Raw genomic sequence first — 115343 nt, forward strand, 5'->3', positions numbered from 1 at the left:
GGGGGGTCGGGGCTGGGGGATGACGAGCCGTCTGTGGATGTGATGGCTGATGATGTGGCGGAACTGCTGGATGCGGAGGGTGTCGAGCGGGCGGTGGTCGGGGGGCAGTCCATGGGTGGGTATGTGACCATGGCGTTCTGTCGGCGGTATCCGGATCGGGTGCAGGCGGTCGTGCTGGCGGATACGAAGGCGGCGCCGGATTCCGTGGAGGCTGCGGCCAATCGGGAGTTGGCGGCGCAGCGGGTGCTCGATGGGGGCGATCTCACCGATACGGTTCCCAATCTGGTGGGGGCGACGACGCTGGCCAGAAGGCCCATGGTGGTGGGGCGGGTTCGCGGGCTGGTCAAGTCGGCGCCGCCCGGGGCGGTCGCCTGGGCGTTGCGGGCCATGGCGGGGCGGCCGGATTCGTTCGACACCCTTCGGGGGCTGAAGGTTCCCGCTCTGGTTCTGGTGGGCGAGGAGGATGAGTTGACCTCGGTCGCGGATGCTGAGGCGATGGCGGAGGCGGCTCCTGATGTTCAGCTCGAAATTCTGCCGAATTCCGGTCATCTGTCGGCGATAGAAACACCCGTGGCCTTCAACAAGGCGGTGGCGGCTTTTCTCGCGAAACTATGACCCGGGCAGGGCAGTCGTGAAGGCGTTGAGGAGGTTGTCGGCGTCTACGCCGTGGCGTTCGGGTTCCATCATGTTGGTGAGGAGCACGAGGCAGGCGTCCAGGTCCGGATAAATCCACCATTGGTTGCCTGACCAGCCGGTGTGGCCGTACACGCGGCGTTCGAGGAGTTCGGGGGCCGTGGGGCGCAGGCACCAGGTCAGGCCGTACTCGCGGCGGCTGCGGGTGGGGTCGGGGACGGCGAAGGGCAAGCCCAGGGTCTGGGGGGTGGTCATGGCGGCCAGGGTGGTGGGGTGGATCAGGGCGGGGTCCTTGCGGAGGAGCAGGGAGCCCAAGTTCAGGAGGTCTTCGGCCTGGCCGACGAGGCCGGCCGCGGGGTGGCGGGCTTTGGCGAGGGCGGGGTAGTCGAGGCCGACCTCGGTGGTGCCGTGGAGTTCGACCGGGGGTGTGTGCGGGTCGAAGGTGAACGGGACGGGCAGGGCGGCCAGGGCGGTGTCGAGGTCGGTGCCGGTCACCGATCTGAGGATTTCGGCGATGCCGACGAAGGCCAGGTTCGAGTAGGCGATGGCGGTGCCGGGGGCGAAGCCGGTGCCGGCCCGGGTCAGTTCGGCGAGCAGGCCGTCGTCGGGGGTGAGCGAGCCTTCGGCGATGCCGCTGGTGTGGGTGAGCAGGTGCCACAGGGTGATGTCGGCGCTCAGGCCGGGGACGACGTCGCGCAGGGGTGTACGCAGCGACAGCAGGCCCTGTTCGACGAGGCGGAGCGTGGCCAGGCCGACGATCGGTTTGGTGAGCGAGAAGAGGGCGAAGTTGTCGTCGATGGTGGTGGAGCGGCCGTCGTGGCGGCCGAACGCCTCGATGAGCACCGGGCCGGTAGAGGTGGCGACACCGAGCACCGCGCTCGGCAGTTGACCGGCGTCGACGGCGCGCCGCACCCAGTTCAACGCGGCGTCGAAGGCCGGCCTGTCATTCGGGTCCTGATGCATGGCCGTCAGCACTCCCTCTTGCTCGGCGCAGGCCGGAACGAGCTCGAATCGGCCCACCAAGCCAGCGCAACACCCACAAACTACCCAAAATGCCAAATAGTGCGCTGAAACGCCACAACCACTCGCAGAGCGCCACCGCTGGCTCGGTCTCGGGCGTCCTGCTGAGCGCCGCCGCTCTACCCGCCCACTTCATCGAGCTACTGCACGACAGGACCCGGTCTGCGCTGTTCGGTTTCGACGCTCACCGCACGGACGTTGACGCTCGCGCGCGAGGACCTCAGCCAGCGGTGCCGGTCACGGCATGCGGAGCCGCCGGGACGCCGACGGCTCCGCATGCACATGTCATCACGGCATCAGCATGTCAGTGCGGGTAGCAGTGCCAGTAGGTCGGCCCCTTCCGCTCGCTTGCTGCGCATAGGTGTTCATTTTAAGGTCCGGGCAGCGGTTCGACTACGCGAGCAGCCCCGCCACGGCCAGCCCGGACTCCGGGTGCCCGGCCAGGAGCGCGCGCACCGCCTGGTGATCGTCCGCGCGGCTGTGTCCGCGTCCAAGATCCTCAGCCTCCCCGGCTCATGGCTACGGCCTCAGCGGCCGATCATGAACCGGGAACCTACTCGACGCCACCGACAATCAGAACAGCGTGGGATTCTCCGGCTCGATGCCGCGCAGGGCCGCGTAGTCGAGGGTCACACAGTCGATCCCGCGGTCGGCGGCGAGCACCCGGGCCTGCGGCTTGATCTCCTGAGCCGCGAAGATGCCGCGGACCGGAGCCAGCAGCGGGTCCCGATTGAGCAGCTCCAGATAGCGCGTGAGCTGCTCGACACCGTCGATCTCCCCACGCCGCTTGATCTCGACGGCCACCGTCGAACCGCTCTGGTCGCGGCACAGGATGTCGACCGGCCCGATCGCCGTCATGTACTCCCGGCGCACCAGCGTCCAGCCCGCCCCCAGGGTGGTGATGTGCTCGGCCAGCAACTCCTGAAGGTGGGCTTCGACGCCGTCCTTCTGCAGGCCGGGGTCGACACCCAGCTCATGGCTGGAGTCGTGCAGGATCTCCTCGATGGTGAGGATCAGCTTCTCGCCGGTCTTACCCTGGGTAACCGTCCACTGGCCCTCTTCCTCGCGGACCTTGCAGGGCGGGTTCATCCAGTTCAGGGGCTTGAAGGCGCGGTCATCGCAATGGATCGACACCGAGCCGTCCGCCTTCATGAGGATCAGCCGGGGCGCCATCGGGAGATGGGCCGTCAGTCTTCCCACGTAATCCACGCTGCATCGCGCGATGACCAGCCGCATGACCCGCCACCCTACCCGCGCGGCTGGCCGTACCAGGACACTCTGGGAGACTACTGAGTAGTAACCGAGGAGGCGCGCGGTGGAGACGGTAGGGGTTGTCGGGCTGGGGATCATGGGCGCGGGGATCGTGGAAGTGTTCGCCCGGGCGGGGCTGCGCGTGGTCGGGGTGGACGTCGACGAGAACGCGGTGGCGCGTGGGCTGGCGCATCTTGAGCGGTCCACCGGGCGGGCGGTCGAGCGGGGGCGGCTCGGGGCGGACGAGCGGGCGGAGCTGCTCGGGCGGATCACGCTCAGTGCCGATCGGGGCTCGCTCGCCGAGGTCGATCTCGTGGTCGAGGCGGTGCCGGAGGTGATGGAGCTGAAGCGGGCGCTCTTCGCCGACCTGGACCGGATCTGCAAGCCGTCGGCGGTGCTGGCCACCAACACCTCCTCACTCTCCGTGACCACGATCGCGGCGATGACCTCCCGGCCGTCGCGGGTCGTCGGCCTGCACTTCTTCAATCCCGCGCCCGTCATGAAGCTGGTCGAGGTGGTCACCACCGTGCTGACCGAGGACGGGCTGGCCGGGGAGATCGCGGAGCTGGCCGGTCGGCTCGGCAAGACGCCGATCGTGGTCGGGGATCGGGCCGGGTTCGTGGCCAACCGGCTGCTGCTCGGCTACCTCAACCAGGCGTGCCGGATGCTGGAGGCCGGGATCGCCACCCGGGACGACATCGACGTCGCGATGCGGGAGGGCGCGGGGCTGCCGATGGGGCCGTTCCAGCTGCTCGACCTGATCGGCCTGGACACCGCGTACGAGATCTGCGAAGTGCTCTTCTACGAGACCAAGAACCACCGGCACGCGCCCGCCCCCGTCCTGCGCGAACTGGTCACGGCCAGGAGGCACGGCCGCAAATGCGGCCACGGCTTCCATCCCCGTACGGCCAGGCCCACCGCTCCCCCGGCGACCGGGCCGAAGGTCGCCGTGACCACCATCGGGATCGTCGGAACCGGTGCCGAGCACCTGCGCGAGCGGCTCGACGCGGCCGGTTTCAAGACCATCGACGGACACGACGACGCCGACGTGGTGCTCGCGATCGCGCCCGCGCCGGTGGTGGAGATCGCCGTCGGGCTGCCGCGTCCGGAGCGGGTGGTCGGCGTGCACCCGGTCGGGGACAAGGTGGCCGAACTGGCCGTGACCGTGCTGACCTCGCCGGAGATCGCGACGGCCGTCCGGGATCTGACCCGGGTGATGGCCCTGACGCCGGTGGTCTGCGCGGATCGGGCCGGGTTCGTGGTCGAGGCGCTGCTGTTCCCGTACCTGAACGACGCGCTCCGGATGGTCGAATCGGGCTACGCCTCGTTCGCGGACGTGGACACCGCGATGAAACTCGGCTGCGGGTATCCGCAGGGTCCTTTCGAGATGCTCGACGCGTTCGGGCTGGAGACCGTACGGGATGGGCTGCGGGCCCTCTACGCGGAATACCGGGAGCCCGCGTTCGCGCCCGCGCCCCTGCTGGAGCGGCTGGTCGTGGCCGGGGTCACCGATATCCCAAACCGGGCGAATGCGAATACCCTCAAGGGCGTGGAGGAGCGATGAGCCCGCGCCGGGCCAAACGGCGGGACCAGGATGCCGGCTTCGACCAGTCGGTCGCGCGGTTCGGCATCGGCGAGGTCGAGGAGTGGCCGGACGGCGAGTGGCAGGTGCGGCGAATTGTCGGCGGAGCGGCCGATAAAGTCTACCGGTGTCCGGGCTGCGATCAGGAGATCCGGGTAGGAATGGCGCATCTGGTCAGCTGGCCGAACTGGTCCGGCGGCGAGGGTGAGCGCCGGCACTGGCACACGGCCTGCTGGCGGAACCGGATCAGACGAGGTCCCGGCCGCAGCAGGTATTGAAAGAGGGATTCATGGAGATCAGGGCGTCCACGGTGCTTCCGGCGAAACGGGAGGACATCGAACTCGACACCGGCGACGGCCTGACCCTGGTGGGGGAACTGGCGCTGCCGGAGAACGACCCGGTGGCCACGCTGATCTGCCTGCACCCGCTGCCCACCCACGGCGGCATGATGGACAGCCATGTCCTGCGCAAGGCCTCCTACCGGCTGCCCGCGCTGGCCGATCTGGCCGTGCTGCGGTTCAACACCCGGGGCACGACTTCGGAGCGCGGCACCTCGCAGGGCGCGTTCGACCACGGGAACGGCGAACGCCTGGACATCGCCGCCGCCCTGGAATATGCCGAATTTCATGACTTGCCGCATCCGTGGTTGCTGGGGTGGTCGTTCGGGACCGAACTGGCGCTCAAATGGGGCCGCGACCCGCTCGTCGAAGGCGCGATCCTGCTCTCGCCGCCGCTGAAGCGCGCCACCGACGAGGACCTGGACGCCTGGGCCACCTTCGGCCGCCCGCTCACCGCGCTGGTCCCCGAGTTCGACGACTACCTGCGACCGGCCGAGGCCGCCGAACGTTTCGCCCGGGTCCCGCAGGCCGAGGTGATCGGCGTCGACGGGGCGAAACACCTGTGGGTGGGCGAGCCGTACGTGCGGATCGTGCTCACCGAGATCGTCCGGCGGGTGAACCCGATGGCTCTCCCGCTGCCGGCAGAGGTATAACTGGGCGATGTCCACAGCATTTGCCCTTTCTGGTCGTAAGGCGTTCGTCACCGGGGCGTCGCGGGGAATCGGGCGGGCCATCGCGCTCGCGTACGCGCAGGCGGGGGCCGACGTGGCGCTCGTCGCCCGGTCCGCCGAGACGCTCGCCGAGGTCGCCAAGGAGGTCGAGGCGTTCGGCCGGCAGGCGGCGGTCATTCCGTGCGACGTGATGGATCGGGACGCCATTCCGGCCGCCGTGCAGGCCGGCATCGACGCGCTCGGGCATCTCGACATCGTGGTCAACAACGCCGGCGGATCCAACTTCCTGGTCGAGTTCAAGGACCTGCGGCTGTCCGGCTGGGACAAGCTGATCCGGCTCAACCTGGACTCCGCCATGGCGGTCAGCCACGCCGTCGCCGGGCACCTGCTCGGGCGCGGCGACGGGACGCTGATCAACGTCGCCTCGGTCGCCGCCAAGGGCGCGCCGTTCATGACGCCGTACGCGGCCGCGAAGGCGGGCGTGGTGGCGCTGACCAAGTCCCTGGCGCTGGAGTGGGCGTCCAGGGGCGTACGGGTGAACTGCCTGTGCCCCGGATGGACGGCCACCGATCTGAACCGCACGCTGTGGGAGAACCCGGCCGACACCACGACGGCGTCGGTGCCGATGGGACGCTGGGGGACGCCGGCCGAGATCGCCGCTCCCGCGGTGTTCCTGGCCAGTCCGGCCGCCGCGTACATGACCGGTCAGGTGCTGTACGTGGACGGTGGGATCACCACCACCCAGTGACGTGGTGTCCTCCGGATGGAGGACAGCCGGGTCGGTCGGGCGGTGGTGCCGCGCGAGCCGTACAGACCGGACGCTGGAGGTATGACAACAGCGATTCATGTCCGGGGGCTGACCAAGCGCTACGGCGACGTGCGCGCCATCGACGGGCTCGACCTGGAGATCAGGCAGGGTGAGGTCTTCGCCATCCTCGGGCCGAACGGCGCCGGGAAGTCGACCACGGTCGAGATCCTCGAGGGCTACCGGAAGCGCGACTCCGGCGAGGTCCGGGTGCTCGGCGTCGACCCGCAGAAGGCGACCCGCGAGTGGCGGGCCAAGCTCGGCATCGTCCTGCAGACCGCCAACGACGCGGCCGAGCTGACGGTCCGCGAGACGATCCGGCATTTCGCCGGCTACTACCCCGCCTCGGGTGACCCGGACGAGGTCATCGCCAAGGTCGGGCTGACCGAGAAGGCCGACGTCCGGATCAGGAAGCTCTCCGGCGGCCAGCGCCGCCGGGTCGACGTCGCGTTAGGTGTGATCGGCAACCCGGAGCTGGTCTTCCTGGACGAGCCCACGACCGGCTTCGACCCGGAGGCGCGCCGCCAGTTCTGGGACCTGATCAAGGGCCTGGCCGCCGAGGGCACCACGATCGTCCTCACCACCCACTACCTGGACGAGGCCGAAGCGCTGGCCGGCCGGGTCGCCGTGATCGCGCAGGGCCGCATCGTGGCCGAGGGCGACCCCGCCACGCTGGGCGGCCGGGCCGCCGCGAAGGCGCGGGTGAGCTGGCTCGACGGCGTCATCGAGACCGACACCCCGACCGAGACGGTGCTCGAACTGGCCGCCCGCTTCGACGGCGAGATCCCCGGCCTCGCGGTCACCCGGCCCACCCTGGAAGACATCTACCTGACCCTGATCGAGGCCCCCCGTGTCTGACACCATCGCCCTCGGACTCTCCCGCGCCGGTCTGGAGACCCGGATGTTCTTCCGCGAGAAGGACGCCGTGATCTTCACCTTCTCGTTCCCGATCATCCTGCTGGTGCTGTTCGGATCGATCTTCGCCGACCAGTTCAAGGGCACCGGCATCACCGTCTCCCAGGTCTACACGGCCGGTCTGATCGGCGCGGGCGTGATGGGCGCCGCCTTCCAGAACCTCGGCATCGGCATCGCCATCGACCGCGAGGACGGCACCCTCAAGCGGCTGGCCGGCACGCCGATGCCGCGCAGCGCCTACTTCGTCGGCAAGATGCTCAGCTCGCTGGTGATCGCGCTGCTGGAAGTGCTCATCCTGCTGGCCATCGGCGTCTTCCTGTACGGTCTGGACCTGCCCACCGAGTTCTCCGCGTGGGTCACCCTGACCTGGGTGCTCGTCCTCGGCCTGGCCGGGGCCGCGCTGCTCGGCATCGCCGCCAGCAGCCTGCCCCGCTCGGCCAAGAGCGCCGCCGCCGTGATCTCGATGCCGTTCGTGGTGCTCCAGTTCATCTCCGGCGTCTACATCCCGTTCACCGAGCTGCCGCCGTGGCTGATCAACATCTCCTCGGTGTTCCCGCTGAAGTGGATGTGCCAGGGCCTGCGCTCGGTGTTCCTGGGTGAGGAGGGCGCCCAGCTGGAGTTGACCGGTTCGTACGAACTAGGCAGGGTTGCCCTGGTTCTGGCAGCCTGGCTCATCGGAGGCTTGGTGCTGTGCCTGATGACATTCAGATGGAAAGGCCGCCGGGACGGATGAGCCCGCGCGCCTTCAGCGGACGCAGGGAGATCCCGGCCGAGGCGAACGCCTGGGAGTCCTTCCGCGGCTGGGAGACCCTGTTCGCGCTGACCTGGACCGTCTCCACCGTCTTCGTGATCCTGGACGACTCCCACCCCGCCGGGACCAGGGCGGCCACCGTCGGGCTGATGACGCTGTGCGCGGCCGGATACCTGCTGTTCGGCCGCCCCGCCATCATCGAGGACGAGAACAACAGCTACCGCGGCGTCAAGTACATGGCCCTGATGGTGGCCGCCTTCGTCCCCGCCTCCCTGCTGGTGCCCTCCGCCACCTTCGGCCTGTTCGCCCTCTGCCCGCAGGTGTTCATGCTGCTCAGCGGCGGGCGCGCGGTGGCGGCCGTGCTGGTGCTCAACCTGGCCCCCGCGATCCGCCTGCTCACCCGGACGGACCTGGAGGCCGGCGAGGTGGTGCTGTTCGCCGGAACCACGGCGATCGCGATCACCTTCGCCCTGGTGTTCGGGCCGTGGATCTCCCGGATCATCCACCAGAGCAAGGAGCGCGCCAACCTGATCGCCGAGCTGGAGGCCAGCCGGGCCGAAGTGGCCCGGCTGTCGGCCGAGAGCGGCGCGCTGGCCGAACGCGAACGCCTGGCCGGAGAGATCCACGACACCCTCGCCCAGGGCTTCACCAGCATCATCATGCTCATCCAGGCCGCCCAGGCGCAGCCGGACTCGGCCCGCCACCTGCACCTGGCCGTCCAGACCGCCCGGGAGAACCTGGCCGAGGCCCGCGCGCTCGTCGCCGCCCTCGGCCCCGCCCCCCTGGACGGCTCCACCCTCGACGACGCCCTCCGCCGCCTCTCCGCCCGCCTCGGCGAGGAGAGCGGCATCACCGTCAACTGCGCCATCGACGGCGAATCCCGCCCCCTCCCGCCCAGCACCGAGGTCGTGCTCCTCCGCGCCGCCCAGGAGGCCCTCGCCAACATCCGCAAACACGCCGCCGCCCACTGCGTCCGCCTCGCCATCCGGTACGGCGCCGCCGACGTGACCCTCACCGTCGAAGACGACGGCACCGGCTTCGACCCCACCACCCCCACCGGGTACGGCCTGCGCGGCATGCGCACCCGGATCGAACAGCAAGGCGGCACGCTCACCGTGACCAGCGCACCCGGCCTCGGCACCTCCGTGCGGGCGACCCTATGATCCGCGTGATGATCGTCGACGACCACCCGGTGGTCCGGGAGGGCCTGCGCGGCATGCTCGACGCGGACCCCGGCATCGAGGTGGCCGGCGAGGCCGGTTCCGGGGACGAGGCGGTGGCGCGCTCCCGCGAACTCAAGCCCGACGTGACCCTGATGGACCTGCGCATGCCCGGCGGCGACGGCGTCAGCGCCATCACCCGCATCCTGGCCGACCGCCCGCGGGCCCGGATCATCGTGCTCACCACGTACGAGAGCGACCAGGACATCGTCCGCGCCGTCGAGGCCGGCGCCGCCGGCTACCTGCTCAAGGACACCTCCCGCGCCGACCTGCTGGGCGCCATCGCCGCGGCCGCCCGCGGCGAGACCGTCCTGTCCCCCTCGGTCGCCACCAAGCTGGTCACCCGCCTCCGCGCGCCCGTCGCAGAATCCCTCTCCCCCCGCGAGACCCAGGTGCTCTCCCTGGTCGCCCGCGGCCTGACCAACGCGGAAATCGGCCGCGAACTGTTCATCAGCGAAACCACGGTCAAGACCCACCTGCTCCGCGTCTTCGGCAAACTCGGCGTCTCCGACCGCACGGCCGCCGTCACCACGGCCCTGCAGCGCGGCCTCTTGTAAGCGGCCAGTGGTTAGCGAATCCCTTAAACGCATCACGAATTCATGAGCGTTCTCTCCCCCGCAATTTCCGGTTAATATGCCTTTGTCAGCAAAAGTCTGGCCGGTCGGGAGCGTCCCAACGTGAGCGACGAAATTGCTGGTCAACCGCAGCGCGAATGGCCTGCCACGCTCACAGTCGAAGATCTTCTGGCCGACGGCTGGCAGCCGGTTCCGTTCCGGCAGTTCATCCTTAAGATCCATAGCCGCTGCAACCTCGCCTGCGACTACTGCTATATGTACACCCACGCCGACCAGAGCTGGCGCGACCGCCCCCTGGTCATGGCCCCCCGGCACGTCACCGCGACCGCGCGCCGCATCGCCGAACACGCCCGCGCCCATACGATTTCCCCGGTCCGCGTGATCCTGCATGGCGGCGAACCATTATTGGCCGGACCCGAATACCTGGTCGATCTCGTCCATGAGATTCGCGCCGCCGCCGAACCCGATGTGAATATCGATTTCATTCTGCAAACCAATGGGATCCAGCTCACCAGATCATTCCTCGGCACGTTCCTGAACCTCGGCGTACGGATAGGGGTAAGCCTCGACGGCGGCGCCCGGGACAACGACCGGCACCGGAGAACACTCGCCGGACGCGGCTCATACGCCGCCGTGGCCCGAGCGCTGCGCCTTCTGGGCGAGCCCGAATTCCGGCCGATCTACGGCGGCATCCTGTGCACCGTCGACCTCGTCGGCGACCCGGTCGAGACGTACGAGAGCCTGCTCGCCTTCACCCCGCCGATGATCGACCTGCTCCTCCCGCACGGAACCTGGGCCGACCCGCCCCCCGGCCGCACCGCCGACCCGGCCGTCACGCCCTACGCCGACTGGCTGATCGCCGTCTTCGACCGCTGGTACGACGAAGGCGACCCGCCCACCCGCGTCCGGCTCTTCGAGGAGATCATCCACCTGCTGTTCGGCGGCCGGTCGGGCGTCGAAGCCGTCGGCCTGACCCCCTCCACCCTGGTGGTCGTCGAAACCGACGGAACGATCGAGCAGTCCGATTTCCTCAAGGTCGTCGGCCAGGGCGCCGCCGAAACCGGCCTCAACGTCGTCGACCACGAATTCGACCGCGCCCTGTTCCACCCCGGCGTGGCCGCCAGGCAGCTGGGCCTGTCCGGGCTGTCCGGCCAATGCCAGTCGTGCACCTTCGGGCAGGTCTGCGGCGGCGGCCTCTACCCGCACCGATACCGCCCCGGCACCGGCCACCGCAACCCGTCGGTCTACTGCCCCGACCTATACCGGCTGATCAGCCACATCCGCGCTCGCCTTGTTCATGATCTCCCCATGAAGTCAGGACACTGATGCGCCGATACACCGTCCCCGGTGACGTCTTCGCCACGCTCGCCACCGGCGCAGGCGGCGAACGGGCCGGCCGCTTCCTCGCCAGCGCCGAACGCAGCAAACACCTGCTCCTGGTACGGAACGTCGTGGTCATGGCGGAACAACACGGCCACGAACGCGCCTGGGAACTCGCCCACGCCTACGACCTGCTGGCCGGACTGCACGAAGACCACCCGCACGCGGTGGAGCGGATCCTCCGCCACCCTCCGGTCGGCACGTGGGCGCTCCGGATGATGAAGGTCATCCCCCGCAAGACCGGCGGCGGGCCGCTCGCGTACGCGTACCTGCCCAGCATGGCCCTGGCCGCCGCCGTGATCGCCGGGGCGACCGCCTCGCTGGACCTGGTCGCCTCCGGCGGCCGGGTGCTGCTGCCGTCCCTCGGCGCCGCCCGGCTGGCCACCGCGCACCACCGGTCCACCCAGCGGGTGACCGTACGGACCGGCCCGGACGGCGGCCAGGTCCTGGGCGCCGGAAGCGTGGCGACCATCCCGAGGGATCCGGAGCACTACGCCGAAGGGTGGGCCGGGACCCGCCGCCTGTCCGCCGAGCACGCCTCCCGCACGTTCGCCGTGCTGCTGGACGATCTCGATCCGTACCGGATCCCCGAGGGCTGGCCGACCGGCCGGCAGCAGCCCGCGGCCGTCCGGCAGTGGCAGCAGCACCTGAACGCCGCCTGGGCTCTGCTGGTCGACCACCATCCCGGCTACGCGGAAGAGGTCGCGGCCTGCGTCACCACGTTCGTCCCCCTGCACCGCCCCGGCGGACGCACGGTCAGCTCTACCTCACGCCACGCCTTCGGCTCGTTCGCCGGCTCGCTCCCCACCGACAGCCGCATCCTCGCCGCCCTCCTCGCCCACGAGGTCCAGCACGCCAAACTCTGGGCGCTGCTCGACCTCATCCCGCTGACCCTGCGCGAGGACAGACACCGGCCGGTCCTCTTGTACGCCCCCTGGCGAGACGACCCCCGCCCCCCGATCTCCCATCTCCAAGGGGCCTACGCGCACCTGGCGGTCGCGGCCTTCTGGCGGGTGCAACGCTTCGTCGACCACGGCGAGGCGGCCCTGCGCGCCCACACCGAGTTCGCCCGCTGGCGGCAGCACACCAGAGACGCGATCGAGACGCTCCGCGGCAGCGGCAGACTCACCGGCGCGGGCCTGGACTTCGTCAACGGCATGGCCTCGACCATCGACCGCTGGCGCGGGGACGCGATCCCGGCCGACGCCGCGCAGCGCGCCCGCGCGTCCTCCGACGACCACTACCGCGCCTGGCGCCGGCGGAACCAGCGCTGACGGGGTCAGACGGCCGGAGGTTCGAAGTCGAAGTCGAGCCGCTCGTGCCGGGCGACCGCGACCACGTCCGGATAGCTCTCCCCGAGCGTGCGGCCGAAGCGCTTGATCACGTCTTCCCGGAGTTCGCGGGCCCGTTCGACCTCCCCAAGCGCGTCCAGGTCGAGCGCCAGATTGGCCGAGCACGCCAGCGTGTGCGGGTGGTCCTCACCGAGCACCTCGCGCAGCGCCGCCGAACTCCGCTCGCCGATGGCGCACGCCTCCTCGTGCTCCCCGAATCCCGCCAGCACGCTGGCCAGGTTGGTGGCGCAGGTCAGCGTGTAGTGGTGCCGTTCGCCCAGCGCTCCGACGAAGTCCGCGTAGGTCTTCCTGAGCAGTTCCTCGGCGTCTTCGCCCTTGCCCAGCAATCGCAGGGCCAGCGCGTTGTTCAGCCTCGCGCCGAGGGTGAACGGGTGGAGCGGGCCGAGCACCCTGGCGTACCGGTCGGTCGTCTCGGTCGCCAGAACGGCGGAACGGTCGAGGTCCCCCACCAGGCGCTGGCAGTTGGCCAGAGTAAGCGCGGCGGCCAGCGTGGCCGGGAAGTCCGCGCGGTAGCTCTCGCCGTATCGATGGGAGACATCCGTGGCCAGGTCGATCGCTTCCGCGAAGGCCCCGGCTTTCCGGCGCGCGATGGCCAGCTCACGAGCCTGGTTGAGCACGTCCAGATGGTTCGGCGGGAGAATCCGCTGGCGCACGATGTCCTGGTAGATGACCGACAGCCGCTCGCTGCGTTCGCGCGCTTCCATGTACCGGCCCAGCAGCCGCAGATCGCGGGCCAGCGCATTGGTCGTGAAGGCGACCCGCCAATGGGCGTCACTGCCGAAGTGGTCGCGGCGGATCTCGTAACTCCGCTGGTCGAGACGGAGCGCGTCCTCGTACTTCGTGGCGAGTGTGTTGTCGATCGCCAGGTTGCTCAGCACCCGCTGAGTGTTGGGGTGGGTGGGACCGAACACGCGCTCGTGCCGTTCCAGCGCGTCGCGGTCGACCTCGAGCGCGGCCGAGAACTGGCCCAGCCAGCGCAGGATGCCGCCATGGTTGTTGGTCAGGATCAGTGTCTCGTCGTGATCGAAGCCAAAGGTGCGCTGCATATGCTCCAGCGTGGGCTGGCTGAGTTCCAGCGCTCGCTGGTGCAGGCCCTGATTCAGGAGGAGATTCGCCTTCAAGCGCCGCATGATCAGCAGATGGAGATCGTCCTCGGCGCTCTCCCGCTCCCATTCCGCCAGAGCCCGGTCGATCCATTCCTCACTCGCCCGCAGGTCACCTTTGACCAGCAGGTACCGCGCCATGTTCGTGACCAGGCGACGGGCGTCGGGCTCGGCACACTCGATGATCTGGGAGGGGTTGATGTGCGGAAGCAGGTCGTCGTACTCCGGCCAGCTGTCGACGTCGTCGGGCCGGTCCGGATCCGCCGCGGCCAGCAACAGGTGGACATCGTGCCGGACGACTCTGCGCTCGTTCTCCGAGAGCCCTTCCTTGATCAGCGCCTGAATGATCCGGTGCATCTGGAGCGTCCGCCGCAGGTTGTCGATCCGCGCCAGCGCGTAACGGCCCAGCTCACGAACGGCGTTGCTCATCCGGTACGGGTCTTTGATCGTGTTACGAAGTTCGGATTCCGCCAGCACGTGGCGGCCCAGGTTGATCAGATCCAGCGGAATGGGCTCCGGGCCGAAATAGGCGATCCGATAGAGCAACTCCATCGCGGACGGTTCCTGGCGGTTGATCCGCTCAAGCGAAATGCTCCAGGCCGCCGGGACGGGCACCGGGTAATCGAGTGGGGTGCCCTGCGCCAGAATCTTGCCGGCCGCGTTCTTCAGCTGTTCCAGGTATGTATCGACGGTCATCGCCGTCTCGGCCATGAGCGCGCCGGCCTGCTCCAACGCCAACGGCAGGTCGCCCAGTTCCTCGGCCAGCCGATTTCCGTCATAGTCCGTGATGCCGGACACCCGGCGCCGGAGGAACTCCATGCTCTCGTCGCGCATGAAGATATCCACGTCCAGCACCAGGGCTCTGGTCTTCCACCGGTGATTCCGCGAGGTGACCAGCACGTGCCCGTTGGCCGTCGGGAGCATGTCCTGAAGCTCCTCCGGCTGGTCGGCATTGTCGAACACGACCAGCCAGCGCTTGTACGGGATACCCCGGCGCAGCGCTTCCCGCACCGCGTCGATCACGTCTTCCTGACGTCCCGCCGGAATATCGGTAATGCCGAGACGAGGGGCCAGCGCGGCCAGCGAACCGCGCAGCAACGGCGTCTGGTCCGCGGGAACCCACCAGATCAGTTCGTAATCATGGGAGAACCGGTAAATGTACTCGATCGCCAGGTGCGTCTTGCCGACTCCGCCGTATCCCTGCAACGCGTGCAGGACCACCGCGTCCTTCTGCTCCACGAGTTGTGAACGCAACCGGTAGAGCAAGTCCGATCGCCCCGTGAAGGTGGCGTTGCGCTGAGGAACGTTCCCCCAGACAGCCGGTGCGGTGGTTTCGAAGCGGTCAGAATCGGCCATTTTAGACCTCCACCGGTGAGGTTCACTGGTGAAGATACTAACTCATGGAATCACATAATTAGGTGGGGCTGGACTACAGCGGCTATGTACCTTATCAAGGAGGTGACGGATGGCTCGCAACTACGGAGGGCGGCGGTGTGGGCGATCTACAGGGCGGTCTCATCAATCTCGAAGATGTGAAGCTCGACGCTCTTTCCCGCATGAAGGACAGTCTCATCACCCGGGCGGCTCGCCGCGTACAGGACGAGGAAGCCGGCACAGTCGATCAACTCGCGCGTTTCGATTCCGCGATCTGATGATCGAATTTCCATGAGCCGACCCAAATGAAGGAGCTTGACTGGCAGCGACTCGTTTACGGTCTGGAGAGCGGTGACTGCACGCCCTTTCTGGGCGCCGGAATGTGCTCGGGGATCCTGCCCACCGGGCGCGAACTGAGCCTGGAATGGGCGGCGCGGGTCCGCTATCCGTTCGACGACAGAACCTCGCTCCCGGAGGTGATGGATTTCGCCGCCATCGACGCGGGTGATCCCGTTTTCGTCAAGCAGCAGGTGCTGGAGCGGCTGGACGGCTGTGGCGTACCGGACTTCGACGATCCGGGTGAGCCGCACGCGTTGCTGGCGAGATTCCCGCTGGCGGTGTACATCACCACGAATTACGACAGGTTCATGAGCCAGGCGCTGACGAAGCGCGGCAAGCATCCGAAAAGCGTGATCTGTCCGTGGTACCTGAACTCGGCGGACATCGCCGCCAGGGTCGATGACGACCTGCGTCCGTACAAAGAGGAACCGGTCGTCTTCCACCTGCACGGCAGTGCGGACGAGGCACGCTCACTGGTGATCAGCAGAAGCGACTACGTCAGTTTTCTGATCAATCTGTCCAAGGACTACGCGGCCGACGGCCGCAAACTCGTTCCGGTGGCGATCCGGCCCTGGCTGACCGACCGCCCGCTCTTGTTCATCGGATACAGCCTGCAGGACTGGACGTTCAATGTCCTGTTCCAGGGACTACGCCAGACGTTGTCGGAAGTACACCTGCGACGGCATGTGAGCGTGCAGCTCCCCCCACCCGACCTTCCGCCGCGGCGACGAAGACAAGCGCAGAAGTATCTAACCGAATACTTCGACAGATGGAAGATAACTATATATTGGGGTACAGTTAATGATTTCTGTGCCGAGTTACGCCTCCGCATGGGGTGGGGCTGATGGACAACCCGTACGTGGGCCTACAGCCCTTCGACGCGGACCATGCCGAGCGGTTCTTCGGGCGCTCCCGAGAATCACGCGAACTCGCCGACCTCTGGTGCAGCAACCAACTGGTGATCCTCTACGGCCCCTCCGGCATCGGAAAGACCTCGCTTCTGCGCGCCGGCGCGCTCCCCAGACTCCGCCGTGACCACGTCGACCTGCTGCCCGTCGGACGCGCCGTCCCCGCCTCGGTCCTACCGGCCCCCACCGTGTCGGCGCACAACCCCTTCACCTTCTCGCTCCTGTCGTCCTGGTCGCCTTCGGACTCCCCGGTGGGGCTGGCCGGCAAGACCATCTCCGATTTCCTGCTGGCCCGCCCGGCCAAGAAACATCGGTACGGGGACGACCTTCCGCTGTTCGCCGCGATCGACCAGTTCGAAGAAGTCCTGATCGCCACCTCGGTGTGGCGGAAACAGGCCGACGATTTCATGATCGAGCTCAGCCGGGCGACCAAGGACGTGCCGCACCTCCGTCTCCTGATCTCCATCCGCGAGGACGCCGTCGCCGCCGTGCTCCCCTACGAGGCGTCCCTCGCGGGTCACGCGAGAGCGCGGATGCGGCTGCTCGCGCTCGGCCCCGACGAAGCGGTGGCGGCCGTCGTCGGGCCGGTCGGGGACACCCCGCGCTCCTTCGAGGGCGACGCGGCGGACAGCCTGGTCCGCGATCTCCGTACCGTGCGGACCCGGAACACGTTGGGTGAGCTGGCCGCCGTACAGACCGACGAGGTGGAGCCGTGGCAACTCCAGGTGGTCTGCGCGGCCCTGTGGGAGGGGCTGCCGGAGGACCGCACGGTCATCACCGAAGAGGACATCCGCGCTTTCGGTGATGTCAGCCTGGCCCTGATGGGCCTGTACGAGCGCACCGTCGCGATCCTGGCCTCGGAATTCGACACGCCGGAAGACCTGCTGCGCAAATGGCTGGAAGAATCGTTCATCACCGAGCACGGGACCCGGGCCCAGGCCTACGAAGGCCGCGACCAGACCCGGGGCATGCCCAACCAGGTGGCCCGCGCATTCGAACGGCACCACATCCTGCGGTCCGAACGCCGATCCGGGGCACGCTGGTACGAGCTACAGCACGATCGGCTCATCGAGCCCGTTCAGCAGGCGAACCATCCCTGGGCGGGCGCCACTCTGTCCCGCGGCACGATCGAACCGCGCGCGGCCGACTATCAACGGTCAGCGGAGGCGGCCCTGGCCGAGGGTGATTTCACGAGCGCCGCACGATATGCCACACAATGCGTCAGAACAGCGGAACGGGGCACGGACAGCCTCGCCCTGCGAATCGCCGCGGAGGCCAACTCCCTGCTCGGCGACATCGCGTTCCTGCAAAGTCACCTGGACGAGGCGGAACGGCGGTACAGCGACGCTATCCGGCAATTCGCGGCGGTTTCCGCCTGGTCAGCCGTGGCGAGGCTGCAGCAGGCAGTCGGCCGGATCGAATTGGAACGACGATTGCCGGACCGGGCGCTGGAGCAGTTCCAGGCCGCATTGAAGCATTTGCCCAATGACAACTCCATCCGGATCGACCTTGGCCGGGCCAGCTGGCATCTGGGGCGGCTCGCCGCGGCGCGCAGCCTGTTCAACAGCGTCCTGGTGACCACGCCCGACCACGCGGAAGCGCTGGCCAACCGGACCGAAGTCCTGGCCGACCTGGGCGACTATCAGGCGGCCCGGGCGGATTTCGAACGGCTGCGCCGCCTGCATCCGAGCCGGGCGTCCGCACCCGCGATACGGGCGGCACACGCACTTGCTCTGGCGGGATCGGGCCGGCTGGACGAGGCGCAAACCATCATGAACGAAGCAGTGGCCGACGCCCCCGACAGTGGTCCCGTGCTCCTTCACGCAGCCGAGGTGGCCCATCTGGCGGGCGACACCGCACGCGTAAAGATTCTCGTCCTGAGAGCACTGGATTCCTCCAGCCCTCCCCTTTTTGCCCACGAATTCGGTCGCGCGAGAGCTATGCTCGGGCCTTTGAATAGGTGATTCAAGCGAAGACCCGACGTGAGGCGTCTGACGTCTCCTAGGCACGTCCCACGTGGTCACTCGGCCCACGATGTATCGGGGCCGGTCTCGCGGACGTGAAGTGCGTGACGTTATCGCGGGACAGGTGACGACAGAGTATGGGGTTCCGGACTCCAGACGGCGATCGCGGGATTCCTCGCGCATGAACGCCTTCACCAAGGCGTGGGTAGGCTCCTTCGCTTCCATGCTCGCCTCGCGAATCTTCGGAGTCACCTACCCCCTGCTCGCCCTCACCATCTCCAACTCGGCCAGCGACGCCGGCTGGGTGGGGTTCGCCTGGGCGCTGCCCAACGTGCTGTTCTATGTGCTCGCGGGAGCACTGGTCGATCGATCGGACTACCGGCGGGTGATGCTGGTCGCCGACTCGATCCGGGCCGTCTCCGGGCTCAGCCTCGGGGTGGCGCTGGCGCTGGGCGTACCGACGTTCGGCCATCTGGTGATCGTCGCGTTCGTCGAAGGGTCGCTGGCGGTGTTCCACAGCCTCGCCACCGCGGCGATGCTGCCCACCCTGCCGGATGGCCCGGATCTGGCGGCCAGGCTCAGCCGGCACGAGGTCGCCAACCATGTCGCCGTCCTGCTGGGGCGGCCCTTCGGGGGCGCTTTGTTCGGTCTGCTGGCCTGGGTGCCGCTGGTCGCCAACGCGGTGCTCTGCGCCGTGTCGCTGTCCACCGTCGCGGCCCTGCCGCCGGGCACCCGGCAGCGGCCGCAGGTACGGACCCGGTTACTGCCGGACATCGTGCAGGGGTTCCGGCTGCTCTGGGAGTTCACCGTGCTCCGCACGGCGACACTCACCACCGCGCTGACCAACATGGTGGTGCACGCGTTGATAATCATCTTCTTCGCGTCGGCCGCCGAAACGGTCTCGCCGATCTGGATCGGCGCCGTGGTGGCCATGGCCGGACTGGGCGGGGTCTTCGGGTCGAGCATCGCCCGGATCAGCCAGGACCTGGCCCGGAGGATCTTCGGAGTCCGCGACGACAACGCCCAGGCAGGGCGCCGTCGCTGGCCACGGGTGTCCATGTGGTTGCTGCACATGTGGCTCTGGGTGCTGGCCCTGTTCATCCCGGTGATCTGGGGGCCGACCGTGTGGGCTTTCGCGGGTGCGCTCGGCCTGATGGGGGTGTCCGGCGGGAAGAGCAACGTGAACATCCGGATGCTGGTGGCCGAGGGCGTCGATCAGGGCGCGGTCGGGCGGGTGCTGAGCGTGTCCCGCCTGATCGGGTTCGGCGCCATCACACTCGGCCCGCTCCTCGGCGGTCTCCTGGTCGGGTCGGTCGGCATCGAGGACGCGATCTGGCTGCTCCTGGCCGTGATGCTCTCGGCCTCGGTCGCCGCGACCACGTTTCCGGGGCTCCGGGCCAGCTTCTTCCTTCCCGACGACCCCGAGCCACTGGTGATCGCCGGGCGATGACCGGTGTTGTAAGTGAATAATTACGGGCGTTATCGTGGGTGTATAGGAGGATGCCGACATGTCGCTCGCTGAGCTGGGGACGTTTGAGTCGTTCGATCCGGCGACCGGTGGGGTGCTGGCCTCGTATCCGCGTCATGACGCGGTGGCCGTGCATGCCGCGATCGAGCGGGCCGCCGTGGCGGCGGTGTGGTGGGCGGGGCTCGGGTTCCGGGAGCGACGGCGGCGGCTGCTTGATTTCAAGGCGGTTCTGACCCAGAACCTCGACAAGATCGTCGAGATGGTGGCGCGGGAGACCGGGAAGCCGGCCGGGGACGCGACGCTGGAGAGCGTGCTGGCGATCACGCATTTGGACTGGGCCGCCCGTAATGCGGAGAAGGTGCTCGGGCGGCGGCGGGTGGCCAGTGGGCTGATCGCGATGAACATGGCGGCGACGCTGGAGTATCTGCCGCTGGGTGTGGTCGGGGTGATCGGGCCGTGGAACTATCCGGTCTTCACGCCGATGGGGTCGATCGCGTACGCGCTGGCGGCCGGTAACGCGGTGGTGTTCAAGCCGAGCGAGTACACCCCGGGCGTCGGCGTGCTGCTGGCGGAGCTGTTCGCCGAGTCGGTGCCCGAGCAGCCGGTGCTCCAGGTGGTGACGGGGCACGGCGAGACCGGGGCGGCGCTGGCCGGGGATCCGGGGATCAAGAAGATCGCGTTCACCGGGTCGGCGCCGACCGCGCGCCGGGTGATGGCGGCCTGCGCGGCCAACCTGACCCCGATGGTGGCCGAGTGCGGCGGCAAGGACGCCTTCATCGTGGACGAGGGCGCGGACCTGAAGGCCGCCGCCGATGCCGCGCTCTGGGGTGCGATGTCCAATTCGGGGCAGACCTGCGTGGGCGTCGAGCGGGTGTACGCGGTGAACTCGGTGTACGACGAGTTCCTGCGCGAGCTCACCGAGCGCGCCCGCGGCATCCGCGCCGGGGAGCACTACGGCCCGATCACCATGCCCAAGCAGCTGGACGTCATCCGGCGGCACATCGACGACGCCACCGCCAGCGGGAAGGCGGTCGTCGGCGGGCCCGAGTCGGTACGGGCGCCGTTCGTGGATCCGGTGATCGTGACCGACGTCCCCGAGGAGTCCGGCGCGGTCCGCGAGGAGACTTTCGGCCCGACGGTAACCGTCAAACGCGTCGCCGACGCCGCCGAGGCGCTGGAGAAGGCCAACGCCTCCGCGTACGGCCTGGCCGGGACCGTCTTCTCCGGGAACGCGAAGCGCGCCACGGAGCTCGCCCGGCGGATGCTCACCGGCATGACCGCCATCAACTCGGTCGTCTCGTTCGTCGGCGTGCCGGCGCTCCCGTTCGGCGGCACCGGCGAGTCAGGCTTCGGCCGTATTCACGGCGCGGACGGGCTGCGCGAGTTCGCCCGACCGAAAGCCGTTTCGCGGCAGCGTTTCGCCATGCCCGGAATGAACCTCACCTCGTTTGGGCGAACACCCGCCGAACTTGACCGCCTTGTCAAGATCATCTCTCTACTTCACGGTCGTAGAAAGCGCTAATTTCCCGATACTTCCAGAAAAAAGATCTTGCGTCCATAATGGTGGCTTCTGGGGGGCCATGACGGCGTGAGGTGAAGATTTTGGCGGGACGGGACTATCGGGGGATGTCGGCCGAGGAACGGCTGGCAGACCGGCGAGAACGGCTGATCCTGGCCGCGTACACGCTGTTCGCGAGTCCGGGATTTCACGCTACGACGATCGAACGGCTCTGCGCGACCGCGCGGATCTCCAACCGGGCCTTCTATGAGTGCTTCTCGGGGAGGGAAGCACTCATGCGCGCGGTCTACGACCGGTGCGTGGAGGAGACCCTGCAGGCCATCGCCAAGGCGATCGACCAGGCGCCCAGCAATCTGGACGCGCGGATCGCGGCCGGGATCACGGAGTACGTGCGCTTCGTCACCGCGGACGAGCGGCGGGCCCGGATCATGCACCTGGAGGTGCGCCGGGCGGGGGACGTGCTGAACACCTCCCGGCAGCGGGCGGTGCTGGAGTTCACCAAGATAATCGAGGGCTCGGTCGCCGACCTGCCGGTACGGCCTCCGACGGAGTTGCACCTGCTGGCGCTGGCCCTGATCGGCGCGATCACCGAACTGCTGATCGAGTGGGTGATCTCCGAACACCCGCCACCCACGGAAGTGATCATAAAAACGGCGGTCCACGTGTTCCGCCAGTCATTTCGGCACTGACAGATTTCCCGATATTTCATGAGATTTCATGGCCCGCCTCCCTTACCGGAGGCGGGCCGGCATATCTATGAAGACGCCCGACCCCAGCGCCGAGCCCGATAACCACAAGGACGACAACGCACGCGAAAAGCGCGCAGCTACCTGACGGCATTCGTCCCTTCAGCGAAAGCGTCGATCACGCTCCGTATTCGCACAATGGCACACCACTACCCGCGAACAGCGCACCCCAGCCGATGTGGCGTGCCAAGAACCGTCAGATCCAGCCCATGTCCTGGGCGGCCCGGATGGCGGTGATGCGGTTGCCCACGCCCAGTTTGGCGATGGCGTTGGAGAGATAGTTGCGTACCGTGCCCTCGGTCAGGTGCAGCGCGGCGGCTATCTCGCTGACCGAGGCGCCCCGGGCGGCCAGGGCGAGGGCGTCGCGCTCGCGTTCGGTCAGCGGGCTCTCGCCGGCCATCATCGCCGAGGCGGCCATCTCGGGGTCCAGGTAGCGCCCGCCGGCGTGGACCTTGCGGATGGCGGTGGCCAGTTCGTCGGCGGAGGCGTCCTTGGGGATGAAGCCGCGGACGCCGGCGGCCAGGGCGCGGCGCAGGTAGCCGGGGCGGCCGAAGCTGGTGAGGATCACCATGGCCTGGCCGGGGAGGGATTCGGCCACGGTGAGGCCGTCCAGGCCGGGCATCTCCACGTCCAGGACGACGACGTCGGGGCGGTGCGCGGTGACGGCGGCCTTGACCTCGTCGCCGCGGGCCACCTGGGCGACCACCTCGAGGTCGGATTCGAGGGTGAGCAGGGTGGCGATGGCCTGCCGTACCAGATGTTCGTCGTCGGCGAGCAGGACGCGGATCATGCGGGGACCCCGGCCAGCACGGGGGCGACGGCGCGCAGGGTGAACTCGCCCGAGCCGTTCGGGCGGGCGGTGAGGGTGCCGCCGACGGCGGCCAGGCGCTCGGTCAGGCCGGCCAGGCCGCTGCCCAGATCCTCGACCGGTCGAGGGGTGACGCCGTCATTGGTGACTTCGAGGACCGCCTCCTCGCCGTTGAAGCGGACCGTGATGTCGCAGACGGTGGCCGTGCTGTGCCGCAGCACGTTGGTGACGGCCTCCCTGATCACCCAGGCGAATACGGGGGCTACCCCGGCCGGCACGTCCCGGTACGGCAGATGCAGCCGGCAGTCCACCCCGGCCGCCTCCAGCACCCCGCGCACGCTGCCCAGCTCGGCCACCAGGTCGAGCTCCCGATAGCCGCGCACGGCCTCCCTGAGCTCACGCAACGCCTTCCTGGCCAGCGACCTGACCTCGGCCATCTCGGCCCCCGCGGCCTCGGGGTCGGGGGCCAGCCGGACCGCCAGCTCGCTCTTGACGGCGATCGCGGAGAGCTGGTGGCCGACCAGGTCGTGCAGGTCGCGGGCGAAGCGCAGGCGTTCCTCGGCGACGGCCAGCCGGGACTGCGCCTCCTTGCCGTCGTGGGCCTGCTCGGCCAGCTGCCAGATCCAGACCCAGAGGCGGTTGGCCCAGGGGAAGATGCTGCACATCAGGGTGTTGTAGAGCAGCACGCCGATGATGAACCCGGCGACGGAACCATCCGCCGTGCCGGCCCAGGAGTGGTCGGTGACGGTGAGCATGCCCCAGATCGACAGCGGGGAGGTCACCAGGGTGGTGGCCAGGCCGAGCAGGACCGCGCGGCGGCGGCTGAGGCCGATGGCCGCCACCGAGAGCCAGCCGAGCGGGACGAAGCCCCAGCCGGTGGGGCTGCCGCCGCCGAGCGCGCTCAGCACCAGCGCCAGGACGCCGGCGATCACGACCTCGCGGGTGGCGTAGCGGTGGTCCAGGACGGCCCGGGTGATCCGCAGGAACAGCCAGCTGAAGACCACCAGCCCGATCAGGGCGGGGATGACCCGCGCCGGGGGAAGCGTCCGCAGCACGAGGCCCGCCGCGGAGCTGAGCAGGACGATCACCCACACGACCACGAGCGTCATGTTCAGGGTTACCAGAACGATGCGCCGTGCCCGTGTGATCCCCTTGTCCTCCATTTCCGGCATTTTACGGCTTGTTGCCGGTGATGACCTCAAGCAGGCGAACCCGGGCTCCGGTCCGCAGCACGGCCCGCTCGTAGATCCGGGCGCCCAGGGCCAGCATCCCGACCACGGCCGCCAGCATGAGCGCCCCGGACAGCGCGACCTCCCAGACCGGCACCTCGGCGGCGGCCGTACGCACCGGCATGACCATCGAGGAGAACGGCGGGATGAAGGAGAGCACGGTCGCGATGGGCGCGGTCGGGTCGGCGGAGGCGTAGAACGAGACGCCGTAGCTGACCATGAGCAGCAGGGTCATCGGCTGGAGCACGTTGCCGACCTCCTCCTGCCGGGAGACCAGCGCGGCCAGCGCTCCGGAGAAGGCGGCGAAGAAGGCGTATCCGAGGATGAACCAGACCAGCGCCCCGATCACGATGCCGGTCATGCCGGGCGGGAAGTCCGCGGCCAGGCCGGACACCAGCGCCCCGGCCAGACCGGCGGCCAGGATCGCGGCCATGTTGATCAGGCCGACCACGCCGAGCCCGAGGATCTTGCCGCCGAGCAGTTGCCAGGGCCGGATCGAGGTGAGCAGGATCTCCACGATCCGGCTGCCCTTCTCCTCCACCACACCCATCGCGACCATCATCACCGAACCGATGATCATGAAGAACAGCACCAGCACCAGCACGGTCGCGATGCCGCGCCTGGCCCCCTCGTAGCGGGCGTCCGCGCCGACCGACTCCATCGCCAGCGGCGTGATGGTCACGCCGGACGCGCCGATCTGCGCCTCCCGGTTGGCGCTCTGCAGCAGCAGCCCGAGCTCGCTGTCGATCTCCCCGTCGGTGAGCACCCGGCTGCCCGACACCACCGCCGCGTCCACGTCCCCGTCCAGCAGGGCCGTCTTGGCCGCCGCCTCGTCGGGGAACTCCCGCCACTTGATCTCCGCGTCCGGCGCGAAGGTGGCCACCGGCAGCTCCGCCACCTGAACCCGGCCCAGCGTGTACGAATCCGGCCCGCCCAGCAGCTTCGGCGCGAACGCGAGCCCGCCCACCACCAGCACCGACACGATCAACCCGATCACGAACGCCTTGGTCCGCACTTGGGCCCGAATCTCCCGCCCAGCCACCATAAAGAGGTGATTTTTCATGACACGGCCTCCTTGAAGATCTCGGTGATGGTCGGCCGCTCGGACCCGAAATGCTCAACCCGCCCCGCCTGTACGGCCGCGCGCAGGATCGCCTGATCATCGCCCCCGGTCACGACCAGCGTCTCCCGGTCCCCCGCCACGGTCAGCGTGCCGGGCAGATTCTCCGCCCACCCGGGCTTGGGATCCCGCACCACGACCCGCAGCCGCTGCCCCTCCGCCGACCGCAGCGCGTCCACGCTCCCGCTGGCCACCATCCGCCCGGCCGAGATGATCCCGATCGAGTCGCACAGCCGGTCCACCAGCTCCAGCTGGTGACTGGAGAAGATCACTGGCACCCCGCCCCTGGCCCGCTCCTGCAGCACCTCGGCGAGCGCCTCCACCGCGAGCGGGTCCAGCCCCGAGAACGGCTCGTCCAGCACCAGCACCTCAGGGTCGTGCACCAGCGCCACCGCCAGCTGCACCCGCTGCTGGTTGCCGAGCGAGAGCGCCTCCACCGCGTCGCCGCGCCGCTCGGTCAGCCCGAGCCGCTCCACCAGCCCGGTGGTCGCCTTCGCCGCGTCCGCCGGGGACAGCCCGTGCAGCCGCCCGAAGTAGTCGATCTGCTCGCCGACCTTCATCTTCTGGTAGAGACCGCGCTCCTCCGGCATGTAGCCGAACCGCCGCCGCTCGGCGAACCCGAGCGGGCGCCCCTGCCAGGCCACCTGGCCGGCGTCCGCGCTGAGCACCCCCATCACGATCCGCATCGTGGTGGTCTTCCCGGCGCCGTTCGCGCCGACGAACCCGAACATCTCCCCGGGCCGTACGGCGAAGCTCACGCCGTCGAGGGCGACCTTGTCGGCCCCGAACGTCTTGCGCAATCCAGTGATGTCCAACATGTGACGATCATTTCTTGGTTGGGTTGTGGCGCGATAGACGCCGATATCAGGGGGTTGATATGGCTTTCACCCACATCGGAGATGACAGATGTCATCTCGTACGCTGAGCGACATGACACGTGGGGACAACGACCAGCCGGTAGTGCTTTCCAAGATCTACACGCGGACCGGCGACGACGGCAGCACCGCGCTCGGCGACATGAGCCGCACCGGCAAGACCGACCCGCGCCTGGCCGCGTACGCGGACGTGGAGGAGGCCAACGCGGCCCTCGGGGTGGCGCTGGCCACCGGCGGGCTCCAGCCGGAGATCGCGGAGGCGCTCACGCTGGTCCAGAACGAGCTGTTCGACGTGGGGGCCGACCTGTGCGCCCCGGTCCGCGACAATCCGGAGTTTCCGCCGTTGCGGATCACGCAGCCGTACATCGATCGGCTGGAGGCGCAGTGTGACCGCTTCAACGCGGAGCTCAAGCCGCTGCGCAGCTTCATCCTGCCCGGCGGCGACCAGGCCACCGCGTTCCTGCACGTCGCCCGTACCGTCATCCGCCGCGCCGAGCGCAGCACCTGGGGCGCGCTGGAGGCCCACGACGACGTGAACCCGCTGACGGCGACCTACCTCAACCGCCTCAGCGACCTGCTCTTCATTCTGTGCCGGGTCTCCTCGGCCGGCGCCGAGGTGCTCTGGAAGCCGGGCGCGACCCGCTAAGCCGGATCCAGGTGGGCGCTGGGCGGCGCCGACTCGATCCAGGCCAGGAAGCCGGTCAGCGCGTCCTCGCTCATCGCCAGCGCGATCGGCCCCGCCTCCACCATCCAGTAACCCGGCGGGCCCTCGCCCTCGTCCAGCGGACGGCGGCGGGAAACGGTGAGGCCGCGTCTCGCAATCGCGTGACGCGGCCTCAGTCGCAGTCCTAAGAAGGGCACCCAGTGGAGCTCGCCACCGGCATACCGGGCTACCCCGGATTGCCAGCCTCGTTCCCCTGTCCGCACGCTGCAGGCGACCGTGCCCCGGCGCGCGTTCAGGGCCACTGCCCTGATACAGAACAGGACGGCGAGCACCGCGATCCCCGCGATAACCTCCATCGCCGCCCCTCCTGAAGAAACTAGACGTCTTCCCCGGCCGCACGCAGCCGGGCCTGGTTCCGCTTGGCCTCTATCCGGGCGTCCGCGTCGTCCTGATCCGCCTCGATCGAGGCCTGCGCCCGTTCGAGCGCGTCCTTCGCCTTCGCGACGTCGACCTCGGAGCCGAGCTCCGCCACCTCCGCCAGGATCGACACGTCGTTGTCGGCGACCGAGATGAACCCGCCGTGCACCGCCGCCACCAGGTCGCCCTCGGCGCCGCGCTTGACGCGCAGCACGCCGCCCTCGACCAGTACGCCGAGAACAGGGGCGTGATTCGGCATAATACCGATCTCGCCGTCCACGGTCTTGGCAATCACCATGTCGGCGTCGCCCGACCAGATCTCACGCTCCGGCGAGACCACGCCAACTCGAAGCTTTGCCACCACATACCTCCGTCTTCATGGCCGATCCTCCGGATCGGCGGGCTTGGCCGCTGGGGAGCCTGTGTCTTCCCTCGTCACTCCGGGCCGCTCCGCGACCCTGCGTTCCTCAGTCCAGACACAGGCGCGGCCGAGCCGCCGGCCCGGCGCGAACCGGGCCGGCGATTCACGATTTAGCGAGCCAGTTCCTTGGCCTTGGCGATGGCCTGCTCGATGCCGCCGACCATGAAGAACGCCTGCTCGGGCAGGTGGTCGTAGTCGCCCGCGCAGAGGCCCTTGAACGAGGCGATCGTCTCGTCCAGCGAGACGAACTCGCCCGGCTGCCCGGTGAACGCCTCGGCGGCGTACATCGGGTGGGAGAGGAACCGCTCGATCCGGCGGGCCCGCTGGACGGTGACCTTGTCGTCCTCGGAGAGCTCGTCGATGCCCAGGATGGCGATGATGTCCTGCAGTTCCTTGTACTTCTGCAGGATCCGCTTGGTCTCCTGAGCGACCGCGTAGTGCTCCTCCCCGATGATCTGGGGGTCCAGGATCCGGGAGGAGGAGTCCAGCGGGTCCACCGCCGGGTAGATGCCCTTCTCCGAGATCGGCCGGGAGAGCACCGTCTGCGCGTCCAGGTGCGCGAACGCGTTGTGCGGCGCCGGGTCGGTGATGTCGTCGGCCGGCACGTAGATCGCCTGCATCGAGGTGATCGAGTGACCGCGGGTGGAGGTGATGCGCTCCTGCAGCACGCCCATCTCGTCGGCCAGCGTCGGCTGGTAACCCACCGCGGACGGCATCCGGCCGAGCAGCGTCGACACCTCGGAACCGGCCTGGGTGAACCGGAAGATGTTGTCGATGAACAGCAGCACGTCCTGCTTCTGCACGTCGCGGAAGTACTCCGCCATGGTCAGCGCGGAGAGCGCGACGCGCAGCCGGGTGCCCGGCGGCTCGTCCATCTGGCCGAAGACGAGCGCGGTGTCCTTGAGGACGCCCGCCTCCTCCATCTCCAGCCAGAGGTCGTTGCCCTCACGGGTGCGCTCGCCGACGCCCGCGAAGCACGAGGTGCCGGAGAACTTCAGCGCGACCCGGCGGATCATCTCCTGGATCAGCACGGTCTTGCCCACACCCGCGCCACCGAACAGGCCGATCTTCCCACCCTTCACGTACGGGGTGAGCAGGTCGATGACCTTGATGCCGGTGGGCAGCATCTCGGTACGCGACTCCAGCTGGTCGAACGGCGGAGACGGGCGGTGGATGCCCCAGGTCTCGGTGATCTTCAGGGAGGCGGTCGGCACGTCCAGGGACTCGCCCAGGGCGTTCCACACGTGCCCCTTGACCACGTCGCCGACCGGCACCGAGATCGGCTTGCCCGAGTCGGACACCGCCGCGCCGCGGACCAGGCCGTCGGTGGGCTGCATCGAGATGGCCCGGACCAGGTTGTCGCCCAGGTGCTGGGCCACTTCCAGGGTCAGGGTCTTGGTGACGTCGGCGCCCTCGGTGTTGAGGGTGACGTCGACGTTCAGGGCGTTGTAGATCTCCGGCATCGCCTCGACGGGGAACTCCACGTCGACGACGGGACCGGTGACTCGGGCGACGCGGCCCACGCCGGTCTCAACAGTCTGTGCAGTCATTTCACTCTTTCCCCGCGGCGGCGTCGGCCAGCGCGTTCGCGCCACCGACGATCTCGCTGATTTCCTGGGTGATCTCGGCCTGGCGAGCCTGGTTCATCTGCATGGTGAACACGCGGATGAGCTCGTTGGCGTTGTCGGTCGCCGACTTCATCGCCCGCCGCCTGGCGGCCTCCTCCGAGGCCGCCGACTGGAGCAGTGCGGTGAAGATGCGCGACTCGATGTAGCGCGGCAGCAACGAGTCCAGCACGTCGCCCGCGGTCGGCTCGAACTCGAAGTACGGCAGCGGCGTCGGCGGGGCCTCGGTGGTCTCCTCGACCACCAGCGGCAGGATCCGCTTGACCACGGCCGCCTGGGTCAGCATCGACACGAACTCGGTGGAGACGATGTGGATCTCATCGATCCCGTCCTCGGCCGAGAACGCCTCGATCAGCGTGTCCGCGATGGCCTTGGCGTCGGCGTAGGCGGGCCGCCGGGAGAACCCGGTCCACTGCCCGCCCATCTCCCGATGCCGGAAGGAGTGCCAGGTGACGCCCTTCCGCCCGGTCACGAACGGCGTCGGCTCGATGCCCCTGCCGCGCAGCAACCCGGCCAGTGCCTCGGCCTCCCGCAGGATGTTGGCGTTGAAGCCGCCGCAGAAGCCGCTGTCACTGGTGACGATGAGCACCCCCGCCCGGCGGGGCTGCTCCTTCGCCACCGTGAGCGGGTGGCTGACCGTGCTGGTGTTGCTGACGACCCCGGTGACGGCGCGGGTGATCTCCCGCTCGTACGGCACCGCGGCCTGCATCCGCAGCTGCGCCTTCACGATGCGCGAAGACGCGATGAGCTCCTGCGCGCGGGTGATCTTGGCGGTTGACTTCACCGACTTGATCCGCCGCCGCAGCAACCTGAGCTGGGCGCCCATCGGTCAGCTCTCCCCGGTCTTGCGGACGTGCTTGACGATCTTCTCCTGGCCCACCTCGGCCGCGTCCAGCGGCGCCACCGGCTCGTCCTTGATCAGCATCTCGCCGGAGAAGGTGGTGAAGCCCTTCTTGAACTCGGTGATCGCGCTCTTCAGCGAGGTCACCGCGTCGTCGCCGAGGTCCTTGGACTCGCGGATGCCGTCCAGCACGCCCTTGTGGGCACTGGCGACGTAGTCCAGGAACTCCGCCTCGAACCGGCGGATGTCCTCGATCGGGACGTCGTCCAGCTCGCCGGTGGTGCCGGCCCAGACCGAGACGACCTGCCGCTCGACCGGGAACGGCGAGTACTGCCCCTGCTTGAGCAGCTCGACCAGGCGGGAGCCGCGCTCCAGCTGGGCCCGCGAGGTCGCGTCCAGGTCGGACGCGAACGACGCGAACGCCTCCAGGTCACGGAACTGGGAGAGCGAGAGGCGGAGCGTGCCCGCCACCTTCTTCATGGCCTTGATCTGGGCCGAGCCACCCACGCGGGAGACCGAGACGCCGACGTTGATGGCCGGGCGCACACCCGAGTTGAACAGGTCGCTCTCCAGGAAGCACTGACCGTCGGTGATGGAGATGACGTTGGTCGGGATGAACGCCGAGACGTCGTTGCCCTTGGTCTCGATGATCGGCAGACCGGTCATCGAGCCGGAGCCCATGTCCGCCGACAGCTTCGCGCAACGCTCCAGGAGCCGCGAGTGCAAGTAGAAGACGTCACCGGGGAACGCCTCGCGGCCCGGCGGGCGGCGAAGCAGCAGCGAGACGGCGCGGTACGCGTCGGCCTGCTTGGTCAGGTCGTCGAAAATGATGAGGACGTGCTTGCCCTGATACATCCAGTGCTGCCCGATGGCGGAACCGGTGTAGGGGGCGAGGTACTTGAAGCCCGCGGGGTCGGACGCCGGAGCGGCCACGATGGTCGTGTACTCCAGCGCGCCCGCCTCCTCCAGGCGGCCCTTGACCTGCGCGATCGTCGAACCCTTCTGGCCGATCGCGACGTAGACGCAGCGAACCTGCTTCGTCGGGTCGCCGGAGAGCCAGTTGTCCTTCTGGTTCAGGATCGTGTCGACCGCGATGGCCGTCTTGCCGGTGCCGCGGTCGCCGATGATCAGCTGCCGCTGGCCGCGGCCGATCGGCGTCATGGCGTCGATCGCCTTGAGGCCGGTCTGCAGCGGCTCCTTCACCGGCTGCCGCTGGACCACGGAAGGCGCCTGGGTCTCCAGGGCACGGCGGCCCTCGGACTCGATCGCGCCCTTGCCGTCGAGCGGGTTGCCCAGCGGGTCCACCACTCGGCCGAGGAAGTTGTCGCCGATCGGCACGGACAGGATCTCGCCCGTCCGCCGTACCTGCTGGCCCTCCTCGATCTTGCTGAAGTCGCCCAGGATAACCACACCGATTTCCCGGACGTCCAGGTTCAGCGCCAGGCCACGCGTGCCGTCCTCGAACTCCAGCAATTCGTTCGCCATCGTCGAGGGCAGGCCGGAGACATGGGCGATGCCGTCGCCGCAGTCGACGACGGTCCCGATCTCCTCGCGCGCCGCGCCTTCCGGCTCGTACGCCTGGACGAAGCGCTCAAGCGCGTCCCGAATCTCGTCCGGCCGGATCGTCAGCTCCGCCATCTCTTCCTGTCTCCCTATTCGCCTAGCCGGCCAACCGGCGGCGGACTTCTTCGATACGTCCAGCGATGGTGGTATCGATGATCTCGTCCCCGATTTTGATCGAGAACCCACCGAGCACCTTGGGGTCCACTTCTACGTTCAGGTGGACGTCACGGCCGTAGGTCGCCCGCAGCCAGGCCGCGAGACGCTCCTTCTGCTGATCCGAGAGCGGTACGGCGCTGCTGACCACGGCCACCAGGCGCTGCCGCTGCAGCGAGACCAGCCGGCCGTACTCGTCCAGACCCGCCTCCAGGCTACGCCTCCGCGGGTGTACCGCGAGATGCGTGACCAGGCGGAGCGTGGCCGGCGCGACCTTGCCGCCGAGCAGCTCCTGGAGCAGTTGCTCCTTGCCGGGCTTGCTCGGGTCGGCCAGGGCGCGGCGCAGCTCCGGGTTGGCGGCCAGAATGCGGCCGAACCGGAACAGCTCGTCCTCGACGTCGTCCAGCTGTCGGTGGCTTTCCGCGTCGGTGGCGGCGGCGATCACGCCGAGCCGCTCGACCGCGTCGGCCAGATCACCGGCGTGCGACCACTTGGACTCGACCACGGCCACCGTGGTCTCCAGCGCCGCCGGGCTCACCTTGCCGTCCAGCAGGGCGCGGATCGCGCCCTGTTTCGCGGCTGCGGGCCGGGACGGGTCCGAGAGCGTGCGCCGCAGGCCGTGCTCGCGGTCGAACAGGTCGGCCACCGCGAAGAGTTCGTCGGCCAGTTCGCCCAGGTCGGCGGTGCCGGCGACGCTGTTGAACCGCTCCTCGACCTCGGCCAGGGACGTCCTGCTCTGACCACGCATCACCGAACCGCCGCGTCGTTCTCAAGCTCCGCGAGGAACCGGTCGACGATGCGACGCTGCCGGGCCTCGTCCTCCAGCGACTCGCCGACGATGCGTCCGGCCAGGTCGGTGGAGAGGCGGCCGATCTCGGCGCGCAGCTGGGTCAGGGCCTGCTGCTTGTCGGCCTCGATCTGGGCGTGCGCCGCGGCGATGATCCGCTGCGCCTCGGCCTTGGCCTCCTCCTGGAACTCGGCCTTGATCTGCGCGCCCTGCTCGCGGGCCTCGTCCCGAAGCCGGGCGGCTTCCTGGCGGGCCTCCTGCAGCTTGTCGCGGTACTGGTTGAGCACCGACTGGGCCTCGGCCTGCGCGTCCTCGGCCTTCTTGATCCCGCCCTCGATCGCATCGGTCCGGTCAGCCAGAGTCTTCTGGATGCGCGGGGTGAGAATGCGACCGACGACGATCAAGACGACAGCGAACGAGAAAATGCCGACGACGAGTTCGTACGCGTGCGGGATAAGGGGGTTGTTACCCTCCGCGGCCAGGAGCGTAGCTGCTGTATTCATGGGTGCAGCCTTCCGTCAAGAAAGTCGTTCGTTACCGACCGAACATGAACGGCGCGACCAGGCCGATCAGGGCGAGAGCCTCGGTGAGCACGAAGCCGAGCAGCATGTTCTGGCGGATCAGGCCGTACGCCTCAGGCTGGCGCGCGATGGCCTGGACACCCTGACCGAAGATGATGCCGACGCCGATGCCGGGGCCGATGGCGGCGAGGCCGTAACCGATGGAACCGAGGGAGCCGGTGACCTCAGCGAGGACGCTCATTTTCTCTTCCTTTACTGGGTGGGCCGATGGGAGATCCCCACCGGTCTGGGCAAACTTGGTGGTGCTGAAGACTCAGTGATCGGCGTGCAGCGAGTTGCCGATGTACATGGCGGCCAGCATCGCGAACAGGAAGGCCTGCAGGAACTGGATGAACATCTCGAACGCGGTCATCGCGATCGTCATGACGACGCCGACGACGCCGAGGCCCACACCGAGCGGGGTGAGATGCTCGAACACGAACCAGAACCCGACCAGGCTGAAGAAGGCCAGGATGATGTGACCGGCGAACATGTTCGCGAACAGTCGGACCGCGTGCGTGAAGGGCGCGATGATCAGGTTCGACAGGAACTCGATGGGGGCCAGCAGCACGTAGATCGGCTTGGGCAGGCCCGGCGGGAACATCATGTTCTTGAAGTAGCCGATCGGCCCCTGGTGCTTGATGCCCAGGTAGATCTTGAGCACGTAGATGCTGATGGCCAGCACGATCGGGAAGGCGATGTGCGAGGCGACCGGGAACTGAATGATGGGGATGACGCCCATCAGGTTCCAGATCCACACCATGAAGAAGATGCTCAGCAGCAGGCCCATCCACCGGTCCGCGTCCTTGCCGAGGAACGGCCGGGCGACCTGGTCACGGACGAACATGTAGCCCATCTCGCCGACGTTCTGGACGCCGCGCGGCACCAGCTTCGGCTTGGCGAAGGCGGACCAGCAGAAGATCACGACGATCAGCGTGCTCAGCAGCGCGAGCAGGACCGGCTTCGTGAACCAGGACACCCCGGCGATGAGCGGAGGATAATCGAAGAGCTCAAGGCCAGGAGGGGTGAACACATCCTCGGAAGCCCCGGAAGCCCCGGAAGCGAGGACCGTCAGCGTATTCACGCGGCGTTCCCTTCAGCGTGATAGTGGATCGTCAAAGAGGCTTCGTCGCTTGGACAGCGAGGGGCTAGCTGCCGTACTTGCGGTAGACCAGGTAGACAGCGAGCGCTACGCCGAGGATCAGTCCGATGGGCGTGAACGCGACCACGCCGGTCCAACGGCTCAGCAACATGCCGGCGCCGCCATACAAGATCATCCCGGCGAGCAGGTAGCTGGGGATCGACCAAGCGGCGCTGGCGAAGTCGCGGCCGTCGTCCTCGGGCCGAAGTTTCCCATCGCTCATCGCGGGGCCGACGATAGCAGGCGCGGGGGTGACTAGTCATATCGGGCCCCGTCATGCGCCATCGGAACCCGGGACTTTCGTATCTGGGTCTGCATAGAGCAGCTTCAACTTCATGAACCCACGCATTTCACCCACCGTCCAGGTGACGGTGCCCACGATGGCCGCCCAGCCGAAGGCGCGAGGCTCGAAGGCGGTGGCCGATTCGAAGGATTTCAGCAGCACCATCAGGACGATGACCTTGACCAGATAGCTCAGCACGGCCGCGGTCATCATCATCATCGGGGAGATCCGGCTCGCGTAGGCGACAACCACCAAGCCGATGGTAAAAAATGCGACGACGACCAGCAGGCCGATCACGGCGCCGAGCGCGCCGGGGAATCCCGCCAGCACGGCCGCCACCGCGGCGACGACCAGTCCCACTAGCACTGTAGGCACGGCGGCGCCCTTAAGAACGCGCACGTCGTTGGCCTGCATCACGACTCCCAAAGCCTGTTGTCAACCGAGCGTTTGCTTCCCCTCACAGAGGGGACCCTGTTAGTGAAAGCTATCACAAGCTCTATGGGGAGTGTCTTTACCTGCTTTTTCGGGGCATTTCACCCGGTAGTTGCCGTGGCCCTCGGGGTGGCGGTGGCCGCGGCCGGGCCCGACGGGGTGTCGGCGGAGTCGGCAGGCGGGGGCATTCTATGGGCGGCGTGCTGGCCGCCGCGACCGTTCCTGCCGGTGGTGCGCCAGCGCTGCCGGGACAGCAGCACCAGGATGGCGATGGCCACCGCGATGATCGGCGGGAACACCTCAACGGGGACGCCCTCCACCGAGAGCGCGACCAGGGCGAACGCGAACAGGAAGGTCCAGGCGTACATGATCAGGACGCTGCGGCGGTGCGAATGGCCGATGTCCAGCAGCCGGTGGTGCAGGTGGCCCCGGTCCGGGGCGAACGGGGACTGACCCGCCGATGTTCGCCGGACCACCGCCATGATCAGGTCCGCCAGCGGGAGCACCATGACGGCGACGGGGAGGAGCACGGGCAGCAGCAGTGGGAACCGGTTGACCTGCAGCGCCGCGCTCGGCACCGAGGAGATGATGGTGACCAGCGAGGTGGCCAGGATCAGGCCGATCAGCATGGCGCCGGTGTCGCCCATGAAGATCTTCGCCGGGTTGAAGTTGTGCGGCAGGAAGCCCAGGCACATGCCGATCAGCAGCGACGCGACCACGGCGGTGAGGTTGATGCGGGTGGCCTGCAGGCTCTGCGACAGGACCATCGAGTAGACCAGGGTGGCCAGCGCGGCGATGCCGACGATGCCGGCCGCCAGGCCGTCCAGGCCGTCCACGAAGTTCACCGCGTTGATGGTGACGACCACGATCATGATGGTGATGACGACCTGGAGGTTGGTGTCCAGGCTCAGCTCGCCGCCCATGTTCGACGGCAGCGGCAGGTAGCGCAGGGTGACGCCGAAGTAGACGAGCAGTCCGCCGGCGGCGATCTGGCCGCCCAGCTTGACCAGCGCGTCCATGCCCAGCCAGTCGTCCAGGAAGCCGGTCACCACGATCAGGCCGCCAGCCGCGAGCAGCGCCATCGCGGTCTGACCGGACTGCTGGTCGAGCGCCCCGCCCACCCACGGCAGTTGGGTGGCGACGAGCAGCCCCGCGGCCATGCCGCCGAACATCGCCAGGCCGCCGAGGCGTGGAGTCGGCACCTTGTGCACGTCCCGTTCCCTGACCTCGGGCGCCGCGCCGATGCGCAGCGCGAAGGCCCGGACCGGAGGCACCAGCAGATAGGTGACAACGGCCGTGACGAGCGCCACAAGGAAGTATTCGCGCACGGACCTAGTTTCCCGGATCGAAGGACCAGTTGTGACGGTAAAACGACACAGATTCCGACGAAACATTCGCTCGGATGCGCGATCTGGGCGCTTACCGGTTTCCCGACGCTAGCGCACCCCGGTTGCACGCCACTTGAAGCACGAACGACCCTTGGCCATACCTTCACGCGCCACGCGCGGGCGCGCGCGGGGGTAGGCGCGCTTGGGCATAGGCGCGCACCTGCGCGTGGCGCGCGTCGGAAGTAGGCGTGTGTCACGCGCAGGTGGGCGTCGGAGGTGGGCGTGCGTCAGGAGTAGGCGTGCGGCGCCCCCGCCTTGCTGGGCACCCAGCGCGGCGTGTCCGCCGCCTCGTCGCTGATCGCGGTCAGCACCGCCTGGCGGTACAGCCCCAGGCGATTACGCCACTCGCCGATGTCCTGCACATAGCGCTTCGCCACGGGCGCGTCCCACACATCGGTGCTCCTGGCCATCTGGTACGGCTTGTCCAGGGACGTGGTGAGCTGCTCCATCAGCGGGAGGACCTGGAACCAGAGGTCCACCAGGCGCTGGTACTCCGGGTTGAACACCCAGGTGGTGGTCTGACCGCCCGGAACCAGCAGGTCGGAGCTGGACGGCGCGGGCGGCGTCTCACCCGGCTGAAGCGGTCGCGGCGCGGGGGGGTCGACGTAACTCACATGTTCTCCTACGTCTGCGTCTACGCGCCTGGGGCGGGAATCGGCTGATCTGGATCGTTCGGTTCGACGACACCGACCGGGCCATCGGGAGTGATCGTCATCGGCGCCCATTCACCGGTGCCCCACTCCCCCGCCGGCACCGAAACGCTGGGCATGTCCATCGGCTCGATCTCCCCGTGCAGCTGGATGAGAGCCCGAAGCGCATCATCAGTCGGCGGCTTCGCCGGAACCGACAACACATCACCAGGCTGCTGCGCCGCCAACGCCCTCGGATCGATCTCCTCCCCAGAACCGACCAGCAGGACAGGCTCCGGATCGAGCGACCCCGCCCAGGCATCATCACCCGACATGCTCGGCATGTCCATCGGCCCGATCTCGCCATGCAGCTGGATGAGAGCCCGAAGCGCATCATCAGTCGGCGGCTTCGCCGGAACCGACAACACATCACCAGGCTGCTGCGCCGCCAACGCCCTCGGGTCAATCTCCTCCCCAGAACCAATCAGCAGAACAGGCTCCGGATCGAGCGACCCCGCCCAGGCATCACCACCCGACATACCCGGTATATCCATCGGCCCGACGTTCTCATGCAGCGCGATCAGCGCCCGCAGCGCGTCGTCATCCAACTGATTCGCCGGTACGGAGAGCACATCCCCGGGCTGCTGCGCCGCGAGCGCCCGAGGATCGAGCGTGTAACCCGATCCATTGGACGAGGCCGGACTGTTTCCAGACGCCGCACTCCCCGAGGACCCCGGCTGCGGACAGTCGTCCCCGCCATTTCCCGGCGGATTCTGCGACGGCGGCTGGTTCTGATCCCGCGGCGGATCCTGCTCCTGCCCCCTGGGCGAATCCTGACTCGGCGGCTGCTCCTGGCCTCGCGGATTGTCCTGGCTCGGCGGCTGCTCCTGGCCCCGCGGATAGTCCTGACTTGGTGGCTGCTCCTGGCCCCGCGGGTCGCCCTGGCTCGGCGGCTGCTCCTGACCTCGCGGGTAATCCTGGTTGGGCGGCTGCTCCTGACCTCGCGGGTAATCCTGGTTGGGCGGCTGCTCCTGACCTCGCGAATTGTCCTGGTTCGGCGGCTGTTCCTGGTCGCGTGGTTGGTCCTGGTTGGGGAGGTCCTGGTTGGGGCCGGGGTTTTGGGCGGGTAGGTCGCCGCCGGAGCCGAGGGCTGAGGGCTCGCCTTCGCCCAGTGGGGCGGTGGGGCCGATGATCGACGGGTCGTCGGACGGTGCGGCGGCGAAGTTGTCGGACGGGGTGCCGGTGGAGTCGCCGAGCGGGTTGCCTGGGGTGGGGTCCGGGCTGGTGAGCACAGCCGGGTTGGCTGTTCCGGGCACGGATGGGTTGGCCGTTCCGGGAGACGCGGCCGAGGGGTCCTCGGTGAGGTTGTCCTCCGGGGTGCCGATGTACTCGCCCAGCGGGTCGCCGGGGGCCAGGCCCGGTTGGGGCGGGTCGAACGGCACGGTCGGTGTCATTGGCTGGACCAGGCCGGCGGGGCCGGTCGGGTGCGGGCCGTCACCGTTGGTGGTGATGTAGACGCCGTCCAACGTGTTGGGCGTGTCGATGGGCTGAATGTCCTGCATGTGCTCGCTCAGCCAGGCCAGATACGCGTCCGACGGCTGGTTGAGCGGAGTACTGACCACCTTCACGCCATCAACGATGATCACCTGACGCCCACCGGTCTGATCGATGTCGTCCCGGTGATCCTTCCGCTGGGTGTCCGGCGTCGCATCGTCATCACAAGGCTGCTTCGGCTCGACCGGCCGCTCATCCTCGCCCCTGGAGGGCGGCTGCTCACTCTCACCCTTCGACGGAGGCTGCTCCGACTCACCTTTGGAGGGCGGCGGCTGCTCCGACTCGCCCTTGGACGGCGGTGATTTCTCACAGTCGTCCTCCGACGGCGGCTGCTCCGGCTCATCCTTCGACGGCGGCTTCTCCGGTTCATCCTTGGAGGGCGGCGGCTGCTCACTTTCACCCTTGGACGGCGGCTTCTCCGACTCGTCCTTTGCAGGTGGTGGCTGCTCGCTCTCACCCTTGGACGGCGGCTTCTCCGACTCGTCCTTTGCAGGTGGTGGCTGCTCGCTCTCACCCTTCGAGGGCGGCTTCTCCGGCTCGTCCTTGGAGGGCGGCGGCTGCTCGCTCTCACCCTTCGCAGGCGGCTTCTCCGGCTCGTCCTTCGATGGCGGAGGCTGCTCGCTTTCGCCCTTGGACGGCGGCTTCTCCGACTCGTCCTTCGCAGGTGGCGGCTGCTTTGAGTCGTCGCCGGGGGTTGGCTGGGTGGAGTCGGAGGCGGGGCCGCCGGAAGGGGGTTTGTCGTCGGTGGAGGGGCGTGGTGGGGGGTCCTGCTTTTCGCGTTTTTCCAGGAGGGCCAGGCGGGTGGAGACGTCCCTGACCATGGTGGCGCCAGCGTCGGCGATCTGGGAGGGGCGGTGGGTGGGGCGGATGGGGACGCCGGCGGTTCGGGTGAATTGGGCCACCTTCGCCTCGACGAGGTCCATCTGTTCGCCCGCGCGGGTGATCTGTGCCAGGAGTTCCCGGACCAGCTTGGGGTCCATCCCGTCCAGCTTCGCCATGAGCACGCTCCGCGAGAAGTCAGCGTCAATGGTCGCGCTGGCTGCGGGCGCAGCGGCCGGGCGCGCTTCCTTGATTCACGGTAGCTTCGGCGGACGCCGGACGAGGAGGCGATAGCCAGATGGCATGAATCGCCCCCGGACATCAGGGATCAGGACCAAGGCCCAGTCGGTCGCCGGACAGCCCACGCCAGAAGGGGCTCAGTCGGTCGCCAGGCGGCCCACGTCGCAGTAGGGCTCAGTGATTCGCTAGATCACCCGCGTCGGAGCAGGGCTCAGTCGGTCGCCAGATAGCCCACGATGGCCTTGAGCTTGTCGGCGGGGATGGCACCATTCCTGAGTACCCGGGGGACCGGTGTGGTGAGATCCAGGATCGTGGAGGGTGCGCTGTCCTCACACGGTCCGCCGTCGAGATAGACGGCGACGGACTCGCCGAGTTGCTCCTCGGCTTCGGCGGCGGTCACGGCGGGGACCGCGCCGGAGCGGTTGGCGCTGGAGACGGCCATCGGACCGGTCTCCTTGAGCAGGTCCAGGGCCACACCGTGCAGCGGCATGCGCAGCGCCACGGTGCCCTTGGTCTCGCCGAGATCCCAGGTCAGCGACCGGTTCACCCGGCAGATCAGGGTCAGCGGGCCGGGCCAGAAGGCGTCCACCAGATCCTGCCCGTACGAGCCGAGCCCCTCCACCAGCGCGTTGGCCGCGCGCACGGTCCCGACCAGGACGGGCACCGGCATGTCCCGCCCCCGGCCCTTCGCCTCCAGCAGCGCGGAGACCGCGGTCGGGGTGAACGCGTCGGCGCCGATGCCGTACACGGTGTCGGTCGGCAGCACGATGAGCTCACCGCTGCGGACCGCCGAGACCGCGTCTATCAGGCCCGACGCCCGCTCACCCGGGTTCGCACACAAATACCGACGACTCATGACATCCCTCACTCTTGACCGAACTTCGCGGTGACAAAACGATCCCGTCCGGTCAGATCTTGCCGGAGTCTCGCGTCCCGCCACCCGTTGTCCTCGGAGAACAGCCAGTAGACCGCGTTGCCCTGCTCGTCCGCGTGCTCCACGGCGACCAGACCACCGGGCCGCAACAGCCGCCTGGCCGTGCGCTCCACCGCTCTGACCTCGTCCAGACCGTCCTGGCCCGAGCCGTACAGCGCGCGGCTGGGATCGTAGTCGCGGACCTCGGGGTCGCGCGGCACCGCCCCCGGCGGAATGTACGGCGGGTTGGAGATGACCAGGTCAACCTGCCCGTCCAGCTCCGGCAGGCAGTCGGCCAGATCCTCAGGATGGAGCGTGGTGCGCCCCTGCCCGTGTTCGAGGATGTTCCGCTTCGCCCACCCGTACGCCACCGGGTCGATCTCCACCGCGTGCACCTGGGCGAGCGCCACCTCCTGAGCGATCGACAGCGCGATCGCGCCGGAGCCGGTGCCCAGGTCGACCACCACCGGGGAGGCCACGTCCATCTCGCTCAGCCGGGCGATGGCCCAGCCGGCGACCACCTCGGTCTCCGGGCGCGGCACGAACACCCCCAGCCCGACCTCCAGCGACAGGTAACGGAAGTATGCCCTTCCAGTGATGTGCTGGAGCGGCTCCCGGGACTCGCGGCGGGCCACTCCCTCCCAGAACAGGGCGTCGAAGTCAGAGTCCTTGACGGAGTGCAGCCGCCCCCGGCTGACTCCGTGGACGAACGCGGCGATCTCCTCGGCGTCGGTGCGCGGCGAGGGCACACCGGCCTCGGCGAGCCGGGCGGTGGCGAGGGCGATCTCGTCCAGGAGGAAGGTCATGGCTTCACATGGGTCCAAAGGTTACGAGTGGGCGGCCAGCTTCTCCGCCAGCTCGGCGTCGATCAGGGCCTGGATCACGGCGTCGAGGTCGCCGTCGAGGACCTGGTCCAGGTTGTAGGCCTTGAAGCCCACCCGGTGGTCGGAGATGCGATTCTCCGGGAAGTTGTAGGTCCGCACCCGCTCCGACCGGTCCACGGTGCGCACCTGCGACTTGCGCTCGGCCATCGCGGCGGCGTTGGCCTCCTCCTCGGCCAGCGCCTGCAGCCGGGCGCGCAGCACGCGCATCGCCGACTCCTTGTTCTGCAGCTGGCTCTTCTCGTTCTGGCAGGAGACCACGACGCCGGTCGGCAGGTGGGTGATCCGGACCGCCGAGTCGGTGGTGTTCACGCTCTGCCCGCCGGGACCGCCGGACCGGTAGACGTCGATGCGCAGGTCGTTGGGGTCGACGTGGACGTCGACCTCCTCGGCCTCGGGGTAGACGAGCACGCCGGCGGCGGAGGTGTGGATGCGCCCCTGCGACTCGGTGGCCGGGACACGCTGCACCCGGTGCACGCCGCCCTCGAACTTGAGCTTCCCCCAGGCGCCGTTCTTCGCCTTGATCGCGACCGTGACGTCCTTGTAGCCGCCCAGGTCGGAGTACTGCGCGTCGATGATCTCGGCGCGGAACCCGACCCGCTCGGCGTAGCGCGTGTACATCCGCAGGAGGTCGCCCGCGAACAGGGCCGACTCCTGGCCGCCCTCGCCCGCCTTGATCTCCATGATGATGTCTTTGTCGTCGTTGGGGTCACGCGGCACCAGCAGGTGCGTGAGCCGTTCCTCCAGCGCGGGCACCCGCAGCTCCAGCTCGTCGGCCTCGGCCGCGAAGGACGCGTCCTCGCTGGCCAGCTCCCTGGCTGCCTTGATGTCCTCGCGGACGCTGTCCAGCTCGCGGTAGGTGGCCACGATGGGGGTGAGCGCCGCATACCTCTTGCCGTACGCCTTCGCCTTCGCCTGGTCGGCGTGCACGGCCGGATCGGCGAGCTTGAGCTCGAGATCTGTGTACTCGCCGATGAGTTCGTCGAGATTCACCGTGCGTCCTTTCGTGGAAGAAGATGCGCTGCCGGAGCCCAGTCACCAAGAACGCCGACCCGGGTTCGCCCCCTGACAAATAGGGACGAATCCGAGCCGGCGTCTGGTAGGAAGCTACTTGCCCGCGGTCTTCTTGCCGAAGCGAGCCTCGAAGCGGGCAACTCGGCCACCAGTGTCGAGGATCTTCTGCTTGCCCGTGTAGAACGGGTGGCAGGCCGAACAGACGTCGGCGTGGATCGAACCGCTGGTGGCGGTGCTCCGCGTGGTGAACGTGTTCCCACACGTGCAAGTCACATTGGTGACGACATACGTGGGGTGGATGTCGGGCTTCATACCTATTTCCTCTCCGAGGGGCGGTCGCCGGGTCGCCTCTGCCAGCCTGGGGGCGGGAACCGGAACCGCTGCGGTTCGGCTACCAGTGTGCCAGATGCTGGAACCTTCCCAGGCCACTCCGCATTCCCGGGCGGTCATCGGGAGCCTGGGAACTCCATGAGAACCCTCATGATCAGGTGGACCGCGCCCCACCAGCCCCAGTAGGCTCACGTGCTCAAACCCGACCTTTCCCTCAAAATGACCTAAGTAAGGGGAATCCATGAGGAAAAGCCTGCGGCACCTCTTTGCAGGCGTGAGCGGGGTGGCGATCATTGCCAGCGGTGTGGCCATCACCGCAACCCCCGCCAGTGCGGATGCTGCGTTCTCATCGGACGCAGTAGCGTTCGTAGACGCCTTCCTTCCGCCGAGTGGTTCTAGCAACATCGACTTCTCCGTCAAAGTGACCGGCGCCTACACTGCGGCCGGTCAGCCGGACAAGAAGATCTGGGTCCACTTCACCAAGGACGACACCGCCAGCTCGATCGTGTGGGCGAACGGAACCGTCACCCAGCCGGCCGCGCTGTCGACCGCTCCCAGCCCGAACGAGGCTGTGGTCAAGGGCGTCATCCCGGTCTCGGTCAGCGACACGGCCAGCGACAAGTGGCGTCTTGAACTCGCGCTGACCGACACGGCCGCCACGGTCGCGCCGACCACCGGCTGGACCAAGGCGACCGACTTCACCGTCGCCGCCGCCACCCGGGTGAGCAACTTCGACGTCGACCCCGACACGGTCACGCTGAAGTCGGGCACCTCCGTTGACGTCGCGGTCCGCGCCGTCATCGAGAAGGCGGGCGGCGAGGTTCTCAAGGAGGCGCGCGTCGAGAGCGACGACACCTCTGACTACTACTCGCTGCAGACGGGGATGGAGGCTGACGACAAGACCTACTACGACTACGTCTCGATGGACTCCTCCACCTCGACCGGTCGCTGGCAGGCCAAGCTCACCATCACCCGCGGCGCCAAGACGTACTCCTTCGTCAAGGGCTTCGACGTCAAGAAGGGCACCACCTCCAAGGCCAAGTCGAAGGTCACCTTCGCGGTGAGCCCGACCAAGGTCAAGAAGGGCAAGTCCGTCAAGATGTACGGCACGGTTTACCGTGGGTACACCTCGTGGGGCCCCTGGAAGAAGAAGATCGTCAAGCTGTACTTCAAGAAAAAGGGCACCAAGACCTGGAAGTTCGCGGCCTACATCGGCGCGAACAACTCCGGCAAGTTCACCAAGACGGTGAAGCCGAAGTACGACGGGTACTGGCGTGTTGGCGCGTTCGCGACGTCGCTCACGCTCGGTAAGTGGTCGGCCTACAAATATGTAGACGTTCGCTAGCTCAAATCGGGAAGCCCGCACAGACACGTTGTCTGTGCGGGCTTTCCCACTTTCCGGTAGATTAATCCCTTTGGCTGGACGAGTCTCACCAGCCCCACTAGGCTCAAAAGCCCGACTTTTCCCTCCAATTGACTGATGTAAGGGGCCATCCAACATGAGGAAGACCCTGCGGCTGGTACTTGCGGCCGTAACGGGGGCAGCGGTATTCAGCAGCGGTGCGGCCATCACCGTCGCCTCCCCCGCCAATGCCTTCGCCGGCGTCATCGGCACCATCACGGTCGCCGACACGTTCGTCCCTCCCACCGGGAGTGACAAGATGCCGTTCAAGTTCACGCTGACCAGCCCGACGTACACCGGCGTAAAGGCGCCGAAGGTCGTGGCGGTCTTCTACAAGGAAGGCGAGGCGACGAGCGGCGCGGGAACGGCCGCCACCGTCACCGCCATCCCCGACCTCGGCGCCGGGGCCTCCCCGCTCGCCAGTGTCGAAGTGAACGGCTCGATCCCGATCACCTCCTCCGACAAGCCGACCACCTCCGGCAAGTGGACGCTCAAGGTGACCGTCACCCCGGACGCCACCGGCGCGGTCAAGGACGACGAGAAGAGCCACGAGTTCACGGTCGCCAAGGCCACGCGCATCACGAACATGAACGTGGACCCGAGCACGGTCGCGCTCAAGTCGGGCAAGGAGATCGACGTCTACGTCGCCTTCAAGCTGGAGCGCGGTGCCGCGGCCGGCGAGGAGAAGGTGACCGACGTCCGGCTGGAGAGCAAGGACGACGACGACTACTACTCGCTGAACACCGGCCTGGAGTCGGACGACTCCTACCACGGCTCGACCTCGATGGACTACGACACCAACGCGGGTTCGTGGCAGCTCAAGGCGACCGTCACCCGGGGCAGCAAGACCTACGCCTTCGTGGACGGCTTCACGGTCACCAAGGGTTCCAGCAAGGCCAAGTCGAAGATCACGCTGGTGGCCTCGCCGACCAAGGTGAAGAAGGGCAAGTCGACCAAGCTTTACGGCAAGGTCTACCGGGGGTACACCTCCTGGGGCGCGTGGAAGAAGAAGATCCTCAAGCTCTACTTCAAGAAGAAGGGCACCTCGACCTGGAAGTTCGTCGGCTACGTGGGCGCGAACAACTCCGGCAAGTACAGCAAGACCGTCAAGCCCAAGTACGACGGCTACTGGCGGCTCGGCGCCACCGGTTCGAGCATGACCAACAAGGCGTGGTCTCCGTCGAAGTTCGTCGACGTGAAGTAGCTCTCGCCGGCTGAATACGCGCCCCCGTGTCCGGGCCTGGGCACGGGGGCGTTTTCATGCCGCCAATCCACGCCCGGCAAGCCTGCCGAAAAACCTGCCCGGCGAGTATGCCCAGAATGCATCAATGCCCCAGGAAGGCCAGCACCGCCAGCACCCGCCGGTGGTCGTCCGGCGCGGGATCCAGCTCCAGCTTCTGGAAAATGCTGGAGATGTGCTTCTCGACCGCCCCCTCCGAGATGACCATTCGCGCGGAGATGGCCCCGTTCGACCGCCCTTCCGCCATCAGCGCCAGCACCTCGTTCTCCCGCGCGGTCAGCCGTTCCCGCGGCAGCCGCCGCCGGCTGAGCAGCTGCACCACCACGTCGGGATCGATGACCGTCCCGCCGCCGGCCACCCGCCGTACCGCGTCGAAGAACTCGGCCACGTCCGCGATGCGCTCTTTGAGCAGGTAGCCGACCGCGGACGCGCCGCCGCCGATCAGCTCGGTCGCGTACCGCTCCTCGACATACTGGGACAGCACCAGGATCGGGAACCCCGGCCGCCTGGCCCGCACCTCCAACGCCGCCCGCAACCCCTCGTCGGTGTGCGAGGGCGGCATCCGCACGTCCACCACCGCCAGGTCAGGCCGGTGCTCCTCGACCGCCGCCACCAGCGCGGGACCGTCCCCCACCGCCGCGACCGTGGTCACCCCGCCGTCTTCGAGCAGCCGGGTGAGCCCTTCCCTGAGCAGTACGGAATCCTCCGCGATCACCACCCGCATGCCGTCCAGCCTAGAGCTCACCACGTGCAGGGCAGCTCTGCCCGGACCAGCGTCGGCCCGCCCGGCGGGCTGTCCACGGTGAGGATCCCGTCGATGGTCGCGGCCCGGTCGGCCAGCCCCGCCAGCCCGCCCCCCGCGACGGCGACCGCCCCGCCCAGCCCGTTGTCGGCCACCTCGACCACCACCCGCAGGTCCTGCCGGCTGACGTGCACCCGCGCCTCGGTGGCGGCCGCGTGTTTGGCCATGTTGGTGAGCGATTCGGCCACGATGAAGTAGGCGATGCTCTCCACGGCCGGCGGCGGCCGGTCGGTGATCTCCACGGAGACGTCCACCCGCACCGGCGCCCGCGCGGCCAGCGACGACAGGGCCGCGTCGAGCCCGCGATCGGTGAGGATGGCCGGATAGATCCCCCTGGCCAGGTCACGCAGCTCGGCGATGGCGGCTTTCGTCCCCGCGTGCGCGCTGGCCAGCAGCTGCCGCGCCACCTCCGGCTCCGCGTCCATTTTGGCCTGCGCCCGCCCCAGGTCCAGGGCCACCGCCAGCAGCCGCTGCTGCGCGCCGTCGTGCAGGTCGCGCTCGATCCGGCGGCGCTCGTTCTCGGCCGCGTCCACGCCACGCGCGCGGCTGGCCCGTAGCCGGTCGGCGCGCGCCGCCAGCAGGGTGGTCTCGTCGGTCCCGAGCAGCAGCCGGGCCAGCGCGCCGTGCAGCCAGGCCAGGCCGCGGATCGCGTACAGGCCGGTGAACAGCAGCGCGATCCCGAGGATCGTCACCGGCACGGCCTCGATCATGGTGTCGACCCGGAAGTCCCCCACCGACAGCCACTCGCCGTCGAGCACGACCGCGATCGGCCCGACGATCAGGCCGATCGACACCGACCAGAACAGCACCGAGGCGACGAACTCCACCAGACCCACCGGGAACAGCAGCAGCAGATACCCCAGGTCCTTCCAGGTCGCCGGATCCCGGAACAGCCACCCGACATGGTTCCAGAACCCCCGGCCCGGCCGAGGCCGGTATGGATCCGGCAATTCCACCCCGAACGACCACCGCACCAGCCGCCGCTCCACCATGGCGGCCCCCCGCCACAGGAACATGGTGACCACCAGCAGCGGCAACCCCACCCAGACCACGATGAACGCCACCGACACCGGAATCGCGAACGCCAGCCCGACGAAGTAGCACCCCCCGAGCACCATGCTCCCCAGCAGGTACGGCACCGCCCGCCAGGTCGCCGGATCCGCCGCGACCCTCAGCGGCCCCCACCGCCCGAACGGCACCCGCTCCCGCAGGGGAAGCCGCACCTCAGCCGTCATGCCCATCCCCTCCGCAAACCGGACATAAGAAGCATGTGCAGCATGACAAGCCCGCCGGACGCGGCGACATGGGGCGAGCGGGCGTCTTCACCCTGGTGCTGTCCCCAGGGCGCGGCCGTGGCAATCGTTCTGGCAACCGTTTGCCAGGGCCGTACCAAAACGAAAAACGCCCCGGGCGGAAGCACCCGGGGCGTCGTTCTGACGAGCTAGTCGCGGTCGTTGCTGACGGTGGTCTTCTGGACCTGCATCAGGAACTCGGCGTTGGACTTGGTCTCCTTCATCTTCTCCAGGAGGAGTTCCAGCGCCTGCTGCATGTCGAGCGCGTGCAGCACCCGGCGGAGCTTCCAGACGACCTGGAGTTCCTCCTTGCCGAGCAGGATCTCTTCCTTACGCGTGCTGGAGGAGTCCACGTCCACGGCCGGGAAGATGCGCTTGTCGGCGAGCGAGCGGCTGAGCTTGAGCTCCATGTTGCCGGTGCCCTTGAACTCCTCGAAGATGACCTCGTCCATCTTGGAGCCGGTCTCCACCAGCGCGGTGGCGAGGATCGTCAGCGAGCCGCCGTTCTCGATGTTGCGCGCCGCGCCGAAGAACCGCTTCGGCGGGTAGAGCGCGGTCGAGTCGACACCGCCGGACAGGATGCGCCCGGACGCCGGGGCGGCCAGGTTGTAGGCGCGGCCCAGCCGGGTGATCGAGTCGAGCAGCACGACCACGTCGTGGCCCAGCTCGACCAGGCGCTTGGCGCGCTCGATGGCGAGCTCGGCGACCGTGGTGTGGTCCTCGGCCGGACGGTCGAAGGTGGAGTGGATGACCTCGCCCTTCACCGACCGCTGCATGTCGGTGACCTCTTCTGGACGCTCGTCCACCAGCACGACCATCAGGTGGCACTCGGGGCTGTTGCGGGTGATCGCGTTGGCGATCGCCTGCAGCACCATCGTCTTGCCCGCCTTGGGCGGCGAGACGATCAGACCACGCTGGCCCTTGCCGATCGGCGAGACCATGTCGATGATCCGGGTGGTCATGATGTTGTGCTCGGTCTCCAGGCGGAGCCGCTCCTGCGGGTACAGCGGGGTGAGCTTGTTGAAGTCGGGGCGCTGCCTGGCCTGGTCCGGCTCCATGCCGTTGACCGTGTCCAGGCGGACCAGCGCGTTGAACTTCTCCCGGCGCTCGCCGTCGCGGGGCTGCCGGACGGCGCCGGTGATGACGTCGCCCTTGCGCAGGCCGTTGCGGCGGATCTGGGCGAGCGAGACGTAGACGTCGTTCGAGCCGGGCAGGTAGCCGCTGGTCCGGACGAAGGCGTAGTTGTCCAGGATGTCGAGGATGCCAGCGATCGGGATGAGGACGTCGTCCTCGCTGACCACGGGCTCGTTGCTCTCCCCGAAGCGGTCCCGGCCACGCCGGTTGCGCTCCCTGAACCGGCCCCGGCGACCGCGCGGGTCGTCGTCCTGGCCGGGCGGGCCCTGGCGGTCGTTCTGGCGGTCACCCTGCCGGTTGTCCGACCGGGCATCCGACCGAGCGTCCGACCGTGTGTCCGGCCGGTTGTCCTGGCGGTCGCGGCCCCGGCTGTCGCCGAGGTCGGCCGCGCGCTGGTCACTCCGGTCCACCCGCTCGACGCGCTCGGTCCGGTCCGTGCGCTCGGTCCGGTCCGTGCGCTCGGTCCGGTCCGTGCGATCCGTGCGGTCAGTCCGGTCGGTGCGATCGGTACGGTCGCCCCGGTCGGTGCGGTCACCACGGTCACGGCGGTCGCCGCGCTCCCCGCGGTCGTTGCGCCCCCGGCGCTCGCGGCGGTCGTTCATCCGGTCGCCACGGCTGTCCCGGGTGTCGCTGTGCGTGACGTCGCCCTGGGCGGCGGCCTGCGGTTCCGGCGCGGACTGCGCGGCGGAGTTGGCGACGGACTGCGCGGCGGGCTGGGACTGGATCGCCGGAGCGCTGTCCACGCGCTCCACGGCGGCGGGCTCCGGTTCCGGGCGCGACTCGGCGGCCTGGACGGGCAGCGCGGGCTGCTCCGGAGCCGCGGCGGCCCGGGAACGTTCCCGACGGGCACGGGTGGGGCGCTCAACGGGCGCGGCTTCCGCGGGCTTGGCCTCCACGGCGGCCGCGGATCCCCCCTGCTTCTCCTGGATGGCCGCGATGAGCTGGCTCTTGCGCATCCGGCCGGTCCCGCTGATACCGAGGCCGGAGGCCATGGCCTGCAGCTCGGGCAGCACCATGGCGGACAGGCCGGTGCCGGAGCGACGACGCGGCGAGCGCGCCGCGGCGGCGGTGGGGGCGTCGCCGGCGGCTGCGTCGGCGAGGAGTTCGGTGGTGTCGCTCAACTAATGGTCCTTCCCAGGGGTCGGGCGCCGGGCTTGTTCGTCCAGGCGTCCCGGTGGTGCGACCCGGCGGGACAGACCGGGTCGGGCTTCGCGAACCTCATGTATGGATCCCTCTGGGTACCGAGATTCACGAGCGGTAGAGGCCCGGGGGGAATCCCCCCGGATTGCCACCACCGACCAGATGTCGAGGTGGTTCGAACGCGCATGTCTCCGAATGCACCGCCTCTGACCGCGTGAGCGACTGGAGGAGGCAGATTCTGGGAAATCACCGCTACTTCGGCTAGGCGAAGTGCGGAGATGTGCGAATGACAAGCACGCACCCAACACGGGGGCACCTGGTGCGGCTATCAGCCTAACATCACCAGCGCACACAGCTATTCCCTGAAGGTCGAAGAGGCATCAGCGTGTCTCAGGAAACTGAACGTACGCACCGGCTGGATCGACGTTCAGCGGCTGGATGTGCCAGTCAGTACCCACTTCTGACGCGATCGAATCCTGCGCGGATCCACCGGAAAACGCAAGAATCGTCGGGCCCGCCCCCGAGACGACCGCGGGCACCCCGGCCGACCGGAGCCGTTGTACCAGTTCGGCGGTGCGCGGCATGGCAGGCGCGCGATAGCTCTGGTGCAGATGATCTTCTGTGGCGATCATCAGCAGGTCCGGGCGCTGGGTCAGCGCATGCACCAGCAGCGCGGCGTTTCCGCTGTTCGCGGCGGCCTCGGCGTGCGGGATCGTGGCCGGGAGCAGGCCCCGGGCGGCCTCGGTGGAGAGCCGGAAATCCGGGATCAGGGCGACCGGCCTGACCTTCTCGTGCACCGGCAGGGTGACCGCGCGGGATGTGCCGGCTTCGGTGTAGGCGATGGTGAAGCCGCCGTACAGGCAGGGTGCGACGTTGTCGGGGTGGCCCTCGATCCGGGCGGCGAGTTCCAGGACCTGGACGTCGCCGAATCCGGGCGCGTCGCTGAACGCGCGCGCCGCGAGCACGCCCGCCACGATCGCGGCCGAGGACGAGCCCAGGCCGCGGGCGTGCGGGATGCGGTTGCGGCAGCGCAGCCTGATGCCCTTGGGCTGGTCGGCGCCGAGCAGGTCGAAGGTCCGCCGCATGGTGGCGATGATCAGGTGGCCTTCGCCGGGGTCCACCTCCCCCGCCCCGTGACCGTCGATGTCGATCTGGACATCGTCCCCCGTGAGCTCGACCTCGACGTCGTCGTGCAGATCTAGCGCGAGACCCAGCGAGTCGAACCCGGGCCCCAGATTGGCGCTGGTGGCGGGTACCCGCACCAGAACGCTCTCCGTCATGCCTCTCCCGTCAGGCGAGTTCCAGTGCGGCCGCCGCCGCGTACGCGTCGATCGGAATGGTGACCGGGGTCGGCGCGCCCGAGATCGCCCAGTCCGGGTCCTTCAGGCCGTTGCCGGTGACCGTGCAGACGATCCGCTCACCCGGGTTGATCAGGCCCTGCTCGTGTGCCTGGAGCAGCCCGGCGACGCTGGCCGCCGAGGCCAGCTCGACGAACACGCCCTCCCCCTGCGCGAGCAGCTTGTACGCCGCCGCGATCTGCCGGTCGGTGACGGCCTGGATGTCGCCGCCCGACTCGTCCCTGGCCGCGGTGGCCAGCCGCCAGGAGGCGGGGTTGCCGATCCGGATCGCGGTGGCGATGGTGTGCGGGTGGGTCACCGGCGCGCCGTTGACGATGGGCGCGGCCCCGCTCGCCTGGAACCCCAGCATCCGGGGGCGCCGGCTCGCGATGCCGTCCGCCGCGTACTCCTGATACCCCATCCAGTACGCCGAGATGTTGCCCGCGTTCCCCACCGGGATGCAGTGCACGTCGGGCGCGTCGCCGAGCGCGTCCACGATCTCGAACGCGGCCGTCTTCTGCCCCTGCAACCGGTACGGATTGACCGAGTTCACCAGCGCGATCGGGTAGTTCTCGGCCAGCTTCTTGGTCATCTCCAGGCAGTCGTCGAAGGAGCCCTCGACCTGCAGCAGTTTCGCCCCGTGCACCAGCGCCTGGGCCAGCTTGCCCATCGCGATCTTGCCGCGCGGCACCAGCACGGCGCAGGTCAGCCCGGCCCTGGTCGCGTACGCGGCCGCGGACGCGGAGGTGTTCCCCGTGGACGCGCAGATGACCGCCTGCGCGCCCTCCTCCACGGCCTTGCTGATGGCCATGGTCATGCCCCGGTCCTTGAAGCTGCCGGTCGGGTTGAGCCCCTCGACCTTCAGGTGGACCTCGCAGCCGACCAGCTCGGACACCCGGTGCGCAGGAACCAGCGGCGTGCCGCCCTCCAGCAGCGTCACCACGGGCGTGTCCGTGCTCACGGGAAGCCGGTCACGGTACTCCTCGATGAGACCACGCCATGCCCTGGATGCCCTGGCCATGATTACTCCTTCTACCTGCGCTATTGGGAGTCGAGTGTAGGGCCAACTGCCCAAGGCGCGGGATGCGCTGTCCAATTGATGGGATATGTCGGCAAAAATTGGCCGGTCATTGGGGGCTAGCTCTCCCATCGAACACTCAGAGTGTTTCACTAGAGTTCACGACGCGAAATTTCACCACTCGTGCGAGACGTGAGGAGCGCGACTGTGACGGGCAACGCCGCCCGGCCGAGGATCCGCCACAACGACTACGCTCCGCTCACTCCGGCGGAGCCCGGAGAGTGGACGCCGTCGCTGGCAGTAAGTGTGATCGTGCCGGCCTATGGCGGGCAGCACCGCCTGGATCTGGCGCTGGCCGCGCTGGCGGCGCAGAGCTACCCGCCGGGACTGACCGAGGTCATCGTCGTGGACGACGGCAGCGAGCCGCCGCTGCGCCTGCCGGAGCTCCGGCCCGAGCGCTGCCGGGTGATCCGGACGAGCCCGGACGGCTGGGGTCCCGCGCACGCGCTGAACGCGGGGGTCGCGGTCGCCGAGGGCGCGGTCATCCAGCGGCTGGACGCCGACATGGTGCCGTATCGGGAGCATCTGGAGGTGCTGCTGCGGTGGCACCATCTCACCGATTACCTGGTCACCATCGGCGGGAAGGTGTTCGTGCCGGAGCCGCCGCTCACGCCGGAACAGGTGCACGCGGCGGTCGGCGCCGGCACGCTGGCGGAGCTGATCGATCTGACCGGGGCGATGCCGAGCAGCACCGAGAAGACGATCAAGCGACTTGACGGGATGCGTAAAAGCCGCAATCCCTATCACGTGTGCACGGGGCCCACGATGTCGCTGCATCGGGCGTTTTATCAGAGCGCGGGGGGATTTGACGCCGAGGTGCATCGGGGGGAGGACACCGAGTTCGCCTATCGATTGGCCCAGGCTGGGGCGGTGTTCGTGCCGGATTTGGCGGCGAAGGCCGTACATCTGGGGATTCCGGCGCAGCGGCGGGATCGGGAGGCGACGATCCGGGCGGTGGAGCCCTATCTGGCGCATCGGGTGCCGCTGCGGCGGGAGTTGCGCAAGGAGCGCGGGCGGGGCTGGCGGGTGCCGTACATCGAGGTGGTGCTGGATGTGGGGCGGGCCGGTGAGCTGGTGGCCAGGGAGGCGATCGAGGCGGCGCTGAACGGCTCGGTGCCGGATGTCGTGGTCACGCTGGTGGCGCCGTGGTCGAGCCTGCCGCACGGGCGGTCGGAGGAGCCCGCCACGGAGCTGGAGCTGCTCGCGGCGGGGTTCCAGGATGATCCGCGGGTCCGGCTGGCCGACCAGGTGCCGCCGACGGCCTTCCCGGTGCCGTTCCGCTACACCGGGCCGGTGGACACGCCGCTGGCCCCGGACACGCTCGAACGCCTGACCAAGATCATGACAGCCGACCGGACGGGGCTGCTCTACATGCGCCTGCCGAACGGCCGGATGGCGGCGCTGGAACGCACCGAGGCGGTGAGCCGGGCCCGGCTCGTCGCATTGGCGGAGGAACCACTCACTCAGGTCATCGAAGCGACTCATGGAGTACGGCACGCAACATCCCCCACGGGGGACATATCGGATAAGCAGCCACTTCGTGATCGACTTGCCCACATACGGCAGTCACCCTGACGCCCGATCGAAGCACCTCTTTGGGATCTCTCAGGAACATCTCCCACAATTCAGGCAGTCACTTCTACTAGGCTTTATGCATCCCCGGCCCGCACCTGGTCCGCCCTATTCCTCCGGGCGGCTGACACGGAGGTTTACTCATGCCGACACCCCGCCGACTGGCCATCATGGGTGCCGGGGTCGGCACGGTCGCGATCGCCGTCCTGGCTCTGCTCGTGATCGTCGGCGTGGTCGAGCCGGTTGAGGCGCTGACGCTGGCCGGGCTGGCCGCGGTGCTCGCCGGGCTCGCCTTCCTGGTGCTCAACCTGCGGCGGCTGGACGGCAAGGTGCTGCGCATCGACGCGCGGGTCAAACGCGAGGAGCGGCAGCTGACCGAGATCGCCGCCGGGCTGGCCGCGCTCACCGCCAAGCTGGACAGCATCTCCCCCGCGCTGGCCGAGGCCGCCGTGCAGCATGACGAGGATCTGCGCGCGGTGCTGGCGTCGCTGGGCGAGGACCGGGTGAACGCGATGTTCGTCCGGCGCGAGATCGAGGCCGAACTGCAGGAGATCCGGCGGCGCACCGAGGCGATGGCGTCCCTGATGGACCGAGTGACTCATTGACCGCCCGGATCAGGCACAACGACTACGGCGTCCTGGTTCCGCCCGCGATCGGGGAGTGGCAGCCGCGGCTGTCGGTGACCGTGGTCATCCCGGCCTACCAGTGCCAGGACGCGCTGGACCGGACGCTGGCCGCGCTGACCGCGCAGACCTACCCGGCGGCGCTGCTGGACGTGGTGATCGCGGACGACGGGAGCACGCCCGCGGTGACCGTGCCGGCGCTGGCTCCGGCGCGTACCCGGGTGGTGCGGGTGCCGGAGGGCCGGTGGGGGCGCGGCTGGGCCCGCCAGACGGGGGCGTCGGCGGCGCGCGGCGACGTGCTGCACTGGCTCGACTCGGACATGATCCTCTATCGCGACCACCTCGAGTCGCACATGCGGTGGCATCACCTGGCTGACCACCTGGTGGTGCACGGCGTGATCCAGTTCACCGACGCCGAGAAGGCGCCGCCGTCTCCGGCGGAGGTGGCCACGGCGGTCCGGGACGGGAACGCGGGTCTGCTCTTCCCGGCGGAGAGTGTGCGCCCGCACGAATATTCGGCGAAGATCCTGGCCGAGACGCGGCAGCTGCGAGACGCGGGGCAGCGGGCGTATCTGCTGCATTCCGGGGCGACCACGTCGGTGCCGGCGCGGCTGCTGGAACGGGCCGGGGGTGTGGACACCTCGCTCAACATGGGTGAGGACACCGAGCTGGGGTATCGGCTGGCGCAGGCCGGGGCGGTTTTCGTGCCGGATCAGGCGTTGAGCTGGCATATCGGGCTTTCCACGGTGTTGCGCCGGGAGAAGGACGTGCACCGGCACAACTGGAGCCTGCTCGGCAGCGTCATCCCGTTGTTGCGGTGGCTGCGGGCCCATCCGCGGCGGCAGTGGGCGGTGCCGTTCGCGCAGATCGTGGTGGATTCGGCGGGGGCCTCGTACGAGCAGACCCGGGCCAGCGTGGACGCCGCCCTGGCCGGCACCGTGGCCGACACCGCCGTCGTCGTCCTCGGTCCGTGGTCGAAGCTGACCGGCGAACGCCGCAGGTCACTGGACGAGCCGCTGCTGGAGCACCGCCTGGTGTCCAACCTGTACGCGGCCGAGCCCCGCGTCACCCTGGCCGAGTCGGTGCCGCCGACGGCCACCCCCGCGCCCTGGCGGCTGCGCTGCCCGGCCGGGTGGGTGCTCGGCGCCGACACCCTGGCGCGCCTGATCAAATTCGCCGACCAGGACCAGCTGGGCCTGGTCAGCGCCGCCCTCACCGAGACCGCCGCGGGCGTCACGGCGGTCCGGCTGGAACGTACCGCCGCCTACGGCCGGGCGTCGCTCTACCCGGACGAGGAAGCCGACGACGTGGTGGACGAGCTGTTCGGCAGCGCCTGGCTGGACGGCGGCGAGGTCGGGATCACCACCCCCGACCTGGCCGACCCGCTCACCGGCGTCCCCGCCAAACTCCGCGCCGAAGTGGCCCGCTGGCGCGCGGAAGCCGGCCGCCACGAGGCCGAGGCGGCGCGCTGGAAGGCCGAAGCGGAACGCCTGGCCGCAGAACAGGCCGCCGTACCGCCCCGCCGGAACTGGTTGAGGACGAGCCGATGAGTACGCAGCAGATCGTCACGGCGGCGCGGGAGCGGCAGGCCCGCGTCTACACGATCGGCGTCGAATCACCGGCCCTGCTCGGCCCCGGGATCGTCGACCTGGACACGGCCGAACTGGTCGCCGACGAAGGCACCGCGCCCGAAGTCCTGGTGATCGCCAGGACCGCCACCGACCTGCGCAGAGCCGCCACCGTGCACTCCGCGCTGCCGGAGACCGAGCGGGTCACCGTCGTGGTCGAGCAGGTCCCCCCCGGCTGCCCCGCCCCCGCGCCGTCGCTGACCCCCGCGCACCGCTGGCGGCGACTGACCGAGCTGCGGGTCAGCCGCCCGAAGGCGAACTCCTGGCGGGTGGACGCCACCTTCTCGACCCCGATCCCGGCCGGGCGCACGGTCGCCGCCGTGGCGCGCGCGTTCGCCGGCAACCGCCTGGAGGCCACCGCCGCGCCGGTCCCGGTGCTGGCGGGGGCCGGCTCGGCGCACTGGCGTCCCGGCGACCCGAACGCCGCCATCGCCGGCGTGGCAGGCCCGCTGCCGATCAGGATCGGCGCGCCCGCCGGGGACCTGGTGGTCCGCACCGGCGCGCCCGCGGCGGGCTGGGACGGCGCGGAGATCCCCCTGGACCGGCCGCTCCCCGAGTCGCTGACCTGGGAACGGATCGGACGGCCCGGCGGGGCCGCGCTGCTCGGCGCGACCATCACCGACATCGCCATGCTCCCCCCAGTGGACGACCGCTCGGTCAACCCGGCCGGATTCGTCAGCGTGCCCACCCAGGGCCTGGCCGACCTGGTGACCAGGGACGGCCGCTGGACGGTCGTCCTGGACGGCGGCGTGCTCGCCCGCCTCCCCGCCTCCGGCGCGGTCACCGACGCCGACGTGGCGCTGCTGCGGCGGCTGCGCGGCCTGCGCGTCGACTGGCGGCGCGGGCACACAGGACCGCTCACCGCGGTCCGGGTGATCGCCTCGCTGGCCGCCGCAGGAGTGCCCCTGGTGACCGGCCCGATCCCCGTCTGGGCGGCGGCCCTCGGCCCCGAACTGAGCCGGCTGCTGGCCGGGATCACCGACGCCGACCTCGCCGACGACCTGCGCCGCGAGGAGCTCAGCATCCTGGTCCGGCGGCGGGCCCTGCGCGCCCACGGCGTGCACGGCCGTTACGGCCAGCTCGGCGCGTCCGCCGCGCAGACCCCCAGCACGTCCATCCTGCTGGCCACCCGGCGGCCGGAGATGGTGGGTTTCGCCCTGGAGCAGGCGGCCCGCCAGCGCCGGGTGAACACCGAGGTCGTGCTCGCCCTGCACGGGTTCTCCCGCGACCAGCCCTGCGTGGCCGCCGCCATCGCCGCCTTCGACCGGCCGCTCCAGGTCTTCCAGGCCGAACCCGGCCTGATCTTCGGCGACGTGCTCAACCAGGCCGCCGCCCGCGCCTCCGGCACCCACCTGCTCAAAATGGACGACGACGACTGGTACGGCCCCGAGTTCCTGGCCGACCTGCTGCTCGCGCACGCCTACTCCGGCGCCGAGGTCACCGGCACCTCGCCGGAGTTCGTCTACCTGTCCTCGATCGACGTCACCGTCCACCACGAGCAGGTGACCGAGCAGGTCAGCAACTTCATCGCCGGCGGCACCATCCTGACCACCCGGGCCGCCTTCGACGCGGTCGGCGGGTTCCGGCCGCTGCGCCGCTCGGTGGACACCCAGTTCCAGCACGCCGTCCAGGCGGCCGGCGGCCAGCTCTACCGGGGCCACGGCCTCGGCTACATCCTGCGCCGCGGCCCGGCCGCCGAGCACACCTGGCGCGAGCCGATCGGCACCTTCCTGCGCAGGAACAAACGCCAGTGGCGCGGTTTCCGCCCGAACGCGCTGATGGAGCTGGCGTGAGGCCGCGGCTCCGGCGCAACGACTTCGGCGCCCTCACCCCGCCCGAGCTGGGCGGGTGGCGTCCTTCGCTGCGGGTCAGCGTGGTCATCCCGGCGTACGGCGGGCAGGACCAGCTGGACCTGACCCTGGCCGCACTGGCCGCCCAGACCTACCCGGCCCAGCTGCTCGACGTGGTGGTCGTGGACGACGGCGGCCCGAACCCGATCCTGCCCCCGTCGCTGGCCCCGGCCAGAACCCGGATCGTGTCCAGCGCCCCCGGCGGCTGGGGGCGGGCGTGGGCCTGCCAGACCGGGTACGACACCGCCGACGGCGACGTCATCCTCACCATGGACGCCGACCTGGTCCCGCACCGCCACCACGTCGAGGCGCACGCCCGCTGGCACCACCTGGCCGACTACCTGGTCGTCACCGGCTGGCCCGAGTTCACCGACATCTCGGCCGGGCTGCCGTCCCCCGTGGACGTGTACACCCGGGTCAGGGCCGACGAGACCGAAACCCTGTTCACGGCCGACCCGGACCAGTCGCACCAGTGGCTCCAGGACATCGTCGACCGGCACGACGGGCTGCGCGCCGCGCCCAGTTCGGTGCTGTACCGCGCCCACGTGGGCGGCACGGCCTCGGTGCCGGCGGCGCTGCTGCGGGCGGCCGGCGGCATGGACACCGAGCTGGTGCTGGGCGAGGACACCGAACTCGGCTACCGGCTCACCCAGGCGGGCGCGGTGTTCGTGCCGGAGCGGGCAGCCCGCTGCTGGCATCTCGGGCAGACCACCGCGATGCGGCGGCTGGACGAGGTGCGCGCCTTCAACGCGCCGTTCATCGCCAACCGGATCCCGTACCGGCGCTGGCTGCGCACCGATCCCGGCAGGCAGTGGCGGGTGCCGTACGTGGAGGTGAGCGTGGACGCGCGCGGCGCGCGCCACCAGGACGTGCGGGCGACCGTGGACAGCGCGCTGGCCAGCACCCTGCCCGACGTGCGGGTGGCGGTGCGCGCGCCGTGGCGGGCGCTGACCGGGGAGCGCCGCAGGCCGCTCGACGAACCGCTGCTGGACCTGCGGCTGCTGGAGGCCGGCTACCGCGAGGACGGCCGGGTGCGGCTGGTCGAGGACGAGCCCGCCACCGCGGCCCCCGCGCCGTTCCGGTTCAGCTGCCCGCCCGGCTGGTCGGTCGGCCCGGAGACGCTGGACCGGCTGATCAAGCACGCCGAGCTGCACGAGAGCGGGGTGCTCAACCTGGCCCTTGAGGAGCGGGACGGCGAGGTGCTGGCCGCCCGGCTGGAGCGCACCTCGGCCGTGGCCAGAGCCCGGCACCTGGCCGACCGGGGCGAGGACCCGGACGACGTGATCGCCAAGCTGTTCGACGTCACCTGGCACGACGGGCCCGAGTTCGGGCTGCTCGCGCCCGGCGTGGCCTACCCGCGCCTGCTCGGCAACCGGAACAGGGCCGCCGCGCAGTGGCGCGAGCGCGCCGAGAACGCCGAACGGAACGTGACCAAGCTGAAGGCCCGGGTGGACGAGGTCAGGACCGAGAACCTGCGGCTGCGGCGGGCCGCCGGCAAGGGCGAGAGGGACGCCGTCCGGTGGCAGACCAAGGCCGAGGAATGGCGGGTGACCGCCACCCGGCTGGGGCGGCGGCCCACCCTGCGAGGCCGGGCCGCCCGGGTGCTGCGCAGGCTCACCTTCCGGGGACGGGCCTGACCTTCCCGCCGATCACGTCGGCCAGCGGGCGGACCACCGTGCCGTGCGACTCGCGGGTCTTCAGCCAGGCCAGGAACTCCTCCAGCAGTTCCGGGGTGACCGAGTACTCGCCGCAGCCCTCGTCTGCCGCGCAGATCCGGTGGAAGACCAGCGGGAGCAGGCCGTAGCCCTTCCCCTCGGCGGCGAGGACCTCCTCCTGGATCTCCTCCAGGGTGTTGTCGGCGCGCACCGAGCCCGGCGTGCGGATCCGGAACTTGTCCCGGGGCGGGAGGGGCTCGGCGTAGCCGCCGCACTCCAGGCAGCCGGGCTGGGTCAGGCCGCCGACCGTGCGGGCCGCGTTGTAGCCGCAGTAGGCCGCCATCCGGTGCACCGGCGTGCTCTCCGACCCGTACGGATAGGCGAAGGTCCGCACCTTGAAGCCCATCTTGAGCAGCGCCTTGCGGTCCTGGCAGATCTCCTTGCGGGCGGTCAGCGGGGCCACCTCGGTGAGGCGGACGTGGTGCAGGGTGTGACCGCCGATCTCGTGGCCCTGCTTGGCGAGGACCTTGACCTGGTGGACGGTGAGGCTGCCGCGTTTACCGAGTTCGCCGCTGTTGATGTAGAACGTTCCGCGCATGCCGTACCGCCTGAGCAGCGAGCCGACCATGGCGTGGCTGGCGTCCCCGTCGTCGAAGCCGAGGGAGACGGTGATCTTGGGTTTGGCGGCCTCTGCGCTGGCGGGCACGGATAACGCCATCGCGGCTAAGACCGCGCAGATAACGCCGAGGACTCTCACTGAACCATCCCAATGTGGTGTTCGCGTGCGCATAAGTGTGCCACTGACCGAAAAGGCACGTGCCAACCATTCCGGATCTCTATGGCAACTCCCAGACAGGTCAGGGAGCTTCGTCGCCCTCCACCCGCATGACACTGGCGACCGCGCGGACGATGTCCATCTCGCGCAGGTCCTCCACGGTGGCGGAGAGCGCCGCGTCGGTGGCCCGATGGGTCACCAGGACCAGCTGTGCGTCATCGCCCCGGCCCTCCTGGCGGACGGTCTGGATGGACACGTCGTGGCGGGCGAACACGTCGGCCACCGTGGCCAGCACGCCCGGCTTGTCGGCCACGTCCAGCGACACGTGGTAGCGGGTGACGGTCTCGCCGACCGGATGCACGGCCAGGTCGGCGTAGACCGACTCGGTCGGGCCGCGCGTCCCGGCCAGCCGGTTGCGGCCCACCGCGACCAGGTCGCCCAGCACGGCCGACGCGGTCGGCGCGCCGCCCGCGCCCGCGCCGTAGAACATCAGCCGCCCGGCCGACTCGGCCTCCACGAACACCGCGTTGTACGCCTCCCGCACCCCGGCCAGCGGATGCGACCTCGGGATCATCGCCGGATGCACTCGGACCCCGACAGAACGCCCGTCCTCCGAGCGCGCGCAGATGGCCAGCAGCTTGATCACGTAGCCCATCGCCTTGGCCGAGGCCACGTCGGAGGCGGAGATCTCGGTGATGCCCTCGCGGTGCACGTCCGCGGCGGTCACCCGGGTGTGGAAGGCGATCCCGGCCAGGATGGCGGCCTTGGCGGCGGCGTCGAAGCCCTCCACGTCGGCGGTCGGGTCGGCCTCGGCGTAGCCGAGCGACTGCGCCTCCTCCAGTGCGTCGGTGAAGGACGCGCCGGAGGAGTCCATCTTGTCGAGGATGTAGTTGGTGGTGCCGTTGACGATGCCGAGCACCCGGTGCACCCGGTCCCCCGCCAGCGACTCGCGCAGCGGCCGGATCAGCGGGATCGCCCCCGCCACCGCGGCCTCGAAGTAGAGGTCGGCCCGGTTGGCGGCGTGCACGGTCGCGCCGTCCTCGGCCAGCAGCGCCTTGTTGGCGGTGACGACCGACTTGCCGCCGGCCATCGCGGCCAGGATGAGCGACCTGGCCGGCTCGATGCCGCCGATCACCTCCACCACGATGTCCACGTCGTCCCGGGTGACCAGGGCGTGCGCGTCGGTGGTGAGCAGCTCAGGCGGGACCTGCGCGTCCCGTTTGCGGGCGAGCTTGCGCACGGCGACCCCGGCCAGCTCCAGCGGCGCTCCCACCCGGGCGGCCAGGTCGTCGGCCTGCTCGGTGAGCAGCCGGACCACCTGGGAACCGACCACGCCACACCCGAGCAAGGCGACTTTCAATGGTTTGCTCACAACTGCCCCCTAAGCAAGTCGTCCTCGGTCTCGCGCAGGACGATCACGCGGGCCGTGCCACCGGACACCGCGACCACCGCGGGCTTGGGCAGGTAGTTGTAGTTGCTGGCCAGCGAGCGGCAGTACGCCCCGGTGCCCGCGACGGCGACCAGGTCGCCGGGGGCCAGGTCGGCCGGGAAGTAGAGGTCGCGGATCACCATGTCGCCGCTCTCGCAGTGCTTGCCGACCAGGCGGGACAGCATCGGGCCCGCCTCGCTGGACCGGGAGGCCAGGCGGGCGGTGTAGTCGGCGCCGTACAGCGCGGTGCGGATGTTGTCGCTCATGCCGCCGTCCACGCTGACGTAGCAGCGCAGGCCGTCCACGTCCTTGACCGTGCCCACCTCGTAGAGGGTGATCCCGGCCAGGCCGGCGATCGAGCGGCCCGGTTCGACGGTGAGCCGGGGCACCGGCAGCCCGCGGGAGGCGCAGACGTGCGCGACGATCTCGCGCAGGCTCTCCGCGATCAGCTTGATGTCGGGGGCGTCGTCACCCTCCAGGTACGGAATCCCGTAGCCGCCGCCCAGGTCGAGTTCGGGCAGCACCACGCCGTGCTCGTCGCGGATCTGGACGAGCAGCCCGGCCAGCCGCCGGGCGGCCACCTCGAAACCGGCGGTGTCGCTGATCTGGGAACCGATGTGCGAGTGCAGGCCGACCAGTTCCAGCGAGGGCAGCGCGAGCACCCGGCGGACCGCCTCGGCCGCCGCGCCGCTGCTCAGTGAGAGGCCGAACTTCTGGTCGTCGTGGGCGGTGGCGATGAACTCGTGGGTGTGCGCCTCCACGCCGACCGTGACGCGGATCATCACCTTGGGGCGGGTCCCGTGCTTGTCGGCGTAGTAGCCGAGCCTGGCGATCTCCTCGTAGGAGTCGACCACGATGTGCCCGATGCCGGCGACGACGGCGCGCTCCAGCTCGGCCGGGGACTTGTTGTTGCCGTGCATGGTGACGCGCTCGGGCGGGAAGCCGACGCTGAGCGCCACGGCGAGCTCGCCGGCGCTGCACACGTCCAGGCCGAGGCCCTCCTGCATGATCCAGCGGGCCGCCTCGCGGCACAGGAACGCCTTGGCCGCGTAGTGCACCTCGCCGTCGTGGAAGGCGGCGCGGAAGTCGCGGCAGCGGGACCGGAAGTCCTCCTCGTCCAGCACGTACAGCGGGGTGCCGAACTCGGTGGCCAGGTCGCGGACGTCCATGCCGCCGATCGTGATCGTGCCGTCGATTCGCTCCGACGTTCGCGGCCAGATCGCCGGGTTGAGGGCGTTCAGGTCGGCGGGCGCGTGCGGCGGGCGTTCTTCAGGCAGCACCTCGGCGTGCCTGTCACCGGCGGGATGGGCGAATCGACTCACCCGAACGAGGTTATCGGACTCCCCGGGCCGGATGAGACGGTTGCCCATCTGCCGAGACCGTCACATCCGGTCGGGCGGGACCTCGGCGGAGACGGCGGCCAGCACGATCCTGACCGCCCGCGCCAGCCACAGCCGAGCGGTGTGCAGTTCTCCCGGGGGCTCGTCCCCGACCGGCGTCGCCGGGGCCCGTTCGTGGGCGTCGTGGTAGGCCCCGGCCAGATGTTCCGCGAACGCCGCCCAGCGGGGATCCCGGCTGACCCGGCGGCTCGGCAGTTCGGCCAGGGTCCGCAGCACCGCCCGGTCCTCGGGGCCGTCGAGCAGTTCCGGCCGGAAGCCCGTCATCGGGATGTCCAGCCGGGCGGCCCAGCGGGCGACACCGACCGCGCGCGCGTACGCATATTTTACGACAAATCCGGGATTGTCCCAGGTCTGCGGGCCTTCCGGCCAGGTGCAGGAGGCCAGGTGGGGCAGTTCCTCCAGCTCCACCACGTGCTCGCCGGGCAGCGTGACGGTCAGCAGGAGCAGGCCGTTCGGCTGGATCTCCACGCAAGTGATTCCGTCCACCGCGCGCAGGCCCTCCACCTCGGCTTCGGCGCGGAGCAGGGCGGGTGAGGTGTAGCGTGCGGCGTCCGCCCACGAGCCCACCGGGGTGGGGGGTGAGCCGAGGAGCGCGCCGAGCCGGTCAGGGGTCACCGGAGGACTGTATTAACCCGGGACACGTCCGACCACCCTGGCGTACATGCGGCCGGGCGCCGGGACCGGGTCCAGGAAGCCCGGCAGGGCGGGCAGGTCCACGGCGAAGGTCTGGAGCAGCTGGTAGAGGGTGTCGGCGTCGGCGGGGCGGCGGTCGGGGTCCTTCTCCAGCAGGGCGACGATGAGTTCGGCCAGCTCGTCGGGGATGCCGGGGACGCGCGGCGGGAGTTCCTTGACCTGACGTTCGAAGACGACGTAGTCGGTGGGGCCGGTGAACAGCTGGCGTCCGGTGAGCATCTCGTGCAGGACGCAGCCCAGCGCGTACAGGTCGCTGCGGGGTCCGGCGACGCCGCGCTTGATCTGCTCGGGGGCCATGTACGCGGGGGTGCCGAGGATCTGGCCGATCCGGGTGAACTGGGCGCCGTCGGCCTCGCGCAGGATGGCCAGGCCGAAGTCGAGGACCTTGACCGTGCCGTCCGGGCAGAGCATCAGGTTGGTCGGCTTGAGGTCGCGGTGGCAGATGGAGAGCGCGTGCGCGGCCGACAGCACGGCGCACGCCTGCGCGCCGATGGCGGCCGCCCAGGCCACCGGGAGCGGGCCGTGCTCGCTGACCACGTCGGCCACGGTGACGCCGTCGATGAACTGCATCACCTGGAAGAGGCGCTGCTCGTGGGTGCCGAAGTCGTACAGGACGGGGGCGCCCGGATGTTCCAGCCGGGCCAGGATGCGCGCCTCCCGGATGAAACGGCGCTCCAGCTCCTCGTCGGGGCCGCCGGGCAGGCGGAGGAACTTGACCGCGACCTTGCGGTCGAGATGTTTGTCGTGACCGCCGTAGACGGCCCCCATGCCACCCTGACCGAGGGGGAGGTCGTCAAGCTCGTATCGGTCAGCGATGACCATGCGGCTACTTTAGAGGAGATGTCCGCTGGCGAGGCCGTCCAAGGCCAGCCGGATCAGCCGTTCTCCCCGCCGCGTGGTGGCCCGCAGCGCGTCGTCCAGCTCCGCCAGCCGCCGGAAGGCCGCGCCATAGGGCCTCTGCTCCGGCAGCGAGAGGCGGGGCACCCGGGTGCGGCGCGCGTCCAGGCGGCTGGTCCCCCGGCTGAGCCCGCCGCCCGCCCGCAGGAAACCGGCCAGGAAGTCGGCGTCCAGCCGGTCCTGGTCCAGCCGGTAGAGGGTGAGCTGCGGCCCCAGCACCGCGCCGCCCTCCGCGATCACCCGGACCACCCCGGCGGGCGTGGTGACCACGTCCCCCGGCTCGACCACGATCTGCCCGGCCGCCGATCCCGTCCACCCGGACGCGACCCCGCCCAGCAGCACGTCGTCGCCGGACAGCACCGGCACGTCGCCCTGCTCGGCCACCTCGCCCGGCTTCAGCGCCGAGTGGTGCACGGCCAGCAGCCCGGCCTTGGCCAGCTCGCCGACCGTGGTCATGTTCAGGTCCCTGGGCTGGTCCAGCACGTCGAGCCCCGGGCCGGTCAGCGTGCTCGCGGTGGCCCGGAACTCCGCCTGGACGGCGACGAACTCGGCGGGCGTGCCCTTCTGGTCGAAGCGGAGCGGGCTGACGTCCACCTCGTCGTCGAGCAGGTCGATGATGCGGACCCCCTGCGGGTCACGCTGGAACTCCAGCCAGGCGGGCCAGGCGCCGGCCACGTCGCCGTTGAACATCAGCACCTGCGCGGGCGGGCGCTCCCCGCTCTCCGGGCGGCGCAGCAGCCACAGGTCCGCGCCGCCGAGCGCGATCACGGCCCGCAGCGCGCCGCCGCGGAGCAGGTTGGCCCTGATCCTGCGGCCGGGACGGCGGGTGGCCGCGGCGGGCGGCATCAGGATCACCACGGTGCCGCCGGGCCGGACCCGGGCCAGGCAGTGCTGGACCCAGGCCAGCTCGGGTTCGCCGCGCGGCGGCAGGCCGTATTCCCAGCGCGGGTCCCCGGCCAGCTCGTCGTGGCCCCAGGCGCGCTCGTTGAACGGCGGGTCGCAGACGACGGCGTCGGCGCGCTCGGCGGGGAAGCCGTCCTGGCGGAGCGAATCCCCCGCCACCACGCGGCCGTCCACGCCGCGCATCCGCAGCCGGATCTGGGCGATCCTGGCCGAGGAACCGGACAGTTCCTGCCCGATCGCGGTCTTCGCGCCCAGCAGCAGCGTCCCGATCCCGCAGGCCGGGTCGAGCAGGGTGCCGCCGCCGGACAGCCGGGTCATCAGCTCGGCCAGGTCGGCCGGGGTGACCGCCAGCTGGCGGGAGTGCGCGTCGACGTAGCGCTCGCAGAGGAACTCGAACGCGTCCCGCGCCCCCCGCTCCTCGGCCAGTTCGGTGAGAAGCGCGGTGACCCCGGCTTTCAGCCCGGACGGGCGCCCTTCCAGGAAGTCGCCGGCCGCGGCCACCAGCTCCCCGAGGCGCAGGTCCTCTCCGGCGGCGCGCAGCCGCTGCCAGGCCAGATCCCCCGGCGACACCTCGTAGGGCTTGCCGTTGCGGCGCAGCCACGCCGCCACCTCGGACAGCGAGAACAGCGGGCTCGCGGTGGTTCCGCCGACCGGCTGCGGGAAGTCGTCATGACGGCGACGCCAGTTGCTCACCGCGGCCCGGCCGACATCGGCCAGCCGGGCGATGTCGCCAGCGTTCACGTAAGTCACGTCATCACTCTACACGACACGTCTACTTGTGAAGTGCTTCAACCAATGTTTTACTGTGCACATGGAACACAGCACGCTGGGACTCCGGTACGCCGCCCGATCCGATGTCGGCCAGCGCCGCGTGAAGAACGAGGACTCGGCCTACGCGAGCGGACGGCTGCTCGCCATCGCCGACGGAATGGGCGGCCACCCGCACGGCGCGGTCGCCGGCGCCACCGCGATCCGGGTGCTGTCCGGCCTCCCCATGGACGGGGATCCGGTGGCCGCGCTGGAGGCCGCGGTGCACACCGCCGCCCAGACGCTGAAGAGCATGGCCGAGGCCGATCCGGCCATGAACGGCATGGGCACCACGCTGACCGCCATGCTGTGGAACGGCAGCGGCTTCGCGCTCGCCCACGTCGGCGACTCGCGCGGCTACATGCTCCGCGACGGCGTGCTGTACCAGATCACCCATGACCACACCCTGGTGCAGTCGCTGGTGGACGACGGCCGGATGACGCCGGAGCAGGCGGCCGAGCATCCCCGGCGCTCGATGCTGATGCGGGCGCTGGAGAGCACCGGCAATGTGAATCCCGACATGTCCACCCGCGGCGCCTACTCGGGCGACCGTTACCTGCTCTGCTCGGACGGCCTGCCCGCCGTGGTGTCGCCGGACACGATGCACGAGATCCTCACCTCCGTAGCCGACCTCGACACCGTCGCGCGCACGCTCGTGGACCTCGCCAACCGGGGCGGCGGGCCCGACAACATCACCTGCGTCGTCGCCGACGTGGTCGAGCTGGCACCGGGGCCCGGCGGAGAAGGGCACCCCATCATGGTGGGCGCGGCGGCCATCGAGCAAGACCCCACCCCGGACCCGGCCGACCACGTCGCATGACCGTCGCATGACCGTCGCATGACAACGGGGCGGCCCTGGAACGGGCCGCCCCGGTGCCTGGCGAATCAGTGGTCGTGGTCGTGGTCGTGATCGTGGGGGTCGTCCTCGTCGTCGTCCTCAAGGGTCCCGTCGGAAGGCTCGACGCCGAGCATCGCCTCCCGGGGCTCGACCTCGTCGATGTGGTCGACGAGGCTGAGCACGTGGTCCGGCTCGATCAGCCACTGCAGGGCCGCCGCACCGGTCTCATCGCCGTTGACCAGCTCAATCTGCTCCTGGCGCTCAGCGGCGTCCAGATCGGCTTCGGGGTGACGGATCTCCTTCAGCGCCGCGGCCTGGAGGGCGGCCACGTCCGTGACCTCTACGACAAGATCTACCGTCAACCGCAGATAGCGTCCGGTGTCCGTTGCATCGCTCATGGTGGTGATCCTAGGGGAGCTTCCACTCGACCGCGGACCCGCCCTGCTCGGTCAGCAGGGCGTTGGCGCGGCTGAACGGGCGGGAGCCGAAGAAGCCGCTGCGGGCCGACAGCGGGCTCGGGTGCGCCGACTCGATGCACGGCACCTGGCCCAGCATCGGCCGCAGGTTGCGGGCGTCCCGGCCCCACAGCACGGCGACCAGCGGGCCGCCGCGCTCGACCAGCGCGTGGATGGCCTGCTCGGTGACCTCCTCCCAGCCCTTGCCGCGGTGCGAGGCGGGCTTGCCCGGCATCACCGTGAGCACCCGGTTGAGCAGCAGCACGCCCTGCTCGGTCCACGGGGTGAGATCCCCGTTGGAGGGGGTGGGCAGGCCGAGGTCGGCCGTGTACTCGGTGAAGATGTTGCGCAGGCTGCCCGGCACCGGGCGGACGTCGGCGGCGACCGAGAAACTCAGGCCGACCGGGTGACCCGGCGTCGGGTAGGGATCCTGCCCGACGATCAGCACCCGCACGTCGGCCAGCGGCTGCTGGAACGCGCGGAGCACGTTCGGTCCTGACGGCAGGTACTGCCGGCCTTCGGCGATCTCCTGCCGCAGGAAATCGCCCATCGCGGCTATCCGCCCGGCGACGGGCTCCAGGGCCGTGGCCCAGCCGGGTTCCATGATCTCGGGTAAGGGACGTGCTGTCATGGTCGCGGAGCCTATCGACCGGGTACGACATCGCGCGGACGAATCCGCCGCACGATGTCGTACATTTCCGGCCTACTTCCCCGAACCGGCCAGCAGACCCTGCACGAAGTACCGCTGGAAGGCGAAGAACAGCACCAGCGGGATGATCAGCGACAGGAACGCGCCAGGCGCGAGGATGTCGATGTTCGTCCCGAACTGCCGCATCTGCGATTGCAGTGCCTTCGTCATCGGCTGGTTCTCCGTGTCGGCGTACACCAGGGCCACCAGCAGGTCGTTCCAGACCCACAGGAACTGGAAGATGCCCAGCGACGCGATCGCCGGCTTGGCCAGCGGGAAGACCACGGTCGCGAAGATCCGCCATTCCGGCGCCCCGTCCATCCGGGACGCCTCCAGCAGCTCCCGCGGGATGCCCGCGAAGAAGTTGCGGAGCAGGAAGATGGCGAACGGCAGCCCGAACGCCACGTGGAACAGCACCACGCCGGCGATCGAGCCGAAGATCCCCACCGCGCCGTACAGCTTCGCGATCGGGATGAGCGCGATCTGCACCGGCACCACCAGCAGCGCGATGACCACCAGGAACAGCGCGTCCCGCCCGGGGAACTCGATCCAGGCGAACGCGTACGCCGCCATCGCCGCGATCCCGATCACCAGCAGCGTGGCCGGCACGGTGATCAGCACCGTGTTCCAGAACGACGAGCTGAACCCGGAGGCGAGCAGGTTGCCGTAGTTCTCCAGGGTCAGCTGCGCCGGTTTGGCGAACAGCGTCCACCAGCCGGAGGAGTTGTTGTCCGCCTCGGCCCGCAGCGAGACCACCAGCAGCCCGAGGGTCGGCACCAGCCAGAAGATCGCCACCAGGATCAGCAGGACCTGGAGCACGCCGCCGCCGAACCGGTCGATCAGCCGGGCCGGGCCGCGCTGGAAGGTCGCGTCGCTCATCGTTCGTCCCTCCGGAACCTGCGGATGTTGAAGGCCATGAACGGCAGCACCAGCAGCAGCAGGAAGATGGCCAGCGCGCTGCCCATGCCCTGGTTGCCGCCGCCGCCGAAGGAGACCCGCCACATCTCCAGCGCGACCACGTTGGCGTCGGGCTGCACCGAGCCGGGCGCGATGATGAAGACCAGGTCGAAGACCTTCAGCACGTTGATGATCATCGTGACGAAGACGACCAGCAGGACCGGTGACAGCAGCGGCACGGTGATCTTGCGGAACACCTGCCATTCGGTGGCTCCGTCGATCCTGGCGGCCTCCAGCGCGTCCCTGGGGATGGCCGAGAGCCCGGCGGCGATCAGCACCATCGCGAAACCCGCCCAGACCCAGACGTACGCGCCGATGATCGCCGGGGTGATCAACGCCGGGCCCAGCCAGGTCACCCCGGTCGAGGAGGCGGTGAAATTCGACTGAGGCAGGCGCAGCAGGTACGAGCCCGAGGTCAGCTCGTCGAACCGGAAGCTGCCGTCCGCCTCGGTCCGCGTGGCAGCGCGGACCGTGTCGCCTTCCACCGCCTCGACGGTCACCCCCGCCAGGCCCCGCTCCTGCGGGTCGATCGCGCCGACCGTGCCGCCGCCCCCGCGGACGGTATCGATCCAGATCGTCCCGGAGAGCCCGGGGCCGGCGGCGGCGGGCCGCGCGGCGGTGAAGCCGGCGACCGCGTCGGGGCTCAGCCCGACCAGCGGGATCAGCGCCGGCGTCCCGGGCTGGACCTGCTGCTTGGTCACGACCGCACCCTCGCGCAGCGCCGCGGGCGCCGCGTCGTTCTCCCGGGGGCGGGCCCCCGGGTAACCCTGGTCGCCGGAGAAGACGCCCTGCACGGTCGTGATGATCGCGTTGGCGACGCCCTTGTCCGGGTCCTGCTCGTAGACCAGGCGGAAGATGACGCCGGCGGCCAGCAGCGAGACGGCCATCGGCATGAACAGGACGAGTTTGAACGCGGTCGCCCAGCGGATCCGCTCGGTCAGCACCGCGAAGATCAGCCCGAGCACGGTCACCACCAGCGGCGCGACCACCACCCAGATGATGTTGTTGCGGATCGTGACGAGGGTGGCAGGATCGCTGAAGATCGCGCCGTAGTTGGCCAGGCCGACGAAGGCGTTCCCGCTCGCGTCGTGCACGCTCCTGGAGATCGAGTAGACGATCGGGTAGACCATCCACGCGGCCAGCAGGAGCACGGCGGGTGCCAGGAAGACCCACGCCATCGCCGGAGAGGGCCCCAGGCGGGCTCGGGGGGCGGCCACGGCCTTACTCCTTGTACGTCTTGGCGGCGTCGGCTTCGAGCCTGTCCTGGACGCCCTTGATGTCGGCCGGGTCGCGGAGGAAGTCCTGGAGGTGCTTCCACTCGCCCTTGCCGTCGGTGCCGCCGAAGGCACTGGGGGCCAGGTCGGACATGTCGTAGCGGACCGCCTCACCGGCCGAGATGATCGTCTGGGCCAGCTGGCGGGTCAGCTCGCTCGGGTAGTTGTCCGGGGAGACGTTCCGGTTCGGCGACAGGTAGCCGGGCAGCTTGGCCCAGATCTCGCCGCCCTCTTTGGAGGCCAGGAACTCCAGCAGCGCCATCGCGCCCTCGGAGTCCTTCAGCGCCACCGCGATGTCGCCGCCGAGCACCACCGGCGTGGTGTCCCCCACCGTCGGGAACGGCATGATCTTGGCGTCCTCGCCGATGGTCGCGCCGGACTGGGCGGCGGCGGAGGCGACGAAGTCGGCCTCGATCACCATGGCGGCCTTCTTCTCGCCATACACCTGGGTGACGCAGGTCGGGAAGTCGGTCTGCAGCGCGCCGGACGCGCCGCCGAGCACGAAGTCCTGCTTGCCGAAGATCTGCGCCATCTTCTGCAGCGCGGTGGTGACCGAGGGGTCGGTCCACGGCAGCTGGTGTTTGGCCAGCTTGTCGTAGTTCGCCGGGCCCGCGCTGGACAGGTAGACGTTCTCGAACAGGTCGGTGAGCGTCCAGCCGGAGGCGCCGCAGAGCGAGAACGGCGGGGTGCCCGCGTCGGCCAGCGTCTGCGCGGTCTTGCCGATCAGGTCATCCCAGGTGCTCGCCTCGGCAGCGCCGGCGTCCTCGAAGGCGGCGGTGCGGTACCAGATGAGCGACTTGTGGGCGGCCTTCACCAGCACGCCGTAGACTTGGCCGCCGGCCGAGCCCAGCTCCTTCCAGTACGGCGTGTAGTTCTCGTCGATCTGCTTGCGCACGTTCTCGCCCAGCGGCTTGAGCGCGTTCATGTCGGCGTACTGCTGGACCAGGCCGGGCTGCGGCAGGATGGCCACGTCCGGCGGGGTCTTGGCCTCGATCCGCGGGCCCAGGTAGGCGCCGGTGTCCTCGCCGGTGCCGGCGTACACGACCTCGGCGCCGGTCTTGGCCGTGAAGGCGGCCAGCACCTGCTCGAAGTTGGCCTGCTCCTCGCCGGTCCACTTGGCGGCGACCTCGATCTTGACGCCGGCCAGGGGTTTGGCGGCGGTGGCGGTGGGGGCGGCCGCGGAACCGGACGGGTTCGAGGGCGTGGCTTCGCCCCCGCAAGCAGTGACAGCCAGTGCGGCTATCAACAGGATTGCGGGTTTACGCATGGTTATCCTCCTGAGCGGATGACCTCGCCAAGTTGTCGCTTCAGGTCGGCGACGGTCTCCTGGACGGGGGTCGTGCCGGAAAGTGCGCCCGATACGGCGCTGGAGATGGCCAGGCTGACCTGGTTGTAGTTGGCCGTGACCGGCCGTGGCCTGGCGGTGAGAAGGGCTTCCTTGAGCACCGGCAGGTACGGGAAGCGTTCGATCAGCGCCGGGTCGTCGTAGAGCTGGGTCCACACCGGCGGGAAGGAGCCCTCGGTGAGGACGAGGCGCTGGTTTTCCAGGCCGGTGAAGTAGCGGATGAAGTCGATCGCCGACTGCTGCCGGCGGGAGAACGCGCTGACGGCCAGGTTGGTGCCGCCGAGCGAGCTGGAGCCCGGCCCGTTGAGGCCGGGCAGGCGGGTGACCGCGAACTTGCCCGCCACCGCGGAATGGGTGGCCGGGCCGTACGCGGGGGGCCAGTTGCGGGCGAACAGCAGCCGCCCCTCCTGGAAGGCGAGGCGGGACTCCTCCTCCTTGAAGGTGAGCGCCTCCGGCGGGATCCAGCCGTCCTTGATCCCGTCGACCAGGAAGTCGAGCGCGGTCGTGGCGACCGCAGGATCCATGGTGACCTGCCGTGCGTCCGGGCTGAGGATCGCTCCGCCCGCGGACTGCACGGCCTCCGCGAAGTTCACGGTCAGCCCCTCGTAGGGGAGGAACTGCCCGGCGTAGCCGCCGATCCCGTGCTTGCGCCCCAGCCGGACGGCCTGGTCCCGCAGTTCGGCCCAGGTCCGCGGCGGCTTCTCCGCGCCCAGCAGGTCGGTGCGGTAGTAGAGCAGCCCGGCGTTGCCGGTGTACGGCACCGCCCACAGCTTGTCCTGGTACACGGCGGTGTCGACCACCGGCGGCAGGAACTCGGCCAGCGGGAACGCGCCACGGTCGAGCGGCACGATCCAGCCCGCGTCGGCGAACTCGGCGGTCCAGACGACGTCGAGCCCGAGCACGTCATACCGGTCGCTGTGCGCCTGCAGGTTGGCCACCATCTGGGCCCGTTGCTCGTCGGCCGCTTCCGGCAGTTCGAGCAGCGTCACCGGCTCGGCGGGGTGTGCCGAGTTCCAGCGGGCCAGCAGGGGGCGGAGATAGGCGGTGGTGTCCCGGCCGATGGCGAGCGTGATGGGCCCGGCCGCCGACGGTTCGCCATCGGGCACGCCGAGCGCCGAGCAACCGGCCACCAAGGCGACCAGCAGCGGCAGCGATCGACGCGGCACTTTTCCTCCACATGAACTTCGGTTTACATTCGTGTTAGGTAGATGCATGCATGTTATGCATAGCGCTAATGTGGACGTCAACTGGCAATTTGGTAACGACGGGGCGCGGAGGTGGGTGGGTGCGGCTGCCACTGCTGGCACTCTTGGCGAAGGAACCTGCCCATGGATACGAGCTGAAACAGGCCCTGGAGCAGACATTCGGAAATGCCTACCCGTCCCCGAACATCGGGCAGATCTACGTCACCCTCGGCCGCCTGGAGAAGGACGGCCTGGTCAGGGCCGTGGACGTGGAGCAGTCCAACCGGCCGAACAAGAAGGTCTACTTCCTCACCGCCGACGGCAGGGAGGCGCTGGAGACCTGGGTCGACGAGCCTACCGAGGGCCCGCGCGTCCGGGACGAGTTCTTCATGAAGCTGGTGCTCGCTCCGCTCACCGGCATCGCCGACCGGATGGCGCTGATCAACCGTCAGCGCCGGCACTACCTCTCGCTCATGCGTGATCTCACCGAACTCGCCGAGCGCACCGACCCGGGGGATCGGGTCGCTCTCCTGCTGATCGAAGGGGCGACCCTGCACCTGCAGGCCGACCTCGACTGGCTGGAACGCTGCCAGGAGGACCTCGTGTCATGACTGTTCTGCGCACGCTCAACCTGGTGCGGATCTACCAGAACGGGGGTGTGCCGGTGCCTGCCGTCCGGGGCGTGGACTTCACCGTGGAGGCGGGCGAGTTCGTCGCGATCATGGGCCCGTCCGGGTCGGGCAAGTCCACGCTCGTGCACATGCTGGGCGGTCTCGACCAGCGGACCAGCGGCGAGATCTGGCTGGACGGCAAGCGGGTGGACACGCTGTCGGAGAGCGCGTGGGCCGTGCTCCGGCGGCGGAAGATCGGCTTCGTGTTCCAGTTCTACAACCTGGTCACCAACATGACCGTGGCCGACAATGTGGAGTTGCCGGCGCTGCTGGCCGGGATGTCGTCCCGGGAGGCGCGGGAGCGGCGGGAGTATCTGCTCGGCGAACTCGGGCTGACTGAGCGCGCGTACGCCGCGCCGGCCGAACTGTCCGGCGGCGAGCAGCAGCGGGTCGCGCTGGCCCGCGCGCTCGCCAACGGCCCCCGGCTGCTGCTGGCCGACGAGCCGACCGGCAACCTGGACAGCAGGAATACCCGTGACGTGCTGAAACTCCTCGGCGAAGTGCACGGCAACGGGCAGACCGTGGTGGTGGTCACGCATGACGCGAAGGTGGCCAGCAAGGCCGACCGGGTGGTGACGCTGTCCGACGGCATGATCGTGGACGACGCGTCGATGCGCCGCCGCAGGTTCCCGCCCGGGTCGGCGGGCGACGTCGTGGAACTGCACGGATGATCGCCGAGTGGCGGTGGATCCGGGCGGATCTGCGGGCCCGGCGGGTGCAGGCCACGCTGACCGTGCTGGCGGTGGCGGGCATCGTGGCCGCGCTGGTGACGGCGGCGACGCTATTGGAGGAGGGGACCAATCCGTGGCGCGGGCTGTTCACCCGCGGGCATGGCGGGCACATCTGGATCCACAGCAAAGACGCGCCCGATATTTCGGCATTGCGGCAGCTGAACGGGGTTACCGAGATCGCCGGGCCATACGTCAGCGCGCCCGCGACGCTGGCCAGGGGCGGCCGGAAGGTGCCGGTCGCCCTGCAGGAGGCCCCGGCGAGCCTGCCGAAGGTGGCCACGCCGCTGCTGGTCGAGGGCCGCTGGCTGGACCCGGCCGACCCCGGCGGGGTCGTGGTGGAGCGCTCGTTCGCGGCCGCCACCGGGCTGCGGCCCGGCAGCGCGTTCCCGGTCACCGGCCTCAACGGCGCCACCCACACGCTGTTCGTGAAGGGCCTCGCCGAGAGCGGTGACCAGGGCTTCTACCCCGAGTGGACACCCGGCCTGGCGTGGACGCTGCGGCCGACGCTGACCATGGTCGAGCCCGCGCCCGGCCGCACCGAGACCGTCACCGGCCTGCGGCTGGCCGACCCCGAGGACACCAACCTGGTCGTCCAGCAGTCGATGACCACGCTGGCCGGGCAGGTCCAGCGGGTCTCCACCTGGCGGGAGGTGCGGGCCTCGATGGAGCTGGACAACCGGCTGCTCGGGCTGCTGCTGGCCCTGTTCGGCGCGGCCGGGCTGGTGGGGGCGGCGCTGGCGCTGGCCAACGCGACCGGCGGCCGGGTGCTCGGCCAGCTGCGCGACCTGGCCACCCTGAAATCGCTCGGGTTCACGCCCCGGCAGATCGCCGCCATGCTGCTGGCCGAGCACGGCCTGCTGGGCCTGCTCGGCCTCGCGATCGGCCTGACCGCCGGACGGGTGATCACCACCGCCGCGCTCCAGGTCCCGCCGTCCCTGACCCAGCTGGCCGCGATCGGCCTGGGCACCATCCTGGTCGTCCTGGTCGCGGTCTGGCTGCCCGCCTGGCGCGGCGGCAGGACCGCCCCCATCCCGGCCGCCCCGGCGATCCCGCCGCACGGCCGGCTGTCCCGGCTGGCCCGTCTCGCCCTGCTGGTACGGCTCCCGCCCGCGCTCGTCCTCGGCACCAGGGACGCCTTCACCCGCCGCGTCCCCGCCATCCTGACCAGCGCAGGGCTGGCCCTGCCGATGATGATGATCACCATCGGCCTGGGCTGCTGGGCCACCCTCGACGACTTCACGAAAAATCCGGCCAAAGTCGGTCAGGCGGCGGCGTTATCCGTACGCCCCGGAAACCTCACCGCCGACGAGACCCGCCTGCGCGCCCTGGCCGACCCCGCCGTGACGGCCGCCTACCCCGGCGTCGACCTGGACGCCCTCGTCCCCTGGCAGACCAGAACCGTACGGACCAGGGCGCTGGGCACCTCCACCGCCCCCTACCCGTTCCACGTCGCCGAAGGCCGCATGTTCCGCGAACGCGGCGAGGCCGTCGCCGGCCAGGGGCTGCTCGACCTGCTCAGCGTCCGCGTCGGCGACCGGGTCAGGCTGACCATCGGCGGCACCCCGCTGATCGTGCACATCGTCGGCCGCGTCATCGAACCGGAGCAGGACGGCGAGGTGCTCTCCTTCGGCATCGACACCCTGGCCGCCAAGGACGCCGTCCCGCCGCACTACTTCGCCCTCGTGCTGACCGACGGCGCCGACCCCCAGGAGGTCAGGGCCCGCCTCCAGGGCCTGGAGGTCACCCAGGCGGTCAACCCCGCCGACCGCCTCGCCGTGATCCGCGTGATCATCGTCGCGCTGGTCGTGGTGCTGGCCCTGATCGGCCTCACCAACCTGCTCACCGCCGGCGCGCTCGGCCGCCGCGACCACCTCCGCGACCTGGCCGTCCTGCAGGCCATGGGCCTGACCCCCCGCCAGGTGATGGCCACCCTGGTCACCGGCACCGGCATCCTGGCCACGCTCGGCGTGCTGGCCGGCACGGCGGCCGGCACCCTGCTGTCCAGCACCCTGATCGACTGGGAGGGGCACGGCAGCGGCGTGGGCGCGGGGATCGGCCGCGCCCCGACCCCCGCCGCCCTCGCCGCCGCCGTGCTGCTCGCGGTGGGCGCGGCCCTGCTGGTCGCCCTCATCCCGGCCCGCCGCGCCGCCAGGGCCCGGGTGCCGGTGACGGCGGGTTAGCCCCGCAGGGCGAACCAGTAGAAGCCGTGCCCCGGCAGGGTGAGCAGGTAGGGCAGCTCCCCCACCGTCGGGAACGGCACGCCGCCCCGGCATTCCACCGGGGTGAGGCCGTGGAACCTGCGCAGGTCGAGTTCGACCGGCTGCGGGTGCTTGGACAGGTTGTTGACGCAGAGCACCCGGTCCTCGCCGTCCTCGCGCAGGAAGGCGAGCACGGCCGGGTTGGGCGACCACAGTTCGATGAAGTCGCCGGTGCCGAAGATCGGGTGCTGGCGGCGGATCTCCAGCATCTGCCGGGTGAACTGGAGCAGCGAGGACGGGTTCTGCTGCTGGGCCTCCACGTTGACGGACGGGAAGCCGTAGATCGGGTCCATCACCGCGGGCAGGTAGAGCCGGCCGGGGTCGGCCTGGGAGAAGCCGGCGTTGCGGTCGGGGCTCCACTGCATCGGGGTGCGGACCGCGTCCCGGTCCTCCAGCCAGATGTTGTCGCCCATGCCGATCTCGTCGCCGTAGTACAGGACCGGCGAGCCGGGCATGGACAGCAGCAAAGCGGTGAACAGCTCGATCTGGTCCCGGTCGTTCTCCAGCAGGGGGGCCAGCCGCCGCCGGATGCCGAGGTAGGCCCGCATCCGGGGGTCCTTGGCGTACTCGGCGTGCATGTAGTCGCGTTCTTCCTCGGTGACCTGCTCCAGGGTGAGCTCGTCGTGGTTGCGGAGGAAGATGCCCCACTGCGCGGTCTCCGGCAGCTTCGGGGTGCGCGACATGATCTCGGAGATGGGTTCCCTGTTCTCCCGCCGTACCGCCATGAAGATGCGGGGCATGAGCGGGAAATGGAAGGCCATGTGGCATTCGTCGCCGCCGGTCAGCGGGTCGCCGAAGTACTCGACCACGTCCTCGGGCCAGCCGTTGGCCTCAGCCAGCAGGACCCGGTCCGGGTAGTCGGCGTCCACCACGGCGCGGACGCGCTTGAGGTAGGCGTGCGTCTCGGGCAGGCCGGAGCAGTCGGTGCCCTCCCGCTCGAACAGGTACGGCACCGCGTCCAGCCGGAACCCGTCCACGCCCAGGTCCAGCCAGAACCTGAGCACGTCCAGCATGGTCTCCTGGACGACCGGGTTGTCGTAGTTGAGGTCGGGCTGGTGGTGGAAGAACCGGTGCCAGTAGTACTGGCGGCGGACCGGGTCATAGGTCCAGTTGGACTCTTCCGCGCCGACGAAGACGATGGGCACGCCCTCGTAGGTGGTCGGGTCGTCGGTCCAGACGTAGAAGTCGCCGTACGGGCCTTCGGGGTCCTCGCGGGAGGCCTGGAACCACGGGTGCCGGTCGCTGGTGTGGTTCATCACCAGGTCGGTGATGACCCGCAGGCCGCGCTGGTGGGCGGCCTCGATCATGGCGGTGAAGTCGGTCAGCTCCCCGAACTCCGGCAGGATCTTCATATAGTCGGAAATGTCGTAACCGCCGTCGCGCAGCGGGGACTGGTAGAGCGGCAGCAGCCAGAGGCAGTCGACCCCGAGCCACTTCACGTAGTCCATCTTCTCGATCAGCCCGCGCAGATCGCCGGTGCCGTCGCCGTTGGAATCCTTGAAGCCGCGGACGAGAACCTCATAGAAAACGGCCCTCTTGTACCAGCCGGGGTCAGGTGACATCTGGGTGTCAGGAACCGGCTCTGGGCGTGGCGAAGCAACTGTCATCGAACATCGCTTTACGGGGGAGGAGGATTGTTCAAGCCCGCAGCTCAGAGCGGCGCTGGGCAGAAGGTACCACCTGACCAGGCTTGACAGAGAACGGTTACGTAGCCCTTACTGCGGGTTTTCCGGCGTTTACGTGCGGCTACCCGGAGTTATCTCACCAGCGCTCCAGGGAGGCGTGAGGTCCCCCAGAACGTCCTCGTAGTCGGCCAGCCAGGAACCGAAAAGCACTAAACCGCGCAGCCAAAACCGGGAATTCCATGATCCGAACGCGGCCAGCGCGTCCGGTCCCGCCTGGACCACGTCCAGCATCTGCGGGGCCATCAGGCCCGGGATGCGCGCGGCCTTGAGCAGCATGGCGTGGTTCCACTCGCGGGCGGCCGGGCCAGCCGAGCGCAGCGGCACCCGCCGGTGCGGCAGCGCGCCGTTGGTGGAGGGCAGCGCGGCCACCCTCGGGTTGGCGGCGCGCAGGATCTCCCGGTAGAACCGCCCGCCCTCCTTCCTGGCCACCGGCACCGACAGCGCGGCGTCGAAGAAGTCCGGGTAAAGAAAAGGGAAAATCGGGGTCGCCTCGGGGCCGACCAGGTTGACCGGGGAGCGGGCGATGCCGCGCGCGGTCCTGGTGTGCAGCACGCTCAGCGGCAGTTCGCTGCGGTGCCCGCGCAGCATCGAGGTGGCCTGGTCGAAGGCCAGGCCGACGGTGTCGTCCATCCAGGCGCTGGCCCGGTCGCCGAGCACCGGCTGGTGCGGGTCGCCGGTGGCGAGCGCGGCCAGCAGGGCCCTGCGCCGGTCCTGGCCGGTGCCCGCGACCACCGCGTCGGCGGTGATCAGGAAGTTCTTCATCAGCGGGCCGCCCGCCAGCCCGTCCACGACCGGCCGCCCGGCTTTGTGGACCTCCCGGGCGAACGGCGAATACCAGGCGTGGTGGCTGGTCAGGTACTCCAGCCGGCGGGCCGCCCAGCGCGCCTCGTCCGGGTAGTCCTCGGCCCGCTGCGGCACGATCCGGTGCTCGATGCCCAGCTCGCGGGTGATGTATCCGGCGAAGTCGAGGTCGTTGTCCAGGCCGTCGTCCGGGCTGGTCGTCCAGGACACGATGTCCTTGTGCTGGGCCACCGCCACGCCGGCCAGCAGCCGCGAGTCGTACCCGCCGCTCACCGGCACCAGCACCTGCTCGTACGGCTTGAGCGCCTCGTGCAGCAGCGCCACGATGTCGCCGCCGGTGACGCCGCGGTCGAACGGCTCCTCGCGCACCCAGCGCGGCGCCCGCCGGTCCACGCCCAGCCGCCCCCGGTCCCGCGACCAGCTCAGCGCCGTCGCCCCGGGCAGGCGCTTGACCTGCGCGTACGGAGTGTCCTCCAGCAACGGATAGGTGAGCTTGAAGATCGCCGCCCAGGCGTTCCAGTTCACCTCGTACGGCCGCCGCGCCAGCGCCAGCAACGGCTCGATCAACCCGGAGAAGTACACGGCGTCGCCGTCGGTCAGGTAGTAGACGTCGATCAGCCCGAACGCGCCGGTGTGCAAAGTGACCGCGGCCGGCGCGTCGATCAGCCCCGGCGCCTCGAACGTCTCGGCCACCCGCAGCCAGTCCCCGCCGCCGATCGGCTGCCGGTCACCCCAGGCGAAGGCCGCCAGGGTCGGCCCGCTGTCGTACGGCGTCAGCGGCCCGGAACTCAGCACGGCCGCGTCCCTGGTGACGTACGCGGTCTCGACCGGGGGCCCCGAGCGGGCCAGCAGATCCAACCGGGACTGGTCGAAGGGCCCGAATGCGCCACACACATATGGCCTGGCCAGGAATGTCGGCCACTCACCTCTGCGCATCGTGTGTCCCTCCCGATCGGTATTCCGACGAGTTTAAGGAGGTGAGGGGTGCGCTTGGTGCCGTATTGACGTCTTCCGACGCCCGGTATGCGGATATTGTGACCGCTATGAGTGAGCTGGAGAGCGTCCGGCGGGCCTTGGCGCAGGCGGTCGAGCAGGCCGCGGGCGCCGCCGAACTGGCCCGGCTGCTCGTCGAATACCAGGCGCGACTGGACGAGGCCGCCAAGTCGGAGGCCGACGCCCTCACCAGGGCGAAAGTGGCCGAAACCCGGCTGAAGACCTCGGAACGGCAGGCCGCGCAGCTCGCCAAGGCCCTCGCCGAGCAGCGTTACCTGACCGAGGTGGCGCAGTGGAAGCTGGAGTCGGTGCAGAGCAGCCGCTGGTCCCAGCTGGGCGACGCGATCCAGACCAAGAACCCGGGCACGGTGGCCAAGACGCTCAAGGCTCCCGTCAAGAAGCGTCCCGCGCCGAAGCGGTCCGACTTCAAGCCGGACCCGGTGAGCACGGCCGACCTCAGCGTGGCGCCGGTCGCGCCCGCCCCCGCGGGACCGGCGGTGTCCGCGCCGCTGGCCGAGGCGTTCGTGGTGCCGAAGGGGCCGCTGGTCCGGCCGTACCTGACGGTGGCCGCGATCGTGGACCGGCAGACCGAGGCGCTGATGCGGTACGAGTGGCGGCAGGTCACCAACTTCGGCCCCGAGAACTGGCAGGCCATGCTGGATGAGCACCAGCCGCACGTACTCTTCGTCGAGTCGGTGCGGCCGGGGCCACGCCAGGGCAACGGCGGGCGCTGGCTGGAGGCCATGGGCGGCCAGTCGCGCGCGCTCCGCGACCTGGTGGAGGCGTGCAAGAAGCGCGGCGTGAAGACCGTGTTCTGGCACTCCTCCGGTTCGGTGGGCCGGTCCTACCCGGCGGCCGAACTCTTCGAGCACGTGCTGGCGACCAGCGAGGCCCGCGCCCGCGAGTGGCGCTCGGCCCTGCGCCACGACCGGGTCGGCGTGCTCCCGCACGCGGTGCAGCCCCGCGTGCACAACCAGATCCCGGCCGAGGGCGGGCGGACCGGCGAGATCCGCACGCTCGGCATGGTGGACGGCGAATACGAGCCGCTGCCCGGCCAGGGATCCGACAAATCCACTTATGACGACGTGCTGGTCGCGTACCGGCGGCCCGCGCTGGTGCTCGCCGGCGTCGACGCCGACCCCCGGGTGGTCGCCGAGATCGAGGCGTGCGGCACGCCCGTCCTGAACCTGATCGGCACCAAGCCGCCCGAGCTCCTCGACGACACCGCCCCCAACGCCCATCTGGCCTGGCGCGCGACGACGGCGGTCACCCCGCTGCTGGACCCGATCATGGACGTGCTCGGCGTCCCGAGCGTGCGCAACAGCGGCGTGGTGTCCGCCATCGCCGCCGTGGCGAGCCCCGCCGAACTCGACCACCTGGTCGGGCAGCTGGCCCGCCAGCGCCGCCGGCCCGAGCAGCTCGTCGTGGTCGCCGACGGCCTGGACGCCGGGCTGGTCGAGAAGTCCTTGCAGCCCCTCGGCCTGGACGCGGTGATCCGCTCGGCCGGCCCGCTCACCCGCGGCGCCGCCCTCGACCGCGCCCTCCGCCTCGCCGACGGCGACTACGTGGCCGTCTTCGACCCCCGCGACCTGTACGGCGAGCACTACCTGGCCGACGCCCTGCGCCACTTCGGCTCCACCGACGCCGAGATCGTCGGCAAGACCGCCTGCTACATCAAGGTCGCCGGCGCCGCCCTGCTCCGCCAGCCCGGCACCGAGCACCGCTACCTGGCCGAGGTGGCCGGCGGCACCGTGATCTCCCGCCGCCAGGCGTTGCAGGATCTCGGTTTCGCCGACCTCACCGACGACTGGGACGAGGTGCTGATGCGCCAGGCCCGCACCGACGCCGTCCGCGTCTACTCGGCCGACCGCTACTCCTACGTCTGTGTCCGCGCCACCGCGGAAGGCAGAATGTTCGGCTCGGCCCAGCTGGAGGGCAACGTCTCCGCCGAATCCCTGGCGCTGCTCTAAACCGACAAGTCCTGAAATTTCAGGACTTGCGGGCGAGGCCGCCCCAGCCCAGCGCGGCGAACCGCCGCAGCACCGCTGGCTCGATGAAGCTGGTGTTGTCCAACTGCTCGAAGTCGCCGAAGAACCGGCTGATCTCCTCGGGCGTCCGGGGGAACAGGCCCCGGCCGCGCGCGGTGGTGTAGGTGCTGTTCACCACCTCGGTGTCCTGCCGGCGCGACTCGGCGATCGACAGGTGGCTGACCACCAGGTAACTCCCCGGGGCCATCGCCTCCCGGATCTTGGCGACCTGGTCGTACGGGTCGGCCACGTGGTGCAGCATTGCGACCATCAGCACGCCGACCGGCTCGGACCAGTCGATCAGGCCGGTCTCGGCCGCCGCCACCGTGATCTTCTCACCGTCGGCCACGTCCGCCTGAACCATGGCGACCCCCGACGCGGTGGCCAGGATGGCCCGCCCGTGCACGCACACCACCGGATCGTTGTCCACATAGACGACCCGCGCGTCCGGAACCAGCCGCTGCGCCACCTGATGCACGTTGTCCTGGGTCGGCAGCCCCGCCCCGATGTCGACGAACTGCCGGATCCCCGCGTCCCGCGCCATGAACCGCACGGCGTCGCCCAGGAACTTCCTGTTCGCCTGGGCGCCCTCCCTGGACTCGGGAAACACCTTCAGAATCTCTGCCACAGCGGCCCGGTCAACGGCGAAGTTGTCCTTACCCCCGAGCATGTAGTCATAGATTCGCGCGGAATTGGGCGTCGTGACGTCCACTCCGCCGGGTGGTTCGCGGTCGACCATGCGCGCAATCGTATCGCGCCCTATGCCCGATTCACCGGCAATGTCTGCCCGATTCGCCGTTCGTCGTGATCACAGGTGCCCAAAATGCCATGTGATCTACAGCATGTATGTCATTGCGGGACAGCCGAGATCGGTGCCGGGTAGCCGGGCACAGGGGATGCGAGTTTCCATGGCTCATGAATGGATTTGTCCGGAATTGAGTTGATTTCCGGGACATAACGGCGGACGTACTCGCCTTCGGGGTCGAACTTTCTGGCCTGGCGGATGGGGTTGAGGGTGCGGTTCGGGCGGGTGTCGTTGCCGGTGCCGGCGACCCACTGCCAGTTGCCGGAATTGTTTGCGATGTCGGCGTCCAGGAGCAGGTCGGCGAAGTGGTCGGCGCCGGTGCGCCAGTGGATCTGGAGGGTTTTGGTCAGGTAGGAGGCGACGATCAACCGGGCCCGGTTGTGCATCCAGCCCTCGGCGGCGAGCTGCCGCATGCCGGCGTCGACGATGGGCAGGCCGGTCAGGCCCTCCCGCCAGGCGTCGGCGGCCTCCTTGTCCTCGTTCCAGTCACGCCGCCTCGGCCGGTAGTCACGCCGGGATATATCGGGAAACGCGTAGGTGACCTGGTGGTAGAAGTCGCGCCAGCACAGCTGGCGGACGAAGTCCTCGTTGCGGGCCGCCAAGCGGGCCAGCTCCAGCGGCGAGACGCACCCGAAGTGCAGGTACGGGCTCAGCCGTGAGGTCCGGTCCCCGGCCAGGTCGTCGTGGCCGGCGGCGTAGCCGGTCAGGCAGTGCCGCAGCCACAGCTCCAGCCGCGGCCACACCCGGCTCTCCCCACCCGGCAGGTACGGCCGCCCCCGCACCCGGGGCAGCACCCCGGGCTCGACCCCGGGCGGCAGGCTGACCTGCTCGGGCGCGGCCACAACCTCCCGCCACCGCGTCACCGTCCAGGCCCGCCAGTACGGCGTGAACACCTGGTAGTGATCTCCACGGCCCGGCTTCAGGAGCCCCGGCGGAACCACCGTCACCCCGGGGAACAGGCGGAACTCCAGCCGTTCGGTCCGGCAGTCGCGGGCCAGCCGCCGTTCCCGGTCCCGGGCGAACGCGCTCACGTCACCGGACGCCCACACCGCGGACGCCCCCACGTCCCGCGCCACCCGGACCGTCTCGGCCACCGGATCCCCCCGCCGTACCACCAGATCGCCGCCGAGGTCGCGGAGCGAGGCGCGGAGGTCGGCGAGCGACTCGGCCAGGAAGCCGGCCCTGCCGCGGTTCTGCACGGCCGGATCGAGCACGAAGAGCGGCACGACGTGCCGGGCCTCGGCGCAGGCGGCGGCCAGCGCCGGATGGTCGCGGACCCGCAGGTCACGGTTGAACAGCACGATGACGGTTTCCACCATGCTTACTCCTTCGGAGACAGTGCGGTCGCGGGTTGCATCCGATACGGGGTTGCGCCCGAAGAGATCAACGAGAGGTGTCCCGGGCACGGCATGATTTGTCATGCACGGAAACCCCGATCGGATGCCTAAATGGACGAACCGCAGGATGGTCTGAGCTACGGGATCGGCGCGGTGGCGCGGCGACTCGGCGTGCCCGCGCCCACCCTGCGCACCTGGAACCTGCGGTACGGGATCGGGCCGAGTTCGCGGAGTCCGGGCGGGCACCGGCGGTACGGCGCGCTGGATCTGACCCGGCTGGAGGAGATGCACCGGCTGATCAAGGCGGGCGCGCCGCCGTCCGAGGCGGCGCAGGCGGCGCTGCGGATCCGGTCGATTCCGGCTGATCATCAGGAACGTGACAGTCCGGCCCGTCCGGCCGGCGACCAGCGGGAACGTTCGGCCGAGCAGGAGGCGGGCCGGCTGGCGCGGGCCGCGATGGCGCTGGACAGCTGGTCGGTGGCCGAGGCGGTGGAGTCGGGGCTGGCCAGGTTCGGGGTCACCGAGACCTGGGATCGGCTGATCCTGCCGACGTTCGCGGTGATCAGCAGGCGGCAGGCGGCCACCGGAGTGGGCGTGGACGTCGAGCACGCGTTCTCGGAGCGGCTGCTGGCCGCCTTCACCGCGCTGATCGGGCGCCCGGCCCGGCCGATCAATCCCCGGCCGGTCCTGCTGGCCTGCGCCGAGGACGAGCAGCACAGCCTGCCGGTGTTCGCGCTGGCCGCCGCGCTGGCGTCGGAGCATTCGGTGGAGGTCAGGGTGCTGGGGGCGCGCACGCCCTTCTCGGCGCTCGGGGACGCGATGCGGCGGCTCAGCCCCGCCCTCGTCTTCGTCTGGTCGCAACTGGCAGAAACCGGGAATCCGGAGCCGCTGACCCGGCTTCCGGTGCTCCGCCCGCCCAGCCCGGTGCTCACCGGCGGGCCGGGCTGGCGCGAACTGCCGCCCGGCATAACGCATCTGACCTCGATGAACGAGGCGATCATGCGGATCGTGGCCCGGCTGCGCTGAACCCTCCCGAATCGTTTGCGTGATTCCCCGCGAGCGGATATGAATAGGTTTTGAGTAAGTTTCCACGTCAGGAGGTCACCAATGTCGCTCATTGAGCAGGACGGGGTGACGGCGTGTTACCTGACCCACGCGCCGCTGGTCCGGAGTTACCTCCGGCGGTTCGTGCCGCCGCAGGACATCGAAGACGTGCTGCAGGTCGTGTTCGCCGAGGTGTGGCGCTGCCGCCACCGCTACGACCCGGGCCGCAGCCTGGAGGCCTGGCTGCAGGGCATCGCCAGGAACCGGGCCATCGACTATCTGCGGGCCCGCCCCCCGGCGACGGTTTCGCTGGACCTGGTGCCCGAGCCGCGCGACCACCACGACCCGGTCGGCCATCTGGGCGTGCGCGACCAGGTCAGGCGCGCGCTGGCCGTGCTGCCCGCGCCGCAGCGGGAGGCCATCGAGCTGGCCTACTACTACGAGCTGAGCCAGCGGGAGATCGCCGTCTGTCTGGACGTGCCGCTCGGCACGGTCAAGGCCAGGACGGCGCGGGCCCTGCACCGGCTGTCCGCCCTGGTGGCGGCATGATCCGGCCCAGGATCGCGGTGTCGGGCTGCCTGCTCGGCGACGAGGTCCGGTACAACGGCGGGCACAGCCGCAACCGGTTCCTGGCCGCTGAGCTGGACCCGTTCGTCGACTGGGTGCACGTCTGCCCGGAGATGGAAGCCGGGCTCGGCACGCCCAGGGAGACGCTCCGGCTGGAGCGCGGCTGCCGGCTGGTCCAGCGCGGCGGCGCCGACGTCACCGACGCCGTGTCGGCCGCCGCCGCGGAGCGGATCAGGACGCTGGACGTCGACGGTTACGTGTTCAAGGCCAAGAGCCCGTCCTGCGGCCTGCACGGCATCCCGGTCTACGCCGGGGACCAGGTGGTGGACCGGAAGAGCAGGGGGCTGTTCGCCGGGAAGATCATCGACGCGTTCCCCTCGCTGCCGGTCGAGGACGAGGGGCGGCTGAACGACGCCGTGCTCCGGGAGTCGTTCGTGGAGCGGATCTTCGCCTGTGCCCGGCTGCGTGCGCTGCTCGCGGCCGAGTGGCGGGCCAGGGACCTGGTCGAGTTCCACACCCGGCACAAGATGCAGCTGCTCGCGCACGACACGTCGGCCTACCGGGAGGCGGGGCGGATCGTGGGGGCGGCCGGGCTGGGGGACGCCCGGGCCGAGTACGCGGCGGTGTTCCTGCGCGCCTTGTGCCGCCGGGCCAGCATCGGCCGGCACGTCAACGTGCTTCAGCACTGCCTGGGCATGGTCGCGAACGCGCTGAACGCCGCCCGCAGGGCCGACCTGGCCGAAGTGATCGCCGACTACGCGACCAGGAAGGTGCCGCTGAGCGTGCCGACCACGCTGCTGCTGCACCACGCCAAGGGCGAGTCGGCCGGGTATGTGCGCGACCAGAGTTACTTCGCGCCGTACCCGTCAGAGCTTCGGCTGCGCAACTACGTGAACGACGGTCAGTGACAGCGGCGGCAGGTAGAGGTCGGGGCCGGTCAGGGTGACGCCCTCGTCCGAGGCCAGCAGGACCCGCCCGCGGGCCAGCCGGACCGGGACCGGGAAGTCGCCCAGGTTGGCCGCGATCCGCATCGAGCCACGGTGGATCACCAGCCAGTGGCGGTCGTCGTCGTAGCTGACCTTGACCCGGTCCAGGCGCGGGTCGGCCAGGTCTGGGTGGGATTTGCGGAGCGCGATCAGGTCGCGGTACCAGCCGAGCAGCGAGGCCGCGCCGTCCTCGGCGGGCTCGGTCCAGTCGAGTTTGGAGCGCAGGAAGGTCTGCTCGTCCTGCGGGTCGGGGGCCTTCCAGTCGTAGCCGAAGCTGTCGAACTCGCGGCGGCGTCGCTCACCCTCCCCCGCGGCCAGGGCGGGGTCGTGGTGGTCGGTGAAGAAGTAGAACGGGGTGCCGGCGCCCCACTCCTCGCCCATGAACAGCATCGGCGTGAACGGCGAGGTCAGCAGCAGCCCGGCGGCCAGCCAGAGCTGTTCTGGGCGCATCCGGTCGCCGAGCGGCCGGTTCCCGATCTGGTCGTGATTCTGGACGCAGCAGACGAAACGGTGGCCGGAGACCCCGGTGGCCGAGCGGCCGTGCGAGCGGCCCCGGAACGTGGAGAAGCCGCCGTCGTGGAAGTACGCCGAGGTCATCACCTTGGCGACCGCCGCGAGCGAGCCGAAGTCGCCGTAGTAGGCGTGGGTCTCGCCGGTGACGGCCGAGTGCAGGGCGTGGTGCACGTCGTCGTTCCAGGTGGCGTCCAGGCCGTAACGGGTGATCAGGCCGGGGTCGTTGAGGTCGGATTCGGCGATGAGGGTGAGCGGGCGGCCGAGCACGGTGGCCAGCGCCTCCACCTCGCCGGCGAGCTCCTCCAGGAAGTGCGTCGCGCGCTTGTCGTGCAGGGCGTGCACGGCGTCCAGGCGCAGGCCGTCGATGTGGAAGTCGCGGAGCCACTGCAACGCGTTCTCGATGAAGTAGCGGCGCACCTCGTCGGAGTGCGGGCCGTCCAGATTGACGGCGTCGCCCCAGTACGAGCCCTGGTATCCGTGCAGGTACGGCCCGAATTTCCCCAGGTAGTTCCCGGACGGGCCGAGGTGGTTGTAGACCACGTCCAGGATCACGCCCAGGCCCGCCTGGTGGCAGGCGTCGACGAGGATCTTGAGCCCGTCCGGGCCGCCGTAGTCCTCGCGGACCGCGTAGAGGTCGACGCCGTCGTAGCCCCAGTTGCGGTGGCCGGGCACAGGCGGGACCGGCATCAACTCAATGAAATCGACGCCCAGGTCGACCAGGTGCCGGAGCTTGCCGGCGACCGCCTCGAAGGTGCCCTCCGGCGTGTACGTCCCCACGTGCAGTTCGTAGATGACCGAACCGCGTAGATCGCGCCCCCGCCAGTCCTGGTCCCCCCAGGTGAACCTGGCGTGGTCGTAGACCCGGCTCGGGCCCTCCACCCCGGATGGCTGGCGCCGCGTCCGAGGATCGGGATAGGGCCCCTCGCCGTCCACGTAGAACGCGTAGTCGAAGCCGTGTTCATCCCCCGGAGCCCGCCACCAGCCCGCTTCCGGAGACATGTCCCGTCTGGTTCCCCCGGATACCACTTCGACGCGCGTTGCCAGGGGCGCCCAGACTTCGTACATGCCTCACCTATTCCCCATAGGACTCATCGGGTATTCCGTTCCAGGATTGCAACGGGGTAACGGCACAGCAGGTGAGCCATCGGGATCAGGCCGGTGTGCTCCGCGCCGGTCAGCAGGTCCAGCCAGCTGCCGGCCGGGAGGCGGAGGGTCTCGCTGTGCCAGCCGCCGCGCCGCTCCAGCCGGTACGGGAGCCGGGTGGCCACGGCGACCGCCTGGTCGCCGCGCGCGAAGGCGACCGCGTGCTCGCCGGCCTCGATCGGCAGGTACGGAAGGTCGGGCGCGAGTCGTTTGCGCAGGTTGAGCGCGGTTTTGGTGACGAGGAGCTTCCGGGCGTCCCAGGTGTCGCCGCCGTCGCGCAGGAGCTCACGCCGCCGGACGTAGTCGACAGGACGGCGGTTGTCGGGATCGACCAGCGAGAAGTCGGTGATCTCGTTGCCCTGGTAGACGTCGGGGACGCCGGGCATCATCAGCTGGACCGTCTTCTGGCCGAGCGAGTTCACCTGGGCGTAGCGGTCCACGACGGCGGTGAACGAGGCGACCGAGTAGCCGCACAGTTCGATGGCCTTCTCGGCGAACTCCCGCAGACCTCTTTCGTACCCTTGTTCCCGGTTCTGCCAGGAAATCGAGGTTTTAGCCTCGCGAGCCGCTTTAAGCAGATATTTCGTGAAACGCTCCGGGCTGATCGGCCAGGCGGCCATCAGGTTCTGCCAGCCCAGGTAGTCCAGCGTCGGATCGAACCGCACGGCTCCCGCCCACGACTCCACCGCCCCCGCCCACACATCCGGAATTTCCGACAAAACCGCCAATCGGGCTCGGACGTCCTCCGACCTTTTCGTGTCATGCGTCGACAATGTCGTCATCGTCGTCGGCCGCATTTCCATACAGAACGCATGAAACTCCTCAGGCGACACCCCGAACCGATCGGGCTCCCCGCCCACTTCGTTCAGGCACGCCAGCGGGAACCACCGGTACAGCGCGGTGTCCTCCACGCCCTTCGCCATCACCGGCCCGCAGGTCTGCTGGAACCGCGCCACCGCCTCCGCAGGACCCCGCAGCACCAGCTGCGCGACCGTGGCCACCGACGCGGGATCCGCGTGCGCCGCGGCCTCCCAGGCGGCCGACTGGATCACCCGGGTCGCCTCCTCGTCCGGCGGCTCCCCCGGACTCACGTACGCCCGGTAGACCGGCATCGCCGCCAGCAACTCCACCAGCGCGTCCCGAAGCCCCGGTTCGCCCAGGGACAGGGCCAGCCGATCCACCTCGCCCCGGAAGAACAGGTCGAGCACCAGCTTCTTGCCCTCGTACTTGACCCGCTCGTAGTCGTCAGGCACGCCGGTGTGCCGGGTGAAGGTGCGTACCAGTTTGTCCCGTGCGGCCGGATCCACGAACAGCCGGGTGACCATGTTCAGCGCGTCGTAGCCGGTGGTCCCGTCGCACTCCCAGTCCGGCGGCAGCCGCTCGCCGTCCATCAGGATCTTCTCCACCCAGAGCGGCCCCGGCGCCCGCTCCCGCAGCCGCCGCAGATACCCGCCCGGATCGGTCAGCCCATCCGGGTGGTCCACCCGCAGCCCGTCGATCACCCCTTCGGCCATCAGCGCCAGCGTGACCTCGTGCGTGGCGTCGAAGACCGCCGGACTCTCCACCCGCAGCGCGATCAGCGAGGACACGTCGAAGAACCGCCGATACCCGGGCGAATCCCGCCACGACACCAGCCGGTAGTGCTGCGCCGCCAGCAGCTCGGCCAGCGGCAGCTCCTCGGTGCCGGCCCTGATCGGGAACTCGTGATCGTGATACCGCAGCACGCTCCCGTCCACGACCAGCTCGGGATCGTCCCCCAGCACCGGCAACGCCACCGGCCAGCTCAGATCGAACCAGTCCGCGTACGGCGAGTCCGGCCCCTCCCGCAGCACCGACCAGAGCGGCGCGTTCTCCGACTCAGGCACCGGCACGGTCATGTGGTTGGGCACGATGTCGGCGATCAGCCCGAGCCCCTGCCCGGCCAGCGCGAGCAGCCCCTTCTTGCCGCCGAACTCGTCGCGGATCCGCGAATGGTCGGTGACGTCGTATCCGTGCTGGGAATCCCGTACCGACTGGAGGGTCGGCGACAGGTAAAGCGACCCGACCCCCAGTTCGCGCAGGTAGCCGACCAGATCGTTGAGCTCGCGGAACCCGAACTCCGGCGTGAGTTGCACCCGGTATGTGGACGTCACAGCACCCATAGTGTCCTTTCCGGACCGTCGAAAGCCAGGATCACCCCGGCTCGCGCCGCAGCACCCGGACCGACCTCCCGGTCACCGGGATGCCCTCGCCCGCCCGGCACAGCCGGCTGTCGGTGCTGATCGGCATGGCGGTGTCCAGCTCGGTCGTCCACATTTCGCCGTAGTCCTTGGGGATGGTGAACGTGATCACGTCGTAGTGGGCGTTGAACAGGAGCAGGAACGAGTCATCCCGGATGCGCCGCCCGCGGCGGTCCGGCTCGGTGATCGCGTCCCCGTTGAGGAAGACGGCGAGCGCGCGGGCGTAACCGTTGCTCCAGTCGCCGTCGGTCATCACCGTCCCTGACGGGGTGAACCACACGATGTCGCTCAGCTGGTCGTCGGATCCCCGTACCGGCCGGCCGTAGAAGAACCGGCGCCGCCGGAACACCGGGTGTTCCCGCCGCAGCTTCGACAGGCGCCGGGTGAAGTCCAGCAGTAACCAGTTCTCGTGCCAGTCCACCCAGCTGAGCTCGTTGTCCTGGCAGTAGGCGTTGTTGTTTCCCTGTTGCGTACGCCCGAGTTCGTCCCCATGCGACAGCATGGGCACCCCCTGCGACAGGAACAGCGTCGCCAGGAAGTTCCGCTTCTGCTGCTCCCGCAACTGCGCCACCGGCCCCGTCGCCGGCCCCTCCACCCCGCAGTTCCAGGACCGGTTGTCGTTCGCCCCGTCCCGGTTGTCCTCCCCGTTCGCATGGTTGTGCTTCTCGTTGTACGAAACGAGATCCTCAAGCGTGAACCCGTCATGACATGTCACGAAATTGATGGAAGCGGCTGGTCTGCGGCTGTCGTCCTGATACAGGTCGCTGGACCCCGTCAGCCGGGACGCGAACTCCGGCAGCCGCGCCGGCTCCCCCCGCCACAGGTCCCGGATCGTGTCCCGGTACTGCCCGTTCCACTCCGTCCACCGCGCAGGGAAATTCCCGACCTGGTAGCCCCCTGGCCCCACATCCCACGGCTCCGCGATCAGCTTGACCTGCGACAGCACCGGATCCTGCTGAACCAGGTCGAAGAACGCGCTCAACCGGTCCACCTCGTGCAACTCCCGCGCCAGCGACGACGCCAGATCGAAGCGGAACCCGTCCACGTGCATCTCCATGACCCAGTACCGCAACGAGTCCATGATCAGCTGCAACGCGTGCGGCGACCGCATGAGCAGGCTGTTCCCGGTCCCCGTGGTGTCCATGTAGTGCCGGCGATCGTCCTCCACCAGTCGGTAGTAGTTGGCGTTGTCGATCCCCCGCATGCTCAGCGTCGGCCCCAGATGGTTGCCCTCGGCCGTGTGGTTGTAGACCACATCGAGAATGACCTCGATATTGGCCTCATGCAGGGCCTTCACCATCGCCTTGAACTCAAGAACCTGCCCGCCCAACTCCCCCGAACTGGAGTAGGCGTGGTGCGGCGCGAAGAACCCGATCGTGTTGTAGCCCCAGTAGTTGGCCAGCCCCCGCTTCTCCAGCACGTCGTCACTGACGAACTGGTGAATCGGCATCAACTCGACCGCCGTCACCCCCAGGCTGGTCAGATGATCGATGATCTCCGGATGCCCGAGAGCCGCGTAGGTCCCCCGAATCCGCTCCGGCACCCGCGGATGATTGATCGTCAGCCCCTTCACATGGGCTTCGTAGATCACCGTGTCGTGGTACGGCGTCGCCGGCGGCCGATCATGCCCCCACCCGAAGAACGGATTGATCACCACCGACCGCGGCATGAACGGCGCAGAATCCTCATCATTCCGGCTCCCCGGCGCCCCGAAGTCGTACCCGTACACCGCCTGATCCCACTTGACGGCCCCCTCGATCGCCTTCGCGTACGGATCGAGCAGCAACTTCCGCGGATTACACCGCAACCCCTGCTCCGGCACGTACGGCCCATGCACCCGATACCCGTACCGCTGCCCCGGCTGCACCCCCGGCAGGTAGCAGTGCCACACGAACGCCTCAACCTCGCTCAGCGCAACACGCTCCTCCACCCCATCCTCATCGAACAGACAGAGCTCAACCCCATCCGCCACCTCACTGAACAAAGCGAAGTTCGTCCCCGCCCCGTCGTACGTCGCCCCCAGCGGATAGGGGTCCCCCGGCCAGATCTCTCGCATGCCACCCATGGTCCACGCCATCCTGGTTCTCTGCCCAGACATCGGGTGTTAAGCCCAGATGTCAGCAGAAGATCATCCGCAACCTTACCGAAAATTTCGGTCCACATATTTTACTCGATTCGGGCCAACCTAATCCAACTTACCCTATTTTGAATATTTATGGACCAAAAATGACTTACGACGCATTTTAGGAATTTCCATCAACACCGAGAAAGAGCGCCAGAAACTACTTTTGCACGTCCTCCGAAAGTCACAGCTTGCTATCCGCAACAGGCATCTAACGGTACGTGACCGCATATCTGCCAATGCTGCGGCAAGTAGACCGTGAGCGTTCGGGAGCGATCTTGGTTGACCTGACCGACTGGCGCGGTCTCGTTAGCGGACGTACCGACGACTTCGACGACCTCCGGGTCGCCGTCCCGACGCCTGTGATCTCGTCATCCTTCGCCAGTCCTCAAGGTGCTTCGCGGCGTGCCAGCATCGTGGCCAGCGACAGACGAGGACTTGGACGCACTCGGCTGGTTCCTTGAGCATCGGGCCCCGGCAGCGGCCAAGCGTGTCCGCGCTTTGATCTGAAGGAGGGTGGAATGAGCCGTTACATCTACTCGATCGTCCGCTGTCTCCCTGATCCGCGGACCGGCGAGTTCATGAACGTGGGTGCCGTGGTCGGCGACCCGGTAACGGGTGACTGGGCTATCCGTCAGCTAAGCAATACCGATCGAGTCCGGAAATTTGCGGGTTCGTCCGCCTTCGGGGCGGCCAGTGAGTTCATCTTCAATGTTGGTTCTCAGATCGATCTCAGTCGGCAGGCGTTGGAGGACGGGCGCGAGCCGCTGGGAGAGACCTGGTTGGCTCGGCTGCATCATGACCACCGCAATGTGGTGCAGCTCAGCCCTCCGACGCCGATGGTCGCGCAGAGCGCGATACAAGCACTCGATCTAATCTTCGATCAGATGATCATTGATCGGGCGTCCGAATCACGGCAACCGCAGGTGACCAAATATCATCTGGGGCGCGACCTTCGAGAGGCATACCGTCAGGCCAACATCGCCGATGAGCTGGTGCGAACCAGAGCGAAGATATACGTAGGCTCGCGCGTCCATTATGACCTCGACTTCGCCATCGCCAACGGGCACGCCGTACAGCTCACGCAGACCTGGTCGTTCCGGCGGAAGGACCTAGACGAGGTATCCCTTCAGGTCAAAGCATGGGGATATGCGATGGAGCGCCTCCGCGACGGCGACGGAGCCCGAGTGGAGGACTCCCAGGGGCATCGAAGCACCGTCGACCAGAGCGTGGATCTCCAGGTGGTCGTCGCGCCACCGGAGACGCCGGAACAACGCGAGGTCTACCAGGAGGCCGAGGAGGTCTTCGGCAACCTGCACGTCGGCGTTCATCCAGTCGAGGAAGTCAACGCCATCGGAGTACGTGCAGCCGAACTTCTCAGTCAGCGCTCCGGTCGGTAAGCGACTCCCCCGGCTGGAGTTGTTCGCGTAGTCGGTCCACGGCAGGGCGGTAATTCGGGCCTACGTCTCGCGGATGGTGTCGAAGACGCGGGGGATGCGGTGGCCGGTGATGGTGGGGCCGTGGGCTGTGGTGAGGGCGGTGATGTCCATGGCGGCGAGGTGGTCGAGGTAGTGCCCGTAGATGGTGGGGTCTAGCCAGGTGTGCCAGGGGCTGAGGGTGGCGGCGTGGCGGTGGATGGCGTCCAGGTAGTCGTCCAGGGGGAGGTTGTGGGCGTCTGAGGTGGGGTGGGGGGTGATGGCGCCGAAGCAGTCGGCGGCCCAGTAGACGCCGCTGCGGTCGTCGTACAGGCCGAGGGTGGTGGGGGCGTCGTAGCGCGGGGGGCGGATGGCGGTGAGGACGCGGTCGCCGGCGTGGAAGGACTCGTGGTCGGTGATCAGGTGGGTTTGGGGTGGGAATGTGGTGTGGCGGGGGGGGGGCGTGACGAGGGTGGCGTTGGGGCAGAGGTCCAGGGCGGTGGTGAGGTTGCCGATGTGGTCGGGGTCCTCGTGGCTGAGGAAGATCCAGCGGACGTCCTCCGGGGAGACGACCGAGAAGACGTCCTCGCGCCAGGCGTCGCGGTGGATCGCGGCGCCGGTGTCGACCAGCACCGGTTCCCGGCCCGTGATCACCATCGTGTTGATGGCGGCGTAGCCGTTCTCGACCGGGATGAGCCTCGGAATGAGCACGGTATCGGGGGCGATGCGATGAGGTCCGACCATGGGAGACAGGGTCGCGGAGGCGGCTTGGCTCCGTCTTGGCGGCTACTTGCCCGATCTGTCCATCCGAAGGCGGGCGGTCACTGCCCAGGTCGGGGAGCCCGGCGCAGGCGGTTGCTTGCCGGTCGGCTACTTGTCCGGGTTGGGGAGGCCGGAGGTGGTGAGGAAATGCCTTGCGTCGGCGCGGTGCTGGGCGGCTGTGGTGGGGCGGTTCAGGGTTTGGGCGAGGTGGGCGAGGCAGAGGTCGGCGCTGGACCAGCCGAGGAGGCGGCCTGCGCTGGGGGTGAAGCGGGTGTAGAGGGCTTCGGCGGCTTGGGTGGCGCCGAGGGTGGCGCAGATGCGGCTGAGTGAGTCGGGGACGAAGCGGTAGGTCAGGTCGTTGGCGATGGCGGCGAAGCCGTCTTCGGCGAGGGTGGCGAAGATGGTGGCGGCTTCGTCGTGGCGGTCGAGGTCGAGGAGGGCGTGGCAGCGGAGGACGGTCCAGACGGGCTGGCCGGGGCGGGTTTTCAGGACGTCGTCGGCGATGGCGAGGGCGGCTGAGGGGGTGCCGCGCAGGCGGGCCGCTTGGGCGCGCATGAGCAGGGCGCGGAGTTGGGCGCCGTCGCCGCCGAGGGCGCCTTCGGGGTGAGCTCTGGCGGCTTCTTCGGCTTCGGCGATGGCGGTGTCCAGGTCGCCTGCCAGGTATGCCCGGATCGCGGCCTGCCATCCGGCCAGTCCGATCAGCGCGGGCTGGCGTAGCCGCTGGGCGGTCTGCCGGAGCCAGTCGAGCAGCGGGCCGGCTTCCACGTACTGGCCGCCGGAGAACATCTCCACGTAGCGTGCTTCGCTGGCCAGCCACTCGTCCACCAGTTCGCCGGTGGCCGCCGCGGTCTCCGCCATCCGCGTCACGATCTCGTTCCGCTCGCCGCTGCCCGCCAGACCCCGCGAAAGGATCTCGGCCGCGCTCAGTGCCCGCAGCAGCGACCGGTCATCCTTCGCCTCCTGTACGGCTTGCGCCGCCAGCTCCCGGCTCTCCGCCTGCGGCCGGCTGAACGACCCCATGATCGCCGAAGCGGCCAGCAACGGGGAGCGCCACCGCTCGCCCGCCCCGGCCAGAGCGCGGTCGATCCGCCCGATCAGCGCCTCCGACGCCGCCCACTCCTCGTACATGGCCCAGCCCAGCGGATCCGAGAAGCCCAGCGCGGCCTGAGCCAGCCGCTCATCGTCGCCGAGCCGGTCGGCGAGGGCGGCGGCCTCGTCCAGGGTGGCGTGCACCCGCGAGTTCATCCCGGCCAGCGACTGCGCCTCCGCCAGCTCGATCAGCAGGTCGCATCTGAGCTCCAGATCGGTCACCGGCAACTGCCCGGTCAACGCCACGGCCTGCTCCATGTGGGCGGCCGAATCCTCATAGGCGAACTGCTCGGTCGCGTGCCGGGCCGCCTGGCGGGCGTACTCGATGGCCTTGGCCGCCATCCCCGCGATGACCAAACCCTCCCGATAGTGGTACGCGAGCTCCGCCAGATGCGTGCCACGCGCCTCCAGCACGGCCGCCACCCTGGCATGCAACCGGCGGCGTCGCAGCGGCGCGAGCCCGTCCCGCAGCACGTCCCTGACGATGTCGTGCGAAAACGCGTACACGAGCGCGCGTTCGGTGAGCAGCCGGGACTGCACAGCCGCGTCGAGAACATCGAGCACGTCGTCCTGCGGCAGGTCGAGCACATCGAGCAGCACGCCCAGCTCCGCCTCCCGGCCCAGCAGCGCCGCCGCGCTGAGCACGTCGTGCGCCCCCGGCGGCATCGCGGCCAGCCTCCCCCTGAGCACATCGGCCACCGCCCCCGGAGCCTCCTCGCCCAGACCGAGAAAGAACGGATTCCCCCCGGTCCTGCGCAACTCCTCACCGGCCCGCGCCGGATCCGCCCCGGAACGCTCCAGATATTCGGCGACCGCCTCCTCGGACAATCCCCCCAAGGTGATCCGCTCGACATGCGGCAACCGCGACAACGCGGCCAGCGTGCGCGCCAGCGGCTCACTCACCTCGGTATCCCGATAGGTGGCCAGCACCGTCAACTCCGGACACGACCGCGTGGTGGCCAGAAAGTCCAGCAGCCGCAGCGAAGACGCATCCGCCCACTGCAAGTCATCCAGGATGACCACAACAGGACCGACATTGAACAACCGCCCCACAGCTTCATAAAGCGGAAACTTTCCGGTCGCCCCCGTGATCTCCGCCAACTCCCCCGCCTGCCCGGTGAGCTCCCGAAACGCCTGCACCCACGGCCAGAACGGAGGCGCCCCACCCCCATCCCAGCACCGCCCGACCACAACCCGGCCGGCCGAATGGGCTGCCGCGTGTTCGGCGAGGCTGGTTTTGCCGATGCCTGGTTCGCCGGCGACCAGGACTACGCGGGGGCCTGGGGTGGTGATGGCGCGGTGGAGGATGGCTGACTCGGTGGTGCGGCCGAGGACAAGGCTGGTGGTGACCGAGGTGGCGGGTGAAGTGGTGGGTGGGGTTGGGGTGAGGGTGGGGTCCTGGGTGAGGATGCGGGATTCGAGGTCGCGGGAGCGGGGGTCGGGGTCCAGGCCGAGCTCGGCTACCAGGAGGCGGCGGCCTTCGGCGAGGGCGGCGAGGGCGTCGGCCTGGCGGCCTGCCTGGTAGAGGGCCTGGGCGGCGAGGCGTCTGATGCGTTCCCTGAGGGGGTAGGCGGCGACGAGGCGGGTGAGTTCGGGGATGAGTTCGGAGCCTCGGGCGAGGGCCAGGTCGGCTTCCGCGGCGTCTTCGGTGAGGGAGAGGCGTAGTTCGGCGAGGGCGTCTCGCTCGGTCTCGGCCCAGGTCTGGCCTTCGAAGCCGGCGAGTGGTTCGCCGCGCCATTCGCTCAGCGCCAGGCGTAGTTCGCGGGCCGCTTTGGCGGGGTCGCCGGCGGCGAGGAGTCGCCGTCCTTCGGCCGCGCGGACGGCTACCCTGCGGCGGTCGACGGCCTCGTCGGGGATGTCCAGCGCGTACCCGCCTGGCCTGCTCACCAGGATCGAGGCCGCGCCTCTGCGGACGCGGCCGGGTTCCAGCACCCGCCGGAGCTTGGAGATGTACGCCTGGACGGTGTTGAGCGCGCCGCCGGGCGCGTCGTCCTCCCAGAGCGCGTCGATGAGGCGGGACGCGCTGACCGGGCGGGGCGCGGCGAGCAGGCAGAGCGCGAGCACGGCGCGCTGCTGAGCGGGGCCGATGTCCAGCGGGACACCGTCCGCGCCGACTACCGAGATCGGCCCAAGAACCCGGAATTCCACATTGCCGACCTTATCGGCATCTTTCCTGCCGATAAGGGACGCGCCACCCGCGGTTCAGCTCAAGGCGCGGCCCAGCAGGCGGCGGGTGCGGGGCTTCGGGGTCTGGGGGGCCGTGCGGAGCCAGAGTTGGACGCCCGCGCCGCCCAGCGCCGACCGTTCGACCCGGACCGAGCCGCCGGTGGACTCGGCCAGGCGGCGGGCGATGTCCAGGCCGAGGCCGGTCGAGCCGGCTCCACTGTGGCCGCGTTTCAGTGCGCCCTCCGGATCGGCGATGCCGGGGCCCGCGTCGGCGACGAGGATGCCGACCATGCCGCTGCCCTGGTGCAGCGTGACCGCGAACGGGGTGCGCTGCGGAGTGTGCCGGAAGACGTTGCCGAGGGTGGCGTCGATGACCGCGCTCAGTTCGGCGGCGGCCACCGGCACCTGGGCGGGAACGTCGGCGCCGATCAGTTCCCAGGGCCGGCCCTGGTCCTCGGCCAGCGCGGACCAGAAGACCAGCCGCTCGCGCAGCACCTCGGCGGCGTCGCAGCGGCCGGGGAGCGGGCGGGCCGGGCGGCGGGCCGCTTCGATGATCGCGTCCACCTCGCGTTCCAGCCGGTCGACCTGCTCGGCGGCCGGGCCGTGGTCGCCCAGCTGGAGGCGGAGCGCGGTCAGCGGGGTGCGGAGGCGGTGGGACAGGTCGGCGGCCAGCTCCCGCTCGGCCGCGAGCAGCCCGGCCACCTGGTCGGCCATCGTGTTGAACGCCTGCCCGGCGGCCACCAGCTCCGGCGGTCCGGCCGGCTCGATCCGTACGGACAGGTCGCCGGAGCCGAGCGCGGTGGCCGCGTAGCCGAGCCGCCGGGTGGCCCGCACCACCCGCGCGCCGAGCCGGTCGGCGACCACCACGGAACCGGCCACCAGCGCCACCGCGACCCCGGTCAGGACGGCCCAGGACGTGGCGACGCCCCTGGTCAGATCCGACTCAGGGGCGTACACCTCGATCACCACGCTCCGGCCGCGATCCAGCGCGACCGGCCGCAGCAGCACATATCCCCCGGTCACCCGTAACGTCATGGCCCGAGCCGAAGCCACCGCCGAAGCGGGGGCACGGGTCCGCCCGACCGTCCCGGCCGGCAGGTGCACGGCCAACCGTCCTTCGCCGCCGGCCGCCGTGCTGGCCAGCGCGCGTTCCAGGCGTTTCGCGTCCACTGTCAGCACCAGGGCGGGCACGATCGCGGTCGCCTGCCGCTCCGCCTCGGCCAGTGCCTTGGTCTCGGCGACCTCCTTGACCACGGCGGCCAGCGGGATCAGGAACGCCAGCGCCACCATCGCGGTGACGGCCACCGCGACCAGCGCCAGGCCGCGCCTCACGGCGCGCTGATGCGCACGCCGACTCCCCGAACCGTGTGCAGGTAGCGCGGCTGCGAAGCGCTCTCACCGAGTTTGCGCCGCAGCCAGGACAGGTGCACGTCGATGGTCTGGTCGTCGCCGTAGGACTGCTGCCACACCTCGGCCAGCAGCTCCTTGCGCGAGACCACCAGGCCGGGCCGGGCGCACAGATAGGCGAGCAGGTCGAACTCGCGCCGGGTCAGCTCCAGCTGGGTCCCATCCAGGTACGCCTCCCGCCGGTCCGGATCGATGCTCAGCCCGCCCACCCTGATCGTCTTGGCGGCCGGCGCCGACCTGGCCCGCCGCAACAGCGCCTCCAGCCGGGCGTTCAGATGGTCGCCGGAGAACGGCTTGATCAGGTAGTCGTCGGCGCCCGCCCGGAGCAGCCGGACGACCTCGCGCTCGTCGTCCCGCGCGGTGGCCACGATGACCGGCACGTCGGAGATGGCGCGGAGCATCTTCAGCGCCTCCGCGCCGTCCAGATCGGGCAGCCCGAGGTCGAGAATGACCACGTCGGGCGGGTAGTGCGCGATGTCGCGGAGCGCGTCCAGCGCGCGTCCCGCGCTGCGCACCGCGTGGCTGCGCCCGACCAGGTCCCGGATGATCGCCGAACGGACGAACTCGTCGTCCTCCACCACCAGCACGGTCGCCATGGCCCGATACGCTACGGCACATCTAGGTCATAATCCGTCTTATGCACCTGCCAAGGGCAATTGGGTACACCCTCGCCTGGTGCGGCGCGACGGCGCTCGCGGTCACGGTGGCCTGGCTGGGCGTCGGCCAGGTCCTGCACAACACCGTACTCGGCGACGAGCCGCTCGCCCCCGTCCTGCTGGCCGCCCCGCCCACCGGCGTCTCCGGCGTGTCCCGGGCCCTGTCGCCGCCGCCTTCCATCCCGGCCTCCCCCAAACCGAAGCCGACGAAGGCTCCCCGCCCTTCCAAGCAGGTACGGCCCACAGAACCGGCCCCGGAAACCACCGCCCCCCGCCCGCAGACACCCCGCGAATCGCCTGCCCCCAGCCGAGCGGCCACCCCCAGCTCGCAGGCCACCCCCGGCGAGGTCCTGCACACCTTCACCCTCAGGGGCGGCCGCGCCACGATCGCCGTACGCGAGAAGGACTGCCGGATGGTCTCCGCCACCCCCGCCGACGGCTACGAACTGAAGGTGTGGGACGAGTCCCACTGGCTCCGCATCACGTTCCTGCAAGGCACCAAGGAATCCTCCGCCTTCTGCGTCTGGAACGCCCTGCCCCCGCGCCTGGACACCTACGAGAACTGAAGGGTCACTTCTTCAGGCGGGTCAGGTACTTCTTCATCTCCTTGAGTTCGGCCTCGTGGGTGACGACGACCCCGCCGGCCAGGGCCTTGGCGTCGGCCTGGACACCCTTGGCCTCTTCGGCCTGGGCGAGCGCGAGAGCTCCCTCGTGGTGGTCGATCAGCAGGGTGATGAAGAGGCGGTCGAACGTGGCGCCGGAGGCGGCGGCCAGGTCGGTGAGGTCGGCCTGGGTGACGCCGCCGGGGAGCTTCTGGTCGCGGGGCAGCGGGGTCTCGCCCCAGGTGTCCAGCAAGCCCTTGAGCACGCGGATCTCGGGTTCGCGCTGGCTGCGGACGCGGGCGGCCAGGTCGCGCACCCACAGGTCGTGGGCGCGGGTGGCGGCGAGCTGGGTCAGGTCGAGGGTCTGCAGGTGGTGCGGGATCAGCGACGCGGCGAAGGTGACGTCGGCTTCGTTGTGCCCGGCGGCGGGAGTGGTCACCGGCGTGGAGCTGGCCTCCGGCGTGGAGCTGGGGACCTGCGCGGAAGGGCTCGACGCGGACGGGCTCGCCGCCGCCGAGCTCTCGATCGAAGCCGACGGGGTGGCGGGGGCCGCCTCGGGGGTCTCCTGGCTGCACGCGGTCAGCAGGGCCATCGTCGCCAGGATGGGCACGGCGATCCGCCTGTAGGTGGTCATGAGGCTGGACCTTACCGAAAGCCGGATAAGCCGGAGCTCAGACCGATAAGGCGGGCGATGAAATGTCCGCTGCTAAGCCGGGTACACCGAGCGGGGGCTCCCACAGTCCGCCCATGGGAGCCCCCGTCAGCTCAAGAACTCCCGGTCCGGCCGATCACCACCACCGGACCGCCGCCCTTGGGATCGAACACGACCCCCAGGAACGTCCCGTCGGCCCCGATGAAGTCGACCGCGAACGTCTCCCCGATCGGGCGTTCGGCGACCTGCCAGTCAGGGCCGAACCGCTGCCGGACCGCGCCGAACACGATGTCGGATATGTCGGGCAGGGCGGAGTGCACGTGGACGACATAACTGTGCCGGACCGAGGTCGGGTGGGTGGTGTCGTCGCCGGGTTCCCAGTAGGGGTCGCACTCCTCGACCTCGTCCAGTTGCACCTCGGCTCGGCCGCCGAGCTGCTCGACCACCTCGTCCACCAGTCGGCGGAGCAGTTCACCGTCCATTGGCTACCTCGATCCTGGGCGTGTGCGACAGATTCGGCAGATTCGGGTTGAGCTTCCTGGCCCGGTCCAGGCTGCGTTCCGCGTCCTTGTTCCGGTTCAGGGCGCGTTCGATGCCGGCCCGGTGGAACGCGGCCAGCGCGGTGTCGTCGCGCGCGTACTGAATGGCCTCCCGGTCCCGCCCGGCGCGATGTAGCGCCCAAGCGTAGGCGTCGGCCACCTCGTTCGTGGGCCGCCTGATCCACTCCCTGGCCAGGTGGGTGACGGCCACCGCGGGGTCGCCGTGGTCGGCCTCGAACCGGCCGGCGGTGAGGTCGTCGACGACGCCGCCTTCCGCGAACAGTTTGAGGGCGCCGCGGAAGACCCGGAACTGCGTTCTGGCCTCGGCTTTGCGGCCGAGGGCGTGCAGCAGCTCGCCGTACTCGATCAGGGTCTGCGGTTCCGGGTTGCGGGCGACGGCGGTGGCGTAGGCGTGCGCGGCCTCCTTGCCGCGGCCGAGCGCGGCCAGGGCGCGGGCCCGGCCGGCCAGCGCGGCCGGGTAACCGGGCTGTGCGTCCAGCGCCTGCTCGTACGCGCGCAGCGAGGGCCGCCCGGTCAGCCAGGCCAGCTCGCCCCTGCGGCAGTGGATGTCGGCCAGGTCGGCGGTCCCGGCGGCGGCCCCGAGCGCCAGGTTGAGCGCGTTCGCGGCCCGGCCGAACTGGTTCTTGATCCGGAAGAAGTGCGCGGCCCGGGTGAAGGAGGCCACCCCCGGCTTGGCGTCCAGCATGATCTGCAGCGACTTCTCCGCCTTGGTCAGGTCGCCGAGCTGGACGTAGGCGTCGGAGAGCAGGCCGTGCGCGAGCGGGTTGGCCGGGTTGGCGGCGGTGGCCTTGATCGCCCAGTCTCTGGACTGGGCGAACTCGTGCCGGGCGCCGGTGAGCGCGGCCATGCCGACCAGGGCGGTGTCGTTGCCGGCGGCCCGCAGCCGGAGCGATTCGCGCAGCGCGCCCTCGGCCTTCGGGTAGTAGGCCGGGTCGGCGGTGACCCTGGCCTGCTCCACGTAGCCGAGGCCGAGTTCGGCCCAGACCGTGGCGTCCCCTGGGGCGATCTTGAGGTAGCGCTGGTCGGCGGCGATCCGGCCGGCCAGGTCGAAGGCGAAGGCGCGCACCGGGGGCGGGCCCGGGGTGAACTCCTGGCCGCCGTACTTGACCATGGCGACGGTCGCGACGGCGGACGCCGCGGCCAGCAGGATCGCGGTGCGCCTCATTGCTGCTCCCGGTTGACCGGGCCGCGGATGTCGGGCGTCGCCTCGTACGGGAAGCTGTCGGTGATCCGTTTGGCCGGGCCGGTGATCGGGCTCAGCCAGGTCGGCAGCAGGGTGCCCTTGCCGGCCGGCTCGCCCATGGCCATCCGCATGAACGCGACCGTCACGTTGTCGGTCAGCCGCCGCCCGTTCGGCCAGCCCTGCGGGTCGCCGCCGATCAGGCCGTACTGGTTGGGTCTCGGGGTGACCGGGGTCATCATGTTCAGCCGGGTCATCTCGGCGGGGACCATCCTGGCCCGGTCGGCGTCCCGGTTGAGCAGGTGCGAGGTCAGGTCGAGCTTGATCGGCCCGGTCTCCTTGGCGATGCCGGTGAGGAAGACCTGCTCCAGGTCGATCCTCGGCTCCTTCGGCGGCAGCGCCAGCAGGCCGGGCGCGAGCAGCTTGGACGCGTACGGATGTCGCACCGCCGCCAGCATGGCCGGCCACTTGTGATCACTCTGCGGCGACGACGCGTTGTGGTAGGCGTCCCGCAGCAGATGCGGCATCAGACTGTCCCCGAACATCGACAGCCCCTGCCGGGACACCTGCCGGTACGGCTTCGCCGACTTGTCCAGCAGATTGAGCGAGCGCCGCGACGAGGTCGCCCAGATCCCCACCACCGGATTGCGCTGCACGTCCCCCTTGAGCGCCAGCTCCGCCTTCGGCACCTGGATCGCGATCGAGTGCACGTTGAACGGCGTGAAGAAGTCGAAGGGCGGCGCGACCGGCAGCCCGATCCTGGTCAGCGCGATGGCCCGGAAATCGAAGAAGAACGGGTCCTTGACCTGCCCGGAGAAGGTCTGCCCGCCGCCGGGCAGCGGCACGACGGCCCGTCGCCACTTGGCCGCGAACCCCGGCTCGATGCCGTACGGCCCGACCGGCGCCTGTTCCAGCAGCACCTTCGGCTGCTGCCCCGGCCGGATGAGCTCAAGCCGGTAGGTCTGCGGGTAGATCGTCCGCGCCTTGCAGCGGGCGCTGCCCGCGCACGGCAGCGTCACCAGGTCGGCGTAGGGATCGACGGCGTCCGGCGTGTACGGCTGCACCCCCGGCGGCTGCTCCCAGGCGCCCGCGCCCCCCTCGTACTGGCTCAGATTGTCCCCGCCGGTCGGCAGCGGCTTGCGGAAGTCCGGGTAGACGCTGCTCGGCCTCGCCTTCGGATCGCCGGAGCCGTCGCCGTTCCGGTACCACCAGCGGTAGGTCAGCTCGGGCTTGCCGTCCCCCGTGCTGTCGAAGTGCAGGTCGTAGAAGCCCTGGGTGGCGAAGCGGTACCAGGGCAGCGGGGCGATCGGCAGTTCGAACGGCACGTAGTTCCAGATCACCGTCACCGTGTCGGGGCGGTCGGGGCTGGTGAACGCGTACAGGTCGGTCACGTCCATCTGCGGGTCGAGGATCTGGGTCGGGGCGTCGACATGGTTGGACGCCAGTCCGGGGGAGCTGCCGGGACCCGCCAGGAACCCCGCGGCGAGCATCGAGCCCGCGACTCCCACGACCGCGATCCGCTTCGAGGCCTGATTCATGATTTTCCTCATCGAGATGTGCCAGGTTTCCAGTATCACGATGTGTAATGATTTCGCTTACACAGAGTGATCAGTGGTGATCGTCCCCCCTTCCGCTGACGGCAATCGGGGACGGATATGAAAGATCAGGTACATACACTCCACCGGCGCGACGCACTCCGCCTGGGCGCGGCGGCGGCTCTGCTCACCGGCCTGGGCGCCGGCCCGGCGCACGCCGACGCCGACGAGGCCGACTACGTGATCATCGGCTCCGGGCCGGGCGGCACCCCGCTCGCCGCCAACCTGGTGGCGGCCGGGTTCACCGTCGTGGTCCTGGAGGCCGGGCCGCTCCGCGGCAACCAGCGCTGGCACGACGTGCCGACCTTCCACAACTACGCGGTCAGCGAGGACAACCAGATCCGCTGGGATTTCTTCGTCCAGCACTACAGCGACCCCAAGATGGGCGCCACCAGCAGCCAGTGGATCCCCGGCCGCGGCGTCCTCTACCCCCGCGCCTCCGCCCTCGGCGGCTGCACCACCCACAACGCGATGATCACCATGGCCGCCGACCCGAAGGACTGGGCCTACATCCAGAACCTCACCGGCGACGACAGCTGGGCCCCCGAGCGCATGTGGACCCACTGGCAGCGCTTCCTGTCCTGGCAGCCGACCGAGTTCGGCCTGGTCGACGTGATCAAGCTGGACCCCCAGCTGGGCCGGATCGTGGCCGCCGCGACCGCCGAGGCCGCGGCGCGTGGCGGCGACACCACCCACCCCCGCTCGATCAACGACAAGGCGTTCGTGGACGCCGGCACCGAGGGCTTCTTCTACACCCCGCAGTCCACCTCGCACGGCAGGCGCCACAGCATGCGCGAGCGCCTGCTGGCCGCCCAGGCCGCGTTCCCCAGCCGGCTCGTCATCCAGGCCAACGCGCTGGCCGAGCGGATCGTGCTGGAGCCGGGCCCGCACGGGCACAAGCGCGCGGTCGCCGTGGACTACCTGCTCGGCGACCACCTGTACGGCGCCTCGCCCCGCTACCGGGCCACCACCGCCGCCGACCGGAAGAGCCGCCGCCGGACGGTCCGCGCCCGGCGCGAGGTGATCGTCTCGGCCGGGGTGTTCAACAGCCCGCAGCTGCTCATGCTTTCCGGCATCGGCCCCCGCGCGCACCTCGCCCAGCTCGGGGTGCCGGTCCAGATCGACCTGCCCGGCGTGGGCGGCAACCTCCAGGACCGGTACGAGGTGCCGGTGGTCTCCGCGTACCCGCCGTTCCTGCTGTTCCAGGCGTGCGGGTTCGGCAAGACCCCGCTCGACCCCTGTCTGACGGCCTGGCAGGGCGCTTCGGTGTTCGGGGCGGCCCGCTTCACGCCGTACTCCACCAACGGCGTGCTCGGCGGGATCAAGCGCCGGTACGGCACCGGCGAACGCGCCGAGATGTTCGTCTTCGGCGCCCCCGCCGACTTCCGCGGCTACAAGCCCGGCTTCGGCCCGCCCGGCTACGTCAAGGACCGCTTCACCTGGCTGGTCCTGAAGGGCTACGCCGACGCCCGCACCGGCACGGTACGGCTCCGCTCCACCGACCCCACCCACCCCCCGGAGATCAACTTCCGCAAGTTCGACGACGGCCGCGGCGGCGACCGGGACGTGGCCGCCATGGTGGACGCGATCGGGATGATCCGCCGGATCAACGCCAAGGCCGGCACCGGCACCGAGATCTGGCCGGGCCCCGAGGTCAGGACCAGGGAACAGGTGGGCGCCTGGATCCGCCAGGAGTCCTGGGGCCACCACGCCTCGTGCACCAACCCGATTGGCCCCGACTCGGATCCGATGGCGGTGCTGGACTCCCGGTTCCGGGTTCGCGGGACGAGCAACCTGCGCGTGGTGGACGCCTCGGCCTTCCCGCGCATCCCCGGCCTGTTCATCTGGGCCCCGGTGGCCACGCTCGCCGAGAAGGCGAGCGCCGACATCATCGCCGAGGCCCGGTACCCGGTGTAACGCCGACACCGGTAACACCGGCCTGATCAGTACGTGGCAGCCGGGACCTGAGTGCCCACAGGCGTCCCGCTGGGCGGCTGGTAGCCGCCGATCCCGGTGCCGAGCCCGCCCGGACCGCCCGCTCCCACGCCTCCGCCGCTCCCCCCGAGCGGCCCGCCGAGCCCGCCGCCGAAGAGGCCGCCGGCACTCGCTCCACCGAGTCCCAATCCCGCGCAGAGCGTGTCGATGATCGGCAGTGGGATCAGGCAGCGTGCCTGGTCCTGCGCTGTGTAGGAGTCAGCCTGGACGGCCGGGGCGGCGAAGAGCGCGGCGCCGACACAAGCCGACACAAAGAGCGGGCGAATCATCTGAATTCTCCATGTCACGAGTTCTGACTACAATGTGCACATTCCTGACTGCACACGGTCATATTCCCGGACATTGACGTCTCGATTGCCCCGATATCCCCACAGATTGGCAAGCGTTTCATCTACCCTGCCGACATGTCCAAGGCCGGTGAAAAACGATGAAAGGTTTCATCGCTATGAAACCTCTGTTGACACGCCCGAAACAGTGATACGTTCTTGGGAGCGCTCCCAAGCCGCCGCGTGACACACTTCGGGCCTGAGGAGACCGGATGGCCGATCTTCCCACCCTCGCAGAGGTAGCCGCCGCTGCTGGCGTCTCCCCGGCAACCGCATCCCGAGTCCTGACGGGCTCGGTACGCGTCACTACATCGACCAGGCGACAGGTGCACGACGCCATGTCCCGCCTTGGTTATGTAAGGCGCCGCGCCCCTCGGGGCTCGACCGCCAGACGCACCGACCAGATCGTGGCCGCCGTGATCTGCGAGCAGACTCCACGGCTGTTCAGCGAACCCTTCTATGCCCGACTGCTGTCGGCGGCCGAGGAGGTGTTCGCCGCCCACGGGGTCCCGCTCGTGGTGATGACGGCCACCCCCGCCACCGCGGCGATCGCGGCCCCACCGCTGGTCGCGGGGGCCGTGGACGGGGTGCTCCTGGTGGGCGCCCGGGCCAGGCACCCACTGGCCGTCACCCTGGCCGCGTCCGGCATCCCGGTGCGCAGCGCGGGCCGGCCGCCAGACGGCGTCGACCTCCCGTTCGTCGACATGGACAACCGGGACGGAGGTCGCCAGGCCGCGGAACACCTGCTGCTCGGCAACCGCCGGGTGATCGCCACGATCGCCGGTCCGCCGACGCTACCCGCCGCCAGGGACCGTCTCGACGGTTTCCGGGAGACCCTGCGGGACGCGGGCATCACCGACATGCCCGTGGCGTACGGCGACTTCACCCACGCCTCAGGGGCACACGCCATGCAGTGGCTGCTGCAGCGCGCGCCCCGCCTGGACGCCGTGTTCGCGGCGTCCGATGTGATGGCCGCGGGCGCGATGCAGGCGCTGCGACGGGCCGGGCGCAAGGTGCCCGACGACGTCGCGGTGATCGGCTTCGACGACGCGCCCATCGCCCGGCACACCACCCCCGCCCTCACCACCGTCCGCCAACCCGTCGAGGAGCTCGCGGCCCTGGCCGCGCGCATGCTGCTCATGGCCCTCGCCGAGGACGAGATACCCAAGGGCAACCCCGTGTTGCCCACGGAACTGGTCGTCCGTGAATCAACCTGAGCTGGCCGAAGGCGACGTCCTGACCCGTCGCTATCTGCTTCAGGAGCGGATCGCCACGGGAGGCATGTCAGTGATCTGGCGTGCCTTCGACCAGTCCCTCCAGCGGACTGTGGCGATCAAGGTGCTGGACGGTGCGCTGGACGGTGACAACCCGGGCCGCGAGCTGATCAGGCGCGAGGCCCGGGCCACCGCCCGGCTGATCCATCCGGACGCCATCGAGGTGTACGACTACGGCGAGACGGTCACCCCGCGTGGCCGGCTCGCCGCGTACGTCGTGATGCGGCTCCTGGAAGGCAGATCACTGGCCGACCGGGTCAGCGAGGGCCCGCTGCCCTGGGCGGAGGCCACCGCCATCGCCGCCCGGCTGGCCCTGGTGCTGGCCGCGGCCCACGAGCGGGGCATCGTGCACCGCGACGTCACCCCGGAGAACGTGCTGCTCGCCTCGGACGGGGCGAAACTGCTCGACTTCGGCATCGCCGTGTTCGCCGGCGAGGCCGACGACGAGCTGGTGGCCGACTTCGGCACCCCGCCCTACGTGGCGCCCGAGCGGCTCAAGGAGCTGCCCGCCGCCCCGGCCGTGGACGTCTACTCGCTGGGCGTCCTGCTGTACGAGATGCTCACCGGCTCCCCGCCGTACCCGGAGACGACCTGGGAGGGGATCGAGGCCGCCCGCCGGGAGGGCCCGCCGCCCAGCCCGGACAGCGTGCCGGGGCTGCCGCCGGAGATCGCGGCGCTGTGCCGGCAGTGCCTGTCCCCCGACCCGACCATGCGACCCTCCGCGCGCGAGGTGGCCGAGGCCCTGATGCCCGGCGAGACCGGGCGCGAGCCCGGCTGGCTGAAGTGGGCGGCCGGGGTCGCGGGCGTGCTGGCCCTGGGGGTGCTGCTCTGGCAGCAGCCCACCCTGGCCCCGGCGGGGGTGGCGGCGGCGACCCTGCCGACCCCGGTCACGCACGCCACCCAGCGCACAGAAGAGGCCACCCTGGAGGACGCGGACTCGACCCCGCGGGCCACCGACCGGGCCAAGCCGATCCTCGATCCCGACCCCACGGACGTGGCGGATCCGCCGCCCGAGCAGGAGGGCGACACCGGCTCGGATCCCGACCCTGATCCGACCGCCAAGCCCCGCGCCTCCGCCTCGCCCACCACCAAACCGAGAAGCACCAGAACGCTCGCGCCGCTCCCGCTCGCCAGCCCCACCAAGGCCGGCTCGGTGGAAGAGGCGGCCGCCGCGTTCATGCGGCTGCTGGAGGCCGGCGCCGCCCGCGGCGAGGTCTCCTCGACGGCCGTGGACGATCTACGGAACCTGGTCGCGAACATGATCGCCAACAACGATCCGAACGCGGTCGGGAACATCCGGCTCAAGCTGAACGACCGGCTTCGGGAGGGCGCGTTGAAGCCCGCCCTGAAGGCGACGCTCGACGCGGCGCTCGACCAGATCACGGCCGCGTTCGCGGCCCGGGGAACCTGACGGCCGGTGCGGCTCGCGGTCCCGCGAGCCGCACCGGAACGGGGGTTGACAGACCCGGGTAAATAGGCTCTTGTATGGGAGCGCTCCCAGTGATCATGGTTTGATGCCCTTGAAAACCACGGCTGACCCCCAGGAAATACCTGAATCTTTCAGAACGCGTCGCGCCAGATAAGGTCCGGGTAAAGAGTTGTAAGCCGCGTGAAAGCCATCCGCAAGCACGCCTCCCTAGCGTTACTGACGTCCCGAGAACACTAGGAAGGCTTCCGCTCCGATGAGAATCGTTCGCTTCGCTATCGTCGCCGTCGCCGCGACCACCTTCTTGACCGCCTGCGGGCTGGGAGCCAACACCGCGCTGTGCGCAGAAGCCACCAAGGCGCTGCTCGACTACACCTCCCAGGTCACCGGCGCCGGCACCGACCTCGACGCCATCAACAAGGCCAACGCCGACCTGTCCGGCAAGCTCACCGACATCTCCGCCAAGGCCGACGGCGACCTCAAGAAGACGCTCGACTCCATGGCCGAGACCTGGGGCAGCCTCAAGATCGACCCGGCCGACCCGAACTCGATCACCGAGTTCACCACCAAGAGCAGCACGTTCGACCAGGAACTCCGCGCCGCCTGCGTGTGACGTCCGAGCTCGGTCAGACGTACGGCCCGCGCGCCGGGAGGCGGCACGCGGGCCGTACGGGTTTATTCAGGGATCAGGACAGGTCGAATTCCCCGCCCTTCACCCCATGCACGAAGGCGTCCCACTCGCCCGGGGTGAACATCAGGTTGGGCCCTTCGGGGTCCTTCGAGTCGCGCACGGCGATCCCGTGCTTGAGCTGGGCGACCTCGACACACTGGTTGCCCTGGGTGTTCGATCGGGTGGCCTTACGCCACGTCGCGTCGGCCAGATCCGTAGGCTGAACGCCCGTCATGCCATCTCCTTCTCGACCGATTCGATTTTCTCTACGGACTTCTCCGGGCTGAGCGCGGCCGCGCGGAGATGGTCAAAGACCAGGGCATAGCGGCGGACGTCATCGGAGCTCTCCAGGTAAAGCTCCCCGCCCGCGCTCTCCAGGAAGACGACGTCGGAATCCTCGGGGTGAGGGAAGGTGAGGATCGCCAGCGGGTTGCCCATCCCCAGGTAGGCCCCCGCGTCGAACGGCAACACCTGAATGGTGACGTTCGGCTGGATGGCGATCTCCTGGAGCCTGCGCAACTGCTCGGCCATGACGTACGGTCCCCCCACGGGACGCCGCAGGGCGGCCTCGTCTAGGACCACCCAGAGTTCGAAGGCCGGGTCGGAAAGGCGCCGTTGCCGCTCCAGCCGTACGGTGATCCGCCGCTCGATCTCGCCGGGGTCCTCCACCAGAGCCGCACTGATCACCGAGCGGGCGTACGCCTCGGTCTCCAGTAGTCCCGGGAGCATCACCGGCTCGTAGTTCCGGACACTGGCCGCTTCCGCTTCCAGTCCGACGTACGGCCCGGGGAGCACATCCCCGAAATGGTGCCACCACCCGCGACGCCCGGCGTCCCGGATCAGCTCGAGCAGGGCGTCCCGCTCGTGTCCGTTGGCGCCGTAGAGAGAGAGGAGATCCCGCATGGTCCGGCCCTGGGGCCGGGTGTGCCCGGTCTCGATCCGATACACCGTGGAGCTGGCCAGTCCGAGGAGCTGGGCCACCTCCTCGCGGGAATAGCCGGCCTCACAGCGCAACCGGATGAGCTCGCCGGCCAGGCGTCTCAGCCGGACCGTAGGGCTGCGTCCAACGCTCATAAAGCAGACAACTCCCCACAAACGGCACTTTGCAATATTGCATTCGCAGGATTGCAAAGATGCTTTCGACGGTGCAGGATGAATTGAAGTTTGCCACGGACTCGGGTGAGCCCTGTCTGTACAGGTGCACAGGGAGTTATCAGAGAATGACAATTCTCAACCGCGCGGAGAGAACCGTGATCTCGCGGCCGTATTTCGGCGATGCCGCGGAGGCGGGCGCGGCCCGTCGGTTCATCTCCCGCTGCCTCGGCGCGGCCCATCCGTGCCGGGACGACGCCGTCCAGCTGGCCGGCGAGCTGATCTCCGAGTCGCTCCGGCACACGATCACCTGTGGTGATCTGGCCGGCTACACGATCGCGGTCACCACCACCGCGGACACCGCCAGGGTGGTGCTCTCCGCCCAGTCCCGCTGCCCGTGCTGGACCCGCCCCGCGCTTGGCCGGGGCGTGCACCTGGTGTCGCAGTTCACCCCGCTCTGGGGGGCGCTGAGCACGGATCACGGCACCACCGTCTGGTTCGAGGTGGCTAGATCAGCCCACGCGCCCAGGCGTAGTCGGCCTTCCCGTTCGGATGACGGCGCACATGCGGGACCCTGACGAAGTCCTTGGGTAGCTTGTAGCGGGCCAGGTGCCTGGCGCACGCATCGCGGAGTTCCCGATCCGGCACGTCGCTCTGCACGACCGCCACCACCTCCTGGCCCCACCGCTCGCTCGGCCGCCCGACCACCAGCGCGTCCACGACGCCGGGCACGGCGCGCAGCACGACCTCGACCTCCTCGGCGAAGACCTTCTCGCCGGCTGTGTTGATCACTGTCGCTTCCCTGCCGTGCAGCTCGATGGTGCCGTCCGCCCGCAGCCGGGCCCGATCCCCCGGGATCGCGAACCGCTCACCGTCCAGCTCGACGAAGGTTCTGGCCGTCTTGTCCGGATCGCCCAGGTAGCCCAGCGGGATCGGGCCACCCCTGGCCAGCCAGCCGACCTCGTCGCTCCCGGGCGCCAGCCGTCCGGTCCGGTCCGCCGTCAGCACCACGGTCTCCGGGCCCGGCACGAACGGCCCGCCGTCCAGCCGGACCGCGCTGTTGCCGGTCTCCGACGAGCCGAGCGTGTCCACGATCCGGACGCCGGGGATCAGCTCGCCCAGCCGTCCGGCCAGGCCGTCCCTGAGCATCGCGCCGGAGGTCCCGATCATGCCGAGCGCCAGCCGGTACGGCCGCCGTTCCAGCTCCTCGACCAGCGGGCGCGCGAACGCGTCCCCCACGATGATCGTGCCGGTCACCTGTTCGCGTTCCAGGGTGGCCAGCAGGCTCGGCGGGTCGAACCGGTCCACCCGGTCCGCGATCACCACGGTCGAGCCGAGGCACCAGCCGCTGAGCGCGAACCAGAGCCCGGTGCCGTGCATCAGCGGCGCGGCCGGCAGCACCTTGCGCCGGGAGGCGGCGGCGTGCGCGGCCAGCGCCTCCAGGGAGCGGAACCGGATGGCCAGTGGTCCTTCGAGCAGGTCGCCGATCCGCCAGACCACGCCTTTGGGCATGCCGGTGGTGCCGCCGGTGTAGATGATGTGGTGGTCGTCCGGCGTGGGCCGTACCGGCACCGGGTCGGGCGCGGCGGCGGCCAGCGCCCCCTCGTAGTCGAGCGCGCCCGGGAGCAGCGGGTGGCCGGAGTCGTCGGCGACCTGGAGCAGCAGCGCGCCTTTCGCGACCTTCTCCACCAGCGGCGCGAAGCGGGCGTGGTAGACGATCGCCCCGGGTTTCGCGTCCGCGAACAGGTAGCCGAGCTCGTCGGCGGTGTAGCGGTAGTTCACGTTGAACGGCACCGCGCGGGCTTTGTGGGCGCCGAGCAGGGCTTCCAGGTATTCGGGACCGTTGAGCAGATAGATGGCGACCTGGTCGGTCCGGCCCAGCCCGTGCTCGTGCAGCAGGTTGCCCAGCCTGCGGGTCCGTTCCGCCACCTGCCGCCAGCTCAGCCGCCGCTCCCGCCAGACCAGACAGTCCCGGTCCGGTACGGCTGCCGCGATCGCCTCCTGCAACGTGGCCAGGTCGAACTGGGTCACCGGACGCCTCCAGAACAATCATCCAGAACAATCGTCGGCCCCATTCTGACACGACCGCCGACCACGGGTGTTAATCCCCATAAATGGGTATCAACCGCTCAGATGCGAAAATAAGCCGCATAACACCAAAAACGGGGGAAAGATGCCTGACAGTCCGAAGAAGAAGACGACCAAAGCCACGGGCAAGGCGAAGAAGGCCGCGATCAAAGAGGCCCGCGTCGCCCGCCGCGAGGGTGGCCAGGACTCGCCTTCTTCGAAATCCTCATCCACCCAGTCCGCGCAGTCGGCGCAGACGTCAAGACCCGCGCAGCAGCCGAGGCCCGCGCAGTCGAGCCGGGAGGCCCAGCGCCCCGAGCACAACTGACGCGGTCACCTGAAACGACAGCCCGGGACGGTCCGACGTCCCGGGCTGATCCTTCTCTGGGGGCACCATGCCGGCATACCTGCGCTTTCCCACGATCTTCGGGGATGTGGTGGTCTTCGCCGCCGAGGACGACCTGTGGATGGCGCACGTGGACGGCGGACGCGCCTTCCGGCTCACCGCCGGGGTGGCTGAGGCGTCCTACCCCCGCTTCTCCCCCGACGGCTCCCAGCTCGCCTTCGTCGGCAAGGACGAAGGCCCGGAAGAGGTCTACGTGATGCCCGCCGACGGCGGCGCCGCCCGGCGGCTCACCTTTCACGGCGCCGACTGCACGGTTACCGGGTGGGACCCGACCGGCGCCATCGTCTACGCCAGCGACGAGTCTCAGCCGTTCACCGGTTACCGCTGGCTGCACCGGGTCACCCCCGGCGGCGTGCCGGAGCGCCTCCCCTACGGGCCGGCCGGCACCATCTCCTACGGCCCGACCGGCGTGGTGCTCGGCCGCAACACCGCCGACCCCGCCCGCTGGAAGCGCTACCGCGGCGGCACCGTCGGCGACCTCTGGATCCGCGACGGCCGCGCCGACTTCCGGCGGCTGATCTCGCTCCCCGGCAACCTCGCCTCCCCCTGCTGGGTCGGCGACCGGATCTACTTCCTGTCCGACCACGAAGGCGTCGGCAACGTCTACTCGTGCGCCCCCAGCGGCGCGGACCTGCGCCGCCACACCGACCACGCCGACTACTACGCCCGCAACCTGTCCACCGACGGCCGCCGCCTCGTCTACCACTCCGGCGCCGACCTCTACCTGCTCGACCCCGCCGCCGGCCACCCCCGCCCGATCGAGGTACGGCTCGGCAGCTCCCGCACCCAGCGCAACCGGCGGTTCGTCCCCGCCGATCACTACCTGGACAGCGCCACCCTCAACCCCGACGGCAGCGGCCTGGCCGTCACCACCCGCGGCAAGGCGTTCTCCTTCGCCTGCTGGGAGGGCCCGGTCCGCCAGCACGGCGAGCCGTACGGAGTCAGGTACCGCTTCCTGACCTGGCTCGGCGACAGCCGTCTGGTCGCGGCCGCCAGCGACGACGGCGACCGGGAGATCCTGGTCGTGCTCTCCGGCGGTGAACGCGAGCTGCGCCTGGACAGCCACGACACCGGCCGGGTGACCGCGCTGGAGGTCGCCCCC

Annotated in this window: 103 protein-coding genes (1 of these 103 running past the window's edge); 42 read left to right on the plus strand and 61 right to left on the minus strand. The window is 69.7% G+C overall.

The window, feature by feature from the left end; genetic code table 11:
• Positions 1–615 (plus strand): alpha/beta fold hydrolase (locus Acor_RS22540; RefSeq protein WP_155338706.1); only part of this gene is annotated, 615 nt, incomplete at its 5' end.
• Here Acor_RS22540 and Acor_RS22545 read toward each other — a convergent pair.
• Both Acor_RS22545 and nucS read right to left on the minus strand, forming a co-directional pair.
• Positions 610–1653 carry a serine hydrolase domain-containing protein gene (locus tag Acor_RS22545; protein ID WP_246238977.1) on the minus strand — a complete coding sequence of 348 codons (1044 nt, stop codon included), beginning with the start codon at positions 1651–1653 and terminating at the stop codon, positions 610–612. The two genes, Acor_RS22540 and Acor_RS22545, sit on opposite strands and share 6 nt — an antisense overlap.
• Positions 1654–2226: 573 nt before the next feature.
• The gene (gene nucS, locus Acor_RS22550) at positions 2227–2889 is read right to left on the minus strand and encodes an endonuclease NucS (protein WP_155338707.1); all 663 of its coding nucleotides are present in this window, start codon (positions 2887–2889) and stop codon (positions 2227–2229) included.
• Between the two features lie 79 nt (positions 2890–2968).
• Between nucS and Acor_RS22555 the strand changes: the two genes are divergently transcribed.
• The 10 genes from Acor_RS22555 (at position 2969) to Acor_RS22600 (ending at position 12415) form a co-directional block, all read left to right on the plus strand.
• The gene (locus Acor_RS22555; RefSeq protein ID WP_246238979.1) at positions 2969–4468 is read left to right on the plus strand and encodes a 3-hydroxyacyl-CoA dehydrogenase family protein; all 1500 of its coding nucleotides are present in this window, start codon (positions 2969–2971) and stop codon (positions 4466–4468) included.
• On the plus strand, positions 4465–4764 hold the full coding sequence (locus tag Acor_RS22560; protein ID WP_155338708.1) for an ATP/GTP-binding protein: 300 nt from the start codon (positions 4465–4467) through the stop codon (positions 4762–4764). Before Acor_RS22555 ends, Acor_RS22560 begins: the two co-directional genes overlap by 4 nt.
• An 11-nt stretch (positions 4765–4775) precedes the next feature.
• Positions 4776–5477: an alpha/beta hydrolase gene (locus Acor_RS22565; protein WP_155338709.1), complete on the plus strand. Its 702-nt coding sequence runs from the start codon at positions 4776–4778 to the stop codon at positions 5475–5477.
• Positions 5478–5484: 7 nt separating this feature from the next.
• Entirely contained in the window at positions 5485–6243 is a 759-nt protein-coding gene (locus tag Acor_RS22570; protein ID WP_155338710.1) for an SDR family NAD(P)-dependent oxidoreductase, read from the plus strand.
• A gap of 81 nt (positions 6244–6324) precedes the next feature.
• Positions 6325–7158: an ABC transporter ATP-binding protein gene (locus Acor_RS22575; RefSeq protein WP_155338711.1), complete on the plus strand. Its 834-nt coding sequence runs from the start codon at positions 6325–6327 to the stop codon at positions 7156–7158.
• Positions 7151–7948: an ABC transporter permease gene (locus Acor_RS22580; RefSeq protein ID WP_246238980.1), complete on the plus strand. Its 798-nt coding sequence runs from the start codon at positions 7151–7153 to the stop codon at positions 7946–7948. The genes Acor_RS22575 and Acor_RS22580 overlap by 8 nt, the downstream gene beginning before the upstream one ends.
• Positions 7906–9129 (plus strand): sensor histidine kinase, encoded by a 1224-nt coding sequence (locus tag Acor_RS22585; protein WP_155338712.1) that lies wholly within the window; start codon positions 7906–7908, stop codon positions 9127–9129. Before Acor_RS22580 ends, Acor_RS22585 begins: the two co-directional genes overlap by 43 nt.
• Positions 9126–9743, plus strand: a complete 618-nt coding sequence (locus tag Acor_RS22590; protein ID WP_155338713.1) for a response regulator — start codon at positions 9126–9128, stop codon at positions 9741–9743. The genes Acor_RS22585 and Acor_RS22590 overlap by 4 nt, the downstream gene beginning before the upstream one ends.
• A 120-nt stretch (positions 9744–9863) precedes the next feature.
• Positions 9864–11087, plus strand: a complete 1224-nt coding sequence (locus Acor_RS22595; protein WP_246238982.1) for an FxsB family cyclophane-forming radical SAM/SPASM peptide maturase — start codon at positions 9864–9866, stop codon at positions 11085–11087.
• Positions 11087–12415 (plus strand): HEXXH motif domain-containing protein, encoded by a 1329-nt coding sequence (locus Acor_RS22600; RefSeq protein WP_155338714.1) that lies wholly within the window; start codon positions 11087–11089, stop codon positions 12413–12415. The genes Acor_RS22595 and Acor_RS22600 overlap by 1 nt, the downstream gene beginning before the upstream one ends.
• A gap of 5 nt (positions 12416–12420) precedes the next feature.
• On the opposite strand, the gene fxsT is transcribed toward Acor_RS22600, so the two are convergent.
• Positions 12421–14952: an FxSxx-COOH system tetratricopeptide repeat protein gene (gene fxsT / locus Acor_RS22605; RefSeq protein ID WP_155338715.1), complete on the minus strand. Its 2532-nt coding sequence runs from the start codon at positions 14950–14952 to the stop codon at positions 12421–12423.
• A 62-nt stretch (positions 14953–15014) separates the two neighbouring features.
• Between fxsT and Acor_RS22610 the strand changes: the two genes are divergently transcribed.
• From Acor_RS22610 to Acor_RS22635, 6 genes are all read left to right on the plus strand, one after another.
• Positions 15015–15248: a hypothetical protein gene (locus Acor_RS22610; RefSeq protein WP_155338716.1), complete on the plus strand. Its 234-nt coding sequence runs from the start codon at positions 15015–15017 to the stop codon at positions 15246–15248.
• A gap of 27 nt (positions 15249–15275) precedes the next feature.
• Complete coding sequence (locus Acor_RS22615) at positions 15276–16154, plus strand: SIR2 family NAD-dependent protein deacylase (protein WP_155338717.1); 879 nt, start codon at positions 15276–15278, stop codon at positions 16152–16154.
• On the plus strand, positions 16154–18181 hold the full coding sequence (locus Acor_RS22620) for a tetratricopeptide repeat protein (RefSeq protein ID WP_155338718.1): 2028 nt from the start codon (positions 16154–16156) through the stop codon (positions 18179–18181). The genes Acor_RS22615 and Acor_RS22620 overlap by 1 nt, the downstream gene beginning before the upstream one ends.
• Before the next feature lie 181 nt (positions 18182–18362).
• Positions 18363–19631, plus strand: a complete 1269-nt coding sequence (locus tag Acor_RS22625; RefSeq protein ID WP_170317040.1) for an MFS transporter — start codon at positions 18363–18365, stop codon at positions 19629–19631.
• Positions 19632–19689: 58 nt separating this feature from the next.
• Positions 19690–21171, plus strand: a complete 1482-nt coding sequence (locus Acor_RS22630; protein WP_155338720.1) for an aldehyde dehydrogenase family protein — start codon at positions 19690–19692, stop codon at positions 21169–21171.
• Between the two features lie 80 nt (positions 21172–21251).
• Positions 21252–21857, plus strand: a complete 606-nt coding sequence (locus tag Acor_RS22635; RefSeq protein WP_246238984.1) for a TetR/AcrR family transcriptional regulator — start codon at positions 21252–21254, stop codon at positions 21855–21857.
• Positions 21858–22110: 253 nt separating this feature from the next.
• On the opposite strand, the gene Acor_RS22640 is transcribed toward Acor_RS22635, so the two are convergent.
• The 4 genes from Acor_RS22640 to Acor_RS22655 are packed head-to-tail and all read right to left on the minus strand — an operon-like array spanning position 22111 to position 25889.
• Positions 22111–22704 (minus strand): response regulator transcription factor, encoded by a 594-nt coding sequence (locus tag Acor_RS22640; RefSeq protein ID WP_155338721.1) that lies wholly within the window; start codon positions 22702–22704, stop codon positions 22111–22113.
• The gene (locus tag Acor_RS22645) at positions 22701–23885 is read right to left on the minus strand and encodes a sensor histidine kinase (RefSeq protein WP_170317041.1); all 1185 of its coding nucleotides are present in this window, start codon (positions 23883–23885) and stop codon (positions 22701–22703) included. The genes Acor_RS22640 and Acor_RS22645 overlap by 4 nt, the downstream gene beginning before the upstream one ends.
• 10 nt (positions 23886–23895) lie before the next feature.
• Positions 23896–25014 carry an ABC transporter permease gene (locus Acor_RS22650; RefSeq protein WP_155338723.1) on the minus strand — a complete coding sequence of 373 codons (1119 nt, stop codon included), beginning with the start codon at positions 25012–25014 and terminating at the stop codon, positions 23896–23898.
• Positions 25011–25889 carry an ABC transporter ATP-binding protein gene (locus Acor_RS22655; protein WP_155338724.1) on the minus strand — a complete coding sequence of 293 codons (879 nt, stop codon included), beginning with the start codon at positions 25887–25889 and terminating at the stop codon, positions 25011–25013. Before Acor_RS22655 ends, Acor_RS22650 begins: the two co-directional genes overlap by 4 nt.
• Before the next feature lie 112 nt (positions 25890–26001).
• On the opposite strand from Acor_RS22655, the gene Acor_RS22660 reads away from it, so the two are divergent.
• On the plus strand, positions 26002–26592 hold the full coding sequence (locus Acor_RS22660) for a cob(I)yrinic acid a,c-diamide adenosyltransferase (protein ID WP_155338725.1): 591 nt from the start codon (positions 26002–26004) through the stop codon (positions 26590–26592).
• Here the strand turns inward: Acor_RS22660 and Acor_RS22665 are convergent.
• The 18 genes from Acor_RS22665 to rpmE all read right to left on the minus strand — a co-directional run bounded on the left by Acor_RS22665 (position 26589) and on the right by rpmE (position 42583).
• Entirely contained in the window at positions 26589–26966 is a 378-nt protein-coding gene (locus Acor_RS22665; protein WP_155338726.1) for a DUF2550 domain-containing protein, read from the minus strand. The genes Acor_RS22660 and Acor_RS22665 overlap by 4 nt on opposite strands.
• Positions 26967–26986: 20 nt before the next feature.
• Positions 26987–27388, minus strand: coding sequence for a F0F1 ATP synthase subunit epsilon (locus Acor_RS22670; protein WP_155338727.1), 402 nt, complete (start codon positions 27386–27388; stop codon positions 26987–26989).
• A gap of 170 nt (positions 27389–27558) precedes the next feature.
• Positions 27559–28998: a F0F1 ATP synthase subunit beta gene (gene atpD, locus Acor_RS22675; protein WP_155338728.1), complete on the minus strand. Its 1440-nt coding sequence runs from the start codon at positions 28996–28998 to the stop codon at positions 27559–27561.
• Between the two features lies 1 nt (position 28999).
• On the minus strand, positions 29000–29899 hold the full coding sequence (locus tag Acor_RS22680) for a F0F1 ATP synthase subunit gamma (protein ID WP_155338729.1): 900 nt from the start codon (positions 29897–29899) through the stop codon (positions 29000–29002).
• A gap of 3 nt (positions 29900–29902) precedes the next feature.
• Positions 29903–31552, minus strand: coding sequence for a F0F1 ATP synthase subunit alpha (atpA, locus tag Acor_RS22685; protein ID WP_155338730.1), 1650 nt, complete (start codon positions 31550–31552; stop codon positions 29903–29905).
• Positions 31553–31574: 22 nt separating this feature from the next.
• Complete coding sequence (locus Acor_RS22690) at positions 31575–32378, minus strand: F0F1 ATP synthase subunit delta (protein ID WP_155338731.1); 804 nt, start codon at positions 32376–32378, stop codon at positions 31575–31577.
• The gene (locus Acor_RS22695) at positions 32378–32920 is read right to left on the minus strand and encodes a F0F1 ATP synthase subunit B (protein WP_155338732.1); all 543 of its coding nucleotides are present in this window, start codon (positions 32918–32920) and stop codon (positions 32378–32380) included. Before Acor_RS22695 ends, Acor_RS22690 begins: the two co-directional genes overlap by 1 nt.
• Positions 32921–32951: 31 nt before the next feature.
• Positions 32952–33179 (minus strand): ATP synthase F0 subunit C, encoded by a 228-nt coding sequence (atpE, locus tag Acor_RS22700; RefSeq protein ID WP_155338733.1) that lies wholly within the window; start codon positions 33177–33179, stop codon positions 32952–32954.
• Positions 33180–33251: 72 nt separating this feature from the next.
• Complete coding sequence (gene atpB / locus Acor_RS22705; RefSeq protein ID WP_155338734.1) at positions 33252–34061, minus strand: F0F1 ATP synthase subunit A; 810 nt, start codon at positions 34059–34061, stop codon at positions 33252–33254.
• A 64-nt stretch (positions 34062–34125) separates the two neighbouring features.
• Positions 34126–34341, minus strand: a complete 216-nt coding sequence (locus Acor_RS22710) for an AtpZ/AtpI family protein (protein WP_155338735.1) — start codon at positions 34339–34341, stop codon at positions 34126–34128.
• Between the two features lie 51 nt (positions 34342–34392).
• A complete protein-coding gene (locus tag Acor_RS22715) occupies positions 34393–34815 on the minus strand; it encodes a Cg1360 family ATP-synthase-associated protein (protein WP_155338736.1) in 423 nt (140 codons plus the stop codon).
• A 119-nt stretch (positions 34816–34934) separates the two neighbouring features.
• Complete coding sequence (locus Acor_RS22720; protein ID WP_155338737.1) at positions 34935–36161, minus strand: glycosyltransferase family 4 protein; 1227 nt, start codon at positions 36159–36161, stop codon at positions 34935–34937.
• 287 nt (positions 36162–36448) lie between these two features.
• Entirely contained in the window at positions 36449–36835 is a 387-nt protein-coding gene (locus Acor_RS22725; RefSeq protein ID WP_155338738.1) for a hypothetical protein, read from the minus strand.
• A gap of 20 nt (positions 36836–36855) precedes the next feature.
• Positions 36856–39402, minus strand: a complete 2547-nt coding sequence (locus Acor_RS22730; RefSeq protein WP_155338739.1) for a hypothetical protein — start codon at positions 39400–39402, stop codon at positions 36856–36858.
• 272 nt (positions 39403–39674) lie between these two features.
• The gene (locus Acor_RS22735; protein ID WP_155338740.1) at positions 39675–40319 is read right to left on the minus strand and encodes an L-threonylcarbamoyladenylate synthase; all 645 of its coding nucleotides are present in this window, start codon (positions 40317–40319) and stop codon (positions 39675–39677) included.
• 8 nt (positions 40320–40327) lie between these two features.
• On the minus strand, positions 40328–41182 hold the full coding sequence (prmC, locus tag Acor_RS22740) for a peptide chain release factor N(5)-glutamine methyltransferase (RefSeq protein WP_155338741.1): 855 nt from the start codon (positions 41180–41182) through the stop codon (positions 40328–40330).
• Positions 41183–41203: 21 nt separating this feature from the next.
• The gene (prfA, locus tag Acor_RS22745; protein ID WP_155338742.1) at positions 41204–42250 is read right to left on the minus strand and encodes a peptide chain release factor 1; all 1047 of its coding nucleotides are present in this window, start codon (positions 42248–42250) and stop codon (positions 41204–41206) included.
• Between the two features lie 114 nt (positions 42251–42364).
• Positions 42365–42583, minus strand: a complete 219-nt coding sequence (rpmE, locus tag Acor_RS22750) for a 50S ribosomal protein L31 (RefSeq protein ID WP_155338743.1) — start codon at positions 42581–42583, stop codon at positions 42365–42367.
• Between the two features lie 439 nt (positions 42584–43022).
• On the opposite strand from rpmE, the gene Acor_RS22755 reads away from it, so the two are divergent.
• Together Acor_RS22755 and Acor_RS22760 are read left to right on the plus strand one after the other, a co-directional pair.
• The gene (locus Acor_RS22755; RefSeq protein WP_155338744.1) at positions 43023–43946 is read left to right on the plus strand and encodes a hypothetical protein; all 924 of its coding nucleotides are present in this window, start codon (positions 43023–43025) and stop codon (positions 43944–43946) included.
• A gap of 154 nt (positions 43947–44100) precedes the next feature.
• Positions 44101–45207, plus strand: a complete 1107-nt coding sequence (locus Acor_RS22760) for a hypothetical protein (protein WP_155338745.1) — start codon at positions 44101–44103, stop codon at positions 45205–45207.
• Between the two features lie 121 nt (positions 45208–45328).
• On the opposite strand, the gene Acor_RS22765 is transcribed toward Acor_RS22760, so the two are convergent.
• The 5 genes from Acor_RS22765 to thrC form a co-directional block, all read right to left on the minus strand.
• Positions 45329–45967 carry a response regulator transcription factor gene (locus Acor_RS22765; protein ID WP_155338806.1) on the minus strand — a complete coding sequence of 213 codons (639 nt, stop codon included), beginning with the start codon at positions 45965–45967 and terminating at the stop codon, positions 45329–45331.
• 17 nt (positions 45968–45984) lie between these two features.
• Positions 45985–47280 carry a sensor histidine kinase gene (locus tag Acor_RS22770; RefSeq protein WP_155338746.1) on the minus strand — a complete coding sequence of 432 codons (1296 nt, stop codon included), beginning with the start codon at positions 47278–47280 and terminating at the stop codon, positions 45985–45987.
• 206 nt (positions 47281–47486) lie between these two features.
• Positions 47487–49592, minus strand: coding sequence for a transcription termination factor Rho (rho, locus tag Acor_RS22775; RefSeq protein WP_155338747.1), 2106 nt, complete (start codon positions 49590–49592; stop codon positions 47487–47489).
• A gap of 399 nt (positions 49593–49991) precedes the next feature.
• Entirely contained in the window at positions 49992–50891 is a 900-nt protein-coding gene (gene thrB, locus Acor_RS22780; RefSeq protein WP_155338748.1) for a homoserine kinase, read from the minus strand.
• Between the two features lie 10 nt (positions 50892–50901).
• Positions 50902–51969 (minus strand): threonine synthase, encoded by a 1068-nt coding sequence (thrC, locus tag Acor_RS22785; protein WP_155338749.1) that lies wholly within the window; start codon positions 51967–51969, stop codon positions 50902–50904.
• Between the two features lie 204 nt (positions 51970–52173).
• Here thrC and Acor_RS22790 point away from each other — a divergent pair, with 204 nt between their 5' ends.
• From Acor_RS22790 to Acor_RS22810, 5 genes are all read left to right on the plus strand, one after another.
• On the plus strand, positions 52174–53601 hold the full coding sequence (locus Acor_RS22790) for a glycosyltransferase (protein ID WP_155338750.1): 1428 nt from the start codon (positions 52174–52176) through the stop codon (positions 53599–53601).
• Positions 53602–53741: 140 nt separating this feature from the next.
• A complete protein-coding gene (locus tag Acor_RS22795; protein ID WP_155338751.1) occupies positions 53742–54203 on the plus strand; it encodes a hypothetical protein in 462 nt (153 codons plus the stop codon).
• Positions 54200–55771: a glycosyltransferase family 2 protein gene (locus Acor_RS22800; protein ID WP_155338752.1), complete on the plus strand. Its 1572-nt coding sequence runs from the start codon at positions 54200–54202 to the stop codon at positions 55769–55771. Before Acor_RS22795 ends, Acor_RS22800 begins: the two co-directional genes overlap by 4 nt.
• Complete coding sequence (locus Acor_RS22805) at positions 55768–57642, plus strand: glycosyltransferase (protein ID WP_155338753.1); 1875 nt, start codon at positions 55768–55770, stop codon at positions 57640–57642. Before Acor_RS22800 ends, Acor_RS22805 begins: the two co-directional genes overlap by 4 nt.
• On the plus strand, positions 57639–59336 hold the full coding sequence (locus Acor_RS22810; protein WP_155338754.1) for a glycosyltransferase family 2 protein: 1698 nt from the start codon (positions 57639–57641) through the stop codon (positions 59334–59336). Before Acor_RS22805 ends, Acor_RS22810 begins: the two co-directional genes overlap by 4 nt.
• On the opposite strand, the gene Acor_RS22815 is transcribed toward Acor_RS22810, so the two are convergent.
• The 6 genes from Acor_RS22815 to Acor_RS22840 all read right to left on the minus strand — a co-directional run bounded on the left by Acor_RS22815 (position 59314) and on the right by Acor_RS22840 (position 66201).
• Positions 59314–60060, minus strand: coding sequence for a polysaccharide deacetylase family protein (locus Acor_RS22815; protein WP_170317042.1), 747 nt, complete (start codon positions 60058–60060; stop codon positions 59314–59316). The genes Acor_RS22810 and Acor_RS22815 overlap by 23 nt on opposite strands.
• 151 nt (positions 60061–60211) lie before the next feature.
• Positions 60212–61501, minus strand: a complete 1290-nt coding sequence (locus Acor_RS22820; protein WP_246238987.1) for a homoserine dehydrogenase — start codon at positions 61499–61501, stop codon at positions 60212–60214.
• Positions 61498–62880: a diaminopimelate decarboxylase gene (gene lysA / locus Acor_RS22825; protein WP_155338756.1), complete on the minus strand. Its 1383-nt coding sequence runs from the start codon at positions 62878–62880 to the stop codon at positions 61498–61500. The genes Acor_RS22820 and lysA overlap by 4 nt, the downstream gene beginning before the upstream one ends.
• Before the next feature lie 60 nt (positions 62881–62940).
• On the minus strand, positions 62941–63573 hold the full coding sequence (locus tag Acor_RS22830; protein WP_155338757.1) for a DALR anticodon-binding domain-containing protein: 633 nt from the start codon (positions 63571–63573) through the stop codon (positions 62941–62943).
• A 12-nt stretch (positions 63574–63585) separates the two neighbouring features.
• Complete coding sequence (locus Acor_RS22835) at positions 63586–64473, minus strand: serine/threonine-protein kinase (RefSeq protein WP_155338758.1); 888 nt, start codon at positions 64471–64473, stop codon at positions 63586–63588.
• A gap of 9 nt (positions 64474–64482) precedes the next feature.
• Entirely contained in the window at positions 64483–66201 is a 1719-nt protein-coding gene (locus tag Acor_RS22840; RefSeq protein WP_155338759.1) for an HsdM family class I SAM-dependent methyltransferase, read from the minus strand.
• A 61-nt stretch (positions 66202–66262) separates the two neighbouring features.
• Between Acor_RS22840 and Acor_RS22845 the strand changes: the two genes are divergently transcribed.
• Positions 66263–67078, plus strand: a complete 816-nt coding sequence (locus tag Acor_RS22845) for a PP2C family protein-serine/threonine phosphatase (protein WP_155338760.1) — start codon at positions 66263–66265, stop codon at positions 67076–67078.
• Between the two features lie 65 nt (positions 67079–67143).
• On the opposite strand, the gene Acor_RS22850 is transcribed toward Acor_RS22845, so the two are convergent.
• From Acor_RS22850 to Acor_RS22875, 6 genes are all read right to left on the minus strand, one after another.
• Entirely contained in the window at positions 67144–67494 is a 351-nt protein-coding gene (locus Acor_RS22850; RefSeq protein ID WP_155338761.1) for a hypothetical protein, read from the minus strand.
• A 10-nt stretch (positions 67495–67504) separates the two neighbouring features.
• Complete coding sequence (locus tag Acor_RS22855) at positions 67505–68182, minus strand: uracil-DNA glycosylase (protein ID WP_155338762.1); 678 nt, start codon at positions 68180–68182, stop codon at positions 67505–67507.
• Positions 68183–68254: 72 nt separating this feature from the next.
• The gene (locus Acor_RS22860; RefSeq protein ID WP_155338763.1) at positions 68255–69118 is read right to left on the minus strand and encodes a carbohydrate ABC transporter permease; all 864 of its coding nucleotides are present in this window, start codon (positions 69116–69118) and stop codon (positions 68255–68257) included.
• A complete protein-coding gene (locus tag Acor_RS22865; RefSeq protein ID WP_422664827.1) occupies positions 69115–70413 on the minus strand; it encodes an ABC transporter permease subunit in 1299 nt (432 codons plus the stop codon). Before Acor_RS22865 ends, Acor_RS22860 begins: the two co-directional genes overlap by 4 nt.
• A 4-nt stretch (positions 70414–70417) precedes the next feature.
• The gene (locus Acor_RS22870) at positions 70418–71737 is read right to left on the minus strand and encodes an ABC transporter substrate-binding protein (protein ID WP_155338764.1); all 1320 of its coding nucleotides are present in this window, start codon (positions 71735–71737) and stop codon (positions 70418–70420) included.
• 2 nt (positions 71738–71739) lie between these two features.
• Positions 71740–72981, minus strand: coding sequence for an ABC transporter substrate-binding protein (locus Acor_RS22875; RefSeq protein ID WP_246238989.1), 1242 nt, complete (start codon positions 72979–72981; stop codon positions 71740–71742).
• A 119-nt stretch (positions 72982–73100) separates the two neighbouring features.
• Between Acor_RS22875 and Acor_RS22880 the strand changes: the two genes are divergently transcribed.
• From Acor_RS22880 to Acor_RS22890, 3 genes are read left to right on the plus strand one after another with little or no spacing between them, the layout of a single operon-like run.
• Positions 73101–73610, plus strand: a complete 510-nt coding sequence (locus Acor_RS22880; RefSeq protein WP_155338766.1) for a PadR family transcriptional regulator — start codon at positions 73101–73103, stop codon at positions 73608–73610.
• Positions 73607–74341: an ABC transporter ATP-binding protein gene (locus Acor_RS22885; protein ID WP_155338767.1), complete on the plus strand. Its 735-nt coding sequence runs from the start codon at positions 73607–73609 to the stop codon at positions 74339–74341. The genes Acor_RS22880 and Acor_RS22885 overlap by 4 nt, the downstream gene beginning before the upstream one ends.
• Positions 74338–76581, plus strand: coding sequence for an ABC transporter permease (locus Acor_RS22890; RefSeq protein WP_155338768.1), 2244 nt, complete (start codon positions 74338–74340; stop codon positions 76579–76581). Before Acor_RS22885 ends, Acor_RS22890 begins: the two co-directional genes overlap by 4 nt.
• Here Acor_RS22890 and treS read toward each other — a convergent pair.
• Positions 76578–78221, minus strand: a complete 1644-nt coding sequence (gene treS / locus Acor_RS22895; protein ID WP_246238998.1) for a maltose alpha-D-glucosyltransferase — start codon at positions 78219–78221, stop codon at positions 76578–76580. The genes Acor_RS22890 and treS overlap by 4 nt on opposite strands.
• 174 nt (positions 78222–78395) lie before the next feature.
• Entirely contained in the window at positions 78396–80081 is a 1686-nt protein-coding gene (locus tag Acor_RS22900; protein WP_155338770.1) for an asparagine synthetase B family protein, read from the minus strand.
• Between the two features lie 107 nt (positions 80082–80188).
• Between Acor_RS22900 and Acor_RS22905 the strand changes: the two genes are divergently transcribed.
• Positions 80189–82108, plus strand: a complete 1920-nt coding sequence (locus Acor_RS22905; RefSeq protein ID WP_155338771.1) for a glycosyltransferase family protein — start codon at positions 80189–80191, stop codon at positions 82106–82108.
• 19 nt (positions 82109–82127) lie between these two features.
• Here the strand turns inward: Acor_RS22905 and Acor_RS22910 are convergent, their stop codons facing one another.
• Positions 82128–82904 carry an SAM-dependent methyltransferase gene (locus Acor_RS22910; RefSeq protein ID WP_155338772.1) on the minus strand — a complete coding sequence of 259 codons (777 nt, stop codon included), beginning with the start codon at positions 82902–82904 and terminating at the stop codon, positions 82128–82130.
• A gap of 110 nt (positions 82905–83014) precedes the next feature.
• The gene (locus tag Acor_RS22915) at positions 83015–84289 is read right to left on the minus strand and encodes a cryptochrome/photolyase family protein (protein WP_155338773.1); all 1275 of its coding nucleotides are present in this window, start codon (positions 84287–84289) and stop codon (positions 83015–83017) included.
• 129 nt (positions 84290–84418) lie between these two features.
• On the opposite strand from Acor_RS22915, the gene Acor_RS22920 reads away from it, so the two are divergent.
• From Acor_RS22920 to Acor_RS22930, 3 genes are all read left to right on the plus strand, one after another.
• The gene (locus Acor_RS22920) at positions 84419–85333 is read left to right on the plus strand and encodes a MerR family transcriptional regulator (RefSeq protein ID WP_155338774.1); all 915 of its coding nucleotides are present in this window, start codon (positions 84419–84421) and stop codon (positions 85331–85333) included.
• A gap of 81 nt (positions 85334–85414) precedes the next feature.
• Positions 85415–85900, plus strand: a complete 486-nt coding sequence (locus tag Acor_RS22925; RefSeq protein WP_155338775.1) for an RNA polymerase sigma factor — start codon at positions 85415–85417, stop codon at positions 85898–85900.
• Positions 85897–86826: a YbgA family protein gene (locus tag Acor_RS22930; RefSeq protein ID WP_155338776.1), complete on the plus strand. Its 930-nt coding sequence runs from the start codon at positions 85897–85899 to the stop codon at positions 86824–86826. Before Acor_RS22925 ends, Acor_RS22930 begins: the two co-directional genes overlap by 4 nt.
• Here the strand turns inward: Acor_RS22930 and treZ are convergent.
• The 3 genes from treZ to glgX are packed head-to-tail and all read right to left on the minus strand — an operon-like array spanning position 86785 to position 92835.
• Positions 86785–88482, minus strand: coding sequence for a malto-oligosyltrehalose trehalohydrolase (treZ, locus tag Acor_RS22935; protein WP_155338777.1), 1698 nt, complete (start codon positions 88480–88482; stop codon positions 86785–86787). The two genes, Acor_RS22930 and treZ, sit on opposite strands and share 42 nt — an antisense overlap.
• Before the next feature lie 23 nt (positions 88483–88505).
• Positions 88506–90701, minus strand: coding sequence for a malto-oligosyltrehalose synthase (gene treY / locus Acor_RS22940; protein ID WP_155338778.1), 2196 nt, complete (start codon positions 90699–90701; stop codon positions 88506–88508).
• Between the two features lie 31 nt (positions 90702–90732).
• On the minus strand, positions 90733–92835 hold the full coding sequence (glgX, locus tag Acor_RS22945; RefSeq protein ID WP_155338779.1) for a glycogen debranching protein GlgX: 2103 nt from the start codon (positions 92833–92835) through the stop codon (positions 90733–90735).
• 587 nt (positions 92836–93422) lie between these two features.
• Here glgX and Acor_RS22950 point away from each other — a divergent pair.
• The gene (locus tag Acor_RS22950) at positions 93423–94301 is read left to right on the plus strand and encodes a DUF3037 domain-containing protein (RefSeq protein WP_155338780.1); all 879 of its coding nucleotides are present in this window, start codon (positions 93423–93425) and stop codon (positions 94299–94301) included.
• Between the two features lie 60 nt (positions 94302–94361).
• Here the strand turns inward: Acor_RS22950 and Acor_RS22955 are convergent, their stop codons facing one another.
• The 4 genes from Acor_RS22955 to Acor_RS22970 form a co-directional block, all read right to left on the minus strand.
• The gene (locus tag Acor_RS22955; RefSeq protein ID WP_155338781.1) at positions 94362–95060 is read right to left on the minus strand and encodes an oxygen-binding di-iron domain-containing protein; all 699 of its coding nucleotides are present in this window, start codon (positions 95058–95060) and stop codon (positions 94362–94364) included.
• Between the two features lie 126 nt (positions 95061–95186).
• Complete coding sequence (locus Acor_RS22960) at positions 95187–98315, minus strand: ATP-binding protein (RefSeq protein WP_155338782.1); 3129 nt, start codon at positions 98313–98315, stop codon at positions 95187–95189.
• A gap of 54 nt (positions 98316–98369) precedes the next feature.
• Positions 98370–99665: a HAMP domain-containing sensor histidine kinase gene (locus Acor_RS22965; protein WP_218034429.1), complete on the minus strand. Its 1296-nt coding sequence runs from the start codon at positions 99663–99665 to the stop codon at positions 98370–98372.
• A complete protein-coding gene (locus tag Acor_RS22970) occupies positions 99662–100336 on the minus strand; it encodes a response regulator transcription factor (RefSeq protein WP_155338783.1) in 675 nt (224 codons plus the stop codon). The genes Acor_RS22965 and Acor_RS22970 overlap by 4 nt, the downstream gene beginning before the upstream one ends.
• A 41-nt stretch (positions 100337–100377) precedes the next feature.
• Here Acor_RS22970 and Acor_RS22975 point away from each other — a divergent pair, with 41 nt between their 5' ends.
• Positions 100378–100962: a hypothetical protein gene (locus Acor_RS22975; protein WP_155338784.1), complete on the plus strand. Its 585-nt coding sequence runs from the start codon at positions 100378–100380 to the stop codon at positions 100960–100962.
• Between the two features lie 4 nt (positions 100963–100966).
• On the opposite strand, the gene Acor_RS22980 is transcribed toward Acor_RS22975, so the two are convergent.
• From Acor_RS22980 to Acor_RS22995, 4 genes are all read right to left on the minus strand, one after another.
• Complete coding sequence (locus Acor_RS22980; protein ID WP_155338785.1) at positions 100967–101632, minus strand: DUF305 domain-containing protein; 666 nt, start codon at positions 101630–101632, stop codon at positions 100967–100969.
• A gap of 131 nt (positions 101633–101763) precedes the next feature.
• Positions 101764–102132: a hypothetical protein gene (locus tag Acor_RS22985; RefSeq protein WP_155338786.1), complete on the minus strand. Its 369-nt coding sequence runs from the start codon at positions 102130–102132 to the stop codon at positions 101764–101766.
• The gene (locus Acor_RS22990; protein ID WP_155338787.1) at positions 102122–103375 is read right to left on the minus strand and encodes a tetratricopeptide repeat protein; all 1254 of its coding nucleotides are present in this window, start codon (positions 103373–103375) and stop codon (positions 102122–102124) included. Before Acor_RS22990 ends, Acor_RS22985 begins: the two co-directional genes overlap by 11 nt.
• Positions 103372–104928: a DUF4331 domain-containing protein gene (locus Acor_RS22995; protein ID WP_170317043.1), complete on the minus strand. Its 1557-nt coding sequence runs from the start codon at positions 104926–104928 to the stop codon at positions 103372–103374. The genes Acor_RS22990 and Acor_RS22995 overlap by 4 nt, the downstream gene beginning before the upstream one ends.
• Positions 104929–105045: 117 nt before the next feature.
• Here Acor_RS22995 and Acor_RS23000 point away from each other — a divergent pair, with 117 nt between their 5' ends.
• A complete protein-coding gene (locus Acor_RS23000) occupies positions 105046–106902 on the plus strand; it encodes a GMC family oxidoreductase (protein ID WP_155338789.1) in 1857 nt (618 codons plus the stop codon).
• Positions 106903–106928: 26 nt separating this feature from the next.
• On the opposite strand, the gene Acor_RS23005 is transcribed toward Acor_RS23000, so the two are convergent.
• Entirely contained in the window at positions 106929–107249 is a 321-nt protein-coding gene (locus Acor_RS23005) for a PE-PGRS family protein (RefSeq protein ID WP_155338790.1), read from the minus strand.
• A 269-nt stretch (positions 107250–107518) separates the two neighbouring features.
• Between Acor_RS23005 and Acor_RS23010 the strand changes: the two genes are divergently transcribed.
• From Acor_RS23010 to Acor_RS23020, 3 genes are all read left to right on the plus strand, one after another.
• The gene (locus Acor_RS23010) at positions 107519–108523 is read left to right on the plus strand and encodes a LacI family DNA-binding transcriptional regulator (protein WP_155338791.1); all 1005 of its coding nucleotides are present in this window, start codon (positions 107519–107521) and stop codon (positions 108521–108523) included.
• A complete protein-coding gene (locus Acor_RS23015) occupies positions 108510–109991 on the plus strand; it encodes a serine/threonine-protein kinase (protein ID WP_155338792.1) in 1482 nt (493 codons plus the stop codon). The genes Acor_RS23010 and Acor_RS23015 overlap by 14 nt, the downstream gene beginning before the upstream one ends.
• A gap of 271 nt (positions 109992–110262) precedes the next feature.
• Entirely contained in the window at positions 110263–110619 is a 357-nt protein-coding gene (locus Acor_RS23020) for a hypothetical protein (RefSeq protein ID WP_155338793.1), read from the plus strand.
• Between the two features lie 73 nt (positions 110620–110692).
• On the opposite strand, the gene Acor_RS23025 is transcribed toward Acor_RS23020, so the two are convergent.
• Complete coding sequence (locus Acor_RS23025; protein ID WP_155338794.1) at positions 110693–110911, minus strand: DUF397 domain-containing protein; 219 nt, start codon at positions 110909–110911, stop codon at positions 110693–110695.
• Positions 110908–111750, minus strand: a complete 843-nt coding sequence (locus tag Acor_RS23030) for a helix-turn-helix domain-containing protein (protein ID WP_155338795.1) — start codon at positions 111748–111750, stop codon at positions 110908–110910. The genes Acor_RS23025 and Acor_RS23030 overlap by 4 nt, the downstream gene beginning before the upstream one ends.
• Before the next feature lie 146 nt (positions 111751–111896).
• Here Acor_RS23030 and Acor_RS23035 point away from each other — a divergent pair, with 146 nt between their 5' ends.
• Positions 111897–112346, plus strand: a complete 450-nt coding sequence (locus Acor_RS23035; protein ID WP_155338796.1) for an ATP-binding protein — start codon at positions 111897–111899, stop codon at positions 112344–112346.
• On the opposite strand, the gene Acor_RS23040 is transcribed toward Acor_RS23035, so the two are convergent.
• Positions 112276–113799: an AMP-binding protein gene (locus Acor_RS23040; protein WP_155338797.1), complete on the minus strand. Its 1524-nt coding sequence runs from the start codon at positions 113797–113799 to the stop codon at positions 112276–112278. The two genes, Acor_RS23035 and Acor_RS23040, sit on opposite strands and share 71 nt — an antisense overlap.
• Before the next feature lie 142 nt (positions 113800–113941).
• On the opposite strand from Acor_RS23040, the gene Acor_RS23045 reads away from it, so the two are divergent.
• Together Acor_RS23045 and Acor_RS23050 are read left to right on the plus strand one after the other, a co-directional pair.
• Positions 113942–114163, plus strand: coding sequence for a hypothetical protein (locus Acor_RS23045; protein WP_155338798.1), 222 nt, complete (start codon positions 113942–113944; stop codon positions 114161–114163).
• 67 nt (positions 114164–114230) lie between these two features.
• On the plus strand, positions 114231–115343 hold the start of the coding sequence (locus Acor_RS23050) for a S41 family peptidase (protein ID WP_155338799.1). 2031 nt of this gene lie beyond the right edge of the window; the window shows 1113 of its 3144 coding nt (coding positions 1–1113); its start codon is at positions 114231–114233; its stop codon lies off the right edge, out of view.

It is taken from the genome of Acrocarpospora corrugata (genome assembly GCF_009687845.1).
Taxonomy (GTDB): domain Bacteria; phylum Actinomycetota; class Actinomycetes; order Streptosporangiales; family Streptosporangiaceae; genus Acrocarpospora; species Acrocarpospora corrugata.

Bases quoted from the DNA above. Each gene is read 5' to 3' on its own strand.
- Acor_RS22660 (WP_155338725.1), top strand. From the start codon at position 26,002: ATGACACGTGGGGACAACGACCAGCCGGTAGTGCTTTCCAAGATCTAC.
- Acor_RS22625 (WP_170317040.1), top strand. From the start codon at position 18,363: ATGAACGCCTTCACCAAGGCGTGGGTAGGCTCCTTCGCTTCCATGCTC.
- Acor_RS22710 (WP_155338735.1), bottom strand. From the start codon at position 34,341: ATGAGCGATGGGAAACTTCGGCCCGAGGACGACGGCCGCGACTTCGCC.
- Acor_RS22570 (WP_155338710.1), top strand. From the start codon at position 5,485: ATGTCCACAGCATTTGCCCTTTCTGGTCGTAAGGCGTTCGTCACCGGG.
- thrB (WP_155338748.1), bottom strand. From the start codon at position 50,891: ATGACGGAGAGCGTTCTGGTGCGGGTACCCGCCACCAGCGCCAATCTG.
- Acor_RS22650 (WP_155338723.1), bottom strand. From the start codon at position 25,014: ATGAAAAATCACCTCTTTATGGTGGCTGGGCGGGAGATTCGGGCCCAA.
- nucS (WP_155338707.1), bottom strand. From the start codon at position 2,889: ATGCGGCTGGTCATCGCGCGATGCAGCGTGGATTACGTGGGAAGACTG.
- Acor_RS22930 (WP_155338776.1), top strand. From the start codon at position 85,897: ATGATCCGGCCCAGGATCGCGGTGTCGGGCTGCCTGCTCGGCGACGAG.
- Acor_RS22910 (WP_155338772.1), bottom strand. From the start codon at position 82,904: ATGGTCGACCGCGAACCACCCGGCGGAGTGGACGTCACGACGCCCAAT.
- Acor_RS22565 (WP_155338709.1), top strand. From the start codon at position 4,776: ATGGAGATCAGGGCGTCCACGGTGCTTCCGGCGAAACGGGAGGACATC.
- Acor_RS22730 (WP_155338739.1), bottom strand. From the start codon at position 39,402: ATGGCGAAGCTGGACGGGATGGACCCCAAGCTGGTCCGGGAACTCCTG.
- Acor_RS22890 (WP_155338768.1), top strand. From the start codon at position 74,338: ATGATCGCCGAGTGGCGGTGGATCCGGGCGGATCTGCGGGCCCGGCGG.
- Acor_RS22955 (WP_155338781.1), bottom strand. From the start codon at position 95,060: ATGGTCGGACCTCATCGCATCGCCCCCGATACCGTGCTCATTCCGAGG.
- Acor_RS22860 (WP_155338763.1), bottom strand. From the start codon at position 69,118: ATGAGCGACGCGACCTTCCAGCGCGGCCCGGCCCGGCTGATCGACCGG.
- Acor_RS22575 (WP_155338711.1), top strand. From the start codon at position 6,325: ATGACAACAGCGATTCATGTCCGGGGGCTGACCAAGCGCTACGGCGAC.
- Acor_RS22805 (WP_155338753.1), top strand. From the start codon at position 55,768: ATGAGTACGCAGCAGATCGTCACGGCGGCGCGGGAGCGGCAGGCCCGC.
- Acor_RS22855 (WP_155338762.1), bottom strand. From the start codon at position 68,182: ATGACAGCACGTCCCTTACCCGAGATCATGGAACCCGGCTGGGCCACG.
- Acor_RS22925 (WP_155338775.1), top strand. From the start codon at position 85,415: ATGTCGCTCATTGAGCAGGACGGGGTGACGGCGTGTTACCTGACCCAC.
- Acor_RS22690 (WP_155338731.1), bottom strand. From the start codon at position 32,378: ATGCGTGGTCAGAGCAGGACGTCCCTGGCCGAGGTCGAGGAGCGGTTC.
- Acor_RS22600 (WP_155338714.1), top strand. From the start codon at position 11,087: ATGCGCCGATACACCGTCCCCGGTGACGTCTTCGCCACGCTCGCCACC.
- prmC (WP_155338741.1), bottom strand. From the start codon at position 41,182: ATGACCTTCCTCCTGGACGAGATCGCCCTCGCCACCGCCCGGCTCGCC.
- Acor_RS22985 (WP_155338786.1), bottom strand. From the start codon at position 102,132: ATGGACGGTGAACTGCTCCGCCGACTGGTGGACGAGGTGGTCGAGCAG.
- thrC (WP_155338749.1), bottom strand. From the start codon at position 51,969: ATGGCCAGGGCATCCAGGGCATGGCGTGGTCTCATCGAGGAGTACCGT.
- Acor_RS22995 (WP_170317043.1), bottom strand. From the start codon at position 104,928: ATGAATCAGGCCTCGAAGCGGATCGCGGTCGTGGGAGTCGCGGGCTCG.
- Acor_RS22835 (WP_155338758.1), bottom strand. From the start codon at position 64,473: ATGGTCATCGCTGACCGATACGAGCTTGACGACCTCCCCCTCGGTCAG.
- Acor_RS22620 (WP_155338718.1), top strand. From the start codon at position 16,154: ATGGACAACCCGTACGTGGGCCTACAGCCCTTCGACGCGGACCATGCC.
- Acor_RS22885 (WP_155338767.1), top strand. From the start codon at position 73,607: ATGACTGTTCTGCGCACGCTCAACCTGGTGCGGATCTACCAGAACGGG.
- Acor_RS22560 (WP_155338708.1), top strand. From the start codon at position 4,465: ATGAGCCCGCGCCGGGCCAAACGGCGGGACCAGGATGCCGGCTTCGAC.
- Acor_RS22695 (WP_155338732.1), bottom strand. From the start codon at position 32,920: ATGAATACAGCAGCTACGCTCCTGGCCGCGGAGGGTAACAACCCCCTT.
- fxsT (WP_155338715.1), bottom strand. From the start codon at position 14,952: ATGGCCGATTCTGACCGCTTCGAAACCACCGCACCGGCTGTCTGGGGG.
- Acor_RS22765 (WP_155338806.1), bottom strand. From the start codon at position 45,967: ATGCGGGTGGTGATCGCGGAGGATTCCGTACTGCTCAGGGAAGGGCTC.
- Acor_RS22975 (WP_155338784.1), top strand. From the start codon at position 100,378: ATGCACCTGCCAAGGGCAATTGGGTACACCCTCGCCTGGTGCGGCGCG.
- Acor_RS22640 (WP_155338721.1), bottom strand. From the start codon at position 22,704: ATGATCCGCGTCCTGCTCGCCGACGACGAACATCTGGTACGGCAGGCC.
- Acor_RS22715 (WP_155338736.1), bottom strand. From the start codon at position 34,815: ATGCAGGCCAACGACGTGCGCGTTCTTAAGGGCGCCGCCGTGCCTACA.
- Acor_RS22850 (WP_155338761.1), bottom strand. From the start codon at position 67,494: ATGAGCGATGCAACGGACACCGGACGCTATCTGCGGTTGACGGTAGAT.
- Acor_RS22980 (WP_155338785.1), bottom strand. From the start codon at position 101,632: ATGACCACCTACAGGCGGATCGCCGTGCCCATCCTGGCGACGATGGCC.
- Acor_RS22680 (WP_155338729.1), bottom strand. From the start codon at position 29,899: ATGGGCGCCCAGCTCAGGTTGCTGCGGCGGCGGATCAAGTCGGTGAAG.
- Acor_RS23000 (WP_155338789.1), top strand. From the start codon at position 105,046: ATGAAAGATCAGGTACATACACTCCACCGGCGCGACGCACTCCGCCTG.
- Acor_RS22665 (WP_155338726.1), bottom strand. From the start codon at position 26,966: ATGGAGGTTATCGCGGGGATCGCGGTGCTCGCCGTCCTGTTCTGTATC.
- Acor_RS22920 (WP_155338774.1), top strand. From the start codon at position 84,419: ATGGACGAACCGCAGGATGGTCTGAGCTACGGGATCGGCGCGGTGGCG.
- Acor_RS23035 (WP_155338796.1), top strand. From the start codon at position 111,897: ATGACAATTCTCAACCGCGCGGAGAGAACCGTGATCTCGCGGCCGTAT.
- Acor_RS23045 (WP_155338798.1), top strand. From the start codon at position 113,942: ATGCCTGACAGTCCGAAGAAGAAGACGACCAAAGCCACGGGCAAGGCG.
- Acor_RS22990 (WP_155338787.1), bottom strand. From the start codon at position 103,375: ATGAGGCGCACCGCGATCCTGCTGGCCGCGGCGTCCGCCGTCGCGACC.
- Acor_RS22970 (WP_155338783.1), bottom strand. From the start codon at position 100,336: ATGGCGACCGTGCTGGTGGTGGAGGACGACGAGTTCGTCCGTTCGGCG.
- Acor_RS22760 (WP_155338745.1), top strand. From the start codon at position 44,101: ATGAGGAAGACCCTGCGGCTGGTACTTGCGGCCGTAACGGGGGCAGCG.
- Acor_RS22845 (WP_155338760.1), top strand. From the start codon at position 66,263: ATGGAACACAGCACGCTGGGACTCCGGTACGCCGCCCGATCCGATGTC.
- Acor_RS22630 (WP_155338720.1), top strand. From the start codon at position 19,690: ATGTCGCTCGCTGAGCTGGGGACGTTTGAGTCGTTCGATCCGGCGACC.
- atpA (WP_155338730.1), bottom strand. From the start codon at position 31,552: ATGGCGGAGCTGACGATCCGGCCGGACGAGATTCGGGACGCGCTTGAG.
- Acor_RS22735 (WP_155338740.1), bottom strand. From the start codon at position 40,319: ATGAGTCGTCGGTATTTGTGTGCGAACCCGGGTGAGCGGGCGTCGGGC.
- Acor_RS23010 (WP_155338791.1), top strand. From the start codon at position 107,519: ATGGCCGATCTTCCCACCCTCGCAGAGGTAGCCGCCGCTGCTGGCGTC.
- Acor_RS22915 (WP_155338773.1), bottom strand. From the start codon at position 84,289: ATGGTGGAAACCGTCATCGTGCTGTTCAACCGTGACCTGCGGGTCCGC.
- glgX (WP_155338779.1), bottom strand. From the start codon at position 92,835: ATGCGAGAGATCTGGCCGGGGGACCCCTATCCGCTGGGGGCGACGTAC.
- Acor_RS22900 (WP_155338770.1), bottom strand. From the start codon at position 80,081: ATGCGCAGAGGTGAGTGGCCGACATTCCTGGCCAGGCCATATGTGTGT.
- Acor_RS22615 (WP_155338717.1), top strand. From the start codon at position 15,276: ATGAAGGAGCTTGACTGGCAGCGACTCGTTTACGGTCTGGAGAGCGGT.
- treS (WP_246238998.1), bottom strand. From the start codon at position 78,221: ATGTCACCTGACCCCGGCTGGTACAAGAGGGCCGTTTTCTATGAGGTT.
- Acor_RS22795 (WP_155338751.1), top strand. From the start codon at position 53,742: ATGCCGACACCCCGCCGACTGGCCATCATGGGTGCCGGGGTCGGCACG.
- Acor_RS23005 (WP_155338790.1), bottom strand. From the start codon at position 107,249: ATGATTCGCCCGCTCTTTGTGTCGGCTTGTGTCGGCGCCGCGCTCTTC.
- treZ (WP_155338777.1), bottom strand. From the start codon at position 88,482: ATGTACGAAGTCTGGGCGCCCCTGGCAACGCGCGTCGAAGTGGTATCC.
- Acor_RS23020 (WP_155338793.1), top strand. From the start codon at position 110,263: ATGAGAATCGTTCGCTTCGCTATCGTCGCCGTCGCCGCGACCACCTTC.
- atpE (WP_155338733.1), bottom strand. From the start codon at position 33,179: ATGAGCGTCCTCGCTGAGGTCACCGGCTCCCTCGGTTCCATCGGTTAC.
- Acor_RS22905 (WP_155338771.1), top strand. From the start codon at position 80,189: ATGAGTGAGCTGGAGAGCGTCCGGCGGGCCTTGGCGCAGGCGGTCGAG.
- Acor_RS22590 (WP_155338713.1), top strand. From the start codon at position 9,126: ATGATCCGCGTGATGATCGTCGACGACCACCCGGTGGTCCGGGAGGGC.
- treY (WP_155338778.1), bottom strand. From the start codon at position 90,701: ATGGGTGCTGTGACGTCCACATACCGGGTGCAACTCACGCCGGAGTTC.
- rpmE (WP_155338743.1), bottom strand. From the start codon at position 42,583: ATGAAGCCCGACATCCACCCCACGTATGTCGTCACCAATGTGACTTGC.
- Acor_RS22645 (WP_170317041.1), bottom strand. From the start codon at position 23,885: ATGGAGGACAAGGGGATCACACGGGCACGGCGCATCGTTCTGGTAACC.
- Acor_RS22870 (WP_155338764.1), bottom strand. From the start codon at position 71,737: ATGCGTAAACCCGCAATCCTGTTGATAGCCGCACTGGCTGTCACTGCT.
- Acor_RS23030 (WP_155338795.1), bottom strand. From the start codon at position 111,750: ATGAGCGTTGGACGCAGCCCTACGGTCCGGCTGAGACGCCTGGCCGGC.
- Acor_RS23025 (WP_155338794.1), bottom strand. From the start codon at position 110,911: ATGACGGGCGTTCAGCCTACGGATCTGGCCGACGCGACGTGGCGTAAG.
- atpD (WP_155338728.1), bottom strand. From the start codon at position 28,998: ATGACTGCACAGACTGTTGAGACCGGCGTGGGCCGCGTCGCCCGAGTC.
- Acor_RS22770 (WP_155338746.1), bottom strand. From the start codon at position 47,280: ATGACGGCTGAGGTGCGGCTTCCCCTGCGGGAGCGGGTGCCGTTCGGG.
- Acor_RS22655 (WP_155338724.1), bottom strand. From the start codon at position 25,889: ATGTTGGACATCACTGGATTGCGCAAGACGTTCGGGGCCGACAAGGTC.
- Acor_RS22950 (WP_155338780.1), top strand. From the start codon at position 93,423: ATGAGCCGTTACATCTACTCGATCGTCCGCTGTCTCCCTGATCCGCGG.